The organism is Periweissella ghanensis, from assembly GCF_918814755.1.
Taxonomy (GTDB): domain Bacteria; phylum Bacillota; class Bacilli; order Lactobacillales; family Lactobacillaceae; genus Periweissella; species Periweissella ghanensis.
The window spans coordinates 1-115,343 of sequence record NZ_CAKKNT010000002.1 but is presented as its reverse complement, the minus strand read 5'-3'; the positions used below and the strand labels follow the sequence as shown (position 1 = coordinate 115,343).

At 40.5% G+C, this 115,343-nt stretch carries 108 protein-coding genes, 1 tRNA gene, 1 pseudogene and 1 other annotated feature (1 of these 111 running past the window's edge); of the genes and pseudogenes, 69 read left to right on the top strand and 41 right to left on the bottom strand.

The genetic code is table 11. The features are described from left to right. From flhB to flgB, 18 genes are all read right to left on the bottom strand, one after another. Positions 1-407, bottom strand: the 5' end (the start) of a protein-coding gene (gene flhB / locus LQZ76_RS01550; protein ID WP_230098006.1) for a flagellar biosynthesis protein FlhB. 661 nt of this gene lie to the left of the window's left edge; 407 of the gene's 1,068 nt are visible here — the first part of the coding sequence; its start codon is at positions 405-407; its stop codon lies beyond the left edge, outside the window. Between the two features lie 3 nt (positions 408-410). Beyond that, on the bottom strand, positions 411-1,163 hold the full coding sequence (gene fliR, locus LQZ76_RS01545; protein WP_230098005.1) for a flagellar biosynthetic protein FliR: 753 nt from the start codon (positions 1,161-1,163) through the stop codon (positions 411-413). 7 nt (positions 1,164-1,170) lie between these two features. After that, complete coding sequence (gene fliQ / locus LQZ76_RS01540) at positions 1,171-1,434, bottom strand: flagellar biosynthesis protein FliQ (protein ID WP_230097012.1); 264 nt, start codon at positions 1,432-1,434, stop codon at positions 1,171-1,173. Between the two features lie 11 nt (positions 1,435-1,445). Beyond that, a complete protein-coding gene (fliP, locus tag LQZ76_RS01535) occupies positions 1,446-2,231 on the bottom strand; it encodes a flagellar type III secretion system pore protein FliP (RefSeq protein WP_230097011.1) in 786 nt (261 codons plus the stop codon). Beyond that, on the bottom strand, positions 2,232-2,588 hold the full coding sequence (locus LQZ76_RS01530; RefSeq protein ID WP_230098004.1) for a flagellar biosynthetic protein FliO: 357 nt from the start codon (positions 2,586-2,588) through the stop codon (positions 2,232-2,234). 14 nt (positions 2,589-2,602) lie between these two features. Beyond that, on the bottom strand, positions 2,603-3,091 hold the full coding sequence (locus tag LQZ76_RS01525) for a flagellar basal body-associated FliL family protein (RefSeq protein WP_230098003.1): 489 nt from the start codon (positions 3,089-3,091) through the stop codon (positions 2,603-2,605). A 6-nt stretch (positions 3,092-3,097) separates the two neighbouring features. Then, positions 3,098-3,292 (bottom strand): flagellar FlbD family protein, encoded by a 195-nt coding sequence (locus LQZ76_RS01520; protein ID WP_230098002.1) that lies wholly within the window; start codon positions 3,290-3,292, stop codon positions 3,098-3,100. 17 nt (positions 3,293-3,309) lie between these two features. After that, complete coding sequence (locus LQZ76_RS01515) at positions 3,310-4,188, bottom strand: flagellar hook-basal body complex protein (RefSeq protein WP_230098001.1); 879 nt, start codon at positions 4,186-4,188, stop codon at positions 3,310-3,312. A 63-nt stretch (positions 4,189-4,251) separates the two neighbouring features. Then, positions 4,252-4,773 carry a flagellar hook assembly protein FlgD gene (locus LQZ76_RS01510; RefSeq protein ID WP_230097006.1) on the bottom strand — a complete coding sequence of 174 codons (522 nt, stop codon included), beginning with the start codon at positions 4,771-4,773 and terminating at the stop codon, positions 4,252-4,254. A 12-nt stretch (positions 4,774-4,785) separates the two neighbouring features. Next, positions 4,786-6,123, bottom strand: coding sequence for a flagellar hook-length control protein FliK (locus tag LQZ76_RS01505; RefSeq protein WP_230098000.1), 1,338 nt, complete (start codon positions 6,121-6,123; stop codon positions 4,786-4,788). Positions 6,124-6,145: 22 nt separating this feature from the next. Then, positions 6,146-6,583, bottom strand: coding sequence for a flagellar FliJ family protein (locus LQZ76_RS01500; RefSeq protein ID WP_230097999.1), 438 nt, complete (start codon positions 6,581-6,583; stop codon positions 6,146-6,148). Between the two features lie 15 nt (positions 6,584-6,598). Further along, positions 6,599-7,930, bottom strand: a complete 1,332-nt coding sequence (fliI, locus tag LQZ76_RS01495; protein WP_230097998.1) for a flagellar protein export ATPase FliI — start codon at positions 7,928-7,930, stop codon at positions 6,599-6,601. Positions 7,931-7,933: 3 nt separating this feature from the next. Then, positions 7,934-8,629, bottom strand: coding sequence for a FliH/SctL family protein (locus LQZ76_RS01490; RefSeq protein ID WP_230097997.1), 696 nt, complete (start codon positions 8,627-8,629; stop codon positions 7,934-7,936). Further along, positions 8,613-9,617: a flagellar motor switch protein FliG gene (gene fliG / locus LQZ76_RS01485; protein ID WP_230097996.1), complete on the bottom strand. Its 1,005-nt coding sequence runs from the start codon at positions 9,615-9,617 to the stop codon at positions 8,613-8,615. Before fliG ends, LQZ76_RS01490 begins: the two co-directional genes overlap by 17 nt. 21 nt (positions 9,618-9,638) lie before the next feature. Next, positions 9,639-11,171 (bottom strand): flagellar basal-body MS-ring/collar protein FliF, encoded by a 1,533-nt coding sequence (fliF, locus tag LQZ76_RS01480; RefSeq protein WP_230097995.1) that lies wholly within the window; start codon positions 11,169-11,171, stop codon positions 9,639-9,641. A 26-nt stretch (positions 11,172-11,197) separates the two neighbouring features. Further along, the gene (fliE, locus tag LQZ76_RS01475) at positions 11,198-11,518 is read right to left on the bottom strand and encodes a flagellar hook-basal body complex protein FliE (protein ID WP_230097994.1); all 321 of its coding nucleotides are present in this window, start codon (positions 11,516-11,518) and stop codon (positions 11,198-11,200) included. Between the two features lie 16 nt (positions 11,519-11,534). Continuing rightward, complete coding sequence (gene flgC, locus LQZ76_RS01470; RefSeq protein WP_230097993.1) at positions 11,535-11,978, bottom strand: flagellar basal body rod protein FlgC; 444 nt, start codon at positions 11,976-11,978, stop codon at positions 11,535-11,537. 20 nt (positions 11,979-11,998) lie between these two features. Continuing rightward, positions 11,999-12,367 (bottom strand): flagellar basal body rod protein FlgB, encoded by a 369-nt coding sequence (flgB, locus tag LQZ76_RS01465; protein ID WP_230096997.1) that lies wholly within the window; start codon positions 12,365-12,367, stop codon positions 11,999-12,001. 288 nt (positions 12,368-12,655) lie between these two features. Between flgB and LQZ76_RS01460 the strand changes: the two genes are divergently transcribed. Both LQZ76_RS01460 and LQZ76_RS01455 read left to right on the top strand, forming a co-directional pair. Further along, positions 12,656-13,414, top strand: a complete 759-nt coding sequence (locus tag LQZ76_RS01460) for a MotA/TolQ/ExbB proton channel family protein (RefSeq protein ID WP_230097992.1) — start codon at positions 12,656-12,658, stop codon at positions 13,412-13,414. A gap of 13 nt (positions 13,415-13,427) precedes the next feature. Then, positions 13,428-14,168, top strand: coding sequence for an OmpA/MotB family protein (locus LQZ76_RS01455; RefSeq protein WP_230096995.1), 741 nt, complete (start codon positions 13,428-13,430; stop codon positions 14,166-14,168). A gap of 584 nt (positions 14,169-14,752) precedes the next feature. Here LQZ76_RS01455 and LQZ76_RS01450 read toward each other — a convergent pair. The 8 genes from LQZ76_RS01450 to rpmH all read right to left on the bottom strand — a co-directional run bounded on the left by LQZ76_RS01450 (position 14,753) and on the right by rpmH (position 23,101). Continuing rightward, positions 14,753-15,967, bottom strand: coding sequence for an NAD(P)/FAD-dependent oxidoreductase (locus tag LQZ76_RS01450; protein WP_230097991.1), 1,215 nt, complete (start codon positions 15,965-15,967; stop codon positions 14,753-14,755). Between the two features lie 148 nt (positions 15,968-16,115). Beyond that, a complete protein-coding gene (gene mnmG / locus LQZ76_RS01445) occupies positions 16,116-18,032 on the bottom strand; it encodes a tRNA uridine-5-carboxymethylaminomethyl(34) synthesis enzyme MnmG (protein ID WP_230097990.1) in 1,917 nt (638 codons plus the stop codon). Between the two features lie 29 nt (positions 18,033-18,061). Then, positions 18,062-19,468 (bottom strand): tRNA uridine-5-carboxymethylaminomethyl(34) synthesis GTPase MnmE, encoded by a 1,407-nt coding sequence (gene mnmE / locus LQZ76_RS01440; protein WP_230097989.1) that lies wholly within the window; start codon positions 19,466-19,468, stop codon positions 18,062-18,064. Between the two features lie 481 nt (positions 19,469-19,949). Beyond that, a complete protein-coding gene (gene jag, locus LQZ76_RS01435) occupies positions 19,950-20,729 on the bottom strand; it encodes an RNA-binding cell elongation regulator Jag/EloR (protein ID WP_230097988.1) in 780 nt (259 codons plus the stop codon). Positions 20,730-20,958: 229 nt separating this feature from the next. Continuing rightward, the gene (gene ndk / locus LQZ76_RS01430) at positions 20,959-21,375 is read right to left on the bottom strand and encodes a nucleoside-diphosphate kinase (RefSeq protein WP_230097987.1); all 417 of its coding nucleotides are present in this window, start codon (positions 21,373-21,375) and stop codon (positions 20,959-20,961) included. Between the two features lie 299 nt (positions 21,376-21,674). Beyond that, entirely contained in the window at positions 21,675-22,520 is an 846-nt protein-coding gene (locus LQZ76_RS01425) for a membrane protein insertase YidC (RefSeq protein WP_230097986.1), read from the bottom strand. A gap of 35 nt (positions 22,521-22,555) precedes the next feature. Next, positions 22,556-22,906, bottom strand: coding sequence for a ribonuclease P protein component (gene rnpA / locus LQZ76_RS01420; RefSeq protein WP_230097985.1), 351 nt, complete (start codon positions 22,904-22,906; stop codon positions 22,556-22,558). Between the two features lie 60 nt (positions 22,907-22,966). Continuing rightward, positions 22,967-23,101, bottom strand: coding sequence for a 50S ribosomal protein L34 (gene rpmH, locus LQZ76_RS01415; RefSeq protein ID WP_002828338.1), 135 nt, complete (start codon positions 23,099-23,101; stop codon positions 22,967-22,969). Positions 23,102-23,615: 514 nt separating this feature from the next. On the opposite strand from rpmH, the gene dnaA reads away from it, so the two are divergent. The 13 genes and pseudogenes from dnaA to LQZ76_RS01350 all read left to right on the top strand — a co-directional run bounded on the left by dnaA (position 23,616) and on the right by LQZ76_RS01350 (position 39,751). Continuing rightward, positions 23,616-24,968, top strand: a complete 1,353-nt coding sequence (dnaA, locus tag LQZ76_RS01410; RefSeq protein ID WP_230097984.1) for a chromosomal replication initiator protein DnaA — start codon at positions 23,616-23,618, stop codon at positions 24,966-24,968. Positions 24,969-25,153: 185 nt separating this feature from the next. Then, complete coding sequence (dnaN, locus tag LQZ76_RS01405) at positions 25,154-26,284, top strand: DNA polymerase III subunit beta (protein WP_230097983.1); 1,131 nt, start codon at positions 25,154-25,156, stop codon at positions 26,282-26,284. Between the two features lie 455 nt (positions 26,285-26,739). Then, a complete protein-coding gene (yaaA, locus tag LQZ76_RS01400; protein WP_230096985.1) occupies positions 26,740-26,958 on the top strand; it encodes a S4 domain-containing protein YaaA in 219 nt (72 codons plus the stop codon). Between the two features lie 8 nt (positions 26,959-26,966). Continuing rightward, on the top strand, positions 26,967-28,091 hold the full coding sequence (gene recF, locus LQZ76_RS01395; protein ID WP_230097982.1) for a DNA replication/repair protein RecF: 1,125 nt from the start codon (positions 26,967-26,969) through the stop codon (positions 28,089-28,091). Positions 28,092-28,152: 61 nt separating this feature from the next. Beyond that, positions 28,153-30,075 (top strand): DNA topoisomerase (ATP-hydrolyzing) subunit B, encoded by a 1,923-nt coding sequence (gene gyrB / locus LQZ76_RS01390; RefSeq protein ID WP_230098034.1) that lies wholly within the window; start codon positions 28,153-28,155, stop codon positions 30,073-30,075. Positions 30,076-30,195: 120 nt separating this feature from the next. Beyond that, positions 30,196-32,733, top strand: a complete 2,538-nt coding sequence (gene gyrA, locus LQZ76_RS01385; protein WP_230098033.1) for a DNA gyrase subunit A — start codon at positions 30,196-30,198, stop codon at positions 32,731-32,733. Positions 32,734-33,108: 375 nt separating this feature from the next. Then, the gene (locus LQZ76_RS01380; RefSeq protein ID WP_230097981.1) at positions 33,109-33,909 is read left to right on the top strand and encodes an SDR family oxidoreductase; all 801 of its coding nucleotides are present in this window, start codon (positions 33,109-33,111) and stop codon (positions 33,907-33,909) included. Positions 33,910-33,913: 4 nt separating this feature from the next. Continuing rightward, complete coding sequence (locus LQZ76_RS01375) at positions 33,914-35,812, top strand: BglG family transcription antiterminator (RefSeq protein ID WP_230097980.1); 1,899 nt, start codon at positions 33,914-33,916, stop codon at positions 35,810-35,812. 1 nt (position 35,813) lies between these two features. Continuing rightward, positions 35,814-36,305, top strand: coding sequence for a transcriptional regulator GutM (locus LQZ76_RS01370; RefSeq protein ID WP_349304825.1), 492 nt, complete (start codon positions 35,814-35,816; stop codon positions 36,303-36,305). Between the two features lie 25 nt (positions 36,306-36,330). After that, entirely contained in the window at positions 36,331-36,882 is a 552-nt protein-coding gene (gene srlA / locus LQZ76_RS01365) for a PTS glucitol/sorbitol transporter subunit IIC (protein WP_230097979.1), read from the top strand. A gap of 20 nt (positions 36,883-36,902) precedes the next feature. Then, a complete protein-coding gene (srlE, locus tag LQZ76_RS01360; RefSeq protein ID WP_230097978.1) occupies positions 36,903-37,904 on the top strand; it encodes a PTS glucitol/sorbitol transporter subunit IIB in 1,002 nt (333 codons plus the stop codon). A 42-nt stretch (positions 37,905-37,946) separates the two neighbouring features. Beyond that, a complete protein-coding gene (locus LQZ76_RS01355; RefSeq protein ID WP_230097977.1) occupies positions 37,947-38,324 on the top strand; it encodes a PTS glucitol/sorbitol transporter subunit IIA in 378 nt (125 codons plus the stop codon). A gap of 80 nt (positions 38,325-38,404) precedes the next feature. Then, a pseudogene (locus LQZ76_RS01350) lies at positions 38,405-39,751 on the top strand (glucose-6-phosphate isomerase). A 202-nt stretch (positions 39,752-39,953) separates the two neighbouring features. On the opposite strand, the gene LQZ76_RS01345 reads toward LQZ76_RS01350, so the two are convergent. After that, positions 39,954-40,682: an aspartate/glutamate racemase family protein gene (locus LQZ76_RS01345; RefSeq protein ID WP_230097976.1), complete on the bottom strand. Its 729-nt coding sequence runs from the start codon at positions 40,680-40,682 to the stop codon at positions 39,954-39,956. Between the two features lie 188 nt (positions 40,683-40,870). Here LQZ76_RS01345 and LQZ76_RS01340 point away from each other — a divergent pair, with 188 nt between their 5' ends. The 10 genes from LQZ76_RS01340 to LQZ76_RS01295 all read left to right on the top strand — a co-directional run bounded on the left by LQZ76_RS01340 (position 40,871) and on the right by LQZ76_RS01295 (position 52,494). Further along, a complete protein-coding gene (locus LQZ76_RS01340; protein ID WP_230097975.1) occupies positions 40,871-42,049 on the top strand; it encodes an exonuclease SbcCD subunit D in 1,179 nt (392 codons plus the stop codon). Then, the gene (locus tag LQZ76_RS01335; protein ID WP_230097974.1) at positions 42,049-45,228 is read left to right on the top strand and encodes an AAA family ATPase; all 3,180 of its coding nucleotides are present in this window, start codon (positions 42,049-42,051) and stop codon (positions 45,226-45,228) included. Before LQZ76_RS01340 ends, LQZ76_RS01335 begins: the two co-directional genes overlap by 1 nt. A gap of 203 nt (positions 45,229-45,431) precedes the next feature. Beyond that, on the top strand, positions 45,432-45,719 hold the full coding sequence (rpsF, locus tag LQZ76_RS01330; protein ID WP_168721841.1) for a 30S ribosomal protein S6: 288 nt from the start codon (positions 45,432-45,434) through the stop codon (positions 45,717-45,719). A gap of 61 nt (positions 45,720-45,780) precedes the next feature. Next, positions 45,781-46,311, top strand: a complete 531-nt coding sequence (gene ssb, locus LQZ76_RS01325; RefSeq protein WP_230097973.1) for a single-stranded DNA-binding protein — start codon at positions 45,781-45,783, stop codon at positions 46,309-46,311. 20 nt (positions 46,312-46,331) lie between these two features. After that, positions 46,332-46,571 (top strand): 30S ribosomal protein S18, encoded by a 240-nt coding sequence (gene rpsR, locus LQZ76_RS01320; protein ID WP_168721843.1) that lies wholly within the window; start codon positions 46,332-46,334, stop codon positions 46,569-46,571. Between the two features lie 150 nt (positions 46,572-46,721). Continuing rightward, positions 46,722-48,719 (top strand): DHH family phosphoesterase, encoded by a 1,998-nt coding sequence (locus LQZ76_RS01315; protein ID WP_230097972.1) that lies wholly within the window; start codon positions 46,722-46,724, stop codon positions 48,717-48,719. A gap of 15 nt (positions 48,720-48,734) precedes the next feature. Further along, complete coding sequence (gene rplI, locus LQZ76_RS01310; RefSeq protein WP_230097971.1) at positions 48,735-49,181, top strand: 50S ribosomal protein L9; 447 nt, start codon at positions 48,735-48,737, stop codon at positions 49,179-49,181. Positions 49,182-49,286: 105 nt separating this feature from the next. Beyond that, positions 49,287-50,690, top strand: coding sequence for a replicative DNA helicase (gene dnaB / locus LQZ76_RS01305; protein WP_230097970.1), 1,404 nt, complete (start codon positions 49,287-49,289; stop codon positions 50,688-50,690). Between the two features lie 780 nt (positions 50,691-51,470). Beyond that, a complete protein-coding gene (gene rlmH, locus LQZ76_RS01300) occupies positions 51,471-51,950 on the top strand; it encodes a 23S rRNA (pseudouridine(1915)-N(3))-methyltransferase RlmH (RefSeq protein WP_230097969.1) in 480 nt (159 codons plus the stop codon). A gap of 106 nt (positions 51,951-52,056) precedes the next feature. Further along, entirely contained in the window at positions 52,057-52,494 is a 438-nt protein-coding gene (locus tag LQZ76_RS01295; protein WP_230097968.1) for an NINE protein, read from the top strand. Between the two features lie 210 nt (positions 52,495-52,704). Here the strand turns inward: LQZ76_RS01295 and LQZ76_RS01290 are convergent, their stop codons facing one another. Continuing rightward, positions 52,705-53,511, bottom strand: a complete 807-nt coding sequence (locus LQZ76_RS01290; protein ID WP_230097967.1) for an alpha/beta fold hydrolase — start codon at positions 53,509-53,511, stop codon at positions 52,705-52,707. Positions 53,512-53,685: 174 nt separating this feature from the next. Between LQZ76_RS01290 and LQZ76_RS01285 the strand changes: the two genes are divergently transcribed. The 8 genes from LQZ76_RS01285 (at position 53,686) to LQZ76_RS01250 (ending at position 62,560) form a co-directional block, all read left to right on the top strand. Continuing rightward, the gene (locus LQZ76_RS01285; RefSeq protein WP_230097966.1) at positions 53,686-54,768 is read left to right on the top strand and encodes a DUF6287 domain-containing protein; all 1,083 of its coding nucleotides are present in this window, start codon (positions 53,686-53,688) and stop codon (positions 54,766-54,768) included. A gap of 285 nt (positions 54,769-55,053) precedes the next feature. Continuing rightward, a complete protein-coding gene (locus tag LQZ76_RS01280) occupies positions 55,054-55,899 on the top strand; it encodes an NADPH-dependent FMN reductase (protein WP_230097965.1) in 846 nt (281 codons plus the stop codon). After that, on the top strand, positions 55,896-56,843 hold the full coding sequence (locus LQZ76_RS01275) for an FAD:protein FMN transferase (RefSeq protein ID WP_230097964.1): 948 nt from the start codon (positions 55,896-55,898) through the stop codon (positions 56,841-56,843). Before LQZ76_RS01280 ends, LQZ76_RS01275 begins: the two co-directional genes overlap by 4 nt. Positions 56,844-56,846: 3 nt before the next feature. Then, positions 56,847-57,317 carry a PAS domain-containing protein gene (locus LQZ76_RS01270; RefSeq protein ID WP_230097963.1) on the top strand — a complete coding sequence of 157 codons (471 nt, stop codon included), beginning with the start codon at positions 56,847-56,849 and terminating at the stop codon, positions 57,315-57,317. A gap of 94 nt (positions 57,318-57,411) precedes the next feature. Further along, positions 57,412-58,305 (top strand): LysR family transcriptional regulator, encoded by an 894-nt coding sequence (locus LQZ76_RS01265; protein WP_230097962.1) that lies wholly within the window; start codon positions 57,412-57,414, stop codon positions 58,303-58,305. Between the two features lie 12 nt (positions 58,306-58,317). After that, positions 58,318-59,709 carry a class II fumarate hydratase gene (locus LQZ76_RS01260; protein WP_230097961.1) on the top strand — a complete coding sequence of 464 codons (1,392 nt, stop codon included), beginning with the start codon at positions 58,318-58,320 and terminating at the stop codon, positions 59,707-59,709. Positions 59,710-59,713: 4 nt separating this feature from the next. After that, positions 59,714-61,108 (top strand): flavocytochrome c, encoded by a 1,395-nt coding sequence (locus LQZ76_RS01255; protein WP_230097960.1) that lies wholly within the window; start codon positions 59,714-59,716, stop codon positions 61,106-61,108. Positions 61,109-61,138: 30 nt separating this feature from the next. Beyond that, positions 61,139-62,560: an anion permease gene (locus tag LQZ76_RS01250; protein ID WP_230097959.1), complete on the top strand. Its 1,422-nt coding sequence runs from the start codon at positions 61,139-61,141 to the stop codon at positions 62,558-62,560. Between the two features lie 108 nt (positions 62,561-62,668). On the opposite strand, the gene LQZ76_RS01245 is transcribed toward LQZ76_RS01250, so the two are convergent. Beyond that, positions 62,669-63,295, bottom strand: a complete 627-nt coding sequence (locus tag LQZ76_RS01245; protein WP_230097958.1) for a phosphatase PAP2 family protein — start codon at positions 63,293-63,295, stop codon at positions 62,669-62,671. Between the two features lie 232 nt (positions 63,296-63,527). Here LQZ76_RS01245 and rpmG point away from each other — a divergent pair, with 232 nt between their 5' ends. The 3 genes from rpmG to LQZ76_RS01230 all read left to right on the top strand — a co-directional run bounded on the left by rpmG (position 63,528) and on the right by LQZ76_RS01230 (position 66,568). Further along, positions 63,528-63,677 carry a 50S ribosomal protein L33 gene (gene rpmG, locus LQZ76_RS01240; protein ID WP_230097957.1) on the top strand — a complete coding sequence of 50 codons (150 nt, stop codon included), beginning with the start codon at positions 63,528-63,530 and terminating at the stop codon, positions 63,675-63,677. A gap of 8 nt (positions 63,678-63,685) precedes the next feature. Then, a complete protein-coding gene (gene rpsN, locus LQZ76_RS01235; RefSeq protein ID WP_168721864.1) occupies positions 63,686-63,955 on the top strand; it encodes a 30S ribosomal protein S14 in 270 nt (89 codons plus the stop codon). 150 nt (positions 63,956-64,105) lie between these two features. Beyond that, positions 64,106-66,568, top strand: coding sequence for a polysaccharide lyase 8 family protein (locus LQZ76_RS01230; protein WP_230097956.1), 2,463 nt, complete (start codon positions 64,106-64,108; stop codon positions 66,566-66,568). Positions 66,569-66,627: 59 nt separating this feature from the next. Here the strand turns inward: LQZ76_RS01230 and LQZ76_RS01225 are convergent. Then, positions 66,628-66,699: transfer RNA gene (locus tag LQZ76_RS01225), tRNA-Asn, on the bottom strand. Positions 66,700-66,966: 267 nt separating this feature from the next. Between LQZ76_RS01225 and fucP the strand changes: the two genes are divergently transcribed. From fucP to ribB, 4 genes are all read left to right on the top strand, one after another. Beyond that, positions 66,967-68,295 (top strand): L-fucose:H+ symporter permease, encoded by a 1,329-nt coding sequence (gene fucP, locus LQZ76_RS01220; RefSeq protein WP_230097955.1) that lies wholly within the window; start codon positions 66,967-66,969, stop codon positions 68,293-68,295. 353 nt (positions 68,296-68,648) lie between these two features. Further along, positions 68,649-69,344, top strand: coding sequence for a C40 family peptidase (locus LQZ76_RS01215; RefSeq protein ID WP_230097954.1), 696 nt, complete (start codon positions 68,649-68,651; stop codon positions 69,342-69,344). Between the two features lie 524 nt (positions 69,345-69,868). Next, complete coding sequence (larD, locus tag LQZ76_RS01210; protein WP_230097953.1) at positions 69,869-70,582, top strand: D/L-lactic acid transporter LarD; 714 nt, start codon at positions 69,869-69,871, stop codon at positions 70,580-70,582. 359 nt (positions 70,583-70,941) lie between these two features. Beyond that, positions 70,942-71,601: a 3,4-dihydroxy-2-butanone-4-phosphate synthase gene (gene ribB, locus LQZ76_RS01205; RefSeq protein ID WP_230098032.1), complete on the top strand. Its 660-nt coding sequence runs from the start codon at positions 70,942-70,944 to the stop codon at positions 71,599-71,601. A gap of 104 nt (positions 71,602-71,705) precedes the next feature. Here ribB and LQZ76_RS01200 read toward each other — a convergent pair whose 3' ends face one another. Further along, positions 71,706-72,569 carry an aldo/keto reductase gene (locus LQZ76_RS01200; RefSeq protein ID WP_230097952.1) on the bottom strand — a complete coding sequence of 288 codons (864 nt, stop codon included), beginning with the start codon at positions 72,567-72,569 and terminating at the stop codon, positions 71,706-71,708. 31 nt (positions 72,570-72,600) lie between these two features. Then, entirely contained in the window at positions 72,601-73,554 is a 954-nt protein-coding gene (locus tag LQZ76_RS01195; RefSeq protein WP_230097951.1) for an aldo/keto reductase, read from the bottom strand. A gap of 187 nt (positions 73,555-73,741) precedes the next feature. On the opposite strand from LQZ76_RS01195, the gene LQZ76_RS01190 reads away from it, so the two are divergent. Both LQZ76_RS01190 and LQZ76_RS01185 read left to right on the top strand, forming a co-directional pair. Then, positions 73,742-74,182 (top strand): MerR family transcriptional regulator, encoded by a 441-nt coding sequence (locus LQZ76_RS01190; protein ID WP_230097950.1) that lies wholly within the window; start codon positions 73,742-73,744, stop codon positions 74,180-74,182. A gap of 1 nt (position 74,183) precedes the next feature. Continuing rightward, on the top strand, positions 74,184-74,492 hold the full coding sequence (locus tag LQZ76_RS01185) for a hypothetical protein (RefSeq protein ID WP_230097949.1): 309 nt from the start codon (positions 74,184-74,186) through the stop codon (positions 74,490-74,492). 84 nt (positions 74,493-74,576) lie between these two features. Here LQZ76_RS01185 and LQZ76_RS01180 read toward each other — a convergent pair whose 3' ends face one another. Both LQZ76_RS01180 and LQZ76_RS01175 read right to left on the bottom strand, forming a co-directional pair. Continuing rightward, positions 74,577-75,698 carry an NADH-dependent flavin oxidoreductase gene (locus tag LQZ76_RS01180; protein WP_230097948.1) on the bottom strand — a complete coding sequence of 374 codons (1,122 nt, stop codon included), beginning with the start codon at positions 75,696-75,698 and terminating at the stop codon, positions 74,577-74,579. Positions 75,699-75,856: 158 nt separating this feature from the next. Beyond that, entirely contained in the window at positions 75,857-76,639 is a 783-nt protein-coding gene (locus LQZ76_RS01175) for a (S)-acetoin forming diacetyl reductase (protein ID WP_230097947.1), read from the bottom strand. A gap of 402 nt (positions 76,640-77,041) precedes the next feature. On the opposite strand from LQZ76_RS01175, the gene LQZ76_RS01170 reads away from it, so the two are divergent. The 6 genes from LQZ76_RS01170 to LQZ76_RS01145 all read left to right on the top strand — a co-directional run bounded on the left by LQZ76_RS01170 (position 77,042) and on the right by LQZ76_RS01145 (position 82,803). Further along, complete coding sequence (locus LQZ76_RS01170; protein ID WP_230097946.1) at positions 77,042-78,187, top strand: isochorismate synthase; 1,146 nt, start codon at positions 77,042-77,044, stop codon at positions 78,185-78,187. Between the two features lie 4 nt (positions 78,188-78,191). After that, positions 78,192-79,877, top strand: a complete 1,686-nt coding sequence (menD, locus tag LQZ76_RS01165) for a 2-succinyl-5-enolpyruvyl-6-hydroxy-3-cyclohexene-1-carboxylic-acid synthase (protein ID WP_230097945.1) — start codon at positions 78,192-78,194, stop codon at positions 79,875-79,877. Continuing rightward, complete coding sequence (gene menH / locus LQZ76_RS01160) at positions 79,870-80,673, top strand: 2-succinyl-6-hydroxy-2,4-cyclohexadiene-1-carboxylate synthase (protein ID WP_230097944.1); 804 nt, start codon at positions 79,870-79,872, stop codon at positions 80,671-80,673. Before menD ends, menH begins: the two co-directional genes overlap by 8 nt. Further along, a complete protein-coding gene (gene menC, locus LQZ76_RS01155; protein ID WP_230097943.1) occupies positions 80,657-81,769 on the top strand; it encodes an o-succinylbenzoate synthase in 1,113 nt (370 codons plus the stop codon). The genes menH and menC overlap by 17 nt, the downstream gene beginning before the upstream one ends. 36 nt (positions 81,770-81,805) lie before the next feature. Next, a complete protein-coding gene (locus LQZ76_RS01150; RefSeq protein ID WP_230097942.1) occupies positions 81,806-82,324 on the top strand; it encodes an NUDIX hydrolase in 519 nt (172 codons plus the stop codon). Positions 82,325-82,404: 80 nt separating this feature from the next. Beyond that, positions 82,405-82,803: a Rossmann-fold NAD(P)-binding domain-containing protein gene (locus LQZ76_RS01145; protein WP_230097941.1), complete on the top strand. Its 399-nt coding sequence runs from the start codon at positions 82,405-82,407 to the stop codon at positions 82,801-82,803. Positions 82,804-82,870: 67 nt separating this feature from the next. Here the strand turns inward: LQZ76_RS01145 and LQZ76_RS01140 are convergent, their stop codons facing one another. Then, positions 82,871-83,173 carry a rhodanese-like domain-containing protein gene (locus tag LQZ76_RS01140; RefSeq protein ID WP_230097940.1) on the bottom strand — a complete coding sequence of 101 codons (303 nt, stop codon included), beginning with the start codon at positions 83,171-83,173 and terminating at the stop codon, positions 82,871-82,873. A 145-nt stretch (positions 83,174-83,318) separates the two neighbouring features. On the opposite strand from LQZ76_RS01140, the gene LQZ76_RS01135 reads away from it, so the two are divergent. From LQZ76_RS01135 to LQZ76_RS01110, 6 genes are all read left to right on the top strand, one after another. Further along, a complete protein-coding gene (locus tag LQZ76_RS01135) occupies positions 83,319-83,585 on the top strand; it encodes a metal-sensitive transcriptional regulator (protein WP_230097939.1) in 267 nt (88 codons plus the stop codon). Between the two features lie 167 nt (positions 83,586-83,752). Next, positions 83,753-84,634, top strand: coding sequence for an ABC transporter ATP-binding protein (locus LQZ76_RS01130; protein WP_230097938.1), 882 nt, complete (start codon positions 83,753-83,755; stop codon positions 84,632-84,634). Beyond that, positions 84,635-85,369 (top strand): ABC transporter permease, encoded by a 735-nt coding sequence (locus LQZ76_RS01125; RefSeq protein WP_230097937.1) that lies wholly within the window; start codon positions 84,635-84,637, stop codon positions 85,367-85,369. It begins immediately after the preceding gene. A 2-nt stretch (positions 85,370-85,371) separates the two neighbouring features. Then, positions 85,372-86,514, top strand: coding sequence for a sensor histidine kinase (locus tag LQZ76_RS01120; protein WP_230097936.1), 1,143 nt, complete (start codon positions 85,372-85,374; stop codon positions 86,512-86,514). Beyond that, complete coding sequence (locus tag LQZ76_RS01115) at positions 86,511-87,116, top strand: response regulator transcription factor (protein ID WP_230097935.1); 606 nt, start codon at positions 86,511-86,513, stop codon at positions 87,114-87,116. Before LQZ76_RS01120 ends, LQZ76_RS01115 begins: the two co-directional genes overlap by 4 nt. Positions 87,117-87,194: 78 nt before the next feature. Further along, a complete protein-coding gene (locus LQZ76_RS01110) occupies positions 87,195-87,584 on the top strand; it encodes a VOC family protein (RefSeq protein ID WP_230097934.1) in 390 nt (129 codons plus the stop codon). A 174-nt stretch (positions 87,585-87,758) separates the two neighbouring features. Here the strand turns inward: LQZ76_RS01110 and LQZ76_RS01105 are convergent, their stop codons facing one another. Continuing rightward, positions 87,759-89,027, bottom strand: coding sequence for an MFS transporter (locus tag LQZ76_RS01105; protein ID WP_230097933.1), 1,269 nt, complete (start codon positions 89,025-89,027; stop codon positions 87,759-87,761). A 315-nt stretch (positions 89,028-89,342) separates the two neighbouring features. Beyond that, positions 89,343-90,008 carry an MIP/aquaporin family protein gene (locus tag LQZ76_RS01100; RefSeq protein ID WP_230097932.1) on the bottom strand — a complete coding sequence of 222 codons (666 nt, stop codon included), beginning with the start codon at positions 90,006-90,008 and terminating at the stop codon, positions 89,343-89,345. 262 nt (positions 90,009-90,270) lie between these two features. Between LQZ76_RS01100 and yjeM the strand changes: the two genes are divergently transcribed. The 6 genes from yjeM (at position 90,271) to LQZ76_RS01070 (ending at position 98,475) form a co-directional block, all read left to right on the top strand. Beyond that, positions 90,271-91,755, top strand: a complete 1,485-nt coding sequence (gene yjeM, locus LQZ76_RS01095) for a glutamate/gamma-aminobutyrate family transporter YjeM (protein WP_230097931.1) — start codon at positions 90,271-90,273, stop codon at positions 91,753-91,755. Positions 91,756-91,991: 236 nt separating this feature from the next. Further along, the gene (gene aroC, locus LQZ76_RS01090; protein WP_230097930.1) at positions 91,992-93,170 is read left to right on the top strand and encodes a chorismate synthase; all 1,179 of its coding nucleotides are present in this window, start codon (positions 91,992-91,994) and stop codon (positions 93,168-93,170) included. Positions 93,171-93,183: 13 nt separating this feature from the next. Continuing rightward, complete coding sequence (gene aroA / locus LQZ76_RS01085; protein WP_230097929.1) at positions 93,184-94,482, top strand: 3-phosphoshikimate 1-carboxyvinyltransferase; 1,299 nt, start codon at positions 93,184-93,186, stop codon at positions 94,480-94,482. A gap of 8 nt (positions 94,483-94,490) precedes the next feature. After that, positions 94,491-95,012 carry a shikimate kinase gene (locus LQZ76_RS01080; RefSeq protein ID WP_230097928.1) on the top strand — a complete coding sequence of 174 codons (522 nt, stop codon included), beginning with the start codon at positions 94,491-94,493 and terminating at the stop codon, positions 95,010-95,012. After that, entirely contained in the window at positions 95,005-95,802 is a 798-nt protein-coding gene (gene aroE / locus LQZ76_RS01075) for a shikimate dehydrogenase (RefSeq protein WP_230097927.1), read from the top strand. Before LQZ76_RS01080 ends, aroE begins: the two co-directional genes overlap by 8 nt. A gap of 171 nt (positions 95,803-95,973) precedes the next feature. Further along, the gene (locus LQZ76_RS01070) at positions 95,974-98,475 is read left to right on the top strand and encodes a Cna B-type domain-containing protein (RefSeq protein WP_230097926.1); all 2,502 of its coding nucleotides are present in this window, start codon (positions 95,974-95,976) and stop codon (positions 98,473-98,475) included. A gap of 160 nt (positions 98,476-98,635) precedes the next feature. On the opposite strand, the gene LQZ76_RS01065 is transcribed toward LQZ76_RS01070, so the two are convergent. Then, positions 98,636-100,435, bottom strand: coding sequence for an ABC transporter ATP-binding protein (locus LQZ76_RS01065; protein WP_230097925.1), 1,800 nt, complete (start codon positions 100,433-100,435; stop codon positions 98,636-98,638). 154 nt (positions 100,436-100,589) lie between these two features. After that, positions 100,590-100,818 (top strand) — a binding site (T-box leader). A gap of 69 nt (positions 100,819-100,887) precedes the next feature. Between LQZ76_RS01065 and LQZ76_RS01060 the strand changes: the two genes are divergently transcribed. From LQZ76_RS01060 to LQZ76_RS01040, 5 genes are all read left to right on the top strand, one after another. Then, positions 100,888-102,288, top strand: a complete 1,401-nt coding sequence (locus LQZ76_RS01060; protein ID WP_230097924.1) for an amino acid permease — start codon at positions 100,888-100,890, stop codon at positions 102,286-102,288. Positions 102,289-102,659: 371 nt separating this feature from the next. Next, positions 102,660-104,054, top strand: coding sequence for an amino acid permease (locus tag LQZ76_RS01055; RefSeq protein WP_230097923.1), 1,395 nt, complete (start codon positions 102,660-102,662; stop codon positions 104,052-104,054). A 99-nt stretch (positions 104,055-104,153) separates the two neighbouring features. Next, positions 104,154-104,942: an alpha/beta fold hydrolase gene (locus LQZ76_RS01050; RefSeq protein WP_230097922.1), complete on the top strand. Its 789-nt coding sequence runs from the start codon at positions 104,154-104,156 to the stop codon at positions 104,940-104,942. A 19-nt stretch (positions 104,943-104,961) separates the two neighbouring features. Beyond that, positions 104,962-105,528, top strand: a complete 567-nt coding sequence (locus LQZ76_RS01045; protein WP_230097921.1) for an LOG family protein — start codon at positions 104,962-104,964, stop codon at positions 105,526-105,528. A gap of 17 nt (positions 105,529-105,545) precedes the next feature. After that, positions 105,546-105,707, top strand: a complete 162-nt coding sequence (locus LQZ76_RS01040) for a hypothetical protein (protein WP_230097920.1) — start codon at positions 105,546-105,548, stop codon at positions 105,705-105,707. 57 nt (positions 105,708-105,764) lie between these two features. Here LQZ76_RS01040 and LQZ76_RS01035 read toward each other — a convergent pair whose 3' ends face one another. Then, positions 105,765-106,652 carry a LysR family transcriptional regulator gene (locus LQZ76_RS01035; RefSeq protein ID WP_230097919.1) on the bottom strand — a complete coding sequence of 296 codons (888 nt, stop codon included), beginning with the start codon at positions 106,650-106,652 and terminating at the stop codon, positions 105,765-105,767. Between the two features lie 193 nt (positions 106,653-106,845). Between LQZ76_RS01035 and LQZ76_RS01030 the strand changes: the two genes are divergently transcribed. Together LQZ76_RS01030 and LQZ76_RS01025 are read left to right on the top strand one after the other, a co-directional pair. Continuing rightward, a complete protein-coding gene (locus LQZ76_RS01030) occupies positions 106,846-108,090 on the top strand; it encodes an MFS transporter (protein WP_230097918.1) in 1,245 nt (414 codons plus the stop codon). Positions 108,091-108,210: 120 nt separating this feature from the next. After that, positions 108,211-109,980 carry an oleate hydratase gene (locus LQZ76_RS01025; RefSeq protein WP_230097917.1) on the top strand — a complete coding sequence of 590 codons (1,770 nt, stop codon included), beginning with the start codon at positions 108,211-108,213 and terminating at the stop codon, positions 109,978-109,980. A 41-nt stretch (positions 109,981-110,021) separates the two neighbouring features. Here LQZ76_RS01025 and LQZ76_RS01020 read toward each other — a convergent pair whose 3' ends face one another. Together LQZ76_RS01020 and LQZ76_RS01015 are read right to left on the bottom strand one after the other, a co-directional pair. Further along, positions 110,022-111,005, bottom strand: coding sequence for an alpha/beta hydrolase fold domain-containing protein (locus tag LQZ76_RS01020; protein ID WP_230097916.1), 984 nt, complete (start codon positions 111,003-111,005; stop codon positions 110,022-110,024). A 64-nt stretch (positions 111,006-111,069) separates the two neighbouring features. Next, on the bottom strand, positions 111,070-112,041 hold the full coding sequence (locus LQZ76_RS01015) for a LacI family DNA-binding transcriptional regulator (RefSeq protein WP_230097915.1): 972 nt from the start codon (positions 112,039-112,041) through the stop codon (positions 111,070-111,072). Between the two features lie 132 nt (positions 112,042-112,173). Between LQZ76_RS01015 and LQZ76_RS01010 the strand changes: the two genes are divergently transcribed. Then, positions 112,174-113,529: an SLC45 family MFS transporter gene (locus tag LQZ76_RS01010; protein WP_432443417.1), complete on the top strand. Its 1,356-nt coding sequence runs from the start codon at positions 112,174-112,176 to the stop codon at positions 113,527-113,529. A gap of 17 nt (positions 113,530-113,546) precedes the next feature. Beyond that, a complete protein-coding gene (locus LQZ76_RS01005; protein ID WP_230097914.1) occupies positions 113,547-115,220 on the top strand; it encodes an alpha-glucosidase in 1,674 nt (557 codons plus the stop codon). The last annotated feature ends 123 nt before the right edge of the window (positions 115,221-115,343 follow it).

The following is a 115,343-nucleotide window of genomic DNA, read 5'->3' as shown; positions in this document are numbered from 1 at the left end:
AAATTTTTAATCCCGGTGACTGGATTAATTTTCTTAAAATCCGGTTTCAACGGCTGGGCCGTAAATAAAATTCCGGTTTGAAATAAATTCCCGAGTAACCCAATAATGACGGCCAGCAGCATAAATGGCCCGGCTAAAATGAACAGCATCAAAATCGATTGCGTACCAAGCCGTGGTAACGTATTAAACGCAACTTTGGTTTGACTAATATTTTCAAAACTCGCCGTTAAATAATTAACTAAGTACCCACCGACATTGGACCACATTGGTTCAAGCACTAACGCAAAACCGAGTAATGACAGCGCAATAACTAAATCCTGACTCTTTGGAATTTGACCACGTTTGCGGGCATCCCGTAAGCGTTTGGCGGAGGGTTTTTCAGTTTTATTTGCTTTATCTTCCGCCATTGGCTACCTCACTGAACGAATAAAGTCCCACATCGTTTGAATTGAATTAGGAATATCACGCATCAACATACTCAAAATATTTGGTAATAAAATCAGAGTAATTAAAAATCCTAACGCCTGTTTAACGGGCAAACTCATCATCAACACATTCAATTGCGGCACCGTGCGTGAGACAAACCCCAAGGTAATATCAATCGTGATTAAGGCAACCACTAATGGAGCGGCTAAGCTCACCCCCATCGCAAAGGAAGCGGCAAACGTTTGGACCACCCCGTTAATCGTGGCTCCGCTGTAGTTAATGCCCCCAAGCGGAACGACTTGAAATGATAAGAGAATCCCTTTGATTAATAACCGATGCAAGCCGGTTATAAAAAATGCACATAAGGCTAACCAGTAATAAACCCGGCCGTATTGTGACATTGATGATTCAAATGACGGATCATACAATTGTGCGGCGGAAAATCCGATTTGAAAGTCAATCACACTACCAGCTAACATGACGGCACTAAAAATCAATTTCGTGATGTAGCCCATCGAGAGGCCAAAAATGACTTCTTTGATGACTAGTAACGCAAAAATGAGATATGATTGCGTTCCCGTAAAATGAGTAACCGCCGGCCACGCCATCAACGTTAGCGCCCCGCTTAAGCCAACTTTAGCGGTTTGCGGGAAATTTTTTTCTGAAAATACCGGGCTAATGGCGATAAATGCCGCAATCCGACATAAAATCAACAACCCTTCTTGCACTTGCGCCATCAATACCTCACATTTTGGCAATCATTCTAAAGATTGATTTAGTAAATTCTAAAAGCATCGTTAACATAAAATTCCCACAAACAATCATCGCCACTAAAATTGCGACTAACTTGGGCACAAAGCTCAATGTTTGTTCTTGGATTTGGGTTACCGCTTGGAAAATACTAATGACTACCCCAACAACTAGTGCCACGCCAAGGGCTGGACTAGCAACTAACAAAATCCGGATAAAAGCATCGCGGATTACTTCTAAAACTGTTCCAACTGACATCGCCGTCCACCTTATTGAAAGCCTTGAATTAATGATTGGACGAGTAAGTACCAGCCATTAACGAGTACAAATAACAGTAATTTAAACGGTAATGAAATCACCATCGGCGACAGCATCACCATCCCCATCGACATCAAGACACTGGAGACGACCATATCAATGATCATGAACGGTAAGAAAATCAAGAAACCAATACTAAAGGCCGTTTTCATTTCACTAATAATGAAGGCCGGAACAATTACCGTTAAATCAATCTTATCGGGGTTTTTAGGCACCGCCTTACTTGAACCAAGATTATTTTCCTTCGCGTGTAAAAATAAATTCAAATCCTTTTGACTAGTTTGCTTGTACATGAATTTCTTAAAGCGATTTTCAGTACGATCAAGCAATTGTTGTTGGCTAATGTGGTGCTGATTATACGGCACAATCGCATCATTATAGACATCGGTAAACACCGGCTTCATTGTAAAAAAAGTTAAAAATAAGGCCAGCCCAATGAGCACTTGGTTAGGTGGATTTTGTTGGGTTCCTAAGGCGCTGCGAACAAATGACAACACCATGATGATGCGCGTAAACGACGTCATCATAATTAAAATCATTGGAATAACGGATAACAACGTCATCAATAAAAAGGTATTAATGTATTGATTGGCCCCGCCACCGATATTTTTAAAAATGTTGTTACTAGTGTCCGTCACTTGATTAATATCAATTGCATACACCGGGCTTGGTAAGACGGCTAGCACACAGATACTGCTAACTAACGTCAAAATAATCGCTAAATTTCGCTTTTTCATTTACTTTCCCTTACCTAGTTTTTGCAATAATATTTTGGTGAATTCGGCACTAACTTGTTGCGGCTTAGCAGCATTAGCTTGGCGCGTTGCTATTTCAGCGGCCACTTGGGCTTGTTCGGCCGGATTTAATTCACGAACAATTTGGTTTTGCTGTTCGGCTAAACTCATCACGTAGTATTGATCGACAATTTTAACAATTGCCAACGCCGACGTTTTGGTAACAGCAACTTTTTGAATAATTTGAATTGCCGCATCCTTTTGCGTACTATGTTTGGCAAGTAATTTAAGGGTGATATTAATTAAATAAATCACCACTAAGAGCATTACAATTGTTTGAATAATCGACCATACTGTCATTTGTTTTTCCTCGTTTATTGCAAGACCATATCGGTAATGTAGACATCCTGAATAGCTGGTAAGCCGACATTATTGTTAATTTTGTTCTTTAATTGGTTCTTTAAAGTTTGCAGATCATTATTGGTTGAAATAATGTCGTTTTGACTTTTTTGACTCAAGACACTAATGACACTATCGCGGACAATTGGTAATTTACTTTTCAACGCCGCTTTTGCTTTATCATCTGGTAACGAAACCGTTAAACTAATCTTCATGTAATGTGGGGTGTTGTCATCTGGGGTCTTCGCTAGATTAATCGTGAAGGCTGCTAACGGTAACATCACGACTTTACTGGCAAGTGCTTGCGATTCACTTTGCGCTAACGCTGATGGTGGGGTCTTGGTAACATATTTACTAATTACAAACGCGCCACCCGCACTCCCAATGATGACTAATAAAATAATCACAACCAAAATTAATGGTGACCGTTTACGACTTACATTCTCTTCTTTTGCTTTTGCCATACTTCCCTATCCTTGTAATTTTTGGTGAACCTGTTGCTGAAATTCAATAATTAACTGCACAACTTGGCCGGCCGTTTCTTGCACCGCGAACGTTTTACCATCCGTTAGCGTCAGCACGGTATCTGGTGTTTCGTTCATTTGTTCAATTAAATTAAAATTCACGTAAAACTGCTTACCAACTAATGATGTTAATTGAATCATTAATCATCTCCTCGTACTTATTGCTTCAAGCTAATCAAAGTTTGGAGAATCTCATCCGAAGTGGTAATTGATTTGGCGTTGGCTTGGTAAGCGCGACTCGCAACAATCATGTTCGTAAATTCAGTTGAAAGGTCCACGTTTGACATTTCAAGTGCCCCACTACGAACGACAGCAACCCCACTCGCAGCGGCATTACTAATTACCGGATCACCAGAGTTAGGGCTAGCCGTAAAGTTCGTACCACCGGCTTTGGCCAAACCATTCGGATTCGTAAAGTTAGCAACAGCAATCCGACCAACGGCAATTTTAGTACCACCATAAGATTGCGTAATTACCCCATCGGCCCCAATTTCTGGGGTGCCAGTAGCATTAACTGTGGCTCCCTTAACCGTGGCCGTAGCGGGAATTTTAATTGATGTTAATGTTGTACCTAAATTTGGTGCGGTTGAATCATCCTTGACCGTCACATTAGCGGCTCCCATCACTTTCACCCCACTGTTATTAACTAAGTAGCCATTCGCATCGACTTGTAACGCTCCAGCTCGCGTATACATTTGGCTACCACTAGTATCTTGCATCACCAAGAATCCAGGTCCATCAAGGTATACATCAAGCCCATTCCCAGTTGTTTGTTGGGCCCCATTCCCCATCATCGTATCAACTGATGCCGTTGTTACCCCTAAACCAATTTGCATTGGGTTGGTTCCACCAAGGCCACCAGCTGCATTATTACCAGCGGCGGCGGGGCGCATATTTTGACTCATAATATCTTGGAAATTAACCCGACTAGATTTGAAACCAATAGTATTAACGTTGGCGATATTATTTGCAACGACGTCGAGTTCGTTTTGCAAATTCTTCATTCCACTAACACCTGAATATAATGAACGTAACATTTTACTTTTCCTCCGTAATGCGCCACGCGGGCGTCTCAGTAAATTAATAAGTTGCTATATTTTTTAATTAGTTGGAGCCGATGAATCAGTTGGAGCTGGGGTTGGGGCGATAGGATCGGTTGTATCAGGGCCTAATTTACCATCGACTTCATTTAAAGCACTTAGGTCATAATACTTACCCTTCACTTGAATCGTCGCATAGCCATTGTTGAACTGCACCCGATCAACGGGACCGCTAATCGCAATGGGCTTTTTAGTATTAGGATCAATATCTGTGACCACCACGTTTTGGCCCATCAAACCAAAGGCTTGTTGTTGTTGGGACATCATCACCGTGGCTTGCAAGTTTTGGCCCAATTCGTTCATTTTTTGTAATTCACTAAATTGCGCTAATTGTGAGAGATAATCGGTATTACTACCGCCACCGCTTGAACCGCCATCCATTGACGGGTTACTCATCGTTGCGGCCATGATTTTCAAGAACTGATCCATTGAAATACCGGTACCATTATCATTATTTTTACTAATTTTGACGGAACCAGGTAAAACGGTATTCAGTGCATTGGCATTATTTGCTATATCCATCAGACTTCCTCCTTAAACTAAAATACTAACGGTCGCATCGGCCTCGGGTTGGGTTTCAACTGGTTCAACTACGACTTCTTGCGGTCCTTGATAAGCTTTACGTTTATCACCGGTAAATGGTTGACCATGACCGTGTTGACCTTGCTGGTTAAACATCATCTGTTGATTCATATCACTCAGCGTATGACTCGTTGGGGCACTAACATTGCTCACCGCTGGGGTTGGAGTGGGATTATTAATTTGCAATGGCGTGTCCGTCGTTGCTTTTAAAATCTCTTGTAACTTGGGCATGGCCGCTGCTAACATTTGATGCGTTTGACTTTGTTCCATTTTGAATTCCACGGAAACTTGCTGTTGGTTAATCTGTAAATTAACGTTAATCGGTCCTAAGCCAGCTGGTTCAAGACGGAAAACAACCACCTTGGTATCCCCTGAGCCCATGGTTTTAACTTGTTCGGTGATAACTTGGGCCATATTACTTATTTGATTCGTTGGCATCAGTGGCTGACTTTCAATTTTGACCGTTGTTAACACCGGCGTATTGGTAATCGTTGGGACTTGGTTAGGGATGATATTCCCGGTCAGCGTCGGTGGTAATTCTGGGGCCTGACTTGGCAGTTGCTCGGTTGTTGGCGCGGGGGCTTTGTCATCAGTCGTAGCTTGCCTTGGCGCAGTCGCCGAATCAGGTACTCCCGTGGCCGGCGTTATTGCTTTAAGCTCCACCGGTGCACTGGCCGCCGTTGATAAGGTTTTTTCTGCACTAAATATATTACTGTTACTAGTTTCAAAGTTGTTTATCACATCATCATTTGAATTTGTAACATTTTTAGCAACAATATTATCACTAGCGTTGCTTATCGGCTTTGAATCCTTATTTAACTTGCTATTGTCACTTGCTAATGAGGGCATAAGTGTCGTTGCTAATGGCGTACTTGTTGGTTGGCTAGTAGCGGCCATTAATTGTGGACTTGGCGTAGCCGATGCAGCTACTTCGGCGACTGGGGCTGCGCCACTATTTACTGAGGCTGGCACGTTACTAGTTCCCATGTCGGTCACGGGGCTAGCTAGTGGCTTGGCTGCTTGGGGGATTGGCACCTCTTCGACACTCAAGCTACCAGGACTTTGACTTGGTAAAGCCGTACCGAGTGCACCATCATCGCCCGCTTGCACTAGGTTATCCGTGGGGGGTAATGGTGCATCTTGTTGGGCCATTGGTAGCGGACTTGGGGCTAGTAGGCTCGCAAAAATTGCTGCTAAAGCTTGGTTATCATCACTTGAACTAGCCGCTGAGTTACTGTTTTTAGGCAAAGCATTTACGGCACTCGTTGTTGGCGGGGTGATCTGATTCATGGCGGAACTCCTTTCTTAATTTTTAATAGCCGCTAGCTTGCTGCCGCATATAATTTTGCGTCCCTACTTCATCAAGAAAAATTTGCTCCGTCCGTTTAACTTCCGCCTGATATTCGGCTAATTTTTTAACGTATAATTTTTCAATCACTTGGCGGGCTTGTTGGGCTTGGACTAAAGCTGCTTGGGTCGTTTTGACCGCTGCTTCGCGTTCGTTTTTTTGTAATGCTAGCGTTGTCATTTGATTTTCAATATCAATTAAATAGCGCCGTTGGGCTTGGAGCAGTTCGACGGATTTAGACGCATAAGCAAAGATCAGATGCTTTTCGTTTAATAACTTCGTCGTGGCCGTTTGCGCTTGGATAACCGCTTGTTGGGCTAACGCGTAGGCTTGCTTAGCGGTTTGTTCTTCCTGCTGGCGAAATTCAAGTAAACTTGCTAATTCAAATTTAAATTTTTGCATTACTATTACCTCGAGTTACATCATGGTTGGTTGTTGAAATAGTTGTTCTAACTGGTGGACCGTATTATTAAACGGAGCGTGTTCATCAACCGATTGGGTCAAAATTTGTTTGATTGGTTCGTGTAAATTAATCGCATGATCAACGGCTTGATTTGTACCAACTTGATAAGCACCAATTTCAATTAAATCCTTGGTCTCGTTATACGTCGCCATACTTTGGCGTAATTTATTAGCAGCATTGGCATGGGTGGGACTGACTAAACTTTTCATCAATCGACTCAAACTACTTTGCACATCAATCGCGGGATAATGATTTTGCCCCGCAATCTTACGTGACAAAACAATGTGGCCATCCAAAATCCCCCGGACCGCATCGGCAATCGGTTCATTCATATCATCCCCTTCAACCAACACGGTATAAAAAGCCGTGATTGAACCGTGCTCAGCTGGACCACTACGTTCGAGTAATTTAGGTAGCATCGCAAAAACCGATGGCGTGTATCCGCGCGTCGTTGGCGGTTCACCCGTTGAAAGCCCAATTTCACGTTGGGCCATCGCAAATCGGGTCACCGAATCCATCATCAAGACAACTTTCTTACCTTGGTCACGGAAATATTCAGCAATCGCCGTTGCCACATACGCCCCCTTTAACCGCACCAATGGCGGCATATCAGAAGTTGCACAGACGACAACGGCTTTTTTGTACCCATCCGGGCCGAGGTCTTTTTCAATGAACTCACGGACTTCACGGCCCCGTTCACCAATCAAACCAATCACAATCACATCAGCGTCGGCGTATTTAGCCATCATGCCGAGTAAGGTACTTTTACCAACCCCACTCCCGGCAAAAATCCCAATTCGCTGGCCGTTACCAACTGTGAGTAAGCCATCAATGGCACGAACACCAGTCGGTAAGGTTTCACGAATTGGTGGACGTTTAAATGGATCAGGGGCATCACGCATGACTGGAAATTCCGTGAATTCTTCGGTGATTTGTAAATCATCCATCGGCCGACCTAGTCCATCTAACGTGTGGCCTAATAAAGCCGGATTAACTTTGACCGTTAATGCCCGGCCAGTTGGTACGACTAAGCACCCCGGACTAATGCCATCTAAGTCATCCAAGGGCATCAAGAGGACCGTATTTTTAACAAACCCGACCACTTCAGTTAGTGCGACTTTATGGCTACTTGCTAAATGAACTTCACAAATTTCACCCACAAAGCTCGCTAAGCCGACGACCTTAATTACTAAGCCAACGACTTCACTGACTTTCCCAAAGGTTTGCGTAAACGGTTGTTGCTTAACAACGGTTAAATATTTATCTGTCGCTAATGCAAATGTCATCGTCTATCCAACCTTTTGTAATTCTACGAGTAAGTTTTTTAATTCCGTTTCTAAGTCAAACACTACTAGCGTATCGCTCGTTTCAACTTTCAACGCCGTTAATTCATATTGCATATCATCGAGTAATAAATAATGCAAATTTGGAATTTCAGCTTTCTTGGCTTCTAATTTAGCCGTTAACACTTCACGATGGGCTGGGTTAGCCGTGACGGTAATTAACTGGTCTGGTTGGCCAAGTTGTAATAACGTTGGGGCAATAATGTTCCCAATGGTCGTTTCATCTAAGTTAATTTGTTTTTTTACAATTTGACCGGCCATCGCCACCGCAAAGGCAACAATTTCGGCTTCCTTATCGTGTAAATAAGTTGCAATATCAGCTTGGGCGGCCGCATAATTTTGCTCAGCTTCCATACTAATTTGCTGGGCCATTTGATCACCAACGGCTTTACCTTCGTTATAACCAACTTCATAACCAGCCGCTTGCCCTTCTGCAAAGGCTTGCGCTTTTAACGCTTCAGCGGCTTGTTGGGCATCTGTCATAATTTGTTGGCGTAATGCTTGGTTTTCAGCATTAAATACCTGCATATTATCATCTTCACTCGGCGCTGCTAACGGTACTAAATTATCAGTAATGATGGGCTTGGGCGCATTATTATCAATGACAGTTGCTTGTTTCCAAACATTATTTGACCATTCCATCCGTATTTCCTCGTTCAATATAAATTTCACCATTATCATCTAGGCGACGAATTTCAGCGACCACTTTTTGTTGGGCTTCTTCAATCGTTGCTAAGCGGGTTGGTCCCATAAATTCAAGTTCTTCTTGAATCGTTTCGGCGGCCCGTTGTGATAAGTTCTTAAAGATAAATTCTTTAATATCAGCGGCGGCACCTTTCAAGGCCAACTTAAGGGCTTCATTATCAATTGCCCGCAATACTTTTTGAACATCCATATCAGATAATGATGTGATGTCATCAAAGGTAAAGAGACTCGTTTTGATTTCAGTTGCCAATTCAGGCTGCCGTTCTTCCAAGTCGCCCAAAATATTCTTTTCGGTACTGCGACTGGCGGCATTCAAGATACCAACCAAGACTGATACTCCACCAACATTTTCGGTATCGGCGACTTCGAAGTTTGATAATTGCGCTTCAAGCGATTCTTCAATGCGCTTGATTACTTCTGGTGAAGTCGTCGTAATTAACCCGACCCGTTCAGCCACATCAACTTGTAAATCACGCGGTAACTGGGCCAATAAAGCGGCCCCTTTTTCTGGTTGCATATAACATAAAACTAACGCGATAACTTGGGGGTGCTCATCAATTAAAACATTAACTAACTGTTGCAAATCGGCCGTCCGCGCAATATCAAATGGCCGTTCACGCATTTGTAATTGCTTTAAAACATCCAAAATTTCTTTGGCTTTCTGTGGGCCTAACCCTTGGTTTAAGACGCTTTTGGCGTAATCATAACCACCATCTAGAATATATTGGCGCCCATTAGCCGTATTAATAAATTCATCTAAAACTTGATCACGTCGTTCTGGCTTAACGTAATCAGTATTAGCGATTTCGTAACTAATTTTCTGAATGTAATCATCCGGTAGTTGTTTCATAACTTGGGCTGAAACTTCTGAACCTAAGGAAATTAGCAGAACCGCGGCTTTTTTTACGCCTTCATTCTGTTCCATGCACTCATAACTCCTAGTGTTTTATTTATCTTCACGAACCCATGTCTTAACTAAATCAGCGACAATATCGGGATTCTTCATAGCAAAATCTTTTGCCTGATTGGTTTTACTCTCAACAACTGACTCGGCATTTTCATCAAGTTCAACTGGTGTACTCGTTGGTGCTTCCGGAACTTCTTTGGCTTCATCCTCATAGTCATCGTATTCATATTCATCATCTTCTTCGTTTCGGCGGCGACTGCGAATAATGAAGAAAGTTGCTAAACCAAGGGTTAAAATTCCCGCCGCAACAGCTAAGTAAATCCATAAATCATTGGCTTTCTTAGCATCTTTAGGGGTGCTGGTAGTATTCATTTTCGTTTTAGCAAATGACACATCTTGAATATTAACGGCATCGCCCCGTTTTGAATCTAAGCCAATCGCATTGGCCACCATTGTTTGAACTTGGTTCGCACTAGCCGCGTTATTGGCATCACCATTAAGGACAACCGACGCGGTAATTCGTTGGACCGAACCGGGGGCATTAATAATTTTGGTCGTATCTGTATCAAGTTCATTATTAATCGTGCGGTTAAACGTTCCATTTTGGTCATTTTTGGCCCCCGCAACATTGGCCGCGTTATCAGGTTGGCCACTTGTTTGTTGGTTGTTAGCATTATTACCAGCAATTTGCAGGTTCTCACTGCGAATATTAGGATTACTGTATTTAACCGTATTGCGTTCAACGGAATTAAAATCAAGATCAACATTAATGGCAACTTGGAACTTACCGGCTCCATAAATTGGCGTTAATAACGTACTCAATTTTTGCGTTAATTGATTTTCATATTGTTGCTTCATTTGGAGGAATTTACTATTGCCCCCAGTCAGTGGATTATCATTACCACTGTCACCATCCGCTAAAATGCGGCCATTACTATCAACAACCTTAACGTTATCAGGATTTAAATTTTCAACGGAAGCCGACGTCAAAGCCACAATCCCTTGGACCGCGGAATCTGAAATTGTATTGCCTTTTAACGTCAAAATTACGGATGCGGAAGCTTTTTTGTCCGTTGAATCATCAAAAACACTTTGACTCGGGGTTACTAGAATCACTCGGGCTGATTGGACCGCATTTAGGGAACTAATTGAACGTTCCAATTCACCGGTTAAAGCCCGTTGATACATAATCTTACGGTCTTGATCCGTGGTCATCATGTTGGTTTTATCAAACAACTCAAAACCACTCGTACTATTTGGTAATTTATTGGCCATTGCTAAATCAATCCGCGTTTGGTCAACTTTGTCGGCTGGAATCATGATGGTTGTGCCACCATCCTCCAATTTATACGGGACATTTTGTGATTTCAAAGTCGCGGTAATATTTCCCGCATCACCTTGGTTAACATTGGCAAACAACACGCCATATTGTACCCGGGTTAATAATGTGAAACTAATCACACCAATTGCTATTAAACTAAGTAAGCCACTGATAATCCCAATCTTCATTGGGCGACTAATTGCTGACCACTTGTCCTTAATATTTCCAAAACTGCTATTAACTCGCTCCACTTACTTACATCCCTTTCACACGGTTCCTAGAATTGCATATTCTTAATATCGTTATAGGCCTCAAGTACTTTATTGCGGACCTGAACCGCTGTCTGTACTGAAAGTTGGGCTTCTGTCATTTGGACCATGGCTTTACCCAAATCATTATTATTTCCCGAAATTAACCCCGCCGTCCCTTGCTCCATCGCATTGACATTATTGTTAAGGCCGTTAATCGCATTTCCTAGTAACTGGCTGAAATTAGCACTGTGGGTCGCGGCAAAATCGGTATTTTCTAAGCCGGTTTGTTTAGCCAAAAAGCCTTGATAACCTTGTACGTTTGATAACAAACTATTGATTGATTCCATTTATTTTCTCCTCGAATTAACCGTTTAATGAAATTTGTAAGGCTTTTTGTAAAATTGATTTGTTCATTTCAGTGGCTGATACATTCGCTTCATACGAGCGTTGCGCTTGAATCATTTTGACCATTTCATCAGCCAAATTGACATTTGATTGGGCGACATACCCGTTCGCATCAGCATTGGGATTGGTTGGATCATATGTACGTTTAATATTTTGATTAGCGGTGATGCCCGTAACTTTAACGCCGTAACTGGGGGAGTTCAGACTGCTACTTGGATCATTTAAATCGGCTTGCTGTGCCATCAAATTTTCACTAAATTGAACAGTCTTGGCTTTATACGGGCCACCTTCAGGCGTGGTATTCGTATTAACATTGGCAATATTGGTTGAGCTAACATCCATCTGTAAACGATTTAAAGCTAGCCCACTCGCATTAATATTTAATCCGTTAAAAAAACTCATTTTTTATCCTCGTAATTCGTTTAATGGTTCACGATATAGCTCATCATTTGGTAGCGTCCATTTAATTGGCTAACGAGCATATTGTAATAAATTCCATTTTGCGCTTGATCGACCATTTCCGTATCAAGATCAACATTATTCCCATTGGCCCGGACTTGGGTACCCGTTTCCGTGGTAATTTGCGGTTGAATATTACTTAACGCTCCAATATGCCGGGGATTATCAGTGACCATTTGCCCCGGTCCGGTCGCTTGTTGTAGTAAATTTTCAAATTGCACCCGTTTAGCTTTGTAAGCAGGAGTATTTAAATTGGCAATATTTGATGAAATTGTTTGTGCACGGGTATTTGAAACTGATAGCGCGGTCTTCAATAAATTGTCGATTTCCATTACGAGTCCTCATCCATGTGTATTTTACATATCTCGATATATTATTAAGAAATTCTAAATAGTATTATTAAATGATAAAGAACGCAGAAAAATAAACGTTTAAAACAAATAAATCATACTTTTTATCAATTTTATTAATAACTATTTTCAGATGCTTTTAAATATAACTTAATTTTTATTTTATTTCCATACAAAAATTTACGATATTAGTAAAAATCGTTAAACTTTACAATTTTGATACCGATACTCTATCAGTATTTAAAAAAAGTTTTCTTGGAGGTTCAATTCATGCAAATTTCACTAATTTTAGGAATAATTCTTGGTTTTGCGTCAGTAGTTGTCGGAATGATTCTAAAAGGTGCTAATGTTGCGGTACTCTTAAATCCCGCGGCGGCAACGATTATCTTTGTCGGAATCATTGCCACGTTACTCAATACGTTTTCAAGTACGGATGTCAAACGGCTTCCCGGGATTGTGCGCGTGTTATTTAAAAAACAGGAACAAAACATTCCTGACACAATTGCCGAAATTGTTGAATTATCAAACACAGCTCGGCGTAATGGTCTACTTGCTTTGGAATCAGTTTTGACTGAAGATAACAACCCTTTCTTAGTTCATGGCTTACAAATGGTTGTTGACGGGGTCGCAGCTGATCAAGTCAAAGACATTCTTGAAAATGAAATTGACGCAATCGAAGAGCGGCATACCCGCGGAGCGAATATGTTCAAAACAGCCGGCACAACTTCACCGACTTTAGGGGTGTTGGGAGCCGTAATTGGTTTGATTGGTGCCTTGGGACACCTGAATGATATCACCGCTTTGGGTCATAGTATTTCAGCGGCCTTTGTCGCCACCCTATACGGAATCTTCTTTGGATACGTGCTGTTTATTCCCTTTGGTGAACGGCTTAAACAAGCTTCTAAAACCGAACTGCAAGAACTTGAAGTTATGCTTGAAGGAATTTTGGCCATTCAAGCTGGTTTATCTGCCAAAACAATCGAGAAAAAATTATATTCAATGATTGACGACGAATATATCGAAGAATAGGAGGGTTAATAATTTGCGAAAAAAAGATAAACATGAAGAAGAACCTAGTGAAGCTTGGCTCCTCCCATATTCGGATATGTTAACGTTGCTTCTTGCTTTATTCATTGTTTTGTTTGCGGTCTCAAAAGTTGATACTGCAAAATTAGCGCAACTCGAATCGGAATTTGGTAGTATTTTAGCTAGTAATCCAAATTCATCGTTAATCGCTAAGGAAAAAAATAATGCCCAAGGCCAACCCAACAATGTCATTAAACCGATTGATTCAGTAAATTTTAAACGCCAACAAGAACAACAGTTGTTAACTAAAACCTTTGAAGAAACGAAAAAAGACATCGCTAATTCACCATTACGGGATAAAGTAACCATCACGATTCAAAGCGATGGGATTCACTTAACGTTAAATAGCGATATTTTATTTGATACTGCTAGTGCCGCCGTTACTAGTGAAATGGCCAAATCATTGAGTCTCTTGGCCCCTCATATCAAAATGCTGCAAAATAATAATTTTATTATTGCTGGTTATACGGATAACTTACCAATTCAAAATAATCCCCAATATGCTTCTAACTGGGAATTAAGTTCTGCCCGCGCCATTAGTGTTATGAATTACCTAACCAATGCCCACGTTTTAGATCCAAGTAAGGTCACCATCGAAGCCTTTGCGGAAAATAATCCGGTCGCATCTAATCAGAATGCAGCTGGTCGTGCCAAAAACCGACGAATTGAAATTATCATTCAACGTAAATTCTCGTAAACAAAAAGAGGTCCCGATTATTAAATCGGGACCTCTTTTTAATTTGTTAATTTAAAGGGGGTTACAGCCATTTTTACCTGTTTAGGTATAATTTATCGTAAACTAAATAAAAATAGCAGCAAGGCTTATTTTTTTGAACACAAATTATGCTACTAATGTTTTATTCTAATAATTATGTTTTTTTGACGCAAAAAACCACAATATATAACATACAGTATATCTCATTTAAAAATATTATGCTTACATTCGGCTCGGTTTTACATAATTCGTTATATTATATAAATATTTTTAATATTATTATTAATAATATTAAAGTAATTTACCAAAAATTAAGGACCTGAACGTGCAAATCACCTCAGCTACTTCCGTCTAAATTAAAAGCGGTCCGATATGCACGCATATCGAAACCGCTTTTCTTTAGTAAAAAAGATCTGTACACCAAATGTGTCGCAGACCTTTTTAAACGTGTTCTCCTCAGCAACTAGCTCCGTCTATTTCAGCTAACTTAGATACCAAAACCGTATCTTCAGTTAGCTCGCAATAGTCCTCGCTAGTTCCCGCTGAGGCTCACACTCTTATAATTTCTAGTGGTACAAGTCAAAACGACCCTTGGCAAGCATTTCTTTAACACCACCAGTTTCCCAAAGTGACTTGTTCATGATGATCTTCTTCAAGGCTGAGGCAACATAACCCTTAACCTTAGTACCGTTACCAAGCACACCAATGGCATCAGTGTTACCTAATGAACAAACAGTACCTTGACTTACGTACTTGAAGTCTTCACCTTCTTGACCGTTCATGTCAGCAATAATGTTCATTGCAGCTACGTGACCCATTACTAATGCGATTTGAGCAGTAGTTGGGTATGGGCGGCCACTTTCAGCGTCCATAACAGCAGCAACGTCACCAAGGATGTAAACCTTGTCGTTTTCAGGATCTTTAAGTTGTGAAGTAACCATCACACGGTTACGACGAGCTTCGATACCTGAGTTAGCAATAACGTCAGAACCTGAAACCCCAGTAGTCCAGATAATAGTACCGGCTGGGAATTCGATGATTTCTTTAGTTTCCATGTTTTGGGCAACTACAACACCGTCTTTAACTTCGTTGATTCCGCGGCTAGTGTATACCTTAGCACCACGCTTAGCTAAGCGCTTAACAGCGTAGTCAGCCAAGTCTGATGGGAACATTGGTAACAATGAAGGCGCAGCATCAATACAAGTAAGTTCGATATCATCTGGAGTAACACCAGCAATCTTAGCGTACTTAGCTTTGTTTTCAGCCATGGCACCAATTAATTCCATACCAGTAAATCCGGCACCGGCAATCAAGACCTTCAAGTTATCAGGGTTCTTTGATGTACGGTAGTCTTCCAACTTAGCAATAAAGTGCTTGTAAACAGCTTCTGATGATTCAACGTCGTCCATTGGTAATGCGAATTCAGTTGCACCCTTGATACCGAAAGTTTCTGAACGGAAACCTAAAGCAACGATTAAGTAATCAAAAGTCATTGGTTCGTGGCCTTCGATTTCAACTGTCTTAGCTGCTTTGTCGATCTTAGTTACAGTTGCTTGAATAAAGTTAGTAATACCTGGTTTTACTACGTCTGAAATTGGGTAAGTGATTTTATCGGCATTAACACTACCTGCAGCAACTTCGTGGTAATCAGTTGCTTCGTTGTGGTAGCTGTTACGGTCAATCAATGTAATTTCTACATCTTTCGCTTTGCTTTGCAATACTTTTAATGCTAACAATCCGGCGTAACCTGCGCCCAAAATACCGATTTTCGTCTTGGCCATGATTAAATTCTCCTAAGTTTTTTTGATGTCTGTCCAATGTATACTACTAAAATGCATATTTTAGCCATATCTATTATAGTATAACTAATTTTGTGCTTTTTTGGCAACATTTTCACGTTCATAAAAATTATTAATTAATTTTTAAACACTAATCCACAGCAACGGTTTTGGCAATTCGACCGTTTTGAATATAAACACTCAAAATAGCAATATCGGCTGGGTTAACACCAGAAATCCGTGATGCTTGCGCTAATGTTTCTGGCTCTATTTTACCAAGTTTTTGCTTAGCTTCAATTGCTAAGCCCTCGATTGCAGAATAATCAATATTTGCCGGAATTTTCTTAGCTTCCATCCGGTGAAGTTTTTCAACTTTTTCTTGAGCCTTAACAATGTAGCCTTCGTATTTAATTTGAATTTCAACTTCTTCGACTACATAACGATCAAGGGGTGTTTCACTGGCTGGTACAAATTCCATTAACTTTTGGTAGTTAATTTCGGGCCGGCGTAACAATTCAGATGCCAAAATTGAATCCTTCATTGGATTTGAACCACAACTTACTAAGTAGGCATCTAATGGTCCATTGGGATTGATACGGATACTTTGTAAACGGGCTTTTTCAGCTTCGATAGCCGCTACTTTAGCTTCAAAAGCAGCGTAACGTTCATCATCAATTAAACCTAATTCGTGACCAACCTTAGTTAAACGTAAATCAGCATTATCGTGACGCAATAATAAACGGTATTCGGCTCGTGAAGTTAGGAGCCGGTATGGTTCATTAGTTCCCTTAGTAACTAAATCATCAATCATCACTCCGATGTAACCTTCAGAACGCTTCATTTCGTAATCAGGTCGACCAAGTGCACGTAAACCGGCATTAATTCCGGCAATAATTCCTTGCCCAGCGGCTTCTTCATACCCAGAAGTTCCGTTCATTTGACCTGCCGTGTAAAGGTTTTTGATAATTTTAGTTTCCAACGTGTGCCGTAATTGGTGTGGCGCAACCACGTCATATTCAATGGCGTAACCAGGACGCATTAATTCGGCATTTTCCAATCCAGGCACTGAATGAAGCATCTTCAATTGCACTTCTTCAGGCATTGAAGTTGAGAATCCTTGGACATACCATTCATCAGTTGTCCGACCTTCTGGTTCAAGGAACAATTGGTGTTGTAACTTATCAGCAAACCGGACAATTTTATCTTCAATTGATGGACAGTAACGCGGACCAACCCCTTCAATCACACCGGTAAACATTGGTGCCCGGTGCAAGTTTTCGTTGATAATTGCATGGGTATGTTGATTAGTATAAGTCAACCAGCAAGATAATTGTTGTTCCAAGGCCAAGTAGTCTTCATCCTTTGATGTGTAACTAAAGTGGTTGGCTTGGACATCCCCAGGCTGTTCTTCAGTAACAGAAAAATCAATTGTTTTACCGTTAACCCGTGGTGGGGTACCCGTTTTGAAACGCTTTAGTTCAAAACCAAGATCTAATAAGTTTTCTGATAACTTAATTGATGGTTGTGAGTTATTAGGACCTGATGTGTACATCAATTCCCCAATAATAATCTTCCCACGTGATGAAGTTCCGGCTGTTAACACGACTGATTTCGCCTTGTAAATCGCCCCAGTGTTGGTCCGTACCCCCGTGGCAACGCCATCTTCAACAATCACTTCTTCCACAATTCCTTGGCGTAGCGTTAAGTTAGGCGTTGTTTCAATCGTGTGCTTCATGCTGATGTGGTATTCATCTTTATCAGATTGGGCCCGCAAAGCACGCACCGCTGGACCTTTACCGGTGTTAAGCATCCGCATTTGGACATATGTTTTATCCGTGTTGCGACCCATTTCACCACCAAGGGCGTCAATTTCACGTACCACAATCCCCTTAGCTGGACCACCAACGGCCGGGTTACATGGCATGAAGGCAACCATTTCAAGTGAGATGGTCATCAATAAAGTTTTGTTTCCCATGCGGGCAGCCGCTAAAGCAGCTTCAGAACCAGCATGCCCAGCACCAACAACGATTACGTCATATGCACCAGCTTCGTATGGAATTACAGCCATTTTTATTTCTCCTATTTTTATAATCTAAGTTATTTTCCTAAACAGAATTGACTAAACAATTCGGTTAATAAGTCGTCTTGGACAGAATCTCCAGTAATTTCACCAAGTTTGTCCCAGGCATTGGTCATGTCGATTTGCACAATATCAACTGGCATCCCCATTTCAATCCCATCAATGACGGCTTGCAATGATTTAGCCGCTTGTGCTAATAAACCAATATGGCGGGCATTAGTAACCATCACAGTAGTTTGGTTATTTTCAATCCCTTCATCAAAGAACAAGTGGGCAATTTTTTCTTCTAATTTGTCCATGTTGTCATTCCGTAAAACCGATACAGCAATCATTTCATCAGCGGCAATTAAACTAGCCAATTCCGCTTGATCAATGTTTTGTTCAAGGTCAGTTTTATTTAAAATAACAATCCGTTTTTTATCGTTGGTAATTTCAATTAATTGGCGATCTTCGGCCGTTAATGGTTGGTTAGTATTTAACACTAACATGACCAAATCAGCCTTAGTAATTGCGGCCCGTGAACGTTCAACCCCAATTTTTTCAACCACGTCTTCGGTATCGCGAATTCCGGCCGTATCAATTAATTTCAACGGTACCCCGCGGACATTGACATACTCTTCAATCACATCCCGCGTAGTCCCCGCAATATCAGTGACAATCGCTTTATCTTCATGTAATAAGTGGTTCAAAATTGAACTTTTACCAACGTTTGGGCGACCAATAATCGCCGTTGCAAGGCCTTCACGGAGAACTTTACCTTGTTTAGCCGTCCGTAATAATTGTTCCACGTAAGCCTTCACATTTTCGGCTTGTTCTAACAACAATTTGGTCGTCATTTCTTCAACCGCATCATATTCCGGATAGTCGATATTAACTTCCACGACTGCCAAAGTATCCACGATATCCTTGCGAATTTTGCGAATTAAGTTTGATAAATTACCATCAAGTTGGTTTAAAGCCACTTGCATTGAGCGATCAGTTTTAGCCCGAATCAAGTCCATCACGGCTTCAGCTTGTGATAAATCAATCCGACCACTTAAAAAGGCCCGCTTAGTAAATTCACCAGGTTCAGCAATCCGCGCTCCATTAGCGAGTAATAATTGCAAAATTTTGTTAGTCGCCACAATCCCACCGTGCGCGTTAATTTCGATAACGTCTTCACGCGTAAAGGTTTTTGGCGCCAACATTACCGAAACCATCACTTCATCAATTTCTTGATTATCGTGATCAGGGTCAATAATGTGACCGTAGTTAATCGTGTGACTGGCAACTTTGGTTAAGTTTTTACCTTTAAAGACGCGGTTGGCAATCACAACGGCCTCTTCTCCACTCAAACGAATAATTGAAATTGCCCCTTCACCAGGTGGCGTACTAATTGCGGCAATCGTGTCAAATTCTGTTAATGCATCTCCTGCGTTAGCCATGATAATTCCTTTCTGGGTACTAAAAAAGTGCCTACACCACCCCCATTGATTTGTTGGGTGGCGAAGCACTTTCACTACTTCGGTGATATAGAGTGCGACACAAACTGGGAAACCTTGAGCACTACAGATAATCAATGCAAATGCGGATTTGGCATTTGTAATTGATTGAAGTAGGCGGAAAGGTTTGGTTTGTGGAGCACGTTTTAAGAGTGCGACAAGGGCCGTTTAAGGTCCGTAGCATACTAGGCAGAACCATTGACTCGGTTTATGAGTCAGTCGGTTGTGACGTATATGCTTAGGAACTTGGTCCTTGGAGCACATTTTAAATGCCTAAAATCGGGCACCTTTTTACTACTTTTTATTCAGCAGTCTTCATCGTTAATTAAGCCGCACTAAAAAAACGTCCCAATTAACGGATAACAGACTTATTCTAATCAGTCAACTAACGGATGTCAACCAATCAAATGACTTTCAATGTAACTTATGCATCAAGCCGGGCAATCGCTGCTTGGCTCAATTCAATTTTAACGCATCGGAATGGTTCTTTACCAATTGAAGTTGTTAAAATATCGGTATCATCAGCCAAGGCACTGTGAATTACTTTTCGTTCAAAAGCTGGCATTGGCTCAAGCGTTTCGCTTTGACCCAAGCTAACAACTTTATCGGCTAAACGATATGCTAAACGTTCAAGTTTTTCATTCCGTTCTTCACGGTAGTTACCAACATTTAACATCACTTGGGGGTGGTTAATGCCCGCTTCACTTAAGTAAGCCGTTGCCAAAGTTTGCATTGCATTTAAGGTCCGACCGTATTTACCGATTAATAACCCTTCGGTGGCGGTTTCAAACTGAATATTTAAAGTATTTTGACCCCAAGTGGCGTCAAGATCACCTTCAATGCCCAACGCTCCTAAAATAGTTACTAAATAATCAATTACTTCATCCGTCGCTTTTTCCCACCGTTCGCGATTTTTCGCTTGGCGTTCAAGTAACGCTTGTTCATCATTATTTGGTGTACTAACGATGGCCACATTAATTGGTTCATCTAAGGATGGGACGGCTTGTGCGACCATCATTGGTTGGACCATTTGACTTTGTTCTTTAATAATAATTTCGACTTCTGCTGCAACATGGTATAAGCCAAAAAATTTGGCCTGGCCAGCATTTATGACGTAAATTTCAACCGCATCACGGTTAACCCCAAGAATTTCTAATCCCCGGTTAGTTGCTTCTTCTATTGTTTTTCCTTTAAATCGTGCCATTTTATTTCCCGCTTATTATATTCTAATAATTAATTATACCCAATCCTGCCGTTTTTGTACGCGTTAAATGGTTAAATATTACAAATAATTCGCGTTTCCTCCAATAAATGTTAAAAAAGCCAATATATCTAATTTAATATGCGTTATTTTTCGCTATATAAGGCTTCAATTAAACTAAAAATAACCAAGCTGGGCATTATTTAACCCGGCTTGGCTATTTTTAAAATTATCAATCAAACCAAATCGCAATTTCACGGGCCGCGTGTTCCACACTGTCTGAGCTATGAACGACATTGCGAATAATACCATCCGCCCATTCACGACCAAAATCACCCCGAATAGTCCCAAAATCAGCTTCAGATACATTAGTCTTACCGGCCATTCGCCGAAATACACTAACCACATTAATCCCACTAGCAATAATCGCCACAATGGGTCCTTCTTGCATATATTTAACCATTTCCGGATAAAAAGGCTTATCAACTTTATCTTCGTAGTGCCGATCAAGTTGGGCGCGCGTTGCCTTAGTTACTTTAAGGGCTTCGATTGTGTAGCCTTTACGTTCTAACCGTGTAATTACTTCACCAATATGCCCTTGGCTAACTCCATCTGGTTTTACTAAAATTAATGTCCGTTCTTCATTCATGATTAACTCCATCGCTTTCATAATCTGTTGAGTAAGTCGTGCTGATTACGAATTACTTTACTTGCAGTCATAATACCACTTTTTTGTTTAACTTTGTTGTATCTTTCACAAAAATCACTTAGTTTAACTGAATTTTTATTTTAGCTTGATTTAACGGTTTTTTGAGCCTTTGTGTTTAATTTCACGTATTTAGAGGAAATATTTTCAAACGTTGGAATTATTTCCCAAAAAGGAATTATTCACACTAAAAATTATACAAAAAAAGTGCCAAGATTTAATATCTTGGCACTTAATACTAATTACTTCTTTTTAAGAGCATTCCGTCGAGCTTTTTCAAGCTTACGTTGACGGGCTTTTTCAGCCGCTTTCTTTTCAGCGCGCGCTGCATTGATCTTAAATGGATTTTGGATAAACCAAGTTTGCACCATTTGGAAGGCATTTGAAGCCACCCAGTAAAGTGACAACGCTGATGGCAATGATAACGCCGTAATAAAAATAATTACAGGCATCATAAATGTCATCGACTTAGTAACTCCTGTTTGCTCTGGCGCTGAGGCCATTGCTAACCATGAACTACCAAAAGTAAAGATTGCCGCCAAGATTGGCAAGACAACATATGGATCTTGGTGTCCAAGTTGGAGCCATAAAAAGTGACCTGTTCGCAACTCTTGTGTCCGGAAAATTGCTTGGTACAAGGCAATCAAAATTGGCATTTGTACTAACAATGGCAACAAGCTCGCAAATGGGTTAACCCCTGCTTCTTTATATAAGACTTGTGATTCACGTTGCATTGCAAGTCGTGAATCATTATCACGACCTGGGTATTTTGCTTGCAAGGCTTTAATTTGTGGTTGAAGATCTTGCATTTTTAACATTGATTTTGATTGATAAATCATCAATGGCAAAATAAGAATCCGAATAATTAACGTGAATGCAATAATCCCAAACGCATAATTGTTTCCCAACCAGTGAGATAAACCAATCAAAGCGCGTGAGAAGTTCAAGATAATACCACCATCCCAGATACCCGTTGAGTGTTCTGTGATTGGTTTATTACTGCAGGCAGCTAAAAAAACTGTTAACCCTGCAACCATGGTCACAAGTAAGCCAAGCTTCTTTTGTGACCGTTTCTTTGCTGTGTGCATAAATTCTCTCCTACTTACTTGAGATTTACGAATAATTACTTATTTGAAGTTGGCAAAAGCGTTGCTAATTGTAGGGCATGGACCAAATTTTCACAAATTTCAGCCATTGGCCGGCCATTAGCTGATGGACGGGCAATCACTAGGAAATCGTAATTAGGATCAATCTGTGCTTTATATTCCAATAAAGTTTGCCGGATACGACGCTTTACATATACACGGTCGTGGGCTTTACCGACCTTTTTCCCCACTGAAATTCCCACTCGAAAGTGTTTAGCGGTCGGCTGTTCCATTTTATATATGATAAACATACGATTAGCAACTGAATGTTTGCGATCAAATACTTTTTGAAATTCCGCTTCTTTTTTTACGCGATATGACTTCCGCATTTTTTCCCTCTCAATCCTGGAATAAGCGATAAAAAAAAGTCACTGTGACCAGTGACCTTCTTATGCAGATAACACCTTGCGGCCTTTTTGGCGACGACGTGCTAATACTTTGCGTCCGTTTGAAGTGCTCATGCGCTTACGGAAGCCGTGAACACGTTCGCGGTGACGTTTCTTTGGTTGGTATGTGCGTTTCATTGAGAAGACACCTCCATTCTTTTCTATATATTTACATCGAAATTATGACATCTCTTTGCATTTCCGTAATATCATAGCACAAAAGTAGTGAATTGTGAACTAAAAAAACGGGAATATATTTTTTTACCAGGTCCTTATTATCCCCAATACCACGCACTGTTGTCAACACCCCTGTGAATTACGTTTTTTTAACAGCCCAGTTTTACAAGATTTCTGCACAAGTTATCCCAAAATCCCCAGGGTGTGCATAGTTATTAACACGCCCCTGTGGATAAAGTGGATAACTGTTGTAAGCATTGCCGAGCTTGCTTTCTTCAGCCACAAAAAACGGTGGATAACTGGAAAATAACTAGTTTTCCACTGATTTATCCACATCCTTGTGGAAAAGTAACACACAGTTGTGTGGATTTTTTTCTTTTTTTGTCCACACCTGTGGATAACACTGGAAAATTTTTTTATTTATGCTATTCTAGATTAAGTTAAATTTATGATTGAGAAGAGGAACCACAATAATATGGTTGAACGGAACGCATTATGGTCGGCAATTGCTGACCGCTTCAGAAACAAACTGGAGCGTCCATCATATGACAATTTCATCCAGCCAGCTCGTCTAGCACAATTTGATGCCAGCAAACATACGGCTGTGATTGAAGTTCCAAATGAATTATCGCGTGATCGGTGGTTAAAAACCTATTCAAAGGAATTCACCACCTTTGCATTTGAAACTAATCAAATGTTACTTGCAAATATTGAAGTGCGCGTCGTGGAGCCAGTTGTTGACTTAATTGAAGAAATTGAAAAGAACGATAATCCCGACTTACAACGCCAAGCCGTCCTAAAACACGGTAATAACTTGGATCCAAAATATATTTTTGATACGTTCGTGGTTGGGGCCACTAACCAATTAGCCTACGGAGCTGCCTTAGCAGTTTCGGAAGGTTCTTTGGAATATAACCCGTTACTCCTATACGGAGGTGTTGGTTTAGGAAAGACCCACTTGATGCAAGCCACCGGCAATAACGCACTTCTAAATGATCCCAATCAAAAAGTGCTTTATGTAACGTCAGAACAATTTACCAATGACTTCATCAGCGCAGTCCGTAATGGGACAACCGAAAAGCTGCGCGAAGAATATCGGAATGCCGACTTATTATTAGTCGATGACGTTCAATTCTTGTCTGGTAAAGAGTCAACGCAACAAGAATTTTTCCACACCTTTAACGATATTTTGGGGCACAGTGGTCGGATTGTAATGACTTCTGATCGCTTGCCAAAAGACATCCCCGATTTAGAAGATCGGTTAGTTTCCCGCTTCCAATGGGGATTATCGGTTGATATCAACAAGCCAGATTTTGAAACGCGGATTGCAATCTTGCTAGAAATGTCTGAAAAAGAAAATATCGAAGTCGACCGGAATGTCATTGAATTTATTGCTAAACAAGTCGACAGTAACGTGCGGGAACTTGAAGGAGTTTTCAAACGTGTCGCCGTCATTTCAAAATTTGATAGCGGGGTTAAAGCAACCATTGATGATGCAGCTAAAATCTTGGCCGAACTTGATATTGCCCAAAAATCCGAAGTTACCATCAGTTTTATTCAAGAAACCGTGGCAAAATTCTTCAATGTTTCTGTTGCAGACCTTAAAGGTAAAAAACGGAACAAAGAAATTGTCATTCCACGGCAAATTGCGATGTATTTATCGCGTGAATTAACCGACAACTCATTACCAAACATTGGGCGTGAATTTGGCGGTAAAGATCACACGACGGTCATGCATGCGACTGAAAAAATTTCTATAAATCTTGAAAAGAACAGTACTTTACAAAAAAATATTACTAGTTTGAAAAAACAAATCAGCGGCGAATAAGTTTTCCACTTGTGGATAAGTCGCGTAGTTTACACAAGTTTTCCACAAAGCAATTCACAAGTAAAAACGTTGCTAGCTCAGTTCAGATAATAGTTTTCCACAGAATTCACAGGACCTATTACTACTACGGACTTTTTTATATATAATATCTATATCACTAAACACTCAGATTGGAGCTCGAACTCATGAAATTTACCGTCAATCGTGCAGCCTTCATCAAGGAACTTAACGATGTGTCACGTGCCATTGCATCACGGACAACTATTCCTGTTTTAACAGGTTTAAAATTAGTGGTTGATCAAGACGGCATCACTTTAACTGGTAGCGATTCAGATATCTCAATTGAAACAACGTTGAGTATTGCTGATGAAGCTGCGGCCTTAAACATTGACCAACCAGGGGCAATTGTTTTACCAGCCCGCTTCTTTATCGATATTGTTAAACAATTACCAGCGCAAGCGATGACTTTGGAAATGACAACTGGCTTCCAAACTAAAATCACTTCTGGATCAGCATCATTTACAATTAATGGTTTGGATGCGAACACATATCCTAACTTGCCTGAAATTGAAGCAACTAATTCAGTAACTTTAAGCGCAGAAACTTTACGTGAAATTATTTCTGAAACCGTGATTGCCGTTTCTAACCAAGAAAGTCGCCCAATTTTAACTGGGGTCCACTTTAGCTTGAACAATAACGAATTTTTAGCAGTGGCAACTGATTCACACCGGTTAGCGCAACGGAAAGTGGCCTTGGAAGATACTTTGGCAGCAACTGCCGATGTGATTATTCCTGGTAAATCACTTAACGAATTAGCTAAAATGCTTGAAAGCGTTGAAACGGTTGAAATGCGGATTGCGGAAAACCAAGTATTATTTATCTTGGGTAAAACATTGTTCTACTCACGCTTACTTGAAGGTAATTACCCTGATACAACACGTTTGATTCCAAAAGAAAGCGATACTACGGTTACTTTTAACGCAACGGAATTACTTTCAGCAATTAACCGGGCTTCCTTGCTTTCACATGAATCACGCAACAACGTGGTTAAATTAGAAATCAATCCAAGTGGGGCCAAAATTACTGGTAACTCACCAGATGTGGGTCAAGTTGAAGAAGCCTTAAACGTCAAAGCACAAGCTGGTAACGAATTGGCAATCTCATTTAACCCGGATTACATGAAGGATGCCTTGCGTTCATTTGGTAATATTGATATTGAAGTTAGCTTTACGACGGCTTTACGTCCATTTACTTTGATTCCAGTTGAAAATGGTGAAAGCTTTATTCAATTAATCACGCCAGTGCGGACATTCTAAAAATAAGAGCGCGCCATAAGTTGGGCGATATCGAGAAATACACTAAAAATCCTCTATGAAGAAAATTCTTCATAGAGGATTTTGTCGTATTTTGGTTAGCTACCGCAAAGTAGCTGAGTTATCCACATGTGGACAAAAATAGTGCAATAACGGCGCTGTAAAAAAATAAATTAATTAAGTAGTGCGGTAGGCCACCATTAAAACGGGGTTAATTTGCCGTAAAATCGAACAAAAGCCGTTTTAAGCTAAAATGAGCTAATTTTTACGAAATGTAATAAATCTATCTCAGAGTGGTCTTTTTTCTTTAAACGGTTTTAAAACGCTAATTCAATTGTTTTAATCATCAAAAAACGGTATAATTATCAAGTATAGATTAGTGTCGAGTCGAGTTATTTGGTGCCCATGGGGGGTGGCCAAACTAAAACTTGGCTGCAAGAGAAAATAGGACGGTTTAAATGGCAACAGAAGTATTGATTGATACAGAATACATAACCCTTGGACAAATGTTGAAGATTGAAAACGTGATTAGCTCTGGTGGCCAAGCTAAATGGTTTTTATACGAAGTTGAAGTACTTGTTAATGGTGAACACGATGAACGTCGCGGACGAAAACTTTACCCCGCTGACACCGTTTCAATTCCTGACTTTGGCGAATTTGTCATTCGAGCTAAGTAAAGGTATCGATGCAATTAGCGAATTTAACGCTGCATAATTATCGTAACTACACAGATTTGACAGTCACTTTTGCACCTGGGGTCAATATCCTTTTAGGACCGAATGCCCAAGGAAAAACAAATTTGTTAGAAGCGATTTATGTGCTAGCCTTAGCCCGTTCTCATCGGACAAGTAGCGATAAGGAATTAATTAGTTGGCAAGCAGAAGACGCCCGCATTAGTGGGAAAGTCCAACGCCAACACGGGGATGTCCCCCTCGAGTTACAATTTACGAAAAAAGGCAAAAAGGCCAAAGTAAACCATCTCGAACAAGCCAAGTTATCGCAATATATTGGTCATTTGAACGTGGTTTTATTTGCTCCTGAAGATTTGGAGCTCGTAAAAGGCGCCCCGAGTGTCCGGCGGAATTTTATTGATCGCGAATTTGGGCAAATTAATCCCAAATATTTATATAATGCGAGTCAATATCGCAATGTTTTACGGCAACGGAACAATTATTTACGGCAATTAATGACTAAGCAAGCCACGGATTTAATTTATTTGGACGTCTTAACCGATCAATTAATTGAATTTGGGGCTGAAATTTTATTTGCCCGTAAAACGCTGTTAACTAAATTGGAAGCAGCAGCTGCCCCGGTACAAGAATCGATTACCGATGGCCGGGAACAGCTAGTATTTGAATATGTGTCACCAATTGCGTTAGCCCAGTTACCAGATTTAGCGGCCATCAAAGCGGCTTTAATCGAACGGTACGCCAAGCAACGCACGCGTGAAATTCAACAAGGCACGACCCTAGTTGGCCCGCATCGGGATGATTTACAATTTATTGTGAACGATAAAAATGTCCAGACGTATGGCTCACAAGGCCAACAACGAACGACCGCGTTAGCTGTTAAGCTCGCGGAAATCACCTTGATGAAGGATGAAACTGGCGAATATCCAGTCTTATTGCTGGATGATGTGTTATCGGAATTAGATACCCATCGCCAAACGCATTTATTAAAAACAATTCAAGATAAAGTGCAAACATTCATAACGACGCCGAGTCTGAGTGATATTGCCCAACAATTAATCAACGAACCAAAAGTCTTTGCAATCAAAGCAGGACAGTTAACGGAGGAAAATGATGGCTGAAGAGAATATCCAAGATTTAACAGCTGAAAATGCAGACGTGGATGCTGATAAAGCAACCCAAATGCAAACCAATGCTGCTGAATATGATGCGAGTCAAATTCAAGTGCTTGAAGGTCTAGAAGCAGTTCGTAAACGCCCCGGGATGTATATTGGGACAACGACTTCACAAGGTCTTCACCACTTAGTATGGGAAATTGTCGATAATGGGATTGATGAAGCGCTAGCCGGCTTTGCTGATCACATTACCGTAACGATTGAAGCTGATAACTCAATTACTGTGACCGATAATGGTCGGGGAATTCCGGTTGATATCCAAGCTAAGACTGGTAAACCAGCCTTAGAAACCGTTTTTACAGTCTTGCACGCCGGAGGTAAATTCGGTGGTGGTGGATACAAGGTTTCTGGAGGTCTTCACGGGGTGGGGGCGTCAGTTGTTAATGCCTTGTCAACGAGCTTAGATGCTAAAGTTGTCCGTGAAGGTAAAGTCTATGCTATGACTTTTGAACGTGGTCACGTAACCAAAGACATGCATATTTTAGACGAAACAGCCGAACTTGAACGTGGAACAATTGTCCACTTCTTGCCAGATCCAGATATCTTCCAAGAAACGCAAATTTTTGATGCCAAAATTTTGACAACGCGGGTCCGCGAATTAGCCTTCTTGAACAAAGGCTTACGGATTTCAATCACCGATAACCGCGAAGCAGAACCCGTAACGCACTCATTCCACTACGAAGGTGGGATCAAAGAGTATGTTAAATACTTGGACGAAAAGAAAGATGTGTTATTTGAAGAACCAGTGTATGTTGAAGGTTTGGAAAAGGGCATCATGGTGGAAGTTGCGTTGCAATATACGGATGATTACCACTCAAACTTGTTGTCATTTACTAACAACATTCACACGTATGAAGGTGGAACGCACGAAACTGGGTTTAAAACTGCTTTGACGCGGGTTATCAATGACTACGCGCGCCAAAACAAATTAATCAAAGAAAATGAAGACGCTTTGAGTGGGGAAGATGTCCGGGAAGGTTTGACGGCCGTTGTGTCTGTTAAACACCCTGATCCTCAATTTGAAGGTCAAACGAAAACGAAACTTGGGAACTCAGATGCGCGTCAAGCGACTGATCGGATGTTCTCAGAGACTTTCTCACGCTTTATGTTGGAAAACCCTGATGTGGCCCGCAAAATCGTTGAGAAGGGTTTAATTGCCTCTAAAGCACGGGTTGCTGCGAAGCGAGCCCGCGAAATGACACGTAAAAAGTCTGGTTTGGAAATTTCTAACTTACCAGGTAAATTAGCGGATAACTCTTCAAAAGATCCCGCTATTTCAGAATTATTTATTGTCGAAGGGGATTCAGCCGGGGGTTCTGCTAAGCAAGGACGTTCACGGTTGACGCAAGCAATCTTGCCAATTCGGGGTAAGATTTTGAACGTTGAAAAAGCTTCAATCGATAAAGTTTTAGCGAATGAAGAAATTCGTTCCCTCTTTACAGCCATGGGAACTGGTTTTGGTGGCGACTTTGATATTTCAAAAGCCCACTACCACAAATTAATTATCATGACCGATGCCGATGTCGATGGTGCCCATATTCGGACGCTCTTGTTGACATTGTTCTATCGTTACATGCGGCCCCTTGTTGAAGCTGGGTACATTTACATTGCCCAACCACCTTTGTACCAAGTCCGCCAAGGTAAATTTGAAAAGTATGTTGATTCGGATGAAGAACTGGATGAATTACTTGGTCAATTACCTGCCGCACCTAAGCCTGCCATTCAACGGTATAAAGGGCTTGGGGAAATGGATGCTGAACAATTGTGGGAAACAACAATGGATCCCGAACGCCGTCGTTTATTACGCGTTGATCCAGCCGATGCAATTGAAGCTGACCAAGTATTTGAAATGTTGATGGGGGACAAAGTTGAACCTCGTCGAGAATTTATTGAAAACAATGCCGTCTTTGTTAAGGACTTGGATTTCTAAATACGATTTGGTACGTAGTGATAATTAACGTTGTCATAGTACGGAAAGGAACATATTTTGACTGAAGAAAGTTTTTCAAAACAAGATGGACGCATCATCGATGTTAACCTTGGTAGCACGATGCGCGAATCATTTTTAAGCTATGCGATGTCAGTTATCGTCGCACGGGCGTTACCAGATGTTCGTGATGGGATGAAGCCGGTTCACCGCCGGATTTTGTATGGGATGAATGAACTTGGGGTGACCCCTGATAAACCATACAAGAAATCAGCCCGGATCGTTGGGGACGTCATGGGGAAATATCACCCCCATGGTGACTCCGCGATTTATGAATCAATGGTGCGGATGGCCCAAGACTGGAGTTACCGTTATCTTTTAGTTGATGGTCACGGTAACTTTGGATCAATCGATGGTGATAGTCCGGCCGCCATGCGGTATACCGAAGCAAAAATGTCAAAAATTGCGATGGAAATGCTCCGCGATATCAACAAAAACACCGTTGATTATGGGGCCAACTATGATGGTACTGAACGCGAACCATTAGTATTGCCAGCCCGTTTCCCTAACTTGTTAGTTAACGGGGCGTCAGGGATTGCCGTGGGGATGGCTACGAATATTCCACCGCACAACTTGCATGAAGTGATTGGTGGATTGCACATCTTGATGAATAATCCAGAAGCAACCACGGCTGACTTGATGGAAGCTATTCCTGGTCCTGATTTCCCAACTGGGGGAATTGTGATGGGGAAAGCTGGGATTCGTAAAGCTTACGAAACTGGTAAAGGAACAGTAACCGTTCGGGCCAAAGTCGATATTGAAGTCGAAAAGAATGGGCGCGAACGCATTATCGTAACCGAATTCCCATACATGGTTAACAAGGCGAAGTTAGTTGAACGGATTGCCGAATTAGCGCGTGATAAACGGGTTGAAGGAATTACTGGGGTTAACGATGAATCTGACCGTGACGGGTACCGCATGGTCGTTGATGTGCGTCGTGACACGTCAGCGAGTGTTGTTTTAAATAACTTGTACAAAAACACGTTATTACAAACGACCTTTAGCTTTAATATGTTGGCTATCAAAGACAAGCAACCTAAAGTACTTAGCCTAAAAGAAATGTTAGTCGCCTACTTGGAACACCAACAAGAAGTTATTCGTCGTCGGACGGAATTTGACTTGAAGAAGGCCCAAGCACGCGCCCACATTTTAGAAGGTTTACGGATTGCCTTAGACCATATTGACGCGATTATTAAAATTATCCGTTCTTCAGCAACGGCCGAAGTTGCTAAAAAGCAATTGATGGACGACTACAAATTATCTGACAAACAAGCGCAAGCGATTTTAGATATGCGTTTGGTTCGTTTGACTGGTTTGGAACGCGATAAGATTGAAAATGAATACAATGGCTTGATGGCATTGATTGCTGATTTACAAGATATCTTGGCTAAACCAGAACGGATCAATGAAATCATTTACCAAGAATTGCTAGAAATCCAAGATAAATTCGGGGATGACCGGCGCACGGAACTTCAAGTGGGGGATGTAACCTCAATTGAAGATGAAGATTTGATTGAAGAAGAAGATGTGATTATTACGTTAACGCATAATGGTTACGCTAAGCGTTTAGCAACTTCAGAATTCAAGTCACAACACCGTGGGGGCCGTGGGGTGCAAGGAACTGGGGTGCACGATGATGATTTCGTCGAACACTTAATTTCGGCATCAACCCACGACACGCTCTTATTCTTCACCAACCTTGGGAAAGTTTACCGTTTGAAGGGGTATGAAATTCCTGAATACGGTCGTAACGCCAAGGGGATCCCAGTAATTAACTTATTGGGTGTTGAAGGTGGTGAAAAGATCCAAGCCGTAATTAATGTCCGTGGCGATGCCAAAACAAGTAAAGACTTCTTGTTCTTTACAACGTTAAAGGGGATTGTTAAACGGACGGCGGTGGCCGATTTTAGTAACATTCGGACGAGCGGTTTACGGGCCGTCAGCTTACACGATGATGACCAATTAATTAGTGTTAACATCACGGATGGCGCTGCTAACATGATGATTGCTACGCACGCGGGTTACGCGGTATCATTTGCTGAAATTGATGTTCGTCAAATGGGTCGTTCAGCCGCTGGGGTCCGTGGTATTCGTTTACGTGAAGGTGATTACGTCATCGGGGCTGATATTTTACTCCCTGATCACAAAGTCTTAGTAATTACTGAAAATGGTTATGGTAAGCAAACCCCAATCACGGAATACCCAATTAAGGGTCGTGGTGGTAAAGGGATTAAAACCGCTAATATCACAGAAAAGAACGGACCATTAGCCGGCATGGCGATTGTTGATGGTAGTGAAGACATTATGTTAACTACTGACCGTGGAGTCATGATTCGTTTCGGCGCTGAAAATGTGTCTGAAACTGGTCGGGCAACCCTTGGAGTTCGTTTGATTCGTCTAGAAGATGATGCGAAAGTTGCGACATTAGCCAAAGTTGATAAGGAAGATGAAACACCGGCAGCTGAAGAATTAGTATTGGAATTAGATACTGATGCCGCAGTTGTTAGTGAAGCAACGACCCCAACGGAAGCAGAAACCGCTAAAGTGCAAAATTTTGCTGATGAATTAGTTAGTGAAAATGAAGCCAACGAAGAAAATTAAGCTTTAAATTAAAAATCGGTGCATTTTAAATGCGCCGATTTTTTTTGTGATCAAAATAATAACCAAAGAAATGTAAAAATTGGCTAATTAGTACTAGTAGTAATTAAATAATCGTGTTAAATTACTTTAAGGTTAACTATTATCTAAAACTATCACTACTAGTATTTTTATCAAATGCAATTAAGCAAAAGTAAATTATTTTTGCAAAATTTAACTAAAAGTAACGCATAAACCGTTGCTATATATCATTTTCTTGAACTTAGTCATGCCTTTTTACTTACCGTCACGAAAATAAGGGAATTAATACCTGTTTATGTAAGCGCTATCATAATAAACGTAAAGTAAGTAATGCAAACATGAAAGGAAGACAAGAAAATGTCAGAATGGCTGAGCTTAGAAAATAAAACAATTATCGTATCAGGTGGTTCATCAGGAATTGGGGATGCAATTGTTGCCGAACTCCTTGCTAATGGAGCTAACGTGGTTAACGCTGACCTTAAGGAAGGGACACGGCAACATGATCATTTAACATTTGTTCAAACGAATGTTACTGATGCCCAAGCAGTTAATAACGTGGTTGAAAAAGCTGCTGCGATTAATGGTGAAATTTGGGGGATTGTCAATAATGCTGGGATTAACAAGCCCCGGTTGTTAGTTGATACCAACGAACCTAACAGTAAATTTGAACTGGATAATGCAACATTTACCCAGTTGTTTGATGTCAATGTTCGCAGTGTCTTCTTGGTATCCCAAGCCGCCGTTCGTTACATGGCCAAACAAGGTCATGGAGTCATTATCAACATGTCGTCAGAATCAGGATTAGAAGGATCAGTTGGTCAAAGTATTTATGCCGCTACCAAAGCCGCTATTAATGGGTTTACGCGTTCATGGGCTAAAGAACTTGGTAAGTTAAACATCCGGGTCGTGGGGGTTGCCCCAGGTATCATGGAAGCAACTGGCTTACGGACATTAAGCTATGAAGAAGCACTAGCTTACACCCGTGATATTACGGTTGAACAACTGCGACAAGGTTACTCATCAACTTCAACAACGCCGATGGGCCGTAGTGGTAAGTTGAGTGAGGTCGCCGACTTTGTAACCTACTTACTTTCTAATCGTGCAAGCTACATTACAGGGGTGACAACCAATGTTGCCGGGGGTAAAACACGAGGTTAATTAAATGGAAAAAAGTATGGATGCGGTATATCTAAATAGTGATGACTATCGTTTGCTAAAAATTTTATTAGCAAACGGGCCAATAAAATTAGAAGACTTGGCGAATAGTGAAAGCGTGTCTACTAGAACTATGCAAAAGTATATTCATGCGTTTAGCACAACGCTAGGGAATATCGCAGAAGTACGAATTAGCCAAGCCGGTTATTTCTTGCATATTCATGATTATCAAAAATTTTCGGCGCTCCAATCAGGATCGTTGAAACAACATCTGGATATTAATGATCAACAAAAGCGGCAGGCTGAAATTCTATTAAATTTAATTTTAAACACTAACGATTATGTAGTTATCGACGAATTAGCGGATGAATATCTAATTGGGCGCAACACGCTACTTAAAGATTTAAAAGTTGTCCGTAGTTGGCTTGATCGTTGCAAAATCGATTTAGCTGGGGTTACTAGTCGGGGGATTAAGTTAGAGGTTAAATCTAATGCGGACTTAGTAATGTTGATTTATAACCATGTTTATGATTATTCACAAATTAATTTTCCGATTCCCGCGGATCTTAGTCAAAAAATTGCAAATCAATTGGCGGGCCAACATATAAAAGACAAAACGATTCAAGTCTTTATCAAAGTGCTACGAATTGTGGCGTTTTTAAAGCAACGGGGTCTTGAAATTACCGGAGTGAGTGAAAATTATCATAACCTAGTTAAGGAAACGCCTGAACTTACCGGGCTTATCAAAATTATTGAGCATGCTTATGGAATTAGTTTTAGTAAAGTTGAAGCTGAATTTATTATGTTTCCTTTCAATATTTACTCAAATGATTTACTAGATAAAACTAAACTCAATGCGCAAATTCAACGCAATGAAGTGCTATTTAAGCAAATTGTAGTGGACATGCAAAATTTAGTGGCAACTCGAATTGATTATGATGTGTTTTATCAACAGATTAAGTATCACTTAGTATTTTTGATCCAACGCGCAGTCTTTCATATTTCGCCATCGGATTATATGACCGATAAAATGATTCAACGGTTCCAATTAGCAGCGGATCTAGCTATTTTATTTGTTGAAAAGCTTTCAAACTATTTGAACATTACGATTAAAGATGTTGAGGTTAACTATCTAACGGTCTACTTTGAACTAACCTTGAAACAAGGGAATGTGACGACGGATAGTAGCTTAAAAGTTGGCTTCTTGAGTAGTATGGGGACGAGTATCCAACAATATTTACAAAGCCAATTGGACAATATTTTTGAATCAAATGTTGAAATTATTCGCTTTGGCAGCGAACAAGAGTTGCAAGCCCATAAAGGCGAAGTTTTGATGGTCTTTACTGATCATCCACTGCTAAATTTACTCGATGTACCAACAGTAATGGTTGGTGATATTTTCCGCGATCGCAGCTTTGAGTTAAAGGTAAAAGCCTCAGTAACCCAATATGCGATTGAAGACGGGCAAATTATTTGGAACGTAACGCGCGTGCATAATAAAGCCGCAGCGACATATGAAAAGATTTTGACGGATGCGACGAAAGAAGATATACGGCAAGGGTTTGTCGGTAAAGAATTTACGAAGGATTTGTTAGCCCACGAAGCAGTTAGCAAATTTATTTTAGAAAATGGCTTGGTGATACCGCATGTGGTGGCATCAACACGGGCGGATGGTATCTTACTACATTTATGTATTTTAGATAATCCAGTGCAGGTCCGAAATATGCGGGTTAAATATGCCGTCATCATTGGTATTCCGCGGGTTTTGAGCCAGCAAAAAGTTCAAACATTGGGCGTGATATACGATTTACTCTTTTTAATTGCCGTCAATGATACCGCAATTATGAATTTAGATCGGATTATCGATAGTAAAAATACATTAACGGAAGTAATGGAGGGATTATAGCATGTACGTAATAATAATTGGTGTTTTCATTGCCGTTGCTTTTTTAATCCAAACGGTGTTAGCCTTTTTCCAAATTAGAAACTTTGCACGAACTTTTCATAAGGTGCGCCAAGACGGTCGTATTTTAATTGGCAAAAACCCGCGGCGCTTTCGCTCAGGTAGCCTAATGTTAGTTGGCTTGGATGCTGATGATCGTATCCGCCAAATCCAAGTTATGAAAGGTATTTCCGTCTTTGATCGTTTTAAGCAAAAAAATACGTATAACGGCGAATTGTTTATCGAATTAGCCACAGACTACCAAACGTTACATAAGATGCGCCGAACGGAACGGGAATGTATCTTGAATGCTTATCGTAATTTTATTAATTACAAAACGAATAACCTAAGTTTTTCAGATTTTGATACAAGTGGGCCCAATTTATTGGAACTACCAGTATTTACCGGAATTTTTAACAAAACTAAGCTGATGACCCAAAAATTGATTCGGCGTTGAAATTTGAAGTAAGGAGAAATTAATTATGCAATATGTTACCGAGTTTGCTTCAGGCTTTATTAAATTATTTAACACTGGTGGGGCGGTGTTGGTCACTTGGATGAAAACCATCGTACCAGTTGTCCTCCTCCTATTGGTCCTAATGAATGCCATTATCGCGTTTGTTGGGGAAGAAAAGATTCAACGGTTTGCGCAAAAAGCCGGGCGAAATGTTCTCATGCGCTACATGGTGTTGCCATTCATCGCGGCCTTTATGCTTGGTAACCCAATGGCATTTACCTTGGGACGCTTCTTACCTGAATTTTACAAGCCTAGTTACTACGCTGCACAAGCCCAATTCTGCCACACTTCTAATGGGGTTTTCCCACACATTAATCCGGGTGAATTATTCGTTTGGTTAGGGATTGCCCAAGGGATTCAAGCATTAGGGCTTAACCAAATCGACTTAGCAATCCGCTACATGTTAGTCGGGATTGTCATGAACTTCGTTGGTGGTTGGTTCACGGATTTAACTACTAAAATGGTCAGCAAGCAAATGGGCATTACACTCTCTAAAGAAGTTGAATTGAAGGTTTAATACGAGGAAGGTGAAGAATAATGGCAAAATGGAATAGCATTCAAGTCACAAAAGGTTCAGGTGGTTACGGTGGCCCGTTGACAATCACCCCAACTGAACAAAAGCACAAATTTATTTATGTAACCGGTGGTAACCGTCCAGCGATTGTTGATCGGATTGCTGAATTAACAGGGATGGAAGCGGTGGATGGTTTTAAAACAGCGATTCCGGAAGAAGAAATTGCATTAGCAATCGTTGACTGTGGGGGAACGCTACGATGTGGCTTGTACCCTAAGAAAAATATCAAAACAATTAACGTCCTTCCAACTGGTAAAAGTGGTCCGTTAGCGAACTTTATTACCCCAGAACTTTACGTTTCAAACGTAGGGGTTAACCAAATTCAATTACTTGATGGTGATACGCCAGTGGCTGTGGAACCGGAAGTGACGAGTACGACTGAAAGTGAAGGCAAGTACGATACTTCTAAATCAATTACCGCCCAAATGCGGAAACCAAGTTTTATCGCTCGAATTGGGATCGGGGCTGGGCGAATTATTGCAACCTTTAATTCAGCGGCTAAAGAATTAGTCCAAACGATGTTGAATACGGTTATTCCGTTCATGGCGTTCGTGGCTTTGTTAATTGGGATTATTCAAGGATCAGGGCTTGGTAATTTATTTGCTAAAATTATGGCGCCATTGGCCGGGAATATCTTTGGGCTTATCTTGATTGGATTTGTTTGTTCATTACCATTCTTGTCACCAATCCTTGGACCTGGTGGGGTCATCGCACAAGTTGTCGGAACTTTGATTGGCCTTGAGATTGGTCGTGGTCACATTGCACCACAATTTGCCTTACCAGCCTTGTTTGCCATTAACACGCAAAATGCCTGTGACTTTATCCCAGTTGGATTAGGATTGGAAGAAGCCGACAGTGAAACAATTGAAGTTGGGGTTGTGTCAGTGCTATACTCACGCTTCTTCAATGGGGTACCACGGGTCTTGGTAGCTTGGCTTGCCAGTTTTGGCCTTTACTCACGTTAAACAAACTACAAATTTATGCATACAGATATGGGGGATGGAAAGATGCCATTAACTACAGAAACAAAATACGATACAACCGTTGTTGAAATTGGTGCCGATGCGATGGAATTTAAGACCATCGGCATGTTGATTTTCTTCGGTGATCAAGCACCTGAACTATTGCGTTCATCATGCTACATCATTAACCTTGGTGAATTACAAGGCCCGGTTAAAGTTAACGATGTGCTCGTAATTGATGATGTAACTTACAAAATCACGGCCGTTGGGGGCGAAGTGGACACAAACTTGGGCAACCTTGGTCACATCAGCGTTGTCTTTGACGGTGCAACGGATGCGAAGTTAGCAGGATCATTGTATGTTGAAGATAATGGTTATCCGGAAATTCATGAAGGTAGTGTTGTTAAGATTTTACAAGGTTAATAGCAAGCCTGGCTTTGCAAATGCTATTGTCGGTTTAAAAAATTAATAATGTAATTTACTTAAAGGAGAAGAACTTTATCATGGCACGAATTAAATTTGATTATACAAACGTTAAGAATTTTGTTAATGATCACGAACTTGCCCAAATGCAAACAATGGTCAATACGGTTGATCGAGATTTACGCGAAGGAACGGGGGTTGGTTCGGAAATGACTGGTTGGATTAAATTACCAACTGATTATGACCAGGCCGAATTTGCCCGGATTCAAGCCGCTGCTAAGAAAATTCAAAGCGATTCTAAAGTTTTAGTGGTGATTGGAATTGGTGGTTCATACCTTGGTTCACGGGCCGCAATTGATTTCTTGCATGAATTCTACAACAATCATTTACCAGATGACCAACGTGAATTTCCACAAGTATTGTTTGCTGGTAACTCAATTAGCCCAGCTTACATTAATGATTTAATCAAAGTAATTGGTGACCGTGACTTCTCAGTTAACGTCATTTCAAAATCAGGCACCACCACGGAACCAGCGATTGCCTTCCGAATTTTCAAGAATTTACTTGAACGTAAATACGGTCAAGAAGGTGCTAAGAGCTGAATTTATGCCACTACTGATGCTAAACGTGGTGCTTTGAAGAGTGAAGCAGATGCTGAAGGTTATGAAACTTTTGTTGTGCCCGATGCAGTGGGGGGCCGTTTCACGGTTTTGACACCATGTGGCTTGTTACCAATTGCAGCATCTGGGGCTGATATTGAACAATTGATGGCGGGGGCTCGTCAAGCCCAAGCAGATTATGCTGATCCAGATTTGGCAACGAATGGTGCTTACCAATATGCCGCTATGCGGAATATCTTATACCGTAAAGGATACACCACGGAAATTCTTGCTAACTGGGAACCAACGCTGCAATACATCGCTGAATGGTGGAAGCAATTGCAAGGTGAATCAGAAGGTAAGGACCACAAAGGAATCTACCCATCATCAGCTAACTACTCAACTGATTTGCACTCATTAGGCCAATATATCCAAGATGGTCGCCGTGACTTGATGGAAACTGTAATTAAGGTTGCTAACCCAGTTAGTGATTATGTTGTGCCATTGGCCGATGAAGATCTTGATGGTTTGGGTTACTTACAAGGTAAAAACATGTCATATGTTAACGATACTGCGATGCAAGGAGTTGTTTTAGCCCACGTTGATGGTGGGGTGCCTAACATGATTATCGAAATTGAGAAGCAAGATGAATTCTCACTTGGTTACTTATTCTACTTCTTTGAAATTGCGCTTGGAATTTCTGGTTACTTAAATGGGATTAACCCATTTAACCAACCCGGAGTTGAAGCGTACAAGACTAATATGTTTGCCTTATTAGGTAAGCCTGGTTACGAAGAAAAGACTAAAGAATTACAAGCCCGGCTATAATAAAACCTGGGACTTAATTTAAAAACAACGCAAAGGGGTTGTGACATAACTCTTTTCAAGTACTAAATTGCTACCAAAACGCGCTCCAGAAGTCCGATATATTCGAAATACGACAAAATCCCCCATGAAGAAAATTCTTCACGAGGGATTTTTAGTGTATTTCTCGATATCGCCCGACTTCTGTCACAGCTCCTTTTTATGGTTAATTATGCAGTGGTTGCGTACTATGTCTATTAGCTAGTGCGCGGGTCACCGCAGTCTGTGCAAGCACTGCTTGGGCATCAATAACAAACTCGGATGGATAAGGTTCACGAGCTTGGGCGACTGACAATTCTGTACAGCCTAAAATAACATAATCACAGTGGGCGTCAATCAATAATCGATTAATTAACGTATGATATTTAGTGCTGTCAACAAAGTCGTTATCTTTAACGTCATCGTAAATGAACTGCATCGTCATTTTTTGCCAAGCTGGTTCAAGGAGGACGACTTCACCGCCGAGAGATTCAATGTATTGCTGGTAGATGTGAGCTTCAATCGTGCCATTAGTCGCTAACAAACCGACCCGTGGTTGTTTATTTTCCATATTAAAACATTGTTGGGCGGCTAATTGGGGCATGTTGAGAATCGGAAAATTAGCGGCTTGTTCTAATTGGGGTAAGAAATAGTGGGCGGTATTACAAGTAATCACCGCAAAATCAGCCCCGCAAGCATTGAGCTTAGTAACGTCATCAAGGAGTGTCGGTAAAGGATTATCAGTTGATTTGCCTAGAATATAAGCAGTTCGATCAGGGACTTGGGCATCATTAATAACCAAATAATTTAAATATTCTTGATCTGAGTGGGCAGGGGTTAAATCATTAATTGCCTTAATAAATGTTTCGGTGGCTTTGGTCCCCATACCACCAATAATTCCAAAAAAATTCTTCATTAATTCCGACCTCCAAATATTTTTACTAATGCCATCTTAGCGTGATTTTAATGAGAAATCAATTAAATAAATGATATATCAATTTGAATAATTAAATTAAAATGATAAATTTTCCGCTTAAGCAATAGAAATTAAAACGGTATACTTAAATTTAACTACGTATGATAACAGCTTGGAGGGATTCGCAAATGAAATTATTACATACAGCCGATTGGCATATCGGTAAACAATTGAATCAATTTAATTTAATTGATGTCCAAAAAGATGCCTTTCAACAAATTAGTACGATTGCCGCTGCTGAAGCGGTTGATGGCATCATCATCGCGGGTGATTTATATGACCGCGCCATTCCAAGTGTTGAAGCCGTTAAGAGTTTTGATGCGATGCTAAAACATTTAAATCTCGAGCAAAACTTACCAATTTATGCAATTTCGGGTAATCACGATGGTGCGAACCGGTTAAATTTTGCCCGGGATTGGTTTGGGGCGCAACAATTATATTTGAATACTAAAATTCAAGAGGCTATGACACCAATTGAAACCCCAACTGCCCAAATTTTTTTATTACCGTTTTTTGATCCGCAAGATGCCCGGATTTTTTACCAAGTATCCGTTGAGAGTAATGAATTACGGACAATTCAACAAGCTATGGATCGCGTAATTGCCGATATCGTTGCCCAATTTGATCCGCAAAAACGGCATATTTTAGTGACGCACTTTAATGTCCAAGGGACCGATAATGAAAATTATGAATTGACCTCTGAAACGACTTCGACGGTCGGGGGGTTAAATACAGTTGCGGCTAGTACCTTTGCGGCGTTTGATTATGTTGCCCTGGGGCACTTGCACTTATGGCAAGCGTCACCCACAAAACAAATTCGTTACAGTGGTTCACCGGTTAAATTTAATACCAAAGAAGCACAAAATGAAAAAGGAGTCTACATTGTTGATATTCCTGAAGACGGCCCGGTGACGACAACGTTTAAGCAAATTACACCGAATAAAGATTTATATGTTTTACGTGGAACATTTGCGGAATTAACTGCACCAGCCACTTATGAACAATATCCTGCTAAAGGGGCGGCTTTTTTTAGCATTCAATTACTTGATCGGCCACAGGAAAAAAATATTCGCCAACAATTGGAAGAAATTTATGGCGATGTAGTTGAATTACAATATCATGTTAATTCAACGTTGGTAAATGCAAATCATCAACAGTTACAAGCGCGTGCGGAAGTATCAGATAGTGAAATTATTAAACAATTTTATGCGGTCGTAATGGCACCAAGTGAACTAAGTACCGCTCAAACGGCGATGATTGATCAGACGTTAACGACATTACGCAGCGAAAGTGAGGAACAAGCCTAATGCGCCCAATTAAAGTTGAAATGAATTATTTTGGTCCGTATGCCCATGGTGTCGTTGATTTTGATCGATTTACGGCCAACCCATTATTTTTAATTAGTGGTCAAACCGGGGCGGGAAAAACGACGATTTTTGATGCAATGACGTATGCCTTATTTGGTGAGGGAAGTGGTAGTCGGAAACCTGAAGATATGCGCTCAGATTTTGCGACATTAAATGATACAACGAGTGTCCGCTTTTGGTTTGAACAACAAGGGACAACCTATTTAGTCACCCGCACGCCGGCCCAAGAACGGGCTGCTAAACGTGGTGGCGGGACAACGATGGGCTTAGCAAGTTGTGCGGTATCGGAATATGATATGGTCACAAAGCAAGAGCACGGCACGAGTTATACGAAGAAAAAAGATGTCGACGAGTTCATTAAGGATTTAGTTTCATTAACGGCGGACCAATTCCGACAAATTATTTTATTACCACAAGCCCAATTCCAAAAATTTTTAACTGCGGATAGTGGTGAAAAAGAAAAAGTTTTACGGGATTTATTTGGGACGAAATTATTTTTAGATTTTAGTGAACGGTTAAAAACCCAAGCCAGTGAATTAGGTAAGCAACAAGAAGCCCAAACCGGCCAAATTAATAACTTATTTGACCAAGTAAACTGGACGGCGGCTGAGGAACTAGCGTTACAAGCTGCCCGGACGTTAAGCGAAAAGCAAGCTTGCCTAGCTACAAAAGTTACTAATCAACAAAGCGCTAATACGCAAGCTCAAGCCACGTTAGCTAGCTTGGATGAACAATTAAATCTCAAGACGAAAGCCTTAACTGTTGGGGAACTTTTGCAAAAAGATTTTGCCCGGCTAGCAGCTTTAAAGGAAGAACAAACGCAATTAACCGCCCAAAGTCAGCTAATGGCAGCTAATCAAGCGGAGGTTGGTAAATTACAGTGGGTTAACCAACAAGCACCGTTGATGGATCAATATCAACAATTAAGTCAAACCTTACCGAATTTAGCGACGCAAGTAACGACTATGGCTGCTGACGTCGCAACATTAACGACTGCCAATGAACAATTAACAGTGACGGCTAATGAATTAGCCAAAGTACAACCCATGATTGATGAAGCAATTATTACACAAGGTAAAATTGCCAATCACTTAATTCCATTAGCCGAACGTAAATTACGCTTAAGTGCGAATATGGATGCAGCGGACGCCAATGCACGGATGGTGCAAGCTAAAATTGGGACACAAAATCACCAAATTAAAACAACGGAAAATCAATTAGCAGCGCAAAATGCGGAATTAACACACGGCCCTGATTTTACCGCCATTAGTACGCAACTCGTAACTTTGCAAGCCGACATTAAGCAAGCCAACAACGTGGCCGAAAAGTTAGCGGAAGGCCAACAAAATTTGGCGCAAGCTGCCGAGCAAAAAGCTGCCATTGAAGCGCAAAGTGCAAAGTTAGCAGACGTTATCGCGGCGGCCAATCAAGCGGTTGACCAACAACGACAACGGCGGCAAAGCTTAATGATTGCCCAATTACAAAATGAACTTACAGATGGCCAAGCATGTGTTGTTTGTGGGGCTTTAGACCACCCAGCAGTGACAAATATCGCCCATCAACAAGTGACCGATGCTGAAATTAGAGCGGCAATGGACGAGTTAGAGGTGCAACAAAGCACTTTAGCAGAAAATAATGCTCAGGCCCAAGTCTTAGCGGAAAAATTAACGGAATTAACAGCTAGTCAACAAGCCAAGCAAGCGCAAGTAACGACCTTAACGGCTGAATTAGGAGCGTTGAATGCGGCTTTAGGGGAATTAGTGCAGCGGGAATTTAGTGTTGTGGGGCCCGTTGAATTTAAGTTTAGCGCTTGGCAACAAGTAGTGACCGTAATTCAAACGGATCTTACTAAGCGACAAGCACACTACAAAGCCTTACAAGCTAGCATTGACACGTTAAGTGACCAGCTTAAAAATGACCGGCAACAATTAGCGGAATACCAAACTAAAGAAGCGCAATATATTGGTATTCGTAAAACGAATGCCGCTGAATTAGCTGATATTAGTACCGAAGTCCGCGACCTAGCGACCGTGGCGGAATATCAAGCTGAGTTAAGGACTGTAACGATTAAAATTGATGACCATCAAGCCAAAGTTACAAAGCTGCAAGCACAACAACAGCAACAACAAATTGCCTTAGCTGATGCGAAGGCTAAGTACACTAGTTTACAAAAACAACAAGCAAGTGTTGCTACTGAATTAACGACCGTTACAGAGCAATTAAATGCCGCCTTAGCGACGCAAACAACCGTAATGACCCTTGATGAGTTACAAGCCCTAATTACGCAAGAGCGGCGTGAAAATCGCCAAGCAAGCCTCACCAAAACCTTGGCCGCTTACGAAACTAATCAAAAGCGGGTCACAATGGAAATTGCAACCTTACACGATACGCTGCAAGCCAAGGAGCAACCAGATTTAACGGTCATCAAAGCCGCCATTGATGAGCTTAAAGTAAAACAACAAGCAGCGCATGCGACCCAAACAGAAATCTACGCACAAATGATGCAACTCGAACAAGTTCAAGCAGCGATTACTAAAATCGTCACGGCGATTGGTAAGCAAGCTGAAACGCTCAATCAATTAACGCAACTGGCTGCCGCTGTGAACGGTAAAAATGACCGCCGTTTAACGTTGGAACGATATGTGTTGCAAAGTTATTTAATAGAAGTTTTAGAGTACGCCAATGAATATTACTTTGCTGATTTAACCAATGGGCGCTACCAGTTTGATATCAATCAAACCACGGGGAGCTATGCAACTAAAACCGGCTTAGAAATCAATATTTATGATAACGATGCTGATGAGTTCCGGTCCGTTGATACGCTTTCAGGTGGGGAAACCTTTTTAGCCTCCTTAGCGATTGCATTATCCCTCGCGGAAGTTATTCAAAATAAAGCGGGTGGGATTCGCATTGATGCGTTATTTATTGATGAAGGGTTTGGCTCCTTGGATGAAGAAACTTTAGAAAAAGCAATGGAAGCACTCCATAAATTGGAACGCAGTGGCCGGATTATTGGGATAATTTCACACGTTGAATCAATGAAACAAGAAATTCAACAACAATTAAAAGTCATCAAACGTGGCGATGGCCAAAGTGAATTAAAGTATCAATTAGCGTAAAAATTTTTAATAAAATAAGCACCAAAAATTTTTTAAACCGTATCTTATTGTCGATCGTAAGCATTTGAAATAAAAAAATCTTTTAGGTTGTATGATTTAGTAAAAAGTGCTATCATACTAAATTGTTAGTGCATAAATAAAAGGCACTTTCCTTACTACTCTTTAAAGAGTAGTCATAGACCATAAGGAGGAGAACAGTTCAAATGACTTACGAATTAACTTACATCATTCGTCCTGACTTGGATAGTGAAGCAAAAACTGCTTTGGTAGAACGCTTTGACAAGATCTTGACAGACAACGGTGCAGCTATTGCTGATTCAAAGGACTGGTCAACTCGTCGTTTTGCATACGAAATCTCACGTTTCCGTGAAGGAACTTACCACATTGTGAACTTCGATGCTAACGATGACGCGGCTATCAACGAATTTGACCGTCTTGCTAAGATCAGCCAAGACATCTTACGTCACATGATCGTTAAGCGTGAAGCTTAATTTTCATTAGCGTTAACTATCATTGCATTAATTTGCAAGCATGAAAGGAGCATTATTCGTTATGATTAATCGAGTTGTCTTAGTTGGTCGTTTAACCCGTGATGTTGAACTTCGTTACACCCAAGGTGGTGCAGCTGTTGGTTCATTTACCATTGCAGTTAATCGCCAATTTACCAATCAACAAGGTGAACGGGAAGCAGATTTTATTAACGCCGTGATTTGGCGGAAATCAGCTGAAAATCTTGCCAACTTTACCCACAAGGGTTCATTGATTGGTATTGAAGGTCGTTTGCAAACACGCAATTACGAAAATCAACAAGGTACCCGTGTTTATGTTACCGAAGTCGTTGTTGATAACTTCTCATTGTTGGAATCACGTTCTGATTCAGAACGTCATGCCGCAAGTAGTAGCAACAATAATAACTTTGGTGGCAATAACTTTAATAGTGCTCCAAATTCAGCTTCATCAAATGAGAACCCTTACGGGAACAGCTTTGCTGGCAACAGCCAACCAAAGCAACCATCAATGAATGACCCATTTGCTTCAAATGGTAATGATATTGATATCTCAGATGATGATTTACCATTCTAAAAAACAGGAGGAACTCAGTCATGGCTCAACAACGTCGTGGCGGTAACCGTCGTCGCCGTAAGGTAGACTTCATCGCCGCAAACCACATTGAATACGTTGATTACAAGGACACTGAATTGTTGGAACGTTTTATCTCAGAACGAGGTAAGATCTTGCCACGTCGTGTTACTGGTACTTCAGCAAAGAACCAACGTAAGCTTACAACCGCTATTAAGCGCGCTCGTATCATGGGCTTACTTCCATTCGTTGCCGAAGACTAATATCAATTACGTCTTTATTAAAAACGTGCCCGCATTCGTGCGAGCGCGTTTTTTTGTGTCTGTAAGGACGAATGTTAGTGCTATTGAGCGGAAATGTTAAAAATATGGTAAAATGAACGTTATCAAATTAAGATTACGAGGTAATGAATCGTGAACCGATTCTTTAATGTAAATAAATTACCAGAGTTTCTACAAAATGGACGAATTCGAATCCTCTTCACAATTGTCTCAGGTTTGGCGATCATTGGCTTGGTCGCTGCATTTTGGGCAAATATAATATTTGGTTTTATTTTCTTCTTTTTGGAGATTGGGGGCTTAATTTATGTAATTGAGATTTTAAAACGAATTGGAGCGGACTCGACCCAATATATTTCTGATTTGTCGTTTCGAATTGAACGAGGTGAACAAGAAGCCTTAATTGCGATGCCATTAGGGATTTTACTGTTTAATGCTAAACATGAAATTAGTTGGATTAATCCATATTTGCAACAATACTTTGGTGAAGAAAGTGTTATTGGCACGAAACTTGAAGATGCTAGTCCAGAATTAACTGAATTACTAGTTGGGCATGCTGAAGAAAATGGACCCACCAAAATTTTTTGGAAGGATCGCAGTTTTTCGGTATCGATTCAAGCAAATTTACGGGTTATCTATTTAATGGATATTACCGATTATACGGATATTGAGCAACGCTATTTAGATGAACAACTCGTTTTTGGGATGGTTTCACTTGATAACTATGAAGAAATTTCTGAACGCTTAAATGATTCCGAAGCTTCCGCCTTGCGATCATATGTGACCCGCGAATTAACCCAATGGACGGAACATCACGGCATGTATATGCGCCGATTAAACACGACCCACTTCTTTGTTTTGGGGCATGCCGCGAGCTTATTAAGTGCAGAAAATGATAAATTTTCAATTTTAGATACGGTTCGCGAAACAACTTCTAAGCAAAATTTACCAGTGACCTTGAGTATGGGTTTTGCATACGCAGAAAAAGATTTAACTAAGTTGGCCCAACAAGCGCAAGCCAATCTTGATTTGGCATTGGGCCGGGGTGGTGACCAAGTAGTGGTTAAAGCAACTGATGAAGAAGCCCGTTTCTATGGTGGTAAAACCAATCCAATGGAAAAGCGGACACGCGTGCGGGCCCGGATGATTTCACAAGCGTTGACGGACTTAATTAGTCAAGCTGATCATATCTATATTATGGGGCATAATAACCCTGATATGGACGCAATTGGTTCCGCCCTTGGCTTACGACGGATTGCCCAAATGAACGATAAACCAGCATCAATTGTGGTTGATAGTAAGAATGTTCACAGTGATATTCAAATGTTATTAGCCGAAGTTAACAAGGTTGAAGTTGAGAAAAATGCTTTTGTGACGTATGAAGATGCCTTGATTAATTCTACCGATGATAGTTTATTAATTATGGTTGATCACTCCAAGCCATCAATTTCAATGGAACCACAGTTGTATAACAAACTCCAGTCGCGCGTGGTAATTATTGACCACCACCGACGTAGTGAGGAATTTCCAGCTAATCCGTTGTTAGTTTACATTGAACCATATGCGTCATCAACAGCGGAATTGATTACGGAATTATTTGAATATCAAGACCATGAACAAGATCCGATTAACCGGATTGAAGCGACTGCACTTTTGGCTGGGATTCAAATTGATACTAAATCATTCACGTTACGGGCTGGGACACGGACGTTTGATGCGGCGAGTTACTTACGTTCAGCCGGGGCCGATGCGGGCTTAATTCAACAATTTATGAAAGAAAATGTTGATAGCTACATGGCACGCAATCATTTAATTGAATCGGTTAAAATCGTTGGTAATGCCGCCATTGCGATGGGTGAAAATGATGTGGTTTACGATAATGTTGTCGCTGCCCAAGCTGCGGATTCATTATTGCAAGTCTTAGGCATTGAGCAATCATATGTCATCACACTGCGCAATGATGGTAAAGTCGGCGTATCGGCACGCTCAACGGGCCAAATTAGTGTCCAAATGATTATGGAACAAATGGGTGGCGGTGGTCACCTATCAAATGCGGCGACCCAAGTTGCTGATAGCACGGTTGGGCAAGTCGGTGTGCAGTTGTTAGAATTATTAGCAGCACAAGAAAGTTAAAAGGGGTAAAGAAAGATGAAAGTTATTTTTTTAGAAGACGTTAAAGGTCGTGGGAAAAAGGGTGAAGTTAAGGAAATTCCAGATGGATTTGCAAACTTCTTGATTAAAGGTAAGAAAGCTGCCGTGGCGAACAATTCAGCTATGAGTGCCGTTAAAGGTCAAAAGAAAGCCCAAGATCGGGAAGCAGCCGAAGAGTTGGAAGCAGCTAAAAATTTAAAGACAAAGCTTGAAGATGACAAAACCGTAGTCGAAATTCATGCTAAAGCTGGGGCTGATGGCCGCTTGTTTGGGGCCGTATCATCAAAACAAGTTGTTGAAGCGATGCAACAACAATTTGGTCTTAAAATCGACAAACGTAAGCTTGATATGAAGCAACCAATTCGTTCAATGGGCTACACAAATGTATCATTGAAGTTACACCATGAAGTGGATGCCAATGTGCGTGTTCACGTGGTTGAATAATTTTTTACTAAAAGAACATTGCTGTCTTTGGTTAGACAGTAATGTTCTTTTTTTGGTGATATAGTTATATAATAGATTGGACTTATTTGAAAAGGAGAGGGTAGCATGAATAACGATGAAATGCGAATGCCACCACAAAGCGTTGAGGCCGAACAGTCGGTTTTAGGGGCGATTTTTCTAAACGCTACCCAAAAAGATGCTTTAGCGGAAGCGGATCAATATTTGACGCCGCAAGATTTTTATCGCCAAGCACACACACTTATTTATAAAGCAATGAAGGAACTCGATGAGGCTGATTTGCCGATCGATATCATTACGCTACAAAATAAGCTCAATAGTGAAGGAACTTTAGAAAACGTTGGTGGGGTCGCCTATTTAGCTGAATTAGCCGGGGCAGTACCAACAGCGGCGAATATTAGTTATTACGCGCAAATTGTAAAAGAAAAAGCGGCGTTACGACGAGCGATTAATATTATGACGGACGGGATTGCCAAAGCGTTCTCAGAAGAAGAAGCGTCTGAAGATTTATTAGCAAACTTAGAAGCACGCTTAGAAGCAGTTGCCGAAAATCAAGTGAATGCCGATTTCTTGAATATTCAAGATGTTTTAAATGATGCCTTGCAAGAAATTGAACGCAATTCACAAAATCAAGATATTGTAACCGGTTTATCATCTGGATTCCACGAATTAGATGCATTGACAACCGGTTTTCACGGTGGTGAATTAATCATCATCGCGGCCCGGCCAGCCGTCGGGAAAACCGCCTTTGTGCTCAATATTGCCCAACACGTGGCCGTCCACAGTGATGAAGTTGTCGCGATGTTTGAACTTGAAATGAGTGCCAATGGGCTGGTGCAACGGTTATTAGCCGCTGAGGGCAGTGTTAATTCCAACCATATGCGGACGGGTAATATGGATAAACAAGAATGGCAAAGCTTGATGATGGCGATGGAAAGTTTATCACGCACGAAGCTCTTTATTGATGACACTCCAGGGATTAAAATTTCCGAAATTCGGGCTAAGTTACGACGACTTGAAAAGGAACAAGGTAAAGTTGGCTTAGTGATTATTGATTACTTGCAATTGATTGAATCAAATAATCACGAAAACCGGCAACAAGAAGTTTCTGACATTTCACGGTCATTAAAAAAATTAGCCAAAGAATTGGATGCGCCAGTAATTGCTCTATCACAACTTTCACGGGGCGTTGAACAGCGGCAAGACAAACGGCCAATGTTATCAGATATTCGTGAATCTGGATCAATTGAACAAGATGCGGATATCGTGGCCTTTCTATATCGGGATGATTATTACGATCGAGAAGGTAGTAATGACGATGATGATTCACCAATTGATCCACGTGATGAAGGTGAAAATGATGCTGGTCCGGTTGAAGTTATTATCGAAAAAAACCGTTCTGGTGCGCGAGGAACGGCAAAATTATTATTTATCAAGTCCTATAATAAGTTTAGTTCACTGAGCTATGTTGATGAAAATCAGTATCGGTAAACTTACATAAAATCGATTCTTCGGAGTCGATTTTTTACGTTTTAAATTATAAATAATAGTCAGATAAGTAGTAGTTTAGACATTAGAATTTGGTGTAAAATTAAAAAACGAATAATACACAAACGTGCAAAATATGTAAATAAAGTTCATGTAAGCGGATTAGTTTATCCACACCTGTGGATAACTTGTGAACAACTAATTGATAAATGCACAGAAGCCTTGCTAGCATGGGGAAATTCGGTGTTTAACTCTGGTGTGGATAACCATAAAAAAATTAATTGGCATATGCAATAACTTGAATCATAGTCAATTTTGGTTTGTAAATATTTGTTCGAGAATCGTGTGTATAAAAAAGATGATAGTTACTTAATAAATCGGAACGGCAATCGCTATTTGGCTAAATAAATTAAGTTAAATACGAACTTTTTATTTAATAAAAGGTGATTTTAGCTTATTTTAACGTTAAAACCGAATTAAAAAATAAATTGCGGGCTGGGCGCTAAAAAGACGAACGCGTAAAGCTCTGTAAATATCAGGTAAATGTGGATAAAGTTTCGTAACTTTGGGGAAAAAATGTGTTTTGCTTGTTATGCCAAATAAAAACCCCATTAAAAAGGCATTTTTAGCGTCGTTTAAATCTGTGGATAACTTTGCAAATCTGTGGATAAAATTTTGGTGTTCGTATTAGAATGTTGATAGGAATAGGCTTTATCCCCATGTTGATAAGTTGCGTGTTCGTGTGGATAAAAAATGGAAAAATGAAATGCATGGAGGCATAAAATGAATATTAAAATTATTGGTGTTGGTCGTTTGAAGGAAAAGTATTTAAAGCAAGGGATTGAAGAATATGCCAAGCGTTTAAGTAAATTTGCAAAGTTCGAAGTCGTGGAAGTTCCCGATGAAAAAGCCCCGGAACAATTATCTGAAGCTGAGATGCTGCAGGTTAAAGAACGTGAAGGAGAACGGATTCTTGATAAAATTAAAGATCGCGAATATGTATTTGCGCTAGCAATTTTAGGTAAGGAACGTTCAAGTGAAGAACTCGCGGCGGAAATTGACAAACTTGCAACCTATGGTAATTCTGATATTACCTTTGTCATCGGGGGATCACTGGGTTTATCAGATGAGGTCTTAAAACGCGCTAACACGCAAATTAGTTTTGGTCGCTTTACGTTACCGCACCAATTAATGCGCTTAGTATTGACGGAACAAGTTTACCGAGCATATATGATTAATGCTGGTAGCCCGTACCACAAGTAAAAGATGAAAAAAGAACGCCTTGAGAGTTAAATATGCTCAAGGCGTTTTTTGCTATATAATAAAATTAATGATAGAATAACTTTTAATATAGAAAAGAGGATTATTGATGGCCGTTGTAGATGATTTAAAAAAATATAAAGATTTGTTAGATAGTGGTGTACTAACGCAAGAAGAGTTTGATGTTAAAAAAGCGGAATTGCTAAAACAATCAGATAATAATGTTTTAAACAATTATGTTCAAGATGTAACCGCAAACTCAAATCCAACTGGGGTACGGAGTAATAAGTCAAAAATCGTGGCGGGTTTATTAGGTATTTTCTTAGGCAGTTTAGGAATTCACAATTTTTATTTAGGTAAGACCGCACGTGGACTTACCCAACTTATTTTAACAATTTTTGGTTGGCTGACAGCAATTTTCATTATTGGTTACTTGATTATTGTTATTGTTGATATTTGGGTCTTTATCGAAGGAATTTTAATTTTAATTTCAAATCGTGGTTCAAAGTGGCACCTTGATGGATTTGGTAATGAACTTAATGATTAAGGATATGTTCTCCATTACATTAAGAAATAATCATAAATAAAAAGGAGCTGTGACAGAAGTCGGGCGATATCGAGAAATACTAGCAAAAAAGCCGAGAAAATTCATTTTTCTTGGCTTTTTTGTGTATATTTCGAATATATCGGACTTCTGGAGCGCGTTTTGGCAGCAAATTACCACCAGAAAAGAGTTATGTCACACTCCCGTTTTTTGTTAAGCTAACCAACCAGTAACGACACTATTAAATAATGTTGGCTGTTCAATTTGTAAGCTATGACTGGCTTTATCAAAAATAAAATATGACACCCGGGGTACCAAATGACTTAAGCGATACGCATCTTTGTAGCCCACGACTTGATCTTGGCGGCCGAGTAAAAATAAAATATCTGGATGAACGGAATTAGTCGTTAATGTTGTAAATAGATCGAATGAATAGGCATATGCCGTAGCAAGTTGATCTAAGAAAGCACGATTACCTTGGCGTAAACCAACCATGATTTCATTTTCAAAGCGGTTAAAAGTATTTTCATTAGCTACAGTAATAAAACTCAAAAAGGTTTCGCGCACTTCTGGATCAATGGTCGCCATAAATGGTTCATCAACTTCTTGGTAGGTTAATGCAGTTGGGACATCGCGGGTATCGTGATCAGGTTCAACCATTGGACAAATTAGTAAAGCTTTGATGACTTTAGTTGGTAACTTAGCAGCCAAACCAAGCGCTAAATAGCCGCCAAATGATTCCCCAGCAACGAGAAATGGTTCGGTAATAATGGTAGTGGCAAAGGTGATTAAGGCAGCTAAAATCGCATCACTACTAGCAAATGCTAACGGGGCATTTGAGTGGCCCATTCCAGGTAAATCGACATAAATACGCTGAAATTGCTTGGTAGTCGCTAGGGCTGGTTCCATGCAGCCTTGCATTAAGTGCATATCACAGCCCAAGCCATGGAGCATTAAAAACGGTGTGCCGGTGCCGATGATTTCGTAATTGAGGGTTAAATTAGCAGTTTTAAATTCCATGATTAAGCTCCTTTTTGATAATTAGTATACGTCAGCGGGCGGGTGAAAAGGATAAATTTCGTAATAGAATTTAATTTAAGCTGCCCGATTATTAAATTTTTTTAAACGGATTGATTGAGTTTTATTATTAGAATGATAGAATAGAATAATTAATAAAATTATAGGAGATAGCCAATGGGACAAAAGATAACCAAGCTGCTCGGAATCGGTTTAGTAACAATCGGGGTTTTGAGTTTAAGTGCATGTGGCGCACAAAAACATGCCGATAGTGCTAGCACATCAAGCCAAAGTAGTAGCACTAGTAGTAAAACTAGCAGTACCGCTAGTAGCCAAGCACCTAAAAAAAGTGCAAGTCATCAAGTAAGTAGTAAAAAAAATACGCAACAACCAAAGAGCACAGCAATACCAGGCCTTAATTTGGCTCAAATTCAACAAGGTAACTTTAGTAGCTTACAAGGGCAATGGCAATTAATTGCTACTTCGGTTAATCGCGAAGACGGTAATGGCCAACAAGCTTATCAACGTGAAAATGGTAGTGAGCAGCTTTTTGTAAATCAAAATACAATTTCGGATGGTAGTTTTGTTTTACAAGGCGCAACGATTGCGGCTGATTCAGCGACACAACCAGTAGCCTATAAAGTAGATGGTAAAATGCTCGATGCATCATTTTCAAACCAAGGTGCCGTGAGTGTCAATCATACAATCACATTCATCCCCCGTGGAGTTGATAGTGGCGTCAAAATTGATGGTAAATCAATTGGAACAAGTCAAAATTTAATCCAAGTATGGAGTAGTGGGCCAAGCTTTTCTAGTATTTATGCACAAACAAGCAACAAGCTGCCAGTGAATACGGACACTAAATTAAATATCGAAGCAATCCATTCAAATAATTTCAGTAGTTTAGTGGGAACATGGAAAAATCCAACCGATGGCAAAGAAATTACTGTGACGAATCAAATTACCATTAAACCTACTAGTTCACATTATTCAGGTTTCATGGGTGCAACCACTGATGGGCCAAAAGATTCGGATGGCAATGCTGAAGTCATTACGAATGGCGATATTACAAATGGTTGGCTAGAAGGCGGGATTGGTAATTTTTCAAGTGGTCCCGGGAGTGCTTTTGAACCATTAGCGATTGCGCCGGCGGGCATTAAAATTGCACCAGAAGATAATTCTGATGTCAGCAAAGATCGCTTAATTGTCGGTGGTGGCCAAGGGGGCTATGCAACCTCAGCTTACTATCGTGTTAAGTGAAAACGGTAAAATAACCAGCGAAAGTTTAGTTTCGCTGGTTATTTTTTGTGCTTTAATTCACTATATCTATTTTAAAAATATTTTTACAGTATGAAATTAAATTATTAGTCTGCCTTATATTTGAATTTATACAAGATATATAGGACGTTGAAAACCCTATAAATCAACGTTTATAACTTGTGAAGCGTTTTACAAACTTTGACATAACTAGTGGGATACGGTTTAATAAAGGCATAGCTTGAGCATGTGAAAAAACAAACGAATTAAGATTTTGAGGATAAGTGAATGAATTTTGTCGCGATTGTCGGAACCAATGCGCGTAAATCTTACAACCGTAAGTTACTTTGGTTCATGAAAAAACATTTTAAGGACCAGGTTAATATCGAGATTATTGAAATCGCCGATTTACCATTATTTAACGAAGATGATGAAGCGCCATTGCGCATTGGTGAAATTGCGCGATCAATTCAAGCATCAGATGGAGTTATTATTTCAACCCCTGAATATGATCACTCAATTACTGCCGCCTTAAAGTCATTTATTGAATGGATGAGTTATGGCACGTTGCATCCTTTTACCAACAAACCAGTAATGCTAGTTGGGGCATCATTAGGCCGCCAAGGAACCAATAACGCCCAAGAACATTTACGGCAAATTATGGATGCACCAGGCTTAGATGCCTTAGTGCTACCAGGTAACCAATTTTTAGTTGGGCCCGCCGCCCAAATCATTGATATGACGACGGAAGAATTAACTGATGCGAACACGATTGGCTTTTTGGAAACCATCATGCAACACTTCATCCGGTTTGCAAGCTTATTGCAACCGATGTGTGGTGAAGGGGTTGATCGCACTAAACCCGCGCCAACTAGTGATACCAATGTCGCCACTGTTAACTTAGGGTATGCTTCATTAGATAGTGTCATGCCAGGTTCACCACTTGATGAAGATACCATCCCCACGATTATTCAACCCGCTGCCAATGCGGCAATTATTGAAAAAGGTGATGGTTGGTGGGTTGAAAAGACGATGTTGACAGATAAGGTGGCCGCGCCGGTTGTTGGTACGATTACACCAGCCACTGCCGCCCCAGTCGAAGCCGATGCCACAACCGGTGCATCAATGTTTTGATTAAAATTGAAAAAACCTGGCATGCAATGGGAACTACTAATCAATTAACTTTGTTTGGGACCCAGCAAGTTAATGAACTTGATGCCACAATTGCATTGGTTAATCATTATGAAGATTTATTAACGGTTAATCGCGCCCAATCAGCGGTCATGTCAGTTAATCAGGCGGCAGGGGATCATCCAGTGGCCGTGCCACCAATTGTGTATCAATTAATTAAACGAGCGGTTTATGAAAGTCAGCAACATTTTGGCTTTAATGCCGCGATTGGGCCCTTAGTAAATTTATGGCATATTGGCTTTGCCGACGCCCAAGTACCAAGTGATGCCGCAATTACGCAAGCTCGGCAAAAAATTGTTAGTGATGGCATTATTTTAGACGATGATGCCCTAACCGTTTACTTGCCAGTAGCGGGGATGGCCCTAGATTTAGGGGCCATTGCGAAAGGCTACATTGCTGATCGGGTCAAAGATTATTGGCAAGCCCAAGGCCAAATGGCGGGCATCATTAATTTTGGTGGCAACATTGTATTACTAAATGCGGCCCCCCACAACGATGATGGTCGCTGGACAATTGGCGTGCGCGATCCGCTTGTCCGTCACGGTGAAGCCATTGCATTACTTACCACGCCGGCAATGTCGATTGTGACGAGCGGCGTGGCTGAACGGCATCTAGTGGCAAATGGCCAAACGTATCACCACATCATTGATCCGGAAACCGGTTATCCGCATGATAACGAACTTGCAAGTGTGACCGTTTTATCACCAAAATCAATTGATGGTGAAGTTGAAACGACGCGGTTATTTTTCAATGATGGGCCCATCGAAGCTGATGACTATCCCTTTGGAGCGATATTTATTTATCGCGACCGCTCGATTCGCTTAGTAAACATTAATCCAGCTGATTTTAAAATCATTCAGCCCACATTTTATATTAAGGAAGCATAGATTATGGTAGATCAAATTGAAGTAGAAAATGAAAAAACGTTTGTTGATAATCAAGGAATAATCAACTTACCCACAGGGCACTTGGCATTAACCGGTTTACGCCAAATTTTAAATAGTTTACCATTTGAAATTACGTTTGCCGATGCTGATGACCGCTTGGCGTATTATTCTGATAATGAACACCGCATCGAACGGTATGCAACTTCAGAATTAGGGGCATCGTTTGTCAGTTTATTTCCAAAGACTGACCAAGTAGCGGTAAGTAGTATGTTAGCTGATTTGCATCAAGGAGCTGCGGATCATTTTGAACAATGGTTCCCTAAAAATAATCAGACCATCTACAATAATTTTTACGCCGTGCGCGATATTGATGGGACTTTCTTAGGAACATTACGGTTTACCGGTGATATTAGCCGGATTCAAGGTTTCCGGGGTGTTAAAACCGTCTTTAACGCGGGTAAAGCTGACAAATAATTATTAAAAATTAACATTCCATAAGCTATTATATAATCAAGGTTTAAAATATGTTATACTTTGTGAAAAAATTAATTAGTAGAGGTAGTGATTTATGTTACTTAATGACTTAGATTATTTTGTGGCGCTGGCCGAGGAGGGTACTTTTACCGGCGCATCACGCAAAAAATTTGTATCACAACCTTCAATTACGAATGCTTTGCAACGCTTAGAAAAAGAATTAGGCGAACAATTAATTATTCGACAACGCGGTACGCGGTCAATTAAGTTAACGACGGCGGGTACCACATTATTTCAGCATAGTAAAAATATTTTACGAGAAACCGAGATTATTAAAAGCGATATTACCAATCAACATAAAGTCGGTATCGGCGTGCCACCAATTATTGGGGCGACCATCTTTCCAAAAATCATGCGGCAATTAAATGCCCAAGAAATTGACGCCTTTCATATGGTAGAAAGTGGTTCAAGTAATATGTATGAGCTACTTGATAATGATAAGGTTGATATGGTATTTGTCGGTAGCTTAACGCCCGAACATGATCAAAATTATGATAGTCACTATATAACTAAGAGCCAATATGTCGTTGTTTTACCACCTGAGCATCGATTAGCAGACCAGCCAAGGTTAACTTTTGCTGATTTACGTGGTGAACGCTTTATCTCAGTCGGTGAAGGCTTTATGCAACATCGGGTTTTGGTGGAACAATTAATCGCACATAATATGATTGATGAATTACGCAGCACATATATTACCAACGAAATTATGACCGAACAAGGCTTAATTGCTGCTGGCAATGGCATTGGGATTATGGTTGAATTAGCGGTCCGCGAGCGTAGTGATCTAGTAACGGTGCCCCTTGATGAACCACTTGATTTCTATATTTATTTAATCCAAAAGCGAGATCACCAGTTATCCGCTTTTGCAAATTGTCTAAAACAAAAAATGATTGAAGTTATTAATGAAATTAACTTCGACGATAAATAAGGAGAATAAGTTATGACCCAAGAATTTCGAATTGAAGCAGATGCAATTGGTGAAGTAAAAGTTCCGGTTGAAGCCGCTTGGATGGCCCAAACTCAACGTTCACTTGAAAACTTTCCAACTGGCGCGCGGATGCCACTAGCAATTATTCGCGCATTACTCAATATCAAACGCGCGGCTGCTTTAGCTAACAAAGCCAATGGTTCATTAGATGCGGCCCGCGCCGATGCGATTATTACAACGATTGAAGCGTTACTTAAATTAGATGATGTTGAATTGCGTAAGGACTTCCCATTGTCAGTTTACCAAACTGGTTCTGGGACCCAAACTAACATGAACACGAATGAAGTTGTGGCCCACTTGGCTAGCCAAACCGGGATTGAAGTATTACCAAATGACCACGTTAATATGGGACAATCATCAAATGATATTTTCCCAACAGCGATGCACATTGTAGCAGTCGCGGCAGTTGCCGATGTTGAAGCAGCTTTAGCCCATTTGATTGCTGAATTACGCCTCAAACAAGACGCTTTCTGGGATGTGATTAAAGTTGGGCGGACGCACTTACAAGATGCAACGCCATTGACATTTGGCCAAGAATTATCGGGGTACATTTCAGCCTTGAAGCACAACCAAGCTAACTTAGAAATTTTACGGCCGCAATTGTACGAATTAGCCATGGGTGGGACCGCAGTCGGTACGGGGTTAAATGCCAATACTGAATTAGGGGCTGCGATTGCCGCCACCGTTTCAGAAGTCTATGGCTTCCCATTTACTGGCGAAAGCAACAAATTCTACGGCCTTGCTAACCACACAGCAGTTAACACAGTTCACGGTGCCTTTAAAGCCTTAGCTGCTGATTTAATGAAGATTGGGAATGATATTCGTTTCTTAGCTTCTGGTCCACGGGGTGGGTATGGTGAATTAAAAATTCCAGCTAACGAACCTGGGTCATCAATCATGCCTGGTAAAGTTAACCCAACGCAAGTGGAAGCCTTAACGATGGCCGCTGTCCGGGTGTTTGGTAATGACACAACGATTACGATGGCCTCAAGCCAAGGTAACTTTGAATTAAACGTCTTCAAACCAGTGATGATTGATGCATTCTTAGAATCAGCTGAATTATTGGCTGGTACAATGACGGGCTTTGCTGATCGCATGATTCACGGGCTTGAAGTTAACCCAACCCGGATGCGTGAATTATTAGATAACTCATTGATGACCGTGACCGCATTATCACCCCACATTGGGTACCATGCTGCCGCTGAAATTGCCCAAGCCGCTGATAAAAATGGCACAACTTTAAAAGTTGCGGCATTAGCATCTGGCGCCTTAACTGAAGCACAATATGATGAATGGATGGACTTCATGGCGATGACGAACCTTGAACGTTCACACAAGGAGTAAAAAAATGGCTAAATTTATTTTTCCCAAAGCCGATATCGCTGATTTAAAAGATGCCTATGACTTTGTGGTGATTGGCTCTGGAGCTGCGGGGATGACGGCCGCAATTCAAGCCCAAGAACTTGGTTTGGATGTCGCAATTCTTGAAAAATTAGAAGTCTTAGGTGGTAATTCAAACCGGGCTTCTTCTGGGATGAATGCGGTTGAAACTTTTGTCCAATTAAATAATAAAATTGTCGATTCCCAAGCTTCATTTTATGAAGACACTTTAAAAGGTGGTGGCGGGACCAACGATAAAGACCTTTTAGAATATTTTGTCACGCATACGGAATCAGCTATTGATTGGTTATACAACCACAACATTAACCTCACGGATATTACCGCTACTGGGGGCATGAGCCAAAAACGGGCCCACCGTCCCGGTGATAAATCAGCCGTGGGTGGGTATTTAGTTAAAGGGTTACAAAAGCAATTAGCCTTCAAACAAATTCCGTTATTTGATGGTACTGAAGTAACGCGGTTAGAAAAAACGGGTAATCAAATTACTGGTTTAACAATTAAAAACGCCAAGCTTGGTGAAAAAACAATTCAAGCCAAGGCGGTCTTAATTGCTTCGGGTGGATTTGCGCAAAACCGTGAAATGTTAGCCGAATATGCCCCTGAATTACTTGATTTAAAGACAACTAACCACCCTGGTGCCACTGGGGATGGGATGAAATTGGTAACGGAAGTTGGTGGGACGTTAGTGGATATGAATAAGATTCAAATTCACCCAACCGCTCAACAAGATACTGATCACGTTTATTTAATCGGTGAAGGGGTACGTGGTGAAGGGGCGATTTTAGTTAACCGGGCTGGCCAACGTTTCGTTAATGAAATGACCACCCGTGATAAAGCGACCGCTGCGATTAATGATTTACACGAAGATGGGGCAACGTTAATTTTAGATCAAGGAATTCGCGAAGCCTTTACGGCAATTGATTTCTATCATGCCATTGGTTTGGTAATGGAAGGCGCGACTTTGGCTGAGTTGGCTGACAAAGCCCACTTAGACGCTGATAACTTGGAAGCAACCGTGGCGCAATGGAATACTTTCCAAGCGGCCGGTGCCGATACCGAATTTGGCCGTAGCACCGCCATGGAACGCGGAATTTTAAAGGCCCCTTACTATGCTATTCACATTAAACCAGCCATTCACTACACAATGGGTGGGGTCAAAATTAATCCGTTAACCGAAGTTGTAACAGCCAACGGAGATGCCATTAGCGGTTTGTATGCCGCTGGTGAAGTAACCGGTGGTTTACACGGTAACAACCGGATTGGTGGGAACTCAATTGCCGAAACAGTGGTCTTTGGTCGCCAAGCAGGGAAACAAGCAGCAAAATTTGTTCTAGGTTTGTAAGTAAAAATACTTAATTAGAGGAAAATTGGGATGAGTTCATTAGAAAAAATTGACTATCGTAAATTCATTGCGCCAGTCATTGTTGGTTTGATTATTTGGTTTGCCGCGCCCTTTCGCCCATATACATTGAGTATCGTGGCATGGCATATGTTTGCAATTTTTGTCGCCACCATTATTGGTTTGGTTACGAAGCCCTTACCATTAGGTGGGATTGCGTTACTCGGTTTTGTCGCCACGGTGTTAACTGGTACGGTACCAGTTGAAAAGGCGATTGTTGGCTTTGGGAACAGTTCAATCTGGTTGATTGTGATGGCCTTTTTCATCTCACGCGGGTTTATTAAAACTGGTTTAGGTCGCCGGATTGCGTTAATCTTTGTGCGGGCCTTTGGGAAGAAAACATTAGGTTTATCATACGCATTATCAGCGGTTGATTTGATTGTCGCCCCAGGAACACCTTCAAATACCGCACGGGCTGGTGGGGTGATGTATCCGATCATCAAGTCATTAGCGCAAACTTTCAAATCAGATCCAGCTGATGGAACTGAACGCAAGATTGGTTCATTTTTAATTTTTACTGAATTTCATGCCAATATGATTACGGCAGCGATGTTCTTAACTGCCATGGCTGGGAATCCAATTGTCCAAGCCTTTGCGGGTAAGCAAGGGGTTACCATTACGTGGATGAACTGGTTCTTAGCCGCGTTGGTTCCCGGAATTATTTCATTGATTGTGATTCCCTTTGTGATTTACAAACTTTATCCACCAGAACAAAAAGCAACGCCAGATGCTAAAAATTGGGCCACCGGTGAATTAGCCGCAATGGGTAAGATTACTAAGGCCGAAACGATGATGATCATTGGTTTCGTAGCCGCATTGGTTCTTTGGATTACTGGTGCGATGACTGGGATTGATGCGACAACAACTGGGTTTATTGTGATTGCGTTCTTATTAGTTGCCGGGGTGCTTTCATGGAATGATATCTTAAAAGAAACTGGTGCTTGGAACACTTTATTCTGGTTCTCAGTTTTAGTTATGATGGCCGGTGAACTCAATGTTTTAGGCTTTATTCCATGGTTATCACACATTATTGGTAGTAGTTTACATGGTTTAAATTGGTTTGTGGTGTTAATTATTTTAGTTGTTGCCTACTTTTACAGCCACTACTTCTTTGCTTCAGCAACAGCCCACATTTCAGCGATGTATGCCGCTTTCTTAGCGGTTGCCTTAGCTGCCCATGTCCCAGCAATGTTAGCCGCTTTAATGCTTGGATTCTTCGGTAACTTGCTTGCTTCAACAACTCACTATTCATCAGGACCTGCACCAATTTTATTTGGTTCAGGCTACGTTAAACAAGGTGATTGGTGGCGCTTGAACTTTATTTTAGGAATTCTTTACATCATCATTTGGGTCGGGATTGGCTCACTTTGGATGAAATTGATTGGCCTTTGGTAATAAAAAGGGTGTAATCAAAGGTGTTTAAATACGGTATAAAAACAAAAAAGCTACCTGAATTTTTAAATTCAGGTAGCTTTTTTATTTTCAAATAATAGTTACTTTTTATTAAATGGGTTCATTAAAGAATTTTTGTAGTTTTTTGAAGAGCGGGAAGGTAAATAAGATCCAAGCTAAACTCAATGAGTAACCAGCTAAAATATCACTTGGGTAGTGCACACCAAGGTAAACTCGTGATAAACCAATCACGGCAATTAAAGCAATTAAAACAACTTGGACGGTAAAACGAACAGCTTGATTTTTGATGATGTAAAAAACGATGATTGCCAAGATACCATAGAAAATCATACTACTAGTTGCGTGACCACTAGGGAAACTAAAGCCTTTGTGGTGAATCTTTGGCCGAGGGCGTTGGAAGTAATTTTTCAAAATATCAACGGCACCTAAGCTTAAAAGCATTGAGCTCACAAAAACCCAAATCGCTTCGGCATAACGTTTGATAATAACTAAGATGATGGCAGCAATGATGACAAGCCAGTTATAAAGGTGACCGTTACCAATTTTATCGAGATGTTTTAAAAAGTGCTTGCCAAATGGATAAGCCCCACGGACATGGTGCATGATGGCTAAATCAAAATTTGTTAATGCTTGTGGGATACTAAGAAAAAGGATTACCAGTACGATAAAAATTGCTAAAAAAATGGCCCCGAGGGTTGTAGTTTTTGTCGTTGACATATTAATCTCCTAATAAAAAATAATGATTTAAACTAAGCATAACAGCTTTTTGATGGCAGTTAAATTTAAGTTATGTAAAATAGTAAAAGGAATTCGATAAATATATTGGGTAAATACTAATTAATTAAGCATAGGATACAATAATATAGAATAGCACCAAAAACTTGACAAATTTTAACAAAATCATTATAGTATAAATGGTAATTATTACTATTTAGAAAAGAGCGAGTATATGCGTAAAAATATCATCTTAGAAAATACCGAAACGAATGAGCGAATTTACTTAACGAGTAAAAATGTTCGTAACACCCCTGATCGATTATCATTGATGAAATATTCACCCAAATTACAACGTAAAGCATTATTTATTGAAGTTAAGTAAGGAGTATTATGGCAAAAAAATCAAAAATTGCAAAGGCAGCTAAACAAGCAGCCTTAGTTGAGCAATATGCTGCTAAACGGGCGGAATTAAAAGCCGCCGGGGATTATATTGGGTTATCAAAATTACCCCGTAATTCAAGCGCGGTACGCCTTCATAACCGTGATCAGTTAGATGGCCGTCCGCATGGTTATATGCGTAAATTCGGCATGTCACGGCTTAATTTCCGCCAATTAGCCCATAAGGGTCAGATTCCTGGCGTGCAAAAAGCTAGTTGGTAGGCTGAGATTACTAAATTTTAAATTACCCTGAAATCGATTAAATTTATTTTGGTACAGAATAAATTTAACGGTAACACGGTACAATGAAGCGGTAGTTATCAATCGGGATAATTACCGTTTTTTTGTATAAAAATTTAAGAGGATTCCAAGATGCAATTCCGCAATCAAAAAAAGCAATCACATCGTAAGGCTTATATTACCGGAGCCGTTGTCGTTTTATTGGCGGCAGGTGGTGGGGTGGTTGGTTACCAACACATGCATTCAAATACGCCGATGCAACAACCAGCGACTAATAAATATCAAGTGTTACAAACAAATTGGCAAAATCAATTAATACCAGCCGATAAATTACCTGATAATGCACAGTCCAAAGCGTATGTTGCCAAGCTTAATAAGCAAGCGACAGAACTATTGAAGACCATTCATTTAAAGGGGCAAGCAACCCTTTGGAAAGCACGGGGCGGTAAAGTTGGTTCGGCAAATATGACGCATCAATTTAATAATTTACAAACGTTGGCGTTAGCATATGGCACGATGGGTACTCAACAATACCATGATGCTAAAGTATTAAAAACAATTGCAGCGGGCTTGGTATTTATGACCGAGGCAACCCGTTATGATGGTAAACATTACTCTGGTAACTGGTTTGATTGGCAAATCGGGACACCCCAAAGTTTTATTAATATTTTGATGATTTTGGGTAATAAATTACCCAAAACTGATCAACAAAAATATCTAAAAATTATTCAAACGTATGTCCCTAATGCCGAGCAACAATTGAAATTACGGCCGCAAGATAAAAATTTCCCCGTAATTTTTAAACAAGCTTTTAACGCCACAGCCGCCAATCGCGTTGATTTAGCCAGTACGGTATTGGGGTTAGGCATCTTACAACAAAATCCTAAAATGATTGCAACCGCAACGCAAAATGTGGTTGCGGTCTTTAATCCAGTTAAAGCAGGTGATGGCTTTTATCGTGATGGTTCCTTTATTCAACACACGGATGTCGCCTATACGGGTGAATATGGAAATGCACTGATTGGCCAAGCTAGTCGCGTCCTTGCAGTGGTTAAAAATACCCCATTTGCACTACCAACTGCGTCTGCTGAAAAATTTAGTAATGAAGTCATTAAAGCATTTATTCCGTTACTTTACCAAAAAAATACGATGGCGATGGTGGAAGGGCGAGGAGCAACCCGGGCACCAGCCGGAACTGGTGGCCAAGGTTGGCAACCTGCAACCATGGCAAACTTATTATTAGTGGCCGATGCCGCACCAAAAGCCCAACAGACTAAATTACAAGCAGCTGTGAAATATTGGGTTAATAAAGATCCTAAATATTTCTGGGCTAGTGTCCGTGATTATAACGATTTACGGTTATTGAGTGCGGTGGAAAATAATCACCAAATTGAAGCAACTAAAGCCCCATTTAGAGGAACGAAACTATATACGGCGATGGGGCGCTTTGTGCAACAAAGTCAGAAATTTAGTTTAGGAATTAGTTTATCTTCCCAACGCGTGGCAAGTTTTGAAGCCGGTAATGGTGAAAATAAACATGGTTGGCATATGGGTGATGGCCAACTATATCTTTACAATGGTGACGGGATTCAATATGGTGAAAGTTACTGGCCAACAATTGATCCGTATCGCTTACCTGGGACCACGGTTGATACGACGCCCTTACCGAATGTTGGGAATAGTTTTGTCGCACCGACGCCCCAAAATACGTGGGCTGGTGGGGTCACCAATGGTAATAACGCCGTAATTAGTATGGCCCTAGATCAACAAGGCTTGCATTTAGGCAAACAAACCGTACCGATGAATTTACAGGCGAAAAAATCATGGTTTATGGTCGATAATCAAGTCGTAGCCTTAGGAGCGGGCATTACCGGCACTAGTAATACGGGGATTGAAACGGTGGTCGAAGATCGGTTGTTGAGTAATGAAAAACAATATCAATTATTGTCAGATCATGGGGTAATCAAGCCGATAAGTACGGCTAAGGATACTAAATGGTTGATGCTCAAGGCGCCAAAACCCCAACAATCAATTGGATATTATTTCCCAGAAAACACCACGATTGAAGCAAGTCAACAAATTCGTAAAGGACGTTATGCCGATATTAATAAGAAGTTTACTAATCATAAAACCTACACTGGGAAATATGAAAAATTGATTATTAAGCATGGCAAAAATCCGGTAAATCGTAAATATGCGTATATCCTCGTTCCAGACGCATCAATGGCTAAGATGCAAAAATTGGCCCAACAAAATCCGATTAAAATTTTAGCAAATAATGCACAAATTCAAGCGGTTAAAACCACTAATGATGCATATCTAGGCATTAATTTCTGGGAACCCACGGGTGGTGAATTAGCCGGAATTAAAACCAATCACGGCTTAGCACTATTACGAACCAAACACGCGGGTGTCACAACATATACTTTTAGTGATCCAACCCAGAGTGCAACGCAAGTGGCGGTTAAATTACCTGAAAAAATGGCCGCTAAATTAAAAATGAGTCAAGGAATTACGTATGATTCACAAACGGGGGAATACTTACTAAACTTTACTAATTTAGCTGGTAAGGCGTTAAAAATTAGTTTTAAATAACAAAAAAGATGGGTGAAATAAAATTTCACCCATCTTTTTTGTGTCTGTAGCGCATACTACTGTCCAGGTTGGAATCGAACCAACACTCTTTCGATTAACAGTCGAACGCAGTACCATTGTGCCACTGGACAAAGATTTATTAAATTTCTATGTGATTATTATATAACGATGGGAAAAGAACGTCAATAAATTATTTAAAAATAATTATTTTAATATAAATAAAAAGGCATAGATAACGATAATGTCGGCTTTTTGGTTTATTATTTAATATTTAAATAATAAAATAGTTGTTTTATGGTTTTATTAATGGAAAAATAATGCTAACATATGTCTATGAAAACGCTTACAATATTTTCAAGCATGAACCAATAAATAATTAAATGAACTAGGAGCCTGATATGATTAATGCAGTAGGTACAAAAACAAAGCACCGCCGTGATTTTGGTGTTTTAGCAGATGGTTATTTAAGTAAAACGCCAATTTTACAATTTATTATTGTTTCGATGATGTTTCCGCTTTGGGGAACAGCAGCTAGTCTGAATGATATTTTAATTACTCAATTTAAGACTGTATTTCAACTTAATGACGCAGCAACCGCTTTTGTGCAATCAGCTTTCTATGGTGGATATTTCCTAGTTGCGATTCCCGCAAGTATCGTTATTAAAAAGACAACTTATAAAACAGCTATTTTAACTGGTTTGGTCGCTTACATTTTAGGAGCCGGCTTGTTCTTCCCAGCTTCACGGGTGGCGACGTATTCAATGTTCTTAGTTGCCATCTTTGCCATTGCGATTGGATTGTCATTCTTAGAAACCGCATGTGATACGTACAGTTCATTACTTGGACCTAAAAAACATGCTAATTTACGCTTAAACATTTCACAAATTTTAAACCCAATTGGTAGTATTACCGGGATCTTACTTGGTAAATATTTGATTTTTGGTCAAGTTGGTAATTTATCAGAAAAAATGGCAAGCTTACATGGGGCCGCCCGGCTGGCTTATGGTGAAAAAATGTTGCAATTAACTTTGCAACCATACAAATACATTTTATTCGTATTAATTGCAATGTTAATTCTTTTGGCATTAACACCAATGCCGAACACAAAACCTGCCGCTGTGGCTGGCCAAGTAAAGGCTAAATTAAGTGAAACACTTGCATACCTTGCTCACAATCATTTATTCAAAAAAGGTATTATGGCGCAATTCGTTTACGTTGGAATGCAAACGGCGGTTTGGTCATTTACGATTCGGTTAGTTCTTGATTTAAACCACTCAATTAGTGATGCACAAGCTTCAAACTACTTAATTTACTCATATATTGTCTTCTTCTTAGGTAAAGTGATTGCAACTTCACTCTTTACAAAGATTAAACCAACGAAAGTATTAGCAGTTTACTCAGTATTGGGCACGATTGCTTTAGTAACAGCGAGCTTGGCATCTGGTAATATCGCTATTTACTCAGCCGTAGTAGCTAGCTTCTTCTTTGGTCCACAATGGCCAACGATTTACGCGCACACCTTGGATACAGTTACTGAAAAGAAACACACGGAAACGGCCGGGGCAGTATTGGTTATGGCAATTGTTGGGGGCGCGGTTATTCCAGCTATCCAAGGGGTTATCTCAGATTCACTTGGATCATTACAATTATCATTCTTATTCCCAGCTTTATGTTTTGCCATCGTAAGTTTATACTTCATTTCAGAAGTTAAACACGATATCGAATAAAGAGAACAAAAAAAGATTGGTCGTAAATATGCGACCAATCTTTTTTTGTTTAATGTTAAAATGAGAAAAACAACTAAAATATATAACATTAAACTAATGCTTTTTGTTTGACTCTCGGGAAATAATACAATAAAAATGAGAAAAAATAAAGATACACCCAGGGGTATAATTGGATATTTTTTGAATAAAATACGATTAATATGATAGGTGAGCAAATTCATAAGGATAGTAACTTATTTTTTAGGGATATTAAAGTTAATATTAGGTAAATACTTAAACTATCGCTAAAAAGACCGATATCATATATATAGACTAATTAACGAAATAATAGATCTGCAATGGAGAGCATCAAAATGGAAATAAATGGGTATGGCCAATCGTTAGTACAAGCAACCGCGGGGCGATTAGCACCAAAAAAAGCAGTAATAGATGATTTACCAAGTCGGTTTAAGCAAATGATGGCGCCGCAAAATCCGCCGCAGTTAACAGTGAAGGCTGGAGATACCGTTTCAGAATTGGCATTGCAGTATCATACGTCAATTGATGCAATTGTTCAGAGCAACCATTTGCAAGATCCAAACTTAATTTTAATTGGCCAAAAGTTAATGCTGGCTAATAGCAGTCAAGCAGAAGCGATTGCCACGCCTACAAGGACAAATGCCGTCACTAATGATGAATCAATTGGGAAGGCGGGAGTACAACAACAAGCGGTGCAATTTGCCAAACAATTTTTAGGTAACGCGTACGTCTGGGGAAGTGCTAAACCAGGGGCTTTTGACTGTTCAGGATTAGTTAGCTATGCGTATCAACAATTTGGTGTTCAACTACCACACTTAGCCCAAGCCCAAGCTGATCAAACGCGCCATATTGCGACTAAACACGCCCAGGCGGGTGATTTACTATTTTGGCAAAATCAACGCGGGCATGTCTATCATGTTGCGATTGCACTAGGTGATGGGCATTATGTCAATGCGTTAGATCCAGCCCATGGGGTTCAAATCGATGGTATGGCGGCACCGGCTAACTTTGCTGGTCGGGTGATTCGTTAGATAGATAAAGTAAAAAGAGCTACGACAGAAGTCGGGCGATATCGAGAAATACACTAAATAAGTCCCTTGAAGAAAATTCTTCAGGGGACTTATTTTTGTATTTGAATATATCGTACTTTGGGAGCGCGTTTTGGCAGCAATTTAGTGCTCGAAAAGAGTTATGTTAGAACCTCTTTTACGATCAACTAAATGAAGGGGATTAATTATTTCCTGAAATCACAACTTAAATAAGGGAAATAAATAAGTTTAGTTAATCACTTAACAAACTTAAGTGTTTTTGCTTAATTTTCTATTAGAAAAAGTATTTATTTTAGTGATTATAACCCGATTAAATAGCGTTTTAACAACTTTTTTAAGCAATAGTGCTAAAATTAATAAAAACTGATTGCAAAATTTAAAAAGCGTGTTATTCTATATAATGTTCATCAATGAGCAAAGTATATTTAAATTTAATGATGAATTAGGTCAAAGGATAACTTTTGACAAGAGAGGGTTATGATCGCTTGATCAAGTAGGTAGGGAAGATGTTACATCAGTTATTATCAGAGTTTTTAGGCACCGCATTAATGGTTATTTTTGGGGTCGGCGTCCATTGTGATGTCGTATTAAACGATACTAAATATCAGGGCTCGGGGCATTTGTTTGCCATTACAACCTGGGCATTTGGAATTACAATTTCATTGATTATCTTTGGTAATGTTACGTTAAATCCAGCAATGGCATTTGTCCAAGTTTTGTTAGGTAATATGACGTGGCTTCAATTCTTCCCAACGGCGCTCGTTCAAGTTTTAGGTGGGATTGTTGGTTCATGTTTAGTATATGTGCTATATGCCGATTCATTTAAGAGTTCATATGGGCATATTGACAATGTGACAATTCGCAATATTTTTTCAACATCACCTGCCGTACGTAATTTACCTCGTAACTTTTTTGTTGAATTTTTTGCAACCTTTATCTTCTTGGCATCAATTTTAGCGATTTCACGTGTCCAAACGCCAGGCGTGGTACCAATTGCTGTTGGTTTATTGGTTTGGGCTATCGGGATGGGGCTTGGTGGCCCAACTGGATTTGCAATGAACTTAGCACGTGACATGGGACCGCGGATTGCCCATGCAATCTTACCAATTAAAGATAAAGCGGCTAGTGATTGGCAATATGGAATTATCGTGCCTGGAATCGCACCATTTGCTGGAGCGATTATGGCGGCAATCTTTGCTAAATTCTACCTTGGGATGTAGGTCGGCAACTGTAGTTAATAACTATTCGTATTGAGAGAGTGCGAATGATTAGAATAAGTAGTATTAAGGGAGTGTGGCCTAAGTCGTTGGTCACACTCTTTTTTATTACTTGAATATGTAAGGTGAAACCACTAGACAACTGTAAAAAAGGTAATTATGATGGAATATGGATTAAAATTTATAATGATACTTGTTACAATATAAGATATAAAAATAAAAGTTAAACACGAACATTTAAAGGTTATAACCATATTTTAATTAAGAAATTGAATAAAAAAGTTGTAATAAAAAATTTATTGATATATAATTGGTCTTGTTAACGAACTATAATAAATTAAAGAGAATGGATGGGTATGATATTGGAAAAAGAGTTTAGCACTGTTGAAGCAGCACTTGAAGAGTTGAAAAAGGGTGGTTTTGTAATCCTTTCAGATAACGAGGATCGTGAAAACGAAGGTGATTTGGTTGCCTTGGCATCTGAAGCAACCCCAGCCGTTATTCACCAAATGTTAAAGGAAGCCAATGGTTTGATGTGTGTGCCAGTTAATACTGAAATCGCCAATCGGTTGAACTTGACTGACATGGTTGAAAACAGTACCGACCCACACCAAACACCATTTACAGTTACGGTTGACGGTAACTTTGAAGCCACTGGTGTTACGACTGGAGTTTCAGCCTTTGATCGGGCCGCCTCAATTAACCACATTGCTGATGTGAATGCGCAAGCCACTGACTTTAACCGTCCAGGTCATATCCAACCATTGATTGCTAAGCCTCAAGGTTTACGCGAACGGATTGGTCACACTGAAGCTGGGGTTGACTTAGCATTACTTGCCGGTTCACAACCAGCTGCCATTATCATTGAAGTCCTCGGTGAAGATGGTCACATGGCTCAACGTGATGATTTATTTGTTTTAGCTGAAAAATTAAACATTCCATACATCACGATTGCCCAAATTATTGAATACATGGACGCTAACAACATTGCGCAAGCCGCTGATGTTTTAGCCGTTAAATAATTTTTTAATTAGCCATTTATCTTAGTATAGAAATAAAAACGGTCGCTCAGCTGAGCGACCGTTTTTTGAATTGAATTGAAATAGAAATATAAGTAGTGGGCTAATTATTTAGCATCGCCAGTGTACCAGTCAAAGCTTGTTAACCAGTAACTTGTACGGTAGTGTTCATCTAAAGTGGCAATTAAGTCCATGTCTTCTTTACTTAAAGCAAAATCAAAGACTTGCGCATTTTCGATAATCCGTTGTTCGTGGACAGACTTTGGAATAACTGTAAAGCCCATTTGAAGACTCCAACGAATTAAAATTTGTGCGGCTGATTTACCATATTTGGCAGCGATTTGGCCGATAACAGGATTGTTAAGAACCTTACCACCACCAAGGGGTGACCATGCTTCCAAGTGGATGTTGTGATCGTCAGCATATTGCACCATATCAGGTTGTTGCAATAATGGGTGCAATTCGATTTGGTCAACGGCTGGGACGATGTTAGCATCAGTCAACAAATCTTCCATCGTTTCTTGGTTAAAGTTACATACTCCAATCGCTTTAGCTAAACCTTGGTCATAGATTTTTTCCATGGCCTTCCAAGTATCCTTGTACTTACCAGTCACGGGCCAGTGAATTAAGTAAAGGTCAACATAGTCTAAACCAAGGCGTTCAAGGCTACCTTCAAAGTTAGCTAAAGTTGAGTCGTAACCGTGATCAGGATTAGCAAGCTTAGTGGTGATGAATAAATCTTCACGTGAAATCCCGGCTTCAGCAATCCCTTGTTCAATCCCGGTGCGAACGTCGGCTTCGTTACCGTATGCTTTGGCAGTATCAATTAAACGGTAACCGTTTTTGATGGCCGCAGCAACAGCTGGTGTCGCTTCACCGTTTTCAGCTTGCCAAACTCCTAAACCAAAGCGTTCCATTTCAACACCGTTGTTTAAAGTAACGGTTGATGTAATTGTAAAATCTTCAGACATTTCTCTACCTCGTTATTTTAATAAATTGCGCTTATGGTAAATCGTTACCAGCAGCGAAGTAAATGTTGTACCATTCTTGTTTCGTTAACTCGATATCCGCCCCGGCAGCATTTTCAATAATGTGGGCAGGTGTCATCGCGCCCAAGATAACTTGGATGTTGGCTGGAATCCGGATGATCCAAGCAGTGGCAATGGCGTTTTTAGTAACCCCATATTTATCAGCTAATTCACCAAGGTATTCATTAAGTTCAGCAAAATCAGGGTTATCAATGAAAGTTCCACCGAAGAAACCAAATTGGTATGGTGACCACGCTTGGATGGTCATATCGTGAAGGCGTGAGTATTCAAGAATACCACCATCGTGTGAAATACTACGTTCATCAGCCATGTTAGTGTGCATGCCGCGGTCAATCATCCCGGAGTGCATGATACTAAATTGAAGTTGGTTAATGATTAATTTTTGGTTAATCGCATTTTGAACTAAGTCGACTTGTTGGGGATTGAAGTTAGAAACCCCAAAGTGACGAACTTTACCACTCGCTTGAAGTTTGTCGAAGGCTTCGGCAACTTCTGCTGGTTCCATTAGTGGATCAGGACGGTGGAGTAAGAATGAGTCAAGGTAATCAACGCCAAGGCGCTCTAAGATACCATCGACACTGTCAAGAATGTGTTGTTTTGAGAAGTCATAGCGTTTACCAAAGACAAAGCTACCGTGACTACGGGCTTGATCTAAGACAATTCCGCCTTTTGATTGAATGAATAATTGGTCACGATTGATGCTAGACTTAGCCAAGGCTTCCTTGAAAACCTTTTCTGAAGCACCATTTCCGTAGATGTCAGCAGAATCAATAAAATTAATGCCGGCGTCAAAGGCAGTTTCTAAGGTCTTGGCAGCGGCGTCAGCGCTTAAAGCTTCCATCCGCATTATTCCAAGCGCAACTGCTGAAGCTTTAAAATCTGTGTTACCAATTTTAAATTCGCGCATTGTTAAATCCTCCATTATTATTCGTTTATGTGCTGTAATTTATTTATTTTTAAGCACTAGCTTAATAGTACAACTTAGACATATATCTAAGTCAAGATAAGTGGTAAACTATTTTTAAGTTAGTAAAAATATAAGAATTTTCGGGTAATCACTGGCGACTAATTAACCAAAAAGGGGAAGGTTAGACATGACATACTCAATTAGTGAAGTATCAAAAAAATTTAATATCTCACCATTTACACTTCGTTTTTACGATAAACAAGGCTTAATGCCGTTTGTTAAACGTGATCCAGCTGGTCGGCGGGCCTTTTCCGAAGATGATTTGGATTTTGTGTCATTAATTATTTGTTTAAAGCAATCGGGATTAGAATTAGAAGAAATTCGCCAGTTTGTTGAGATGACCCAAGAGGGGGATGCCACTTTAGCGGGGCGCTTAGAATTTTTTGAACGGCAAGTAATTTTAGCCCAAGAACGCATTGAACAACAAAAACAAAATATTGAAAAACTTAAGCGAAAAGTGCAATATTATCAAGTTGCTTGCGATATGGGAACGGAAGAATATGTCAAAGATAACTTTGATTTATCAATCTTTGATCCGGATATTAAATTCGTTAAGGCGGGTGAATAAAATGGCCATGTTAATGTTACGAATTTTAATTGGCTTATATGCATTGTTAATGTTATTTGCTGGTTTTCAAGTGTTAATTAAAGAAGAAAATAAATTGTATATTATCCATATTATGGTTAGTTTAATTACGTTAATTAGTGCGTTTTTCGCTAATTGGCAACTATTTACGATTGTGGCAATTGCAGCAATTATTGCGTATCAACTCTTAGCATTATATCGTGGCTTAACAACCTTTTTTCACTGGCAACATCATGTAATTCGTTTAATTATCTCAGTCGCAGTCATTGTTTTGCTTGTTACTGCACATTAAAAAAGTCGACCATTTAATGGTCGACTTTTTTTAAATTAAGGTCCGTTTTTAAAATGAACAGCTCATCTTAAAATACGGGGCTGGTTAATCTTTAAAATCAATCATGCCCTTAAAGACAGTTTGTAAAATATATGCAAATCCACGCGGAATTACTAATTCATCGAGGTTATTAAGATCAAGGGTGTAGTTAATGGTGTCAGCTTGGTTTGCGATTATTTTGGGAACCCATTGAGGATCGTAAATAAGTTCACGACCAAGGGCGGTTAAATCAGCACCCGCCGCTAAGGCATTTTGGACGTCAGCTGGGCTTTGAATCCCACCAACAACAATTAATGGTAACCGGTCGTTGAGGACGGCCTTGATTTGGGCGTTAATTGGCGTCGTTACATCAGTGGCTTCACGGAAAGGTAATTGATCAAAACTACGGGTTGAAACGTGTAAATAATCTAAGGGTTGTTCCGCTAAAACATCAACAAATTTAAGCGTATCATCTAAGCGAATCCCTGGTGTTTCAGGTTCTTCGGGTGAAATGCGGTAACCAACAATGAATTGGTCGTCGCCGTATTGGGCTTTGGCGGCCAAGACACTCTTAATCACGGCAAGCCCGAGTTGCATCCGCGCTTCAACGGAACCACCCCATTGATCAGTGCGGCGGTTACTGTGCGGTGAGAAGAATTGTTGGAGTAAGTACGTATTGGCTCCGTGAATTTCAACGCCATCAAAACCGGCACTAATGGCCCGGCGCGTTGCGTCACCAAAGGCCGCAATTAAAGCTGTAACTTCAGGTTCTGTTAGGGCATGGGGCGTTTGGGCATGCGGATTTTCAGCTGGAATCGCACTGGCACTAACGGGTTCAAGGCCCCGTAAAATGGTTGAATTAGTCATGCGGCCGGCACTAAAAATTTGTAAAATGGCTTTGGCACCGTTAGCTTTCATGGCACTCGCTAATTTAGTAAGACCAGGAATGAACCGGTCTTCAGCCACGGAAAGTTCGCCTTCAAAACCTTTACCGGTGGCATCGACATTCGCAACAGCAGTAATTTGTAAACCAACCGTATTACGAGCAGCGTAGTAGGCAATTTCATCATCAGTGACGGAGCCATCAAAGAAGCTTGCTGAGTTAGTCATTGGGGCCATCACAATTCGATTTGAAAGGGTAACCCCATTCTTAAAAGTAAATGGCGTTAAAAATGAGTAAGCAGTCATTAATTTTTGGTCCTTTTTAATAGTTTTTCTTAGTATAGCATTGATATATTTACTGGTATTTTTCTTTAGTGAAAATTAAAAAACGTTAACGAACTCGTTAACGTTTTTTAGTCGTAATATTTAATTTTGGGGGGCAGTGATGAATATGTGTTAGGGGTTTAGTTAAACACCATTCCACCATCGATAAGAAGGGCTTGACCAGTCATGTAATCACTGTCAGGACCAGCAAGGTATGATACACAAGCAGCCACATCTTCAGGTTCTGATAAGCGTTTCAACGTAATGTTTTGGGCAAATTGTTCCATGCCCCATTCGAATGGTTTGCCGGCTTCATCAGCAGTCTTTTGAGCAATGTCATTCATCATTGGTGTCTTAACAATCCCTGGGCAGTAAGCATTAACGGTAATGCCCAATGGTGCTAAATCACGGGCCGCAACTTGGGTAATTCCGCGAATAGCAAACTTAGTACCACTGTAGACACCAAGGCCAGGGTTACCAACTTGACCAGCTTGAGATGAAGCGTTAATAATCTTACCACCATGGCCAAGTTCTTTAAAGGCTTCGGTAGCCGCTTGAATACCCCAGTAAGTACCACCAACATTAACATCATATACGCGACGGTAAGTGTCGTAATCGATGGTGTCAAATGGGGTTTGAGGGCCAAGGCCGGCGTTGTTAACGATGACATCAAAACCACCAAGTTGTTCTTTTGCTTCTTTGACAGCGGCAAAGACCGCATCACGATCGGCAACATCAACTTTAACCGCGATGGCTTCGTGGCCAGCGGCTTGGATACTTTCAGCGACTTTAGTAGCAGTTTCTAAGTTATAATCAGCAACCGCAACCTTAAAACCGTCATTTGCAAGACGACGACTGATTGCTTCACCGATTCCTTGACCACCACCAGTTACAAATGCTACTTTTCCATTTACGTTTGTCATAATAAAGACTCCTATTTCAAATTAATTTATTTGTGAAACAGGCAACGAAGTTTGAAATGTTAACGCTTTGTTGCTTACAAGGTAAGTATAATCCTTCGATAATAAAATGCAACAATATTTTGATAATTTTTTCACAATACCACGAGTAAAAGTTGATATATCGGTTTTTTAGCGAAAATAAATTTATTTTTTAAGGCGATTTTTATTATGAAACCGCGTTGATGATCGACTAGCTGTAATTATTAAAATTATGCTTTTTAATTCACAAAATACTGTTTATTTGGTGTAAACGAGTAATACGAAATTGGTTTCATTAACGATTATTAACATCACTAGAATTAAACTAAAAAATGAAGGATAATATAGGAATGAGAACCTTGTAGAAAAGAAAGAAGAGATGTAATGAGTTTTCCAACAAAACAACAACTATATGCACAATTTGCCCAAGCCGATGATGCGGTTTATTTTGCGAGTGCGGATAAACAGCAGGTATATTTTGGTTTTGGCGTTGAAGCAGCGTTAAATAGTGGCGATGCCAGTGTAGTTAAAGCGTGGTTGCGTGAGCAAAAGCAACCCGTATTTGGTGGATTACCATTTGATAAACAAGTCACGACCACGAGCATCATGGCCGGTTACTTTGTCGCGCCAGCGGTTGTGTATGAAGTTAATCAAGCTAAAACCTGGGGGCAGCCGATGGCAAGTTGGCCGACTATTACGCATGCTAATCAAGCGGCAATTGCGAGTCAGCATGATGATACGACCTGGGTTGAACGCATTGAGCATGCCATTACGACGATGCAAACGGATGTTACCAAGCAAAAAGTTGTCCTTGGTCGGCAACGGCAATTGCAGTTAACAACCACGGTTAACGAAGCGCAATTATTACAGGATTTAAATACCCAACAACCAAATAGTTATCACTTTGTGTTAAAACATGCCGGGGAGCTATTTGTTTCCGCCACGCCAGAACGCCTAGTCCAAGTTAAGGCCGCCGCTTTTTCAACAGCGGGGGTAGCTGGGACCATTCGCCGCAGTGCAGATGAGGTTGAGGATCAACAATTAGCGGATGAATTATTCAACGATGCCAAAAATCGCTTGGAACATGCGTATGTGGTTAATACGATTAAGGAACGCTTAGCGGATTTAGTTACTTTAAACGTGCCAACAAAGCCCACAATTATGAAAAATCCCCAAGTCCAACACTTGTACACGCCGATTAACGGTCAATTAACGGCCGCCGTTAATATTCTTGATTTGGTAACGCGGCTCCATCCAACGCCAGCTTTAGGCGGTAAGCCACTGGCATGGGCGATGGCGACGATTAAACAACTTGAGTTGGCCCCCCGTGGTTTATTTGCCGCTCCGATTGGGGTGGTTTTACCAAATGGGGATGGTGAATTTGTCGTCGGTATTCGGGCGATGTTAATTAACCACCAGACGGCTCATTTATTTGCTGGTGCCGGTATCTTAGCCGATTCCGATGCTACCCAAGAATTTGCTGAAACAGGTTTAAAAATGCTGCCAATGATGAACTTACTGAAAGGATAAAATTATGAACGCAACCTTAACAAATAACATTAAACACTTATTGATGGCCTTAGTCGCCCAAGGGGTCCGCGATTTTGTCGTGTCACCTGGTTCACGAACGACCCCAATCGCTTTATTATTGGCTGAATTGGCCCACAACGATGCCAATATTCGCATTACGATTGACGTTGATGAACGCTCAGCGGGTTTCTTTGCCCTTGGGCTAGCCAAGACAAAATCATGGCCCGTCGTTTTATTAGCAACATCAGGGACGGCGACGGCGAACTACTTTCCAGCGGTGGCGGAAGCCAAGATTGCCCATGTACCATTGATTGTGTTAACCACCGATCGGCCACAAGAATTACAAAATATTGGCGCTGCTCAAACGATTGATCAAGTTAAAATGTATGGCACCCATGCCAAAGACTTTGCGCAAATTACGTTGCAAGATGATGGGACCAATGTCACGGAATATATTGATTACCACGTCCAACAATTAGTTAATATTGCCGCTACAGCTCCAGCTGGGGTAGTACAAATTAACTTGCCATTGCGGAAACCATTGATGCCTGATTTGGGTGAAGCATGGCCAAACGTTACTAAGCATAATATTTTGGCAAGTGCCCGCACACCTAGAGCTAATAACGTCGAAGAATTTGTAACGTTGATGAAAACGGGGAAAGTGATGTTATTGGCGGGACCAACTGAAGGGCGCATGGATACTAAAGCGGTCTTGATGCGTGATTTAGCAGACTTATTAAAAGTCCCCGTTTTAGCGGATGTTTTGAGTAGTGTCCGGCCAAATAAGTGGGCCATTAACGGAATTGATGCCTTACTTGAAGCTGATGTAATTAGCGAAGATTTAGTGCCAGATGTCGTCTTTCGTTTTGGTGGCACCCCAGTTTCAGCCCGGGTGAGTGGTTGGTTAAAACAAAATAACGTAACCTTAGTCCAAGTTGGTGAAGAAGCGGTCGGGCATGACTACACGCGCTATGCTAAATTAACTTTGAACTGTGATGAAGAAACGTTACTTGAAGCGATGCAAACGTTAGGTGATCGTCCGGATGAAAATCCATTTGGTAATGCTTGGTTACAAGTCAAAGCAACGTTAAATAACACAGTGGCCCAGGCTGAATTTAGTGAAGCAACCCTACCAGTGGCCTTGCAAGCCTTACCATATGGAGCGGAAATTTTTATTGCTAATTCGATGCCAATTCGGGATATGGATAATTATTTTGTGCCGCGTAATCCAGTGCGGGCCTTTGCTAATCGTGGGGCTAATGGAATTGACGGGACTGTTTCAAGTGCTTTTGGGATGGCGATGAGTGGCAATCCAGCATACTTATTGACAGGGGATTTAACCCTCTTCCATGATATGAATGGTTTGATGTTAGCTCAACAAACGGGCCGGCCAATGACGATTATGGTCGTCAATAATAATGGTGGGGGGATTTTCTCATTCTTACCACAAGCTGCGGCTAAAGATTATTTTGAACCAATGTTTGGAACACCATTGAACTTATCAATTGAAAAGATTGCGGCCTTATACGATGCCGAATATGTTCAAATTACGAGTAAAGAACAATTAGCACAAACGGTTAGTGTACCCGCTGATAAACTTAAAATTGTTGAAATTAAGAGTGATCGTGATAAAAATGTGGGTGACCACCGTCAGTTAATTGATCAAATTAAGGCGGCTTTTAATGATTAAACAAGTAATCGTTGATGGCTATCCATATGAAGTAACGCTGATAGGAAGTGGGGCGCCAACGTGGGTCTTTTTACACGGCTTTATGGGGACGGGGGCGGATTTTGCCCAGATTCAACCTCACGGAACGTGCGTATATCTTAATTTATTTGGCTTTGGTCCGGATGCACCAGTGGTTTCAGATGGGACTTTGTTTCACATGAAACACCAAACGCAAAGCTTGGCGGCGTTATTTAAAGCATTAGCATTCCCCCCCGTTAACTTAGTTGGTTATTCAATGGGGGGGCGCTTAGCATTAGGGTTTGCTTTAGCATATCCAGAATTAGTTGCCCAGTTAATTTTAGAAGGGGCGACGGCGGGAATAGCGGATGCCGTGGATCGAGCAGCTCGCCAAGTTGCGGATAATCAAAAAGCGGAACGGATTGAAGCTCATGGGATGGAAGCTTTTGTACAAGCGTGGGAGGCTTTACCGATGTTTGCGAGTCAAAAATTACTCCCCAAAGTCCAACAAACGTTTATGCATCAACAACGGGTTAATCATCAAGCTAAGAATGTCGCTAATTCATTACGCTATATGGGTACGGGGGCGCAACCTAATTATTGGCCTGCCTTAGCGCAATTAGCAGTGCCGGTGAGTTTATTGGTTGGGCAACGTGATCTTAAATTTCAAGGATTGGCAACCAAGTTATTGGCGGCAATCCCGCAAGCCCAGTTAAAAATTATTGATGGGGTTGGGCACAATATTCACTTTGAAGCTCCAATAAAATTTACGGAGGCATTAAATGCCCTTAACGATTAAACAAGTTACGGTCTATCAATTAGCAATGCAACTGAAGACGCCTTTTAAAACGGCCCATGATGTGACATGGCAGCGGCCACTTAGTTTGCTAAAAATTACTTTTACAAATGGGATTGAAGGTTTTGGGGAAGTGGCATCATTTGCTGATGCGGCCTATACCGCAGAAACCCATGCAATTTCATTGGCTACTTTGGCCCAGTTAATTCCAGCCAGTATCGGGTTAACTATTGATGACCCCCAAGCATTTGCAAGCTGGTTAGCGCCACAAACGCCGTGGTCATTTGCTAAAGCTGCGTTTGAGATGGCTATTTGGGATGGCTTTGGTAAATTAAATCAGCAATCATTAGCCACAATGTTAGGTGGTCGGGGTGCCACGGTTAAAGTCGGCATCGCTTTAGGTGTGGCTGATAGTGAACGGCAATTACAAACGGACGTTGCCGCCGCGGTCGCACAAGGTTATCAACGGATTAAATTAAAGCTTAATCCAACGACACCACTGGCATGGTTGCAGCAAATTGTTGCCGCCCATCCGACAATATTATTTTCAGCGGATGCCAATGCCAGTTGGACACCAAGAGATATGGCCAAGATTCAAGCTTTGGGTCAAATGGGCTTCTATTTACTGGAACAACCATTTGGTGCCGATGCATGGGCAGCCCATTTTGCATTACAAAAACAGTTACCACAGTTAAAAATTAGTTTAGATGAAAGTTTGAATAATCTAGTGGATGTCAAAACAGCTATCACTGGGCCAGTGGGGGCATTAACGCTTAAACAAGGTAAGTTAGGGGGGATTACCGCTACCGCCAAGGCAATTACGTTGGCTAACACGGCGGCCATTTTACCATGGATTGGTGGCATGCTTAGTTCAGGCGTTGGTCGCGCCGCGGATTTAGCCCTAGCAACCTTACCCAATGCCAATGTTTTCCCAAGTGATAGTTCGGCAAGTGAACGCTATTTTGAACGAGATATCATTATGGAACACCCCCAAATTATTGCGGGTAACTTACCAGTCCCAACACAACCAGGGTTAGGAGTTACGATTGATTGGTCGGCAGTGACACAATTATTAGTGGATCAAAAAGAATATAATTAAGCATTGTTTCATGTGAAACAAGCATGGAGGAAATGCATGCCAGCAGATAAACTGGAAGAATGGTGGGATATTTACGATCAAGCTGAACACAAAATTGGCCAACGCCAACGGAGTGAAACGTTAAGAACAGGTGAATATCATTTAGTTGCTAATATTTTTTTATTTAATCAAGCCGGTGAAGTGCTCTTACAACAGCGGTCTTTTGATAAATTAAATTATCCTGGTGCGTGGGATTGCTCAGTCGGTGGGTCAGTGCTAGCTGGTGAAACACCCTTGGCCGCTATGGTACGGGAAGTTCACGAGGAGTTAGGGTTAACGGTAACGCAGGAACAATTGCAGTTATTTGATCATCAAATAGCTCCCACATGGATTGAATATTGGTTTGTCGCACACCTTGATTTTGAGCTGTCGGATGTGACAATCCAAACAGAAGAGGTCGCTCAAGTCGGGTTCTTTAACTTAAGCCAAGCCCAAAAGCAATTAGCGCCCGTGGGTGGAATTAAGTATGAACATGAAGTGCAATTAGCATGGCAAATGCAAACGGAGTTAGGCTAGCAGTTGCATTCACCTGTGAGCGTGATAAGATAGGGGATGTTAAAAACGTCACAAAAGAGATTAAGTTGGAGTTTAAAGAGATGTTTAAAATAATTTGTTATAGTGTTTTACCTAATGAAACAGCGGCATTTAAAGCCTTGAATACCGATGGTTATGCCTTAAAATTGGTAGCAGAACCATTAACGGCCCAAAATTTGATGATGGCCCAAGGCAATAATGCCGTGCTATTAGCAGATAATGGCCCGGTTGATCGTGAAATGTTAACACAATTAGCCGCATGGGGGATTAAATACGTCTTTACACGGACAACTGATTGTGACTTTTTTGATTTTGAAGCCGCCGATGAATTGAATCAAGTAATTTCACGCATTCCAGTCAGTGACCGGGATGCTGATAATACTGATAAAATTGCGATTAGTTTTGCTAATTTTAAAGCAATTCGTACGACGGGCGAACCAATGAATGAAATTTACGCCTAATGATATATAAAAATAACCCCTTGAAACCGCGGCTTCAAGGGGTTATTTATTGTATATTGGTAGTTAGTTAATCACTAACCACTTCACCGTGCCAGTTAAGAATCCCACCATCAACATTAGTTGGTTGGTATCCCATTGCCGCCAACGTATTGGCCGCTTGTTGACTACGATTACCAGAACGACAGAAGACATATAATTCTTCATCTTTATTACCTTCATAGCTAGCAAGCGTGCTAAGGGGGACGTTAACCGCTTGGGCAATATGACCGGCCGCAAATTCGGCAGGTTCACGAACATCAATTAAGGTGATGTTGTCGTTAAGTTTAGTAGCAAGTTCATCAGTTGAGATGTGGTTAATTTCGTTTGACATAATGGTTTCCTTTCAAATACCTTTAGGGGGTATATTACCGATTAATCCGCTAATTGTCAACAAATTAGTTAACGGGTAAAGTTGGCAAGTTAGGTTAAATTTGGTATATTATTTTGATAAAGCTAAAGAAGTACGGGAGAACATAATGGACGCATTGAATGATAAAAAAGCGATTTTAAACCGCTTAAAACGTGCTGAAGGCCAAATTCGTGGGATTCAAAACATGATTACTGAAGAGCATGATTGTGTGGATATTATCACGCAACTAAGTGCAGTCCGTTCAAGTATTGATCGAACAATGGGCTTAATTATGGCGGAAAACTTGCAAAATTGTTTAGCTAATCCAGTAGATGATAGTACAGAACAAGCTGCTATTTTGCAAAAAGCAATTGATATGATTGTCAAAAAATAGTGTTATATCAACTTTAAAGAGGTGCGTAATTAACTTATGCACCTCTTTTTTCATACCCTTGGGGGGATAGAGTGTGACAAATGTCATCTAAAGGAGTGTTACCTGGTTCTATTTTTGCTAAGTTGGTAACGCTAAACTAAAGGTATCAAATATGTGAGGTGATTAAGATGGCGGTAATTGAACTACAACATGTGACTAAAAAGTATGCAACTTTAGTCGCAAATAAAGATATTTCAATAACGATTCAGCCAGGTGAGTTAGTCGGGTTAATTGGTGAAAATGGTGCCGGTAAGAGTACGTTAATTAAGCAATTATTAGGTTTAGAGCACGTCACTAGTGGGCAAATTAATATTTTTGATAGCCAACTAGGGACACCTAAATTACGACAACTTGTCGGGGTGATGCAACAAACTGATATGGTGATCCGCAATGTGAAAGTTAATGATATTTTGCAATGGGCGCATGCCTTATATCAACACCCACTAGCCGTGAATGAAGTTTTAAAAATCACGGATTTAGCTGCGCAAAAAAATCAATATATCACTGAATTATCTGGTGGCCAGTTACGGCGCTTATCATTTGGATTAGCAATTATTGGCCAGCCACAACTATTATTATTAGATGAACCAACCGTGGGGATGGATGTTTTAAATCGGAAACGCTTTTGGGATTATGTGCGGCAACTCCAACAAGCGGGGACAACCATTATTGTGACGAGTCATTATTTAGATGAAATTGCGGATACGGTCAATCGGCTGCTGATTTTAAAGCACGGTCAATTGACCTTTGATGGCACGCTAATTGAACTCCAACAGCAAATTAATAAAACGGTGATTGATTTTGAAAGTGCGCAACAATTAGGTACCGCATTTAATACTGATCAAAATATTCTAAACTGGTATCAGCTTGGTAACCATTATAAAGTCGAAGTTACTAATAGTGATGAGTGGTTACAAACGTATGCTGAACAATTACCCGCATTCACAGGTTTACAAATTAAAGCGACATCTTTAACGGAAATTATGACGAATATGTTGGAGGAAAAATAAATGAATGTCTTAATAAATCAGTTTACGTTTGATTTTAAACGTGACTATCTACGGAATAAGAGTTTTGTGTTTTTTAATTTATTAATGCCGGCCATTTTTTATTTATTATTCACAAAAATACTCCTAAAACAGGCGCCAGCAGAATTTTTGCAAACCTATGCGATTAGTATGTTGGTGTACAGTATTAGCATTACGGCATTTTTTTCATTAGCCCGGTTACTTAATGAAGATCAAACAAATAACTTTCAACAATTACTAACGTTGATGCCAGCAAGTAGAAAAAGTTATTTCATTTCACTAGGATTATTGACCACGATTATGAATTTAACCGCAGCGCTATTAATTTTGCTACTGGCAATTGGTGTGAATCATATTAATATCACCTTTGGGCAAATTTGCTTGACATTAATCGCCGTGATTTTAGTACAAATACCAATTTTATTAGCCGGGGCAATCATTGGCTTAATAGTGAAGTCTAAAAATATTGATGCGGTTGGTAATTTGTTAGTCTTTCCGTTAGCGATTATTTCAGGATTGTGGTGGCCGCTTAATATGTTACCAACGTGGGTGCAAGGGATTGGTAAATTAACACCACAATATTTAATGAATGATGTCATCATTAAAGTTTTAACGCAACACGGAGCCATTTTAAATAGTGGTCTTAAATTAGGCGGCTGGTTTATTATTTTTATGATAGGATTAGGTATAATCGAAAAAAGAAAACTTGGTAAATAAGTATGCTAAAAAAAGTACTCACGCGCTATATTTTATTTGATAGCGCTGAAGGCGCAGCACCATATTTCTATTTGTTAGCGTTGATTTTTCCAATTAGTGCCTTATTAACTTCACCGGCACCACTATCGTTACGTTGGTTCGGCTGGCTATTGTTGGGGGGCTTTTATTTAAGTTATCGAAAGTTATATCAGCATACAGGCATGATGAAGACAATGTTAGTAAGCCAAATGCTGCTTACGCTTTATTTTCAATTTGCGTACAACGTTTATGGCATGATTTTATTTTCGGCCTTCATTATTGGCTCAATCCCGGTAACTAAACCGCAACGCCGAGTACTATTTAGTATTTATTACGGCGCTTTGGGATTAGAATTTATCGGCATTGGTTGGCAAGTTAGCAGGCAGCATACTGGGTTTACGAACGGTGATATTCCATGGCTGCTCTTTCTTAGTATGTTCATGTTAGTAGCCCCGTTGGCAGCCAATTCGGCGCGTAACAGTTGGGAAAAGGGTAAGTATTTGGAACAAAATAATGCCCGTTTAACTGATATCGTTAAACGCTCTGAACAAAATCGGATTGCGCGTGAACTTCATGATACGCTGGGACAATCATTTTCAATGATTACCGTTAAAACGGAATTAGCTAGTAAATTATTAGCTAAAGAACAAACCGCGGCGACGCAAGCACAATTAGTTGAAATTGAACAAATGTCACGCGAAAATTTACAATTAGTGCGGAATATTGTGCGGGAGTTAAAACAAAAAAATATTGCCGAAGTATTGGTAGAACAGGTTGCAAATCTCCAACAAGTGGGGATTAAATGCCAAACGCATACGGAAGCAGTTAGTACGGATTGGCCGCGGAAACAACAAGTATTATTTGGGGCGATTATCAAAGAAGCCGTTACAAATATTATTCGGCATAGTAAGGCTAGTAAAGTTGATATGTACTTTACTAACTTGGAAGATAGTTTTGAACTAAAAATTAGTGATAATGGTAGTGAAATTGTTGATAATACCACTCAAAGCAATGGCATTAAAGGAATGTATGAACGTGTTGCACAAGCTGCGGGCCAGTTAACGATTACCTCAGATAAATATGTAACGACGATAATATGTCAGTTACCGATGGAGAATTTTAGATGATAAAACTATACTTAGCTGAAGATCAAGCAATGCTGCAATCGGCGTTGATTACCATTCTTAATTTAGAGGAAGATTTACAAGTTGTTGGTAGTGCACTTAGTGGCACGACGGCCTTAAATGAACTGTTGACGGCGGCGGTGGATGTTGCAATTTTAGATATTGAATTACCGGGGATTAGCGGCTTAGCCATCGCCGATCAATTACGGCACGCCCGCCCCGATATGAAAGTTGTGATTTTAACAACCTTTGCCCAACCGGCGTATTTTGAACAAGCATTAGCAGCCAAAGTTAATGGGTATTTACTCAAAGATAGCCCAAGTGATAAGTTAATTGCCACGATTCATCAAGTCTTGGAAGGCCAAATTATATATGAACCACAATTGGTGATTGGTATGTATCAGGCAACACAAAATCCGTTAACGGAACGGGAAATTAGTGTCTTAAAATTACTGCAAGCGGCCCAAGATACCCAAGCCATCGCGGATGAATTACACTTGTCAAATGGGACCGTCCGCAATTATATCTCGGCGGTTTTGAGTAAGCTAGGCGCCCATTCGCGAATTGAAGCAGTTCAAATCGCGCAGACCAATAAGTGGCTATAGCAAACTTAAGTAAAATATAGCCATTCGAACGGTGGGATAGTTGTATACTATAGAAAAAAAAGAAATGAGATAGTGACGATGGCATTAAAAGATTTCATGACGGATTTTCAACATATTGGGATTCCAACTAATGATTTAGCAGCGACAATTGCGTTTTATGAACAATTAGGGTTTAAAGTTTTAGGTCGCTTTGAAAATGGACCTAAACATTTTGCCTTCTTGCAATTTGGCCATTTAACGATTGAAGCGTGGGATGGTGGTGAAGTTGTCGCGGCAGACGGGGCCATTAATCATTTCTGTATGGATACTAATGACATTGAAGGGGCCTATGAAGCGGCCGTTGCCATGAACTTAGAATTTGTTAAACCAGGTATTCAAGATATTCCGACTTTTTGGGATAATGGGACACGTATTTTTAAATTTTATGGTCCAAACCGTGAAGTTATTGAAGTGTGTGAAATTGTGTAATTAAAGGGAGTGTGACAAACGGCGTTTAGATACGGTGTAAAAATAGAAAATCCTGACTGAATTCAAAGAATTCCGTCAGGATTTTTGTATTTTATACTAGTATCTGCCTTTTGGAACACGTTCTAGCAGCAAATTACGACTAGAAAAGACTTCTGGCACGCTCTCGTTTTTTAATTAGTTTGCTTCAACTGTGGTTGCTTTAGGGGCAACTTCGTGGTGGGCGCTTAATTTACGTAAGCCAGGAATTGAAAGCATTACGACAAAGCTGAGGATGTACATTGCTGAAAGACAGCCCATGACAACTGGCAATGTGTAGTGATCCATCAAGATTCCAATAACCAATGATGAGAAACCACCAATTGCGCGACCAGTATTAACAATCACATTGTTAGCAGTCGCGCGAATTTCAGTTGGGTAAAGGCGGCTGATAACAGCACCGTAACCACCAAACATACCGTTTGAGAAGAAACCTAGGATGGCACCAGCAATTAACATTGTTGGTTCATTGTTAGCTAAAGTAATGGCAAAGACTGAAACGGCTGAACCGATTAAGAAAATTCCAAAGGCCCGCCGAGGACCAAAGAAGTCTAAGATGTTACCAAAGACTAACATCCCAATACTCATCCCAACAATTGTGGCGATCATCCAAACTGATGAACCAGCAACGGTTAAGTGTAGTTTGTGTTGCATAATGGTTGGTAACCAGTTCATTAAACCAAAGTAACCCGCAATTTGGACTACAACCATAATCATTAAACCAACTGTTTGTAAAGCCACGCCAGGGGTGTTGAATAAACTAGCGATGTTAATGGGTTGCTTAGCAGTGTGATTAGCAACCTTAGCATGGGTAGCTACAAAATCATCACTTTCGTGTAAGTTGCGACGGATAAAGTAAGTTAAGATTACCGGCACTAAACCAACTAAGAACAAGGCATTCCAACCAAATGCTGGAATAATGAAGGCGGCGGCAATCGCAGCAAGGACCGCCCCAATTTGACCACCCACAGCGGCAATTGAAGTCATTTTACCAATCTTGTGGTGGGCAAAACTTTCAGCAATTAAAGTAATCCCAACTCCATATTCACCACCGGCTCCGATTCCGGCAATAAAGCGGAATAAGTAGACGAGTTGAATGTTGTCAGCGAAGTACATGGCCGCCGTTGCAAAGGCGAAGATGAAGACAGTATACGTAAAGGTTTTAACGCGACCAAAGCGATCCCCGATAAGACCAAATAAAATACCACCCGCTAACATCCCGAGATTGGTAACAGTTGCAATCAAACCAGCTTGCGCGCCATTAATATGTAAGCTCGCAATAATTGATGATAAGGCAAACGATAGGAACATGACATCCATGTTTTCTAAGGCGAACCCAGCTGATGTTGATGCAATTGTCCATTTCTGGTTAGTTGTTAACGTGTGGTCTGGTGTTTGATTATGCAAAATACTATCCTCCAAAATGAATGCTCACGGGCATTAGTTATTTTTTCGTGTCAAAACGATATTCGTATCATTTTTGCATAATCAAAATTAAATAGCAACAATAATTTTTAAGTGTTAGCGAAAATTTATTTTTAAAGCACCCGGTTACTGGCACGTTCTATCAAAACGCTTCCCAGTAGTCCGATATCCTCCAAATACAAAAATAACCGCCACGAAGATAATTCTTCAAGACGGTTATTTAGTATATTTCTCGATATTACCCGACTGCTGTCATGCTCTCACAAAAAAAGACTGAAAAATTCAGTCTTTTTAAAATTATTTTTCAGCACCCATTAAAATACCAACAAATGAGGCAATTGCACCACCAAGTAATGGCGCAACTAAGTATACCCAGTAGTGTGATAAAGCTGAACCACCGGCTAAGATAGCAGGACCAAAACTACGGGCTGGGTTCAATGAAGCGCCAGTTAAGTTAAGGGTTGCCATGATAAGAATAGCAAGCGTAAGACCAATGGCAAATGGTGCCAATTGAGGGTTACCAAAACGTTGGCTAGTAACTGTTACGATAACGAAGACAAAAATGAAAGTTGCTAATGTTTCAACGAAGAAAGCATCGATACTTGTAATTTTTGGGAAATCAGTTTGACCAAGCATGTGAACAGGTAAGTGCATGGCACGAACTAATAATGAAACGACACCGGCACCAACAATCCCACCGATGAATTGTGAGACAACGTAGAATAAACCTTCACGCATATCAAGACGACGGTTAATCACCATTGCTAAAGTAACAGCGGGGTTAAAGTGACCACCTGAAATACCACCAACAGTAATGGCCATGATAGTAATTACTAAACCAAATGCCATCCCAATACCTAATGGTCCAACTGGCGTAGCAGTAGTGTTACCGATTGTAACGACACTCGTACCAATAAAGACGAGCATAAATGTACCCATAAATTCTGCGAAATATTTGCGCATGTTAATTCTCCCTAGAATAATATATTTTATGATTGCGTTTTTAATTTTACCATAAATCGATAAAGATTGTGCATTTGTCCTTTTTCATTAGAAAATACAAATGCAACTAACATTAAATGTTAACAATGATTAAATTTTTGATATAAATAGCCACGAATTAAGGCTATTTAATGGTTTGTGTTTACGTTAGGTTAGAAAAAAGAGTAATATTATCATATTGTTTTTCACAATTATATATGTATGTTAAGGAGTAAATAAACATATGGACAAAAAACGTATTGGTTTAGGTGCCCTTGTGTTGATGATGTTTACGACGATCTTTGGTTTTGCCAATGGTCCAATTGCATTTGAACAAATGGGATATGCTTCAATTATTTGGTATATCTTGGGTGCGATCTTATTCTTCTTACCAACTTCAATGATGTATGCCGAATATGGTTCAGCATTGAAAGAGGCTAAGGGTGGTATTTATTCATGGATGGAACGTTCATTGGGTAAAAAAGTTTCATTTATCGTTACTTTTATTGGGTTGGCATCTTGGATTATCTGGATGATTACAATCTCACAAAAAGTGTGGATTCCATTAGCAACTTTGATTTCTGGTCATGATACAACTGGTTCATGGTCACTTTTCGGTCTTGGTAGTGGTAAAACAATCGGAATCTTAGCGGTCTTGTTTGTCCTTGTAGTAGCATTCTTTGTTACAAACGGGGTTAAATCAATTTCACGCATTTCTGCGGTTGGTGGTACCGCTGTTATGGCCTTGAACGGAATCTTATTAGTGATTTCATTAATCGTTGTCTTTGCACACGGTGGCCACTTCGCCGAACCAATTCATGCTAAATCATTTATCGTATCAACGGCGCCTGGCTTTAACACCGTGCCAGAAATGATTGCCTTTGCCCTTTACGCCATCTTTGCGTATGCTGGATTGGAACAAATGGGTGGGATCATTGATGATGTTGAGCACGCTGAAAAGAACTATCCTAAGGCAACTATCTTTGCCACAGCTATTATCGGGATTGGTTACGCTCTTTCAATTCTTTTATGGGGTGCCACTACTAACTGGACTGACTTAAGTCACGATAAAGCGGCTAACTTGGGTAACATCGTGTATGTCTTGATGAACAACTTGGGTTACCAATTTGGTAGCGTACTTGGATTATCACACGGTGGTATGGTAACGATGGGTAACTTCTTTGCTCGTTTTGCTGGTATTTCAATGTTCTTGGCTTACATGGGTTCATTCTTCGTCTTGACGTTTGCGCCATTGAAGTCATTTATCTTGGGAACACCTGCTAAAGTATGGCCTAAGAAGATTACTGAATTAAACAAGCACGGTGTGCCAGCTGCAGCCGTTTGGGCACAAGCAATCATCGTTGCGGTCCTTGTACTTTTAATTTCATTTGGTGGTAAAAATGCTGCACAACTTTACCTTGTGTTAACTAACATGGGTAATGTGGCATCATCACTTCCATATGTATTCTTGGTATTAGCTTTCCCATTCTTCAAGAAATTAAAGGATATTGAACGTCCATTTGTTTTCTATAAATCACACGCTTCAACTTGGATTGTTACAATCATTACTGATGCTTTGATTGTGGTTTCAATTGGTTTAACAATTATTCAACCATTCCAACAACATGACTACTTCAGTGGTATTTGGACATTAGCTGGCCCAATCGTCTTTGGATTGATGGCTTGGATTATGTTTGAAATTGCTGAGAAGAAGCATGGTAAGTTATAAAATAAAGAGTGCTCTGCGGGTCGGTTAGACATCGTAGCGTACTAGAAAAAATTCCTTGGTGCAACGCACCAGGGAATTTTTTTGTATACGCCTAGATGGCTGACCCGCAGAGCACGTTTTGGCTAACAGATATCGGTAATAATAATTATTACTAATATCTAACTAGCGGGCTGCCAAATAAGTTTCACAATTTGTTATAATTAGTAACCAAAGAGACACGGATTAAGGAGAACATTATGCGATATACAACGGCGGGTGAAAGTCACGGACCAGAAGAAATTGCGATTATTGAAGGAATTCCAGCAGGCTTACCGATTACTAGTGCAGAGGTGAATCAGGAATTGGCACGCCGCCAACATGCTTATGGGCGTGGGGGCCGGCAATTAATTGAATTTGATACAGTGACCTTCATGTCAGGGATTCGCCACCAAATGACATTAGGTTCGCCAATTACGCTGAATGTACATAATGATGATCATAATAACTGGACGGCTATTATGGCTCCAGATGAACCAGCTACACCTGAAAATACGCTACGTAAAGTGTTACGACCACGGCCGGGGCATGCCGATTTAATTGGGGGAATGAAGTATCGCCACCAAGCCGATTTACGTAATGTTTTAGAACGGTCATCAGCACGTGAAACGGTAATGCGTGTTGCCGTTGGGGCGGTTGCTAAAAAATTATTACGGGAATTAGGGATTGATGTTCATGGCTTTGTTTTAAGTGTCGGCCCGGTTAAAGGGGATGCTCAAGTGTTAACTCAATATCAATCATTGGATGAAGTGCGCCAAGTAACTGAAAGTTTTGCAACCCGGGCCCTAGATGCCAAAACGGATGCCAAAATGCAAGCTTTGATTGATGAGACCAAACGTAATCGTGACACGGTTGGAGGGATGGTCCAAGTCTTAGCGACCGGTGTTCCAGCAGGATTGGGATCATATGTTAGTGCTGATACGAAGTTAGATGCTAAAATCGCCCGCGCAATTGTTGGCATCAATGCTTTTAAAGCTGTTGATTTTGGGGAAGCTTTTGATCATGTGCAATTATTCGGTAGCCAAGTAATGGATGAAATTTTATGGAGTGAAGAACAAGGATTTTACCGGGCTACTGATAATATGGGTGGCTTTGAAGGTGGGATGACCACTGGTGAAATGATTGTTGTCCGCGGTGTTGTTAAACCAATTCCAACGTTATATCGGCCAATGCGCTCCGTTGATATTGATACGCACACGGAACATAAAGCCAGTATTGAACGTTCTGATACAACAGCGGTCACGGCCGCGGCAGTAATTGCCGAACATATGGTAGCGATTGAATTAGCTAAGGCCATTTTAGATAAATTTGATACGGACAATTTGGCGCGGTTACAAGAACAATTAACAGCTTATCGGGCTGAAATCAAAAACTTTTAGGAGAAATACAAGCATGCAAAAATTAAGGCACGCCGTAAATGGGTTAAGTGGTTCCTTACGTGGACCAAGTGATAAAAGTATTACGCACCGTGCGTTAATTTTAGGTTCATTAGCTCAAGGGCAGACATATATTAAGCAACCACTAGCGTCAGCTGATATCACGAGCACAATGAATGCTTTACGATCATTAGGCGTTAAATTTACGGTTCAAGCAGCTGGCACAATTGTGGTTGATAGTCCCGGGATGGCTAATTTTGCACGTCCCGAAAATTTAGTTTTGGATATGGGAAATTCAGGTACGTCGACGCGCTTGCTAGCCGGGGTGTTTGCCGGGTTAGATTTACCGGTGACAATGACCGGGGATGCTAGTTTATCAACGCGGCCGATGCAACGGATTATTACGCCATTAACGAATTTAGGTGCCGAAATTCAAAGTGTCGATGGTCATTTACCATTAACAATTAGCCGTGGTATTCAAGCCCAACCAATTAAATTCACGTTGCCGCTTGGCTCAGCTCAAGTCAAAAATACGGTCCTGTTAGCCGGGCTAGTCGCTGGGGTGGCAACGACAATTACTGATGATTTTGGCACCCGTGATCATACCGAGCAGATGTTACCCGCCTTTGGGGTGACCCTTGAACAAGTGGATAACACATTCACTATTCCCGACGGTCAAAAACTTCAAGCGACTGAAATTGAAGTCCCAGCTGATATATCCGCAGCTGCTTTTTGGTTAGTGGCGGGTACAATTGTCCCAAAAAGTGTTATAAAACTAACAAAAGTTAATGTAAATCAGACCCGGGCCGGTATTTTAAAGGTTTTAAACCAAATGGGCGCGACAATTAAGCAGCAAACGATTGCCGCCGCCGAGCCCATGGCGAATCTAGAAATTATGGCCCAACCAAGCTTGCAGCCCGTAAAAATTACCGCAGCTGATGTCCCAACGATGATTGATGAATTACCAATTATTGCGTTAGCCGCAACCCAAGCCAACGGACAAACAATTATTAGTGGCGCCCAAGAATTAGCGGTCAAAGAAACGAACCGCATTACGACGGTCACGACGGAATTAAAAAAACTGGGTGCTGATATTACTGCCACTTATGATGGTTTTATCATTAATGGCCCAACTAATTTAGCGGTAGCGGCACCGACGACGGTTGATGGCCATGGTGATCACCGGATTGCGATGATGTTAAGTATTGCGGCTTTAATTACGGCTGGCGAAGTTAACTTAGTTGATCCAGAGAGTGTTGTGATCTCTTATCCAACATTTTTTGAAGATTTAGAACATTTAACGCAACAAGCATAGGAGTAACAATGCAAATTATATTAGTTGGCTTTATGGGGGTCGGTAAAACGACAGTTGGTCAATTGTTAGCCAATACCTTAGCGCAACCATTTATTGATTTGGATGCGGAATTTAATACGGTGACTGGATACACGCCGGGAGCGTATATGCACCAATTTTCGGAAGCTCAATTCCGCCAAGTCGAACAACAAATTTTAAAAACGCAATTACAACAACCCCAAGCCGTCATTAGTAGTGGTGGTGGGGTCTTAACGTTACCAACGAGTCGAGAAATCATGCAAACGAGTGATTTTTACGTTGTGTATTTAGCGAGTGATTTTGCCGTTAATATCGGGCGCTTAAAAGGTGATAGCCACCCGCGGCCATTAATGACCAAGTTAACCGCGCATGGCTTACATGAATTATGGCAAACGCGGCAAGCCCATTATCAAAGCGTGGCCAATTTAACGATTAACACTAACGGCTTAATCCCGGCAGCGATTGTCGCGCAAATTATTAGCAAACTTGACGAGGAACCCATTCATGGATAAATATGGTTTAATTGGCGATCCCATTAATCATTCAAAATCACCGCAAATGCAAACCGCCGCGCTGAAACAAGCGGGCATCTCGGCAACGTATACGTTACTAAATGAACCGGGTGAAGAACTTGCGCAAATTATAACGCGTTTACGGACAAATAACGTGGCGGGCTTTAATGTCACGACGCCATTTAAGCAAGCCATTATCCCATTGCTAGATGAACTTGATGCATCGGCAGCAACGATTCAAGCGGTCAATACGGTTAAGAATGTTGCTGGTAAATTAATTGGCTATTCAACCGATGGGGCTGGTTTTTGGGATAGTTTACCGCAAATTCCAGTTGGTAGTAAGGTGGCCGTAATTGGGGCCGGTGGGGCGGCAAAAGCCATAATTGGGGCAGCGCCAGCCAATGTTGACGTATGTGTGTTTAACCGTGAGAGTGCAAGTTTTGGTGAGCATCAAGCTAGTTTACAAGCATTATTTAAACTTGAATTACAGCCATTAACAACTTTGCCAGCCCAATTGGCGGAGATTGATATCTTGATTAATGCTACTAGTGTTGGCTTGCATGATAATGTCAGTGTGCTAACCTTGGCTGACTTTACCGGGCTAAAACCTAGCGCATTAGTCATTGATTTAGTATACAAACATGGACAAACCCAATTTTTGACGTACGCTAGCGCCACACAGCATGCGACGATGGGGGGCTTGCCAATGTTGGTGATGCAAGGGGCGCTTAGTTTTACAATTTGGCAGCAACAAGCAGCTGATATTACAGCCATGCAAGCGGCGTTATAGGTTTGATTATAAAAAAGTTCGGTGTGTTGATATCGCCGAGCTTTTTTTATTGATTTTGAAATAAATAAAAAATAAAGTGAGATGAATTATGTTATATTTGACCTAATTAATAGGAATATTAATTTTTTTAGAACTTAAGTTAATTGAGCAAAGTACAGGAGGGAACTGCCAATGACTAAACGTGCAATAACATTTTTTAATTTATTGGTATTACTAGGATCATTTTTAGTAATTCCACTAACGACATTAACCCAAACTTCGGTTAGTGCAGCCGGCGGTACTGATTGGGGGGACCAATTCATTACTAAAGCTGAGTTAGAAGATCAAAACGGGAATACCAAAGATAGCTTCTTTATTAATGAAAATATGCAAGCTAACTGGAGTTTTAACATTCCAAAGGGAACGGCTATTAAGGCTGGCGACACAATGACGGTGCCAATCCCAACCGAACTACATGCGACCAGTAATGTCGCCTTTCCAATTGTCGATGCATCAGGTAAAACGATTGGGAATGCCATTGCTGATCCAACAACTGGCAAACTAGTGATTACTTTTACGCAAGAAGCGGCCGACGAAGCCCAGACTGGGATTACCGGGAACTTTAATGTCTTTGTTAAATGGGATGCTTCTAAAGTTAAAGATAATACCGTCGTCCCACTGGATTGGGGGAAGGGTGGTAAGTCATCAGCGACCATTAAGCCAAGTAGTGGGCCGAATGCAGCAGAAGTTTTAGCCAAAAGTGGGTACGTCGATCCTGCTGATCCGACCACAATTCACTGGACGGTACGGATTAACTTTGCCCAACAAGATATTAAAAATGGGGTTTACACAGATACGGTTGGCCCTAACCAAAAGTTTAATCCAAGTTCAGTATCCGCAAAATTCTTAAACCACGACCCTGGTCAAGCTAACTATACGGTTGATAGTAATGTACCTACAAGTAGTATCGTGACCGATAGTGATCAAAAATTCCATATTAATTTTGGTGATTTTTCAAAAACTGCGGTAATTTACTACACAACTACCGCGACCGATAATGGGGCTTCGGCAACGTATGAAAATGCGGGGGCGTTAACTGGTGAAAATATTCAAGAAGTTGATCGTGATGTGCAAACACCTAAAAATGGTGGTGGTGGTAACAGTGAAACGACCACATTCGTCCGGGGAGCCAAAATTTGGGATGACACGTATAATGCTGATAACGTCCGGCCGCAATCAATTACGGTTAACTTATTAGCCAATGGTAAACAAATTGCGACCAAACAAGTGACGGCAGAAACTGCCTACACGTTTAATACGTGGTTTTACTCATTTACCGATTTACCTAAATACGATGCAAATAAGAAATTAATTGTTTACACTGTAACGGAAGATAGTGTGCCAAATTATTCTTCCAAAACAATTTTAGGTAATGAAGGAACGTCAATCAATTTTGCTAATACGTACACGCCTGGTCAAACAAGTATTTCAGTCACCAAAGCATGGAATGACCAAAATAATCAAGATGGGACTCGGCCAAGCAGTATTCAAGTCCAACTTTACCGGAATGGGCAAGCCCAAAACAAACCAGCAACCTTAAATGCTGCTAATAATTGGTCATTTACGTGGGATCAATTACCTGAAAAATCAGCTGGGGATACGAATACGTATACCGTTAAAGAAGTCAATGTGCCTACTGGATATGCTTCAGTTATTACGGGCGATGCGACGAACGGTTATATGATTACTAACAATCACACCGCTGCGCTAACAACGATTAATGTTGTTAAATCATGGCATGATAATGGTAATCAAGATGGGACCCGCCCACAAGAAATTAGTGTCCAACTTTACGATGGTACTGAAAAAATTGGGGCCCCAATTACGCTCTCAGCAGCTAATAACTGGAAGGGAAGTTGGCAAAACTTACCAAAATACAGTGATGGTAAATTAATCAATTATTCAGCTAAAGAAGTCACAGTGCCACAAGGCTATGTTGAAAAAGATGGTGTTTTAAACAATAACAATACTATTATTATTACAAATAGTTACAAAACGGAATTAACTGAGATAAAAGTGATTAAAGATTGGCATGATGAAGATAATCAAGATGGTAGTCGCCCACAAGCAATTACGGTTAATTTAGTAGTTGAAGGTAAAATTATCGCTAGTCAAAAAGTAACTGCCGCAACAAATTGGCAAGCAACTTTTAGCGATTTGGATAAATATCACAATGGTCAACCGATTGATTATACGGTAACTGAAAATGCGGTTGCTGGTTACACGAGTGAAGTGGTTAAAAATGCGGATGGTAGTTTCACGATTACTAATACGCACACTCCTAAAAAGGATGAACCGGTGATACCTGATATTGAACCAACCAATCCCGATGATCAACCAGTTACGCCTAATGACGACCATAATTTGATTCCTGATAAAGATGCTAACGGTAATCAAATTATCGATCCAACGAATGGGCAACCGGAATATATTGATCCAACGACCAATCAACCGGGCATAATTGATCCAAAAACGCATTCATTTGTTGTCGTTAATCCGGTAACGGGGGGCCCTATTAATGGGACAATCTTACCTAAAACAGATGAACAAAAAGCAACGTGGTTAGTAGTGCTCGGGGCTGGCCTCTTGGTTATTGTGAGTGGTTTGTTCTGGTTTTTACGTAAAAACAAGTAAAAATAAAAGAGCTGTGACATAAGTCGGGCGATATCGAGAAATACACTAAAAATCCTCTATGAAGAAAATTCTTCGTAGAGGATTTTTCGAATATATCGGACTTCTGGAGCGCTTTTTGGCAACAATTTAGTACTCGAAAAGAGTTATGTCACAACCCATTTCACTCAAATTGAGCATCGTATAACTTACGATAGACCCCATCAGGTTGTTGCAAGAGGGTCGTGTGCGTACCCCGTTCAACGATGTTACCGTGATCCATGACCAAAATTTGGTCCGCGTTGTGCACCGTACTTAACCGGTGGGCAATCACAATTGCGGTTTTGGCCACCATTAAATTGTCCAAAGCGTGTTGAATGGTTTTTTCAGATTCATTATCTAAGGCCGCCGTCGCTTCGTCTAAGATGACAATTGGGGCATCTTTTAGCAACGCTCGCGCAATACTAAGGCGTTGCTTTTGGCCACCAGATAACTTAATCCCTCGTTCACCAACGGCAGTATCCATTCCATCAGGTAGCCCAGTAATGAATTCGGCGATGTCAGCTTGCTTAGCGGCATGCCAAAGCATGTCAGTGGTCGCAGCAGGCGTCCCGTAAGCAATGTTGTCACCAATACTGCCATCAACAATAATCACATCTTGACTAACAAGGGAGATATGGCGGCGTAAATCGTGCGTCGCAATGCTAGTGATGGCTTGATTATCAAAGGCAATCGTACCATCGGTGGCATCATATAAACGCATCAACAAGCGGATTAACGTTGATTTACCAGCACCGGAACGGCCAACTAAGGCAGTGGTTTTTCCAGCTGGGATCTGGCAAGTTAGATGTTCGAGGGCATCGGCAGTTTTGAGTTCGTATTGGAAACTGACGTCATCAAAAGTAATGCCGGTTGTTAATGGTTCAGGAAAAGCAACCGGGTTAGTAGGCTCAATAATCGCGGCATTAACTTCCATCACATCATGGATGCGGTCATAAGAAACTTGGGCGGTTTGAAAAATATTGATTAATCGTGAAAATGAATTAATCGGATTTTGGAGCAAGGTGACATAACTTAAGTAGGCGACTAAATCCCCAATGGTCATTTGGCCTTTAATAACTAAATATCCTCCAAATGCTAAGACAATAGCCGTCCCACTAGTATTAATGAGTAGTAATAATGGTTGGAAGATAGCTTGCCATTTGGTCGCTTCAAGGGTATAGCTATTGGTTTTATCAACGATATCCGCAAAAACTTCGGTTTCAGCTTGCTCGGTCGTATAACTTTTAATCAACTCAATTTCGGTTAAAGTCGCTTGCAATTGATTAGAAATTTGCGAGTTCATTGACCGAACTTTACTATAGGCTTCACGAATCCGTCCGCGGAAAAAACGAATCGTAATAAATAAAATTGGGAAGGTAATGCTAACTAATAACGCCAAGCGCCAGTTTTGAATATATAAAAAGACGAGGACGACAATAAACGTAAACGTATTCCCAACGAGCCCTAAACTATCGCTCGAAATTAGGGATTGTAGGTTATTAATATCACTTGTCAGCCGGACCATTAAGTCACCGGTTTTTGAATTTTGAAAGAAGGCGTAATCTTGCTTCAAAATTTTGGTATACGTTTTGAGGCGGAGTTCTTTGATCGATTGTTGTGATAAAATTTGCATCATGTAAGTTGAAGCAAATGATAGTAAACCTAAAATAATGGTAGTGATTAATAAACCGCCAACATCTAACCAAAGCGCATTAATACGATGTTGGGCCAAGGCGTGGTCAATAATATTTTTGGTGAATTGCGGAATAATAAAATTAAGGCCGGCAATCACGATTAACAAGCCAATATTTAAAAACAAGAGGCTTTTACGCTTTAAGACACTATTGAAAACAAATTGAAGCATTTGGAGCATGGTTGTATCTGAATTTTTTAACTGTGCTTTTATTTCAGATGGGCTCATACGGCCAGAACCTTGGGGCATACAAGAACCTCCTTGATGGGATAAAATTTTAGGAAACTAAATAATTATTTTAGAGTTAAAATACCGATATGATAGGTATTTATCAGCAATATTAAAAAAATTTTAAATCTTTTAGTTTACTATTTTGATAATTACTAGTATACTCTCCTTTATCAAAAACACGTTGATTAGGACGAGTAACTTTGGCATAGTCACCAGAGAGATCATGGTAATGGAAATTGATCGGCGAAACCATTGTGAACACTACCTATGAGTACAGCAGGAGTATGGTAACAGAAAGCGCTGTCGGAGTTATTAGCCGTTATCCTAATAGTTGAGTTATCGTTACTCGTTTTTTGTGTAACGGTGAAATTGGGTGGTACCGTGCTAATTGCACCCCTGGATAAATATCCAGGGGTGTTTTTTGTTTTTGATACAAAAAAGTTATCCACAGAAAAGGAGGGTTCAATATTATGGCAGAAAAAAAGTTAAAGCGTGATTTATCACCACGACACATGCAAATGATTGCGCTGGGTGGCACAATCGGCGTTGGTTTATTTATGGGTGCTGCAGCCACCATCAAGTGGACAGGACCATCAGTCCTGTTGGCCTATGCATTTGCCGGCATGTTACTGTATTTAGTCATGCGGGCGTTGGGTGAAATGCTATATGTTAACCCAACGACTGGTTCATTTGTAAATTATGCCAATGAATACATTCACCCGTTGGCGGGGTATTTAACGGCTTGGAGTAATATTTTCCAATGGTTAGTTGTTAGTATTAGTGAAGTCATCGCAGTAGGGGCCTATTTACATTATTGGTGGCCTAATTTTCCAACTTGGACGGCCGGGATTGTGGTCATTGTCAGTTTAGCACTCGCGAACTTAGTGTCAGTTAAAGCGTTTGGTGAAATGGAATTTTGGTTTGCCTCAATCAAAGTTTTCACCATTATTGCGATGATTATTTTAGGGTTGTTAGTTATTTTCTTAGGTCTTGGTAATCACTGGCACCCCGTTGGTTTTAGTAATTTATGGAGTCATGGTGGCTTTTTCACGGGTGGCTTTAAAGGTTTCTTCTTTGCATTATCAATTATTGTTGGTTCATACCAAGGGATTGAAATTATAGGGTTAACCGCTGGGGAAGCTAAAAATCCAAAAGAAGCTGTAGTTAAATCAATTCACTCAATTGTGTTTCGAATTTTGATTTTCTACATTGGGGCAATTTTTGTGATTGTAACCATTTATCCATGGAATCAATTGAGTGCCATTGGCTCACCATTTGTGCAAACTTTTGCTAAAGTCGGGATTACCTTTGCAGCGGGTTTGATTAACTTTGTGATGTTAACGGCTGCGATGTCAGGTTGTAATTCAGGGATTTTTAGTTCTAGCCGGATGCTTTACACATTAGGTTTGGATCACGAAATCTCAAAAAAATTCACCAAAGTTTCGCGCTTTAACGTCCCATATATTGGGGTTATCGTAATGGCCACGGGAATGCTTATTGGTTTAGTTTTAAACGAATTAGCTCCCATATTTTTACACTCAAATACGAATGTTTTTGTCGTAGTGTATAGCTCAAGTGTGTTACCAGGGATGGTACCATGGTTTGTGATTTTGCTAAGTGACTTAAAATTCCGCCGGTCAAATCCCGATTTATTAAAGCAACACCCATTTAAAATGCCACTTTTCCCATTTACAAACTATTTTGCACTATTTATGTTAGTAGTGATTTTAGGTTTCATGTTAATTAATCCGGAAACAAAAGTTTCAGTCATTGTCGGGTTAATTGTCTTAGCTGCCTTAACGGTAATTTATGGGCTACGCCAATTTATTAAAAATGCTCGTGTTAATAAGGTTGCTGAGAGTAAAAATTAGAATCATGCAAAAAATAATGATTTTATAATCTTTTTGGTTTACTAATTGGCATTTACCTTGTATACTCTTGGTTAATAAATCAAAACGTTGAGTAGGATTAAGTAATTCAGCTAGCATCTCCAGAAAGATCACGTTGATGGGAGTGATTGATGCTAAATGAACGAAATCTCCCTACGAGTCTAGTTGAGTACACATTTGGTGGAAAGTGCTAGCGAGGTTATTGGCCGTTACCCCGATAAGAGTTGTAGGACTTTATACTGTAGTATTTTTGTGCTACTTAACTTGGGTGGAACCGTGCGATGAGCGCCCCTAGATTTTATTGAGAATCTAGGGGCGTTTTTGTATATATCGCAGGAAGCGAGGGGTAAGGTATGGCAGAGAAAGAATTAAAGCGTGAGTTATCATCACGACACATGCAAATGATTGCATTAGGCGGTACGATTGGGGTTGGATTATTTATGGGTGCGGGGTCAACGATTAAATGGACCGGACCATCAGCATTATTAGCTTATGCATTTGCGGGAATTATTTTGTATTTTGTAATGCGGGCTTTAGGTGAAATGTTATATGTTGATCCAACGACAGGTTCATTTGTAAACTATGCAAGTAAATATATTCATCCATTTGCGGGTTTTCTAACAGCGTGGAGTAATGTGTTCCAATGGTTAGTTGTGGGAATTAGTGAAGTGATTGCGGTCGGTACGTATTTACATTACTGGTGGCCCAATTTCCCATCATGGGTCGCCGGAATTGTTGTTGTCTTGACACTGGCGGGTGCTAATTTATTTTCAGTACGTGCGTTTGGCGAATTAGAATTTTGGTTTGCCTTTATCAAAGTTGCGACGATTGTGATTATGATTATTCTTGGTTTAGGGGTTATTTTATTGGGGATTGGTAATAATGGTCACCCAGTTGGGTTTAGCAATTTATGGGCACATGGTGGTTTCTTTACTGGTGGTATTAAAGGATTTTTCTTTGCACTATCATTGGTTATGGGGGCATATCAAGGGGTTGAATTAATTGGTTTAACGGCCGGGGAAGCTAAAAATCCCCAAGAAGCAATTGTTAAATCAATTCGCACAATCGTCGGGCGAGTATTAATTTTTTACGTTGGTGCAATTTTTGTGATCGTCACAATTTACCCATGGAACGAGTTAAATGCAATTGGGTCACCATTTGTTCAAACCTTTACGAAAGTTGGGATTACCGTGGCCGCTGGGCTAATTAATTTTGTAATGTTAACAGCAGCAATGTCAGGTTGTAACTCAGGAATGTTTAGTGCCAGCCGAATGCTTTACACGCTAGGTAATACTCATGATGCTTCACCAGCATTTACAAAGCTTTCACGCTTTAAAGTGCCATATGTACCAGTAATAGTTTTATCAGCGGGAATGCTAATTGGGATGTTGTTAAATGAATTACCAATGGCCGCATCAACAAATGTATTTGTGATTGTCTACAGTTCAAGTGTGTTACCAGGGATGGTGCCATGGTTTGTGATTTTAATTAGTAACTTGAAATTCCGCCGCGATCACGCGCACCAATTTCCAAATCACCCATTCAAAATGCCACTCTTTCCGTTTTCAAATTACTTCTCATTAATTGTGTTAGCAATAGTTGTGGTCTTTATGTTTATTAATCAAGAAACCCGGATTTCCGTAATCGTTGGTGCGTTGTACTTAGCAGTGGTTAGTGCGGTGTATATCGTACGGGCCATCGTGACAAAACCTAAAACGGTGACGAATAAAAACACGATTATTAACTAAATTTGTAAAAATAAATAATTAACCTAAAAAAGTCCAGTGATTACTTTCACGGACTTTTTTAGCTATAATAAGGGGTAATTAGATAAATTGGAGGGCCTCATGGAATTTACCACCAGTGATAAAATAAAAATTGCCTATACCGATCAAGGCCAAGGTCCCACGCTAATTTTTTTAGCTGGCTTTTCGGGGATTAAAGAGGAATGGCAACAACAAATCCCATTTTTTGTGGCACAAGGTTACCGTGTAGTGGCTTTTGATGCTCGGAATCATGGGCATTCAACGCACCGTGAATTAAACTTAAAAATTGCTCGGTTAGGTCAAGATTTAGCCGAATTAATAGCCCAGTTACAGCTTAATAATGTTACGTTAATTGGCCATTCAATGGGTTCAGCCGTAATTTGGGCGTATTGTATGTTGCATGGGACCACTAAGATTAAGCAAATCGTCACGACTGATGAATCACCATATCCGATGAATACATCAACATGGCCATATGGCGTTTTAAACCTTAACTGGAGTAATGTGGCGGTTGAAGCGGCAACGGTTATGCAAACTAAAATGGCGCAACTACCAATTGCTGAAGCCGTAAAAGATAATTTACGGGCCGAACATAAGCAATATCCATTTGATTTTGAAGGTAATCAACCACTGTTACGGAATCATTTGACGCAAGATTGGCGTGATTTAATTGCAACGTTAACGGTCCCACAATTATACTTAGCTGGTGGTGCATCACCTTTATGGGATTCAGCCCATGCTCAGGCATGTGTAGTCTTAGCCCAAAGTGGCTTAGCCCAGGCACATGTTTTCCCTGGGGCGGGGCATTTACCCCAACTTGAAGTGCCACAGGAATACAACCGGGTTATCAGTGAATTTTTAACATTATAATAGTAAAGAAGGCGACGAAATGGAACGAATAGCAGTGTACTGTGGGGCCTCGGTGGGGAACCAAGAGGTATATCAAAAAATTACGACTGAATTAGGCCAATGGTTAGTGGAACAAAATCTAGGCTTGGTTTACGGTGGTGGTAAATATGGTTTGATGGGCATTCTAGCAAATCAAGTCCTTGACTTGGGTGGGGATGTGATTGGAATTGTCCCAAAGAATTTAGCTGATATGGGGACGATTTTAGAACGCTTAGATGACGTCCGCGTCGTTCCTGATATTTCCGAACGTAAGCTAGAAATGTTACGCTTAAGCGATGGCTGCCTAGCATTACCAGGGGGGCCAGGAACGTTAGAAGAAATTGTCGATGCCTTTTCATGGATGCGAATTGGGGATAATTTAAAACCATGTGCATTCTATAACGTCAACGGCTATTACAATGATTTACAAGCAATGTTTCAAACGATGGTAAATAATGAATTTTTAACACAAACTGATTTTGATAAATTACTATTTTCCGATTCATTAGCAGAAATTTACCAGTTCATGGATACTTATGTACCACCAGTTATTGATATTAAAGGTTAAATAGAAAGAGGGTATGTATGGCTTTACTAGCATTATTATTTGTCAGTATCGGGGCGTTTATTACGCATCCGACACCATTGGGGGCTGTTATTGTCGTATTTGTGGCCGTCATATTTACATTTGTGGCCCCTAAGTTAGTGCGTGGGCTACGCAAGCTTTTGAATGAACAATTAAAATAAAGAATATGTAACAAAAGGCTCCTTGAAAAATTATTCAGGGAGCCTTTTGGCGTATTTTTAGTGGTGATACAATTCATCAATGACCCCTAAAAGCGCTTGCTGCGTCGGGGTTAGCATATGGTTAGTCCGATAAACTAAACTCGTGATAAACATTGGTTGCGCTTCATCAAGAATCGGGATGCTAATAATATCATCGCGGTTAGGCGTTGCGACTTCACTCAAAAAGGTGATGGCAACATTTTCAGCGACCATATTCATCAAAAAGTTAACATCATGGGATTGAAAAATAATCTTCGGTGTAAAATGATTTTGGCGTGCCATAATCCGGATTGCTTCAGTATGGGCAAAACTTGAGGCAAAAATAATAAAATTTTCTTTCTTTAAGTCCGCAAAATAAACGCCGGCTTTTTTTTGTGCGAGCGGGTGATCTTTAGAGAGAAAAATGCGAAAGGGACTGCGCCCAAGTTCAGTTCGCGATAGTTCCGGATCATTATCATTCGTAATGGTACCTAATAAGGCTAAATCAATTTCACCTGCTAATAGACGGCGGCGTAAAATACTGGATTCGGCTTCCACTAAGGTAATTTCAGCTAACATTTGGCGTTGTTGTAAGGCATGGGCAATTTTGGCAAAATAACTATTCTGAATAATTGGGGGAATCCCAAAAAATAATTGTTGGCGATTTAGCCGCTCAATTTCGGCCTTGCTAACACGCCATTCATTGAGAATTGTGGCGACGTGTTGGGCAAATTGTTGGCCACTAGGGGTGACGATTAATTCATTATGTGAACGATCGCGAATGACGAGGGTCGTATCGAGTTCATTTTCTAAGCGTTTGATGGCACTACTGATAGTTGGTTGACTTACATTGAAGTATGCGGCCACTTTTGAAAAACTTTTTTGTAAAATTAATTGATTAAAATATTCAAAATCATGCAGATACATAATTCAACTCCAGTCATAGCAAGGATTTTGACCTTACATATAAAATAATTTTATAAGCTCTTTAACGGTTGACTATAACATTTAATGGATAATATAGTCAATGATATCAAATGGTTTAAGGTAATATTTAACTTTTAATAGTGTTTGCCAGTTAAATTATTTTAAATCGGCCCATTTATTAGAGAGGATTATTATGGAAGAGGAAGAGCATTTATTTAATAAGAACTTTATCAGTGTCACCGTCATCAACTTTGTAGTGTACTTAGTTTACTACTTGTTGATCGTTATTATCGCTGTGATTGCCCAAAAGCATTTACATGCAAGTCTTGCAGAGGCTGGGCTTGCTTCCGGAATTTATATTATCGGGACGTTATTTGCCCGCCTGCTTATTGGTAAAAAGTTGGAAATTCTTGGTCGTAAGAATGTCTTACGTTATGGGGGGCTTGCCTACCTAATTACGACCGCTGCTTACCTATACATGCCTAATTTAGCTATTTTATTTGCAATTCGTTTATTGAACGGTTTCTGTTACGGGATGGTTTCAACGGCCACCAATGCGATTGTGACGGAATACATTCCCTTTTCAAAACGGGGTGAAGGGATTAACTACTACGGTTTAAGTACGAGTTTAGCCGCCGCTTTTGGACCATTGATTGGTCTTTTATTACTCACATACACTAATTTCTACACAATCATTATCATATCAATTATCTTAATCGTCCTTTCAACACTTGGTAGCTTTATCTTACCAGTTAAAGAAATCGAAGTTAACCCCGATCACTTAGCAACGATGAAGAGTTGGAAACTCAACACGTTCATGGAACGTAAAGTGTTATTTATTTCATTCATCGGTTTGTTGATGGGACTAGCGTACTCGAGTGTCCTTTCATTCTTGGCATCATATGCTGAAGCCATTCACTTAGTCCAAGTCAGTTCATTCTTCTTCTTAGTTTATGCCGGTGCGGTTACCTTGACGCGACCCATGTCTGGGAAAATGTTTGACCGCTTTGGTGAAGACAGTGTCATGTATCCTAGTTATATCTTCTTAACCCTAGGGTTGTTTGCGCTTAGTTTTACCACGGTTGGTTGGCAATTACTTGGTTCGGGGGTCTTAGTTGGTTTAGGATACGGAACATTTATGTCAAATGGACAAGCCGTCGTGTTAAAGACTTTACGGACAGAATCTCACAAAATCGGTCTGGGTCTTTCAACGTACTTTATCGGCCTTGACCTTGGAATTGGGATTGGGCCTTACATTTTAGGTGAATTGAAAAACTTTATTTCATTCCAAGAAATGTACTTAGTGGCCGGTATTTTACCATTAGTATGTGCCGTCCTTTACAAGATTTACTACAATCCAAGTAAAGTTACTAAAGGCATTGAACAAGAAATCCACCATCTTACTGAACATGCCCAACACGGAAAAGTTGCTAAATAATTAATAAGACCTCGTCGCTTAGCGGTGAGGTCTTATTTTTGGTAATTTAGTGTGTAAATTGCTAGACTAGCATTGAAACACGAACTTATTTTAAGGTAAGCAAACCGAGGGGGAATTTATATGTACTATTCTAATGGTAACTATGAAGCATTTGCACGACCACGAAAACCAGCCGGCGTTGATCAAAAATCAGCGTATATTGTTGGGGGTGGTTTGGCTGGTTTAGCTGCGGCCGCATTTTTAGTTCGCGATGGTCATATGGCGGGTGAACGGATTCATGTTTTTGAAGAATTAGCAATTCCGGGTGGGGCACTTGATGGAGCCTTAAATCCAGATACGGGATTTATCATTCGTGGGGGGCGCGAAATGGAAAACCACTTTGAGTGTTTATGGGATTTATATCACTCAATTCCGTCACTTGAAGTTGAAGATGCTTCCGTTTTAGATGAATTTTATTGGCTTGATAAAGATGATCCGAATTCATCAAATTGTCGGTTAATTTACAAAAATGGCCAAGAAGTCCCAGATGATGGTGAATTTACATTAGGTAAAGCCACCGCTGAAATTATCAAATTGGTGATGACACCAGAAGATGCCTTGATTGGGCAAAGTATCGAAGACTTTTTCTCAGATGAGTTTTTTGCATCTAATTTCTGGTATTACTGGTGCTCAATGTTTGCGTTTGAACGGTGGCATTCAGCCCAAGAAATGCGTCGCTATGTGATGCGCTTTATCCACCACGTGAAGGGCTTGCCTGATTTTACCGCCTTGAAATTCACACGTTACAATCAATATGAATCACTCGTATTACCATTGATTAAATATCTTGAAAATCATGGGGTTGATTTCCAATACGATACCATCGTTAAAAATGTGGAAGTTGAAATTAATGGTGACGAAAAAGTTGCTAAACGCATTTTCTTAGTCCAAGCAGGGGCTGAAAAAACGCTTGATTTAACACCCGATGATTTAGTATTTGTAACTAACGGTTCGATTACTGAAAGTACGACGCATGGTAGTCATCACCAACCAGCCATTCCTAATCCTGATATGGGGGCCAGTTGGCAATTATGGCAAAACTTAGCTCAACAATCACCAGAATTTGGGAAACCAGATGTGTTTAGTACTAATTTACCAGCTCAAAGTTGGTATATTTCAGCTACGGTAACCCTTAAAAATGAAGATGTGATTCCATACTTGGAACGCTTAACGAATCGCGACACCCATTCAGGTAAAATTGTGACCGGGGGGATTGTCACTGTCCGCGATTCAAATTGGTTAATGAGTTTCTGTGTTCACCGCCAACCCCACTTTAAGCAACAAAATCCTGATGAAACAATTATGTGGGTCTATGCATTACTTTCTGATGAACCTGGTAATTACGTTAACAAGAAAATTGTTGATTGTACTGGTGAAGAAATTGCCCAAGAATTGTTCTATCACTTAGGGGTACCCGCCCACCGGATTAAAGAATTTGCCGCTAATTCATGTAATGTCGTACCAACGTACATGCCATTTATTACGTCATACTTTATGAAACGTGAACCAGGTGATCGCCCATTGGTAATCCCAAATGGTTCAAAAAACTTAGCCTTTATTGGTAACTTTGCGGAAACAGAACGTGATACGGTCTTTACGACTGAATATTCAGTTCGAACAGCGATGGAAGCCGTTTACCAATTACTAGACGTTGAACGCGGTGTCCCAGAAGTCTTTGCCTCAGTTTATGATATTCGCGAACTTTTAAAATCAATTTATGTGCTTAGTGACGGCAAGACAATTGATGAACTTGATATTCCGGTACCACGCTTTGCTAAGCGCATTGGTCGCCGTAAAATTGAAGGAACGTTTATTGAAGAGCTATTGAAACAAGCAAAATTGATCGATTAACTAAAAAGAACCAAAAGCCATTGGCTTTTGGTTCTTTTTAGTTAATCGGCATCCGCAATGATGTCAATAATTTCAGCTAATGATTCTTTTGCTTCAGGAATGATTGGTAAAGATGAGAAAACGTGCAACATTTTAGGATAGATATGCGTGTTAACATCCCAATCATGTTCAAGGGCAAGGCTTTTAAAACGTTTAGCATCTGCGAATAAAATATCGTGCGTGCCAGTAAAGACATCAATGGGTGGTAAGTTACTTGAATCACCATAGATGGGACTAACCAAGGGATCACTTGGTGCTAGCGGTCCGGCATATTTTTCACCTTGGAAGCGGAGTTGACCAGTATTTAACATCGGATCGAGCGGTTGAATTGCATCAATTGCGGGATTAGTCATTGTAACATCTAACCAAGGTGATAATAAGATTGCCCGCCGAGGTAATAAATCAGCATCAAGATCACGCAATTTTTGCATGAAGGCGAGTTGGAAACCACCCCCAGCTGAATCACCCATAAAGGTAATGTTTTCGGGCTTGACACCTTCTTCAGCAAGTAATTGCTTGTATGAATCTAGAATCATGTCATGCACTTCGGGAGCATGGTGTGCCGGTGCTTTGGGATAAATTGGCATGACAATCCGCGCGTTAAGCTCTTTGGCGAGGTGATGAAGCATGGCGTAGTGGAAATAAATTGGTTGCATCCAATAGGCACCACCATGGACGTAGAAAATAATGCGTTCATTATCTTCATTGAATTCGTTTAATTCAATGACATCGGCATTATCAGGGCGGGCTTTAAAGCCAAACTGTAATTGGATATTTTTGGGCAAGGCATAGGGTTGTTCACTCGCTTGATACAATTTTTGATAATCAGCCACGGACTTGATTGGTGGGAATGGCTTGAGGACCTTGATAGCATCGCTGATTAACCAACTGCTTTGACTTTGGTGTTCTTTGTGTGCTTGGTATTTACTGTAGGCGTAACCAGTGCCAAGAGTTGCTAGTAGGAAGGCTCCAAATTTATATTTCATTGACGATACTCCTTTAATTAAGTGTTTATTTTAGTCTAGCATAGGATAAAATTTTAGTGGATTATCAAGTCTCCACCAAAGGGACTAAATTTGGTTGATGATCGATTGTAGTGCCACCAAAGACCAAGTGCGGACGTAATAAACGATTTTCAGCAGGCTGACCTTCGAGTTGCACTAACAGGCTGTCAATTAGCGCTTGGGCGATTTCTTTGAGGGGCTGTTGGACGGTTGTTAGCCGTTGACTAGTAATTTGATTTAAAAAAATACCGTCAAAGCCAATTACACTAACTGTCTCAGGCACTTTAATTTTGTTAAGCGCCAGACCATTTAATAACCCCATTGCAATCCGATCAGTGGCAGCGACAAAGGCACTATTAGGTTTGATATCGAGATGGCGAATTAGTTGGAAAGCTTGTTTTTCGTTATTTAAAATTTGGTGGACATGTCGTGGGGTTTGGAATTTATTAATGGCCCCCAAATAACCGACTAACCGTGCTAGCGCAAAGTATTCCGGCAGTTTAACCCCGACATAATAAATGTTTTCAATGCCTTGTTCTAGCAAATAAGTTGTTGCCATATAAGTGCCAAGTGAATTATCAACATCGACAAACGGAATTGCTGGGCCAAGGGAACCATAAGTAACGACGGGTTTACCAAGAGTTTGCAAAAATGGAATGTCAGTTTGGCGGCCACCTACAACAATTAAACCATCGACGTGATTAACTTCAACTTGGCGGTTATGCCCAATTTCTAAACTATAACCTAACCGTTGTAATTCCTCAGCTAGGTAGATTAGTAACTTAGCATAATATGGTTCGACAGTTTCGATATCTTCTAAAATTAAAAATTGAATTACATAATGGCGGCTTTGAGTAAGCGCAAGGGCCGCGCGATTAGGTGTATAACCAAGGCTATCAATCACTTTTTCAACTAGTTCACGAACATCAGCAGAGACCTGTTCAGGGTGATTGATAACCCGTGAAACAGTCATTTTTGAGACATGGGCTTCACGAGCAATATCAGTCAAAGTTGTCATGGTAAAAATTCTCCTTTAAATTCTTGTTACCGGTAACACGCATGAAACCATTGTAAGCGTTTCCATTATGCGATAAATTAAGGGAGTAGTCAAAGTTATTTAAGATAAATTAATTTCTAGGAGGAAATTAACATGCAAGCAAGTGCAAATCACGTTCGTAGTTTACCACTACTTTCGAAAAAAACGATTATGTTGATGACATTTGGTAACTTAGGAGTTTCAATGGCCTTTTCTTTACAAAGTTCAAGTATGGGCCGGATTTTCCAAACAATCGGTGCTGACCCGACTAAATTAGGTTTCTTCTTTATTTTACCACCACTAATGGGATTGTTTGTGCAACCTTTAGTTGGTTATTTTTCAGATAAAACGTGGTTACCTAAGCTTGGTGGTCGGCGCTTACCTTATTTATTAATTGGTGCTTTTGTTTCAGTAATTATGATGATATTGCTACCTAACTCAGGTTCATTTGGCTTTGGATATGGTTCCTTAGCGGCGTTATCATTTGGTGCTTTTGCAATTCTATTTATGGATTTATCTTCTAACGTGGCCATGCAACCATTTAAAATGATTATCGGGGATACCGTTAATGATAATCAAAAGAACTATGCGTGGTCATATCAATCAATTTGGAGTAATATCGGTAGTATTTTAGCAACCTTGCTACCATTTGGGTTAACGGCGCTTGGAGTAGCCAATGTTGCTGTTAAAGGACGGATTCCTGATTCTGTAATTTATGCTTTCTACATTGGGGCAATTTTATTGATTGTGAGTTCATTATTTACAGTTAAAAACGTACATGAATATGATGATGTCGAATATGCTAAATATCATGGAGTAACTAACGAACAAAAAAATGAAAAGAAGGGGTTCCTTGAATTATTAAAATCAGCGCCTAAAGTTTTCTGGACATTAACTATTGTACAATTCTTCTGCTGGGGCGCGTTCCAATACCTTTGGACTTATGGAACTGGTGCTGTTGCGGCCAATGTTTGGAACACAACGGATCCAACGACGGCTGCCTACCAAGCTGCTGGAAACTGGTTTGGAATTTTATCAGCTGTTCAAGCGGTAGCATCAGTGTTATGGGGCTTTATTTTATCTAGTACTCACCCAAGTCAACGTAAAATGGCGTACTTTGGTGGCCTTTTACTAGGTGGGATTGGATTTGCTTCAATCTTCTTTATCCACACGCAATATCCACTAATCATTTCATTTATTTTAATCGGAATTGGTTGGGTAACCACAACTTCAATTCCATTTATGTACTTAACGACGGCGCTACAAGGTCAAAATGAAGGAACTTACTTGGGACTATTTAATGGGTCAATTTGCTTACCACAAATCGTGGCTTCAGTTGCTTCATTCGCTGTCTTCCCATTATTACATGATCATATGCCAAGTATGTTGTTGATTTCAGGTATTCTATTGGTCATTGGGGCTTTTGCATCATTTGGTGTTAAAGAACACCTCACTGGGGTAGCTAAATAATTTAAAGGAGAATTAAGATGGCAGCACAATTAAAATGGTGGCAAGATCAAGTTGCCTATCAAGTATATCCACGGTCTTTTCAAGATACGAATGCGGATGGGATTGGTGACTTACAAGGAATTATCAGTAAGTTAGATTATTTAGAAGGCCTTGGTGTGACGATGGTGTGGATTTCACCAATTTACCAATCACCAATGGTTGATATGGGGTATGACATTTCGGATTACCAAGCGATTGATCCCCAATTTGGGACGATGGCTGATTTTGATGAACTACTAGCTAAAGCCAACGAACATGGGATTAAAATCATTATGGATTTAGTGGTTAACCATACTTCTGATCAACACGCGTGGTTTAAAGCTGCCTTGGCGGATCCCACTAGTAAATATCGCGATTACTATATTTTTAAACAAACAACCGATGGTCAAGTGCCTAACAACTGGCGGGGGATCTTTGGCGGATCAACTTGGACGGCAGTTCCTGGTGAACCAGGCAATTACTATTTTCATACATTTGCGCCCCAACAACCCGAGTTAAACTGGGAAAATCCCGCTTTACGCCAAGAAATTTACCAAATGATCAATTGGTGGTTAGACAAAGGGATTGGTGGTTTCCGGATTGATGCGATTACCCACCTAAAGAAAGATTTAGACTGGGCTAGTATTGAACCGGATGCGGCAGATGGCATGGCAAGCGTAGTTAAAAAGGGCCAAAATCGGCCTGGAATTAATGTCTTTTTAGATGAACTTAAGCGGGAAACTTTTGATAAGTATGATTGTGTTACAATTGGTGAAGCTTACGGAGTCCCTGAAGCTGATTTGGCACGCTACATCGGTCCAGATGGTTATTTCTCAATGATTTTTGATTTCAGTTATATGAACATTGATGTCAAAAATGTTGATGAATGGTTCCGTGGGCGGTCGAATTGGACGGTACCGGAATTAAAAGATATTTTGTTTAACAGTCAACGGGCAATTCATGCGATTGGCGGCCATGCTGCTAATGTGTTGGAAAACCATGATCAACCGCGGGTCTTATCAAAATTAGTGCCAAATACGGCTGACCAAACACCGACCGCCGCCAAAGCCTTGGCAACGATGTACTATTATTTACCAGGGATTCCATTTATTTATCAAGGGCAGGAATTGGGGATGAAAAATGCCCATCGCCAATCAATCGATGAATTCAACGATGTTTCAACGTTGAACAACTACCGAGAAGGGTTAGCTGCGGGCATGAGTGCAGAAGAAACGCTAGCTTCGGTTAATGCTAAGTCACGGGATAATGCACGGACGCCAATGCAATGGGATGATAGTGAATTTGGTGGCTTTTCAACGGTGACACCATGGTTACCAATGGGGGATGATCGGGCCGGTATTAATTTTGCGGCCGAAGATCCTGATCAAGCCTCAGTCCTTAATTTCTATCGTGCATTGAGTCAATTACGTAATACGGATATTCATCGGATACTAGTTGAAGGCACCTTGGAACCACTGAATTTAGGAGCTAATGTGGTCGCGTATGAACGCCACCTTGAGACAGAAAAGGTCACCGTTTTGGTTAACTTAGATAATCAAGCAACTACAGTTGATTACAAGATTAGTAAAATTCTGTTGAATAACTTACCAACGTTAACGAAGGCGAATGAACAACTAACGCTCGCACCATATCAAGCATTAGTCGTGCGGTAATAAAATAATAAAAAGGGGTTGTGACATAACCCTATAAAAAAAGGGCCACTAAATGAAATTTTAAATTTCATTTAGTGGCCCTTTTAGATATAATCAAAAGAAAAAAGCATCGGGTGCAACCAA

Bases quoted from the DNA above. Each gene is read 5' to 3' on its own strand.
- fliR (WP_230098005.1), bottom strand. From the start codon at position 1,163: ATGGCGCAAGTGCAAGAAGGGTTGTTGATTTTATGTCGGATTGCGGCA.
- fliQ (WP_230097012.1), bottom strand. From the start codon at position 1,434: ATGTCAGTTGGAACAGTTTTAGAAGTAATCCGCGATGCTTTTATCCGG.
- fliP (WP_230097011.1), bottom strand. From the start codon at position 2,231: ATGAAAAAGCGAAATTTAGCGATTATTTTGACGTTAGTTAGCAGTATC.
- LQZ76_RS01530 (WP_230098004.1), bottom strand. From the start codon at position 2,588: ATGACAGTATGGTCGATTATTCAAACAATTGTAATGCTCTTAGTGGTG.
- LQZ76_RS01525 (WP_230098003.1), bottom strand. From the start codon at position 3,091: ATGGCAAAAGCAAAAGAAGAGAATGTAAGTCGTAAACGGTCACCATTA.
- LQZ76_RS01520 (WP_230098002.1), bottom strand. From the start codon at position 3,292: ATGATTCAATTAACATCATTAGTTGGTAAGCAGTTTTACGTGAATTTT.
- LQZ76_RS01515 (WP_230098001.1), bottom strand. From the start codon at position 4,188: ATGTTACGTTCATTATATTCAGGTGTTAGTGGAATGAAGAATTTGCAA.
- LQZ76_RS01510 (WP_230097006.1), bottom strand. From the start codon at position 4,773: ATGGATATAGCAAATAATGCCAATGCACTGAATACCGTTTTACCTGGT.
- LQZ76_RS01505 (WP_230098000.1), bottom strand. From the start codon at position 6,123: ATGAATCAGATCACCCCGCCAACAACGAGTGCCGTAAATGCTTTGCCT.
- LQZ76_RS01500 (WP_230097999.1), bottom strand. From the start codon at position 6,583: ATGCAAAAATTTAAATTTGAATTAGCAAGTTTACTTGAATTTCGCCAG.
- fliI (WP_230097998.1), bottom strand. From the start codon at position 7,930: ATGACATTTGCATTAGCGACAGATAAATATTTAACCGTTGTTAAGCAA.
- LQZ76_RS01490 (WP_230097997.1), bottom strand. From the start codon at position 8,629: ATGGAATGGTCAAATAATGTTTGGAAACAAGCAACTGTCATTGATAAT.
- fliG (WP_230097996.1), bottom strand. From the start codon at position 9,617: ATGGAACAGAATGAAGGCGTAAAAAAAGCCGCGGTTCTGCTAATTTCC.
- fliE (WP_230097994.1), bottom strand. From the start codon at position 11,518: ATGGAATCAATCAATAGTTTGTTATCAAACGTACAAGGTTATCAAGGC.
- flgC (WP_230097993.1), bottom strand. From the start codon at position 11,978: ATGAGTTTTTTTAACGGATTAAATATTAATGCGAGTGGGCTAGCTTTA.
- flgB (WP_230096997.1), bottom strand. From the start codon at position 12,367: ATGGAAATCGACAATTTATTGAAGACCGCGCTATCAGTTTCAAATACC.
- LQZ76_RS01460 (WP_230097992.1), top strand. From the start codon at position 12,656: ATGCAAATTTCACTAATTTTAGGAATAATTCTTGGTTTTGCGTCAGTA.
- LQZ76_RS01450 (WP_230097991.1), bottom strand. From the start codon at position 15,967: ATGGCCAAGACGAAAATCGGTATTTTGGGCGCAGGTTACGCCGGATTG.
- mnmG (WP_230097990.1), bottom strand. From the start codon at position 18,032: ATGGCTGTAATTCCATACGAAGCTGGTGCATATGACGTAATCGTTGTT.
- mnmE (WP_230097989.1), bottom strand. From the start codon at position 19,468: ATGGCTAACGCAGGAGATGCATTAACAGAATTTGACACGATTGCCGCA.
- jag (WP_230097988.1), bottom strand. From the start codon at position 20,729: ATGGCACGATTTAAAGGAAAAACAATAGAAGAAGCAACTAACCGGGGA.
- ndk (WP_230097987.1), bottom strand. From the start codon at position 21,375: ATGAATGAAGAACGGACATTAATTTTAGTAAAACCAGATGGAGTTAGC.
- LQZ76_RS01425 (WP_230097986.1), bottom strand. From the start codon at position 22,520: ATGCACACAGCAAAGAAACGGTCACAAAAGAAGCTTGGCTTACTTGTG.
- rnpA (WP_230097985.1), bottom strand. From the start codon at position 22,906: ATGCGGAAGTCATATCGCGTAAAAAAAGAAGCGGAATTTCAAAAAGTA.
- rpmH (WP_002828338.1), bottom strand. From the start codon at position 23,101: ATGAAACGCACATACCAACCAAAGAAACGTCACCGCGAACGTGTTCAC.
- dnaA (WP_230097984.1), top strand. From the start codon at position 23,616: ATGGTTGAACGGAACGCATTATGGTCGGCAATTGCTGACCGCTTCAGA.
- dnaN (WP_230097983.1), top strand. From the start codon at position 25,154: ATGAAATTTACCGTCAATCGTGCAGCCTTCATCAAGGAACTTAACGAT.
- yaaA (WP_230096985.1), top strand. From the start codon at position 26,740: ATGGCAACAGAAGTATTGATTGATACAGAATACATAACCCTTGGACAA.
- recF (WP_230097982.1), top strand. From the start codon at position 26,967: ATGCAATTAGCGAATTTAACGCTGCATAATTATCGTAACTACACAGAT.
- gyrB (WP_230098034.1), top strand. From the start codon at position 28,153: ATGCAAACCAATGCTGCTGAATATGATGCGAGTCAAATTCAAGTGCTT.
- gyrA (WP_230098033.1), top strand. From the start codon at position 30,196: ATGCGCGAATCATTTTTAAGCTATGCGATGTCAGTTATCGTCGCACGG.
- LQZ76_RS01380 (WP_230097981.1), top strand. From the start codon at position 33,109: ATGTCAGAATGGCTGAGCTTAGAAAATAAAACAATTATCGTATCAGGT.
- LQZ76_RS01375 (WP_230097980.1), top strand. From the start codon at position 33,914: ATGGAAAAAAGTATGGATGCGGTATATCTAAATAGTGATGACTATCGT.
- LQZ76_RS01370 (WP_349304825.1), top strand. From the start codon at position 35,814: ATGTACGTAATAATAATTGGTGTTTTCATTGCCGTTGCTTTTTTAATC.
- srlA (WP_230097979.1), top strand. From the start codon at position 36,331: ATGCAATATGTTACCGAGTTTGCTTCAGGCTTTATTAAATTATTTAAC.
- srlE (WP_230097978.1), top strand. From the start codon at position 36,903: ATGGCAAAATGGAATAGCATTCAAGTCACAAAAGGTTCAGGTGGTTAC.
- LQZ76_RS01355 (WP_230097977.1), top strand. From the start codon at position 37,947: ATGCCATTAACTACAGAAACAAAATACGATACAACCGTTGTTGAAATT.
- LQZ76_RS01345 (WP_230097976.1), bottom strand. From the start codon at position 40,682: ATGAAGAATTTTTTTGGAATTATTGGTGGTATGGGGACCAAAGCCACC.
- LQZ76_RS01340 (WP_230097975.1), top strand. From the start codon at position 40,871: ATGAAATTATTACATACAGCCGATTGGCATATCGGTAAACAATTGAAT.
- LQZ76_RS01335 (WP_230097974.1), top strand. From the start codon at position 42,049: ATGCGCCCAATTAAAGTTGAAATGAATTATTTTGGTCCGTATGCCCAT.
- rpsF (WP_168721841.1), top strand. From the start codon at position 45,432: ATGACTTACGAATTAACTTACATCATTCGTCCTGACTTGGATAGTGAA.
- ssb (WP_230097973.1), top strand. From the start codon at position 45,781: ATGATTAATCGAGTTGTCTTAGTTGGTCGTTTAACCCGTGATGTTGAA.
- rpsR (WP_168721843.1), top strand. From the start codon at position 46,332: ATGGCTCAACAACGTCGTGGCGGTAACCGTCGTCGCCGTAAGGTAGAC.
- rplI (WP_230097971.1), top strand. From the start codon at position 48,735: ATGAAAGTTATTTTTTTAGAAGACGTTAAAGGTCGTGGGAAAAAGGGT.
- dnaB (WP_230097970.1), top strand. From the start codon at position 49,287: ATGAATAACGATGAAATGCGAATGCCACCACAAAGCGTTGAGGCCGAA.
- rlmH (WP_230097969.1), top strand. From the start codon at position 51,471: ATGAATATTAAAATTATTGGTGTTGGTCGTTTGAAGGAAAAGTATTTA.
- LQZ76_RS01295 (WP_230097968.1), top strand. From the start codon at position 52,057: ATGGCCGTTGTAGATGATTTAAAAAAATATAAAGATTTGTTAGATAGT.
- LQZ76_RS01290 (WP_230097967.1), bottom strand. From the start codon at position 53,511: ATGGAATTTAAAACTGCTAATTTAACCCTCAATTACGAAATCATCGGC.
- LQZ76_RS01285 (WP_230097966.1), top strand. From the start codon at position 53,686: ATGGGACAAAAGATAACCAAGCTGCTCGGAATCGGTTTAGTAACAATC.
- LQZ76_RS01280 (WP_230097965.1), top strand. From the start codon at position 55,054: ATGAATTTTGTCGCGATTGTCGGAACCAATGCGCGTAAATCTTACAAC.
- LQZ76_RS01270 (WP_230097963.1), top strand. From the start codon at position 56,847: ATGGTAGATCAAATTGAAGTAGAAAATGAAAAAACGTTTGTTGATAAT.
- LQZ76_RS01265 (WP_230097962.1), top strand. From the start codon at position 57,412: ATGTTACTTAATGACTTAGATTATTTTGTGGCGCTGGCCGAGGAGGGT.
- LQZ76_RS01260 (WP_230097961.1), top strand. From the start codon at position 58,318: ATGACCCAAGAATTTCGAATTGAAGCAGATGCAATTGGTGAAGTAAAA.
- LQZ76_RS01255 (WP_230097960.1), top strand. From the start codon at position 59,714: ATGGCTAAATTTATTTTTCCCAAAGCCGATATCGCTGATTTAAAAGAT.
- LQZ76_RS01250 (WP_230097959.1), top strand. From the start codon at position 61,139: ATGAGTTCATTAGAAAAAATTGACTATCGTAAATTCATTGCGCCAGTC.
- LQZ76_RS01245 (WP_230097958.1), bottom strand. From the start codon at position 63,295: ATGTCAACGACAAAAACTACAACCCTCGGGGCCATTTTTTTAGCAATT.
- rpmG (WP_230097957.1), top strand. From the start codon at position 63,528: ATGCGTAAAAATATCATCTTAGAAAATACCGAAACGAATGAGCGAATT.
- rpsN (WP_168721864.1), top strand. From the start codon at position 63,686: ATGGCAAAAAAATCAAAAATTGCAAAGGCAGCTAAACAAGCAGCCTTA.
- LQZ76_RS01230 (WP_230097956.1), top strand. From the start codon at position 64,106: ATGCAATTCCGCAATCAAAAAAAGCAATCACATCGTAAGGCTTATATT.
- fucP (WP_230097955.1), top strand. From the start codon at position 66,967: ATGATTAATGCAGTAGGTACAAAAACAAAGCACCGCCGTGATTTTGGT.
- LQZ76_RS01215 (WP_230097954.1), top strand. From the start codon at position 68,649: ATGGAAATAAATGGGTATGGCCAATCGTTAGTACAAGCAACCGCGGGG.
- larD (WP_230097953.1), top strand. From the start codon at position 69,869: ATGTTACATCAGTTATTATCAGAGTTTTTAGGCACCGCATTAATGGTT.
- LQZ76_RS01200 (WP_230097952.1), bottom strand. From the start codon at position 72,569: ATGTCTGAAGATTTTACAATTACATCAACCGTTACTTTAAACAACGGT.
- LQZ76_RS01195 (WP_230097951.1), bottom strand. From the start codon at position 73,554: ATGCGCGAATTTAAAATTGGTAACACAGATTTTAAAGCTTCAGCAGTT.
- LQZ76_RS01190 (WP_230097950.1), top strand. From the start codon at position 73,742: ATGACATACTCAATTAGTGAAGTATCAAAAAAATTTAATATCTCACCA.
- LQZ76_RS01185 (WP_230097949.1), top strand. From the start codon at position 74,184: ATGGCCATGTTAATGTTACGAATTTTAATTGGCTTATATGCATTGTTA.
- LQZ76_RS01180 (WP_230097948.1), bottom strand. From the start codon at position 75,698: ATGACTGCTTACTCATTTTTAACGCCATTTACTTTTAAGAATGGGGTT.
- LQZ76_RS01175 (WP_230097947.1), bottom strand. From the start codon at position 76,639: ATGACAAACGTAAATGGAAAAGTAGCATTTGTAACTGGTGGTGGTCAA.
- LQZ76_RS01170 (WP_230097946.1), top strand. From the start codon at position 77,042: ATGAGTTTTCCAACAAAACAACAACTATATGCACAATTTGCCCAAGCC.
- menD (WP_230097945.1), top strand. From the start codon at position 78,192: ATGAACGCAACCTTAACAAATAACATTAAACACTTATTGATGGCCTTA.
- menH (WP_230097944.1), top strand. From the start codon at position 79,870: ATGATTAAACAAGTAATCGTTGATGGCTATCCATATGAAGTAACGCTG.
- menC (WP_230097943.1), top strand. From the start codon at position 80,657: ATGCCCTTAACGATTAAACAAGTTACGGTCTATCAATTAGCAATGCAA.
- LQZ76_RS01150 (WP_230097942.1), top strand. From the start codon at position 81,806: ATGCCAGCAGATAAACTGGAAGAATGGTGGGATATTTACGATCAAGCT.
- LQZ76_RS01145 (WP_230097941.1), top strand. From the start codon at position 82,405: ATGTTTAAAATAATTTGTTATAGTGTTTTACCTAATGAAACAGCGGCA.
- LQZ76_RS01140 (WP_230097940.1), bottom strand. From the start codon at position 83,173: ATGTCAAACGAAATTAACCACATCTCAACTGATGAACTTGCTACTAAA.
- LQZ76_RS01135 (WP_230097939.1), top strand. From the start codon at position 83,319: ATGGACGCATTGAATGATAAAAAAGCGATTTTAAACCGCTTAAAACGT.
- LQZ76_RS01130 (WP_230097938.1), top strand. From the start codon at position 83,753: ATGGCGGTAATTGAACTACAACATGTGACTAAAAAGTATGCAACTTTA.
- LQZ76_RS01125 (WP_230097937.1), top strand. From the start codon at position 84,635: ATGAATGTCTTAATAAATCAGTTTACGTTTGATTTTAAACGTGACTAT.
- LQZ76_RS01120 (WP_230097936.1), top strand. From the start codon at position 85,372: ATGCTAAAAAAAGTACTCACGCGCTATATTTTATTTGATAGCGCTGAA.
- LQZ76_RS01115 (WP_230097935.1), top strand. From the start codon at position 86,511: ATGATAAAACTATACTTAGCTGAAGATCAAGCAATGCTGCAATCGGCG.
- LQZ76_RS01110 (WP_230097934.1), top strand. From the start codon at position 87,195: ATGGCATTAAAAGATTTCATGACGGATTTTCAACATATTGGGATTCCA.
- LQZ76_RS01100 (WP_230097932.1), bottom strand. From the start codon at position 90,008: ATGCGCAAATATTTCGCAGAATTTATGGGTACATTTATGCTCGTCTTT.
- yjeM (WP_230097931.1), top strand. From the start codon at position 90,271: ATGGACAAAAAACGTATTGGTTTAGGTGCCCTTGTGTTGATGATGTTT.
- aroC (WP_230097930.1), top strand. From the start codon at position 91,992: ATGCGATATACAACGGCGGGTGAAAGTCACGGACCAGAAGAAATTGCG.
- aroA (WP_230097929.1), top strand. From the start codon at position 93,184: ATGCAAAAATTAAGGCACGCCGTAAATGGGTTAAGTGGTTCCTTACGT.
- LQZ76_RS01080 (WP_230097928.1), top strand. From the start codon at position 94,491: ATGCAAATTATATTAGTTGGCTTTATGGGGGTCGGTAAAACGACAGTT.
- aroE (WP_230097927.1), top strand. From the start codon at position 95,005: ATGGATAAATATGGTTTAATTGGCGATCCCATTAATCATTCAAAATCA.
- LQZ76_RS01070 (WP_230097926.1), top strand. From the start codon at position 95,974: ATGACTAAACGTGCAATAACATTTTTTAATTTATTGGTATTACTAGGA.
- LQZ76_RS01065 (WP_230097925.1), bottom strand. From the start codon at position 100,435: ATGCCCCAAGGTTCTGGCCGTATGAGCCCATCTGAAATAAAAGCACAG.
- LQZ76_RS01060 (WP_230097924.1), top strand. From the start codon at position 100,888: ATGGCAGAAAAAAAGTTAAAGCGTGATTTATCACCACGACACATGCAA.
- LQZ76_RS01055 (WP_230097923.1), top strand. From the start codon at position 102,660: ATGGCAGAGAAAGAATTAAAGCGTGAGTTATCATCACGACACATGCAA.
- LQZ76_RS01050 (WP_230097922.1), top strand. From the start codon at position 104,154: ATGGAATTTACCACCAGTGATAAAATAAAAATTGCCTATACCGATCAA.
- LQZ76_RS01045 (WP_230097921.1), top strand. From the start codon at position 104,962: ATGGAACGAATAGCAGTGTACTGTGGGGCCTCGGTGGGGAACCAAGAG.
- LQZ76_RS01040 (WP_230097920.1), top strand. From the start codon at position 105,546: ATGGCTTTACTAGCATTATTATTTGTCAGTATCGGGGCGTTTATTACG.
- LQZ76_RS01035 (WP_230097919.1), bottom strand. From the start codon at position 106,652: ATGTATCTGCATGATTTTGAATATTTTAATCAATTAATTTTACAAAAA.
- LQZ76_RS01030 (WP_230097918.1), top strand. From the start codon at position 106,846: ATGGAAGAGGAAGAGCATTTATTTAATAAGAACTTTATCAGTGTCACC.
- LQZ76_RS01025 (WP_230097917.1), top strand. From the start codon at position 108,211: ATGTACTATTCTAATGGTAACTATGAAGCATTTGCACGACCACGAAAA.
- LQZ76_RS01020 (WP_230097916.1), bottom strand. From the start codon at position 111,005: ATGAAATATAAATTTGGAGCCTTCCTACTAGCAACTCTTGGCACTGGT.
- LQZ76_RS01015 (WP_230097915.1), bottom strand. From the start codon at position 112,041: ATGACAACTTTGACTGATATTGCTCGTGAAGCCCATGTCTCAAAAATG.
- LQZ76_RS01010 (WP_432443417.1), top strand. From the start codon at position 112,174: ATGCAAGCAAGTGCAAATCACGTTCGTAGTTTACCACTACTTTCGAAA.
- LQZ76_RS01005 (WP_230097914.1), top strand. From the start codon at position 113,547: ATGGCAGCACAATTAAAATGGTGGCAAGATCAAGTTGCCTATCAAGTA.